This window comes from Candidatus Midichloria mitochondrii IricVA (assembly GCF_000219355.1).
GTDB lineage: Bacteria > Pseudomonadota > Alphaproteobacteria > Rickettsiales > Midichloriaceae > Midichloria > Midichloria mitochondrii.
In genome coordinates this window covers 57,672-173,014 of sequence record NC_015722.1, presented here as the reverse complement: position 1 = coordinate 173,014, position 115,343 = coordinate 57,672, and the positions used below count along the sequence as shown (strand labels likewise).

Below are 115,343 nucleotides of genomic sequence, written 5' to 3'. Positions count from 1 at the left end.
TTTGGATTGATGACAAATGGAAACACTGAAGCGGTCTTAATGTCGTTGCCTCCTTATGCTAAATGGTGATTTTATGAAATTAGAGACTGCATTTCAGTCATTGGGGGGTAAGGTACTGGTAGCTTCACCATATATAAGTGATCAGAATTTTGAACAATCCCTGGTTTATATTTGTATGCATGATGAAAACGGAGCAGTTGGAGTTATCATTAATCAAAGAATAGGAAGAATTGCTGAAGCAGATCTCAACAACTATATTAAGGATTTTCAAAGTTTAGTAGTTAAAAAAAATAGACTTACTAGCCAACAGATGGAGAGATTATATTCTCCTTCTAGAAGGAGAAATTATCCAGTTCTGTTCGGCGGGCCGGTGTATTCAGATAAAATAGTAGTTTTGAGCTTGACTAAAGAACAAGAAAAAAGCTTTGCTGAAAACCAGCACCTAACTCTGTATACAGACATAGTTGCTTTTTTAAAGGAATATATTTCTGGAAAAAGTCACAGTAAATTGCTATTCGCAAAAGGTATAGCTGCTTGGAATCCTTCACAATTGGAAGAAGAAGTAAGTGAAAACAATTGGTTTGTGGTGCCCGCCTCTATCGATCTACTATTTTCTCAGCGTTCTAAATCAAAGTGGGAAGATCTAATCAAAAAATTTGGAATCGAAAAGTACCACAACCTAGTTGGATACTCTGGTACGGCCTAGCCTCGTTAAACCAATTGACCTAAACTCTTCTTTAACTTATGTACACGTGTTCTTCTCAGATTTGTTAGCTATACAACAAGCTCGTTTTTCTAGCGATTAAGGGCAATGCCTGGTAATTATAGACGGCAATAAGAGGGTGTGATATCTTCGTAGTAAAACGGGGAGTAGAAATGATAGTCAAGTGTAAATATTGCGGCTCCAGCGAGCAGGTGAAGAATGGTGTGGTATAGGGACAGCAAGAGGTAATAGGGTGCAAGAATTGCAAAAAGAATTACCGAGAAGGTAATAAGCGACAGAAATACACGATGAATGATAGACTTAAAACCTAATCTTGAGGACTGCGGGATTAGGACGATAGAGAGACTGACTGGAATCCATAACAGCCAAATATCTTCATGGATCGAAAGACGGGGGGGGACGCTATGTGCAAGAAAAGTTAGATAAGAGCTGCAACAGCACAAAGTCACTTAAGGATATCGAGGTCCTAGAGATTGACGAGCTGTACACATATATTAAAAAAAAGACCAAAGAATGGAAGTGGGAGTACACCTTTATATTGATTGCTGTTGATAGAGGAGCGGGTGAAATTATTGATTTTGAGTAGGTGACGGGAGTAAGGCAACCTACCTGAACCTGTCATTTAGGCTTGGAAGAACGTTATAAATTGAGCATGTACAGATGATTACAGCGTTTATGAATACTATAAAAATCTCCACGCACCATCACAAAACAAAGGCTGAGACCTCATTTGTAGAATCAAAGAATTCTTTAAAGGCATTATCCAGCTAGTTTTAATCGAAGAACGAAGCGCTACAGCAAATTCCTGAGGATGCTTTTGCGCTACTCTTACTCTCTTCTTCCATAGGCATTTGTTGGATTTGAAACTCCTATCTATAAACATTAGGCAATGCCCCATGTGGCTTCCTCTAATCTTGACTTTTATATTTAAATTAAAATTCTTTGGCTAAAATTAAAAAAGCCCATAAACAAATTTCATTATTATACCAATTTCCAACAAAGCAAGATCAATAAAAACTTCAATATTATATATGATCGTTCTTATGATCTACACTTGTTTCAATTTTAACAATAATATTCACCATTTATGGACTTCAGACAACAAAGCACACCGGACAAGCATAGCAAGAATCAATTAAGTTCTACACTTTTCCAACTGCCTACCACGCACATGCATTTTAAATGCTTATGCATCAAAAATTATTTGCAATGATTGCTATTAAAACAAATGAAGCTAGATCATTTATTAGCTTTTTTTGCATTTTGTACTTTTTTTCTCTGGCAATACAGATTTATATCCAGCATTGTTTTCATGAAATAAAAATCTAGCGACCCTTGTGATGGTCGCGATGCTAACTCCTGTTTCATCATGAATCTGCCTATAAGACAGCTTACCATCATGCAAGAGCTGAGCCACTAACCATCTTTCTTTCATCGCTTTGAGCTCTGCAGGAGTGCACAAATCTTTAAAGAAAGCTTCACATGCCTCGGTTGATTTTTAATTTTAAAAATACTTCATATAAACTTATTTGTCCTGATGTTTCCATAATACGCCACACACATTATATAAAAATTAAACAAAATACTTTAGATGTGTTTCTAAAGCTTGCGAATCAGCAAAACGAGAAACTCTAAAGAGAATCTCGCCTTGCAAAATAATTATTTGCGAATAATTATTTATTCTTTTCTGCTTCAGTCTTATCAACAACTGGAGCAGCTTTATCATCTACTCTCTGCTCGACAGGAGTAGCATTCCTGGCTTCTTCTCTTTTAGAATTACCAGCCATAACTGAAGTAGCAACTGAAAGAGCCGCAACACCTGCGATCAAAGAAAATACAATCTTTTTCATTTTTCAAAAACCTTAAAATTAATTCACAATTGCATACAACAAGTACTTGTTGTATGCAAAACACTCTAAAGCCATCATAAATAATTTATAACGTTTTATTGTAAAAATGCAACTCTAATTAATCTTTTATACAGCTTATTATTTAGTCATTTTAATCAATAAATTAACCAAATAAAAAAATCTTTATAGTTCAGACCACTAGAATAAACAAATAAGCAATAGCTTGCCTCAGAGCACTTCAAGTTAGAGCTTTATCTGATTTTTATGATAATGTAAATAATATTTACATATAATGTGGAAAATATTACCATTTTATTACATGTGAGTTTCATTATTCTTACTCTAAAGGGTCAGATTTGAGACTGGAATCACAAATTAATTCGTGCCAGTTTCCTATTTTTCCTTTATTGTAACCAATCACATAAACTTCATCTCTAGCTCTTGTCACAGCGACGTATAATAACCTCAAATTTTCATTTTTTTGAATAAATTTTGCTTTTTCTTTAATTATTTTTACAAATTTATCGTCATACTGTGCTCCACTACTAAAAATCAAGCGGTTTCCGAGCCAAAAAATATTATCACGTGACAAATTCTCAGATTCAAATGCATCAGCAAGTATAATAATAGGGGCTTCTAAACCTTTTGCGGAATGTGCGGTGGTTATTCTAATTGCATTTTTATCAGCGCATGAATCTAGAACCTGTATTTTTTCTGCCTCAAACCAATGTAGAAATTCGAGTTCTCCAGCAAATTGGTGTTGTTGTTCAAAATTTGCTACAGCATTCAAAAAAGTTTTGATGGCAGTGTCAAAGCTATTCTTTTTATAATATTCAAAAGCCACTTGATAAAAAAATTGATAAAGAGAGCTATCCGCAAATAACTCTAGGAACTTCAAGAGCTTTTCTCTAGTAGGCTGATAACGATTGCCTTCACTTATACTTTGCCAGATAGTCCTTTTACCTCGATTAAAAGCAATTTTAAATATATCTTCCTCTTTAAAATTAAACAACGCAGATTTTAGTAAGTTAGCTAAGTTAAAATCATCTGCTTGATTTAAAATAAACTTCAAAAGCGAAAGCAAATCTAAAATTGTAACTTTATCCTTAAGAAAGAGCGAGCCACATGACACAAAAGGAATTTGATTTCTACTTAAAGCGTTACAGATATCATTATAAATCCTTCCTCTCTTCCTCAGGATAATCATTAAGTCATCTAACTCAAAATTTTTATTGCTGCCAAAAATAACACGCTGGTCTTTTAACCAATCCGATACTCTGGTGGCTATAAAACTGCCAATACTTTCTCTTTGTATTGAGGCCGATTCAGCCGGAATCATCCACTGAGAATCTAATAAAGTATTTTTTGTCTCATCATTTAGTTGCCAAGCTTGAAAATATGCTGGCGTATTTCTATAAGAGATATGGTTTTTATAGGAGGTATTAAACTGAGCTGTTATATCAGTTTTTATAAAGATATTATCCACCAACTCCAAAATTTCTTTTCCCGATCTAAATGAAATATTAAAATCAATTTCTACCCATTCTTTTAGAGCGTGCCGCGCTTTTTCTTTATAATATCTTGCAATATCGACAAAAATCTCTGGAGCTGCTCCTTGAAAGCCAAAAATAGATTGTTTCTGATCACCAACTATAAATATAGTTCTATTTTCCTCTTTAGCTCCAATTCCCGCAAAAAATTCTTCGCTAAGTAATTTAATGATTTGCCATTGGTAAGCATTTAAGTCTTGTGCTTCATCAACTAGTATATGATCTATTTCGCAATCTAGTTTCCAAAGTAACCAATGTCTATTTTCAGAAGTTTCTAGTAATTTTATTGTATTAATTAATAACTGGTCATAGTCTAACAATCCTTTTTCCCTTTTAAACTCTTCATAGTTTTTAAAAACTTCTTGCGCAAACCTAATAAAAGCAAAATTGTGTAGCGCAGCATTATAAGATTTTTTCGTTTGGATAATCTCATACACTTCTTCTTGATGCGCATAAAGTTGAGCTTGCATTCTCTCATTTAAGGATTTAGCTCCGCTAATTCGGCTTCTCTTTTTGTGATCTTGAGTCAGAAAAATATTTGCATACTCAAATAAATTTTCTTTTTTCTCTGCTAAAGAAGATATAAGCCAAGCTTTCATCAGCCGCCCTTCCTTTTCAGCTAAAGATTCCGCAATTAAGTACAAAGCCGGCATATCAAGCTGGACTATCCTTTTCTCCAGAAATATTTCCCAATCAAAATCTTGTTCAAAACCGAATAGCTGAAATATTTGTCCTAAAAGCCGTTCTTCAGTATCGATATCTTTTAAGTAATCATGAAATTTTGCATATTGGTTAATTAAATCAACCGTATATTCAAATAAAATTTGATTATTAAAAAGAAGCGCAAGCAGCCTGACTACTTTTTGTAAGAACTCAGATCGCATTGCTTCATAATAAGCTCTTTTTAATAGGCTATACTTTTCTGCATTACTAATAATTCTGTTGCCGTTCGTATCGTTCGTATATGCACTATCAATCTCTATATTTAAAATTCTCGCACAAAATGCATGCATCGTCTGAATTTTGATCTTCTGTGCTTCTAACAATAAGGTGCCGTACAAAGAACTAGCCAGGCTAAGCATAGACTCTGATATAGGCTCATCTATTAAATCTTCGAGCTCCCTTGCTAAATCTCCTTTTGATTCAGCACACCATTTTTTAGCTCTTCCCTTAAGCCTCTCTATCATCTCTTCAGCCGCTGCGTTTGTGAAGGTAACACATAGAATATTACTCAAGTTATTACCCTTCAATAGCAACCTTAACATTCTATCTATCAATACCTTAGTCTTGCCAGAACCAGCAGAGGCATTAACATATACTGAATAGTTAGGGTTAGAAGCTTGTTTTTGAATATGTAAATGGTTATTGCTCATACCTCCCCCCCTTCCTCAAAAAGAAATCATACCGCATTTGGTTTCTAAACCAAGTAGTTTGCCTTTTGGCGTAATTTCTTGTAAACTGCTGCGCTTTTTCTATAGCTTCTTCTTTAGTGGTCTTTCCTTCTAACCAATTAATTAATTCATAGAGCCCAAGAATTTTGGGATATTTTATACCAGGCTTCTGGTTCAGCAATGTCTCAACTTCATCGACTGCTCCCATCTTCAACATGGCTACGAATCGAGTGTTACAATTACGGTACAAAGACTCTCTTTCTATATCGACATTGATAATAAAAAATTCATCTCGGGGCAAGTACGGTTTAGTATCGCTTTGCCATTTTGACAAAGCTATCCGAGTCTCCAGGTAAACCGCTAGCCCTCTAGTAATTCTTTTTAGGTCAGAAGGGGCAAGTCTTCGAGCCAGGTCAGGATCGTAGGCAAATAAGCGTTTATGAAGAGATACAGAATCAGACGAACTTATCATCTCAGCCATCTTTCTTCTAGTGGATTCAGAAATACCTGGAATAAAGGCAAGCCCATCAACTAGTGATTTTATATAAAGACCGCTGCCTCCAACTATCACCGGGGCTCGCCTCTTTTCTTTACAGCTTGTAATTTCTCTTTTTACCCAGTCAAGCCATATAGCAACCGAATAGTGAGTATCCATTTCAATAATACTATACAGCCTATGAGGAGAATGGAGCTGATCTGAAAGATCAGGTTGAGCTGTTAAAATTGGTAATTCTTTATAAACCTGCATAGCATCAGAGTTTATGATAACTCCATCGACCTCTCTAGCTATATCTATCGCTAAAGCTGACTTACCGCTTGCCGTAGGGCCGCTTATAATGATAATTTTATCTTTAAGTTGAGAAAAATTAAGCACCGCTACAATTTTCTTAGAGCCATTATATAATTAACATCAACATTACGATCCAGGTACCATTCAGTAGTTAATGGATTAAATTTCATCCCCTTCATCTCAATAAAACTGCAGTTACTGCGGGATAAAATATCAACAATTGCGCTTGGCTCAACAAACTTATTCCAATCATGCCCACCTCGGGGTACCATCTTAAGAAGGTATTCAGCAATTAATATAGCCTGCATATATGACTTAAAGGTCTTATTGATTGTTGAAATAAAAATTATCCCCCCTGGCTTAGCAACTTGAGCCACAGATTCAAGAAATAAATTAAGATCTGCCACATGTTCTACTATCTCGAGTGTGCATACTACATTATATGAAACCCTTTCCTTAGCAAAATCCTCAATAGTTGATGTTACGTAATTTATATGATGATCGTTATGTTTTGCATAATCTTTAGCTATCTGGACATTTTCTGCGCAGGCGTCCAAACCAGTAACGTTAGCTCCAAGCCTGGATAGAGGGACAGATAAAATACCTCCCCCGCATCCAACATCAAGTATATCTAACTGATCAAGCCGATCGCCACTAATTAACTTTTCTTGTTGCAGTATAGTCCTAATGTAAGGGATTCTTGCCCTATTCATTAAGTGCAGTTGCTTAAGAGGCCCATCACAGTTCCACCAATTTGCAGCTAAATCTGCAAATTTTTTTACTTCTGTGGAATCAAATGTGCTTTTAGGCATTTCGCTCAATATTATCCATGATATATTGATTTAACAATCTCACTCCAAAGCCAGTTGCCCCTTTTGGGCAAATATCGTTACCGTGTTTGGTCCAGGTTACTCCAGCGATATCAAGGTGAGCCCAAGCACAGTCCTTAACAAACCTCTTTAAAAATTGTGCAGCTGTTGTGCTTCCCGCACCCCGTCCACTTTGCCCTGTATTTTTAATGTCAGCAGTATCAGAATTAATTTGCTTGTCATAAAAATCGTGAAGCGGCAATCTCCAAATTTGTTCTCCAACTTTGTCCGCTGCAGCGCACAAATTCCTAGCAAGCTCATCGCTATTTGAAAAAAGACCAGCATAATAATCCCCGAGCGCTATCACGATAGCTCCAGTTAATGTCGCTAAATCTATTAAATTTTTAGGCTTATATTGCTCTTGCACATACCACATAACATCTGCAAGTACCAAGCGTCCTTCGGCATCGGTATTGTCAACTTCAATGGTTTGTCCAGACATCGACACAACAACATCACTAGGTCTTTGAGCAGTACCAGATGGCATATTTTCGACTAATCCTATAGCTCCAATGACATTAGCTTTTGCCTTTCTGCTCGCTAATGCCATCACAGCACCCGTTACAACTCCGGCACCGCCCATATCGCATTTCATGTCAGCAACACCTTGGCTTGGCTTTAAGTTGATACCGCCGCTATCAAATGTGACTCCTTTACCAACAAGAGCGGTAACTTCATCTGGCCTAGAATTATTGCCATGCCATTCCATAATCACCACTCTTGGCTCATTAGCGCTACCTTGAGCTACTCCAAGTAAAGCACCCATTCTTAACGCTTGCAAGTCTTCTTTATTTAAAACAGTTACTTTAACCCCAAATGCCTTTAACTTTTCACATTCTTCTGCAAATGATATAGGAAATAAATTATTAGGCGGTTCTGAAACCAAATTTCTAGTCACTATTACCCCATTTAAAATTGCTTCTTGTTGAGCAAATGCGGTTTCATTTTTAGAAGTCGATAATATATTTACTTTTGCAAGAGTAAGTTCATGTTCTTCTTTTTTAGCAACATAATGCTTGTTAAATGCATAATTCTTAAGCTTAATTCCTATAGCCAAGTTTATTGCCAAGTCTACTTTAAACTCTTCCGCAGTATCGATCACTAAATCAGCTTCACTGATTTTCATTTGGTTTAATTTACTAGCAAGTGCGCCACCCGCACTTTGTACGGTTAAATTAGTTGCTTCAATAGTTTTACCAATACACAAGATAATTACTTGCTTTTGCTGGAATCCATGAGGCGCTAGAACAGTAACCATTTGGCCAGTTTTACCGCCAAACGCTCTATCAGCCTTAATAGCATTTGCTATATGATTGTGCCGGTCCAAATCAACCAAAGTTTTTGGCAAGCTTGCTGGCTCAGATATTAAAAAAATTGCTGTTTCTGAACTTAACTCTGAAAGCGGCTTAAAGGTAAAATTCATAATAAACCTCTATTTATTTTTTCTATAATAGAGATAATACAAACAAATAAATGCAGGTAAAGAGAGTAATGCTGAAAAATAAAAGAAATTTATCCAACCTAAGATAGAAACAACAAATCCTGCACTTGAACTAATTACTGTCCTACCAACAACTGCTAAAGAGCTAAGTATTGCGTAGTGAGTAGCGGCAAATTCTTTTTTAACAACAGTGCTTATATAAGCAACTAGGCTAGCATTGCTTAAGCCACTACAGAAATTCTCAACAGAGATTACTGCAATCAGTACAGAAGGATCATTTCCATAGCTAGCCTGCACCACAAACACTAAATTTGATACACACTGGAGTATAAGCCCAAGCACCAATATAAATCCCATGTTTTGATATTTAGCAATCAAGTAGCCCCCAATAAACATACCAACTATTGTAGTAAGAAAACCATAAAGCTTTATAATGCTCGCTATTTCAACTCTAGAAAATCCTATATCCATTAAGAAGGGAGTGGTAAGCATACCAATATATGCATCACTTAGTTTATACAAAAGTACTAAGCATATAATAACAAACCAATTTCTCTGTTTAATGAACTCTATGAAAGGATCGGCGAAGCTATGGCGTAACCACGCAATAAAATTACTATAAACTTTTCGCGATCTCCTAAGTAACGATGGCTCTCCATAGGCTAAAGCCGCTAGAGCTCCAGGTATTAGAAAAAGAGCTACAGAGGAATAAGCAATGGCCCAATTTAAATATTCTGCAATAAAAAGGCTGCCAGCGCTTGAGATCAACATCCCAATCCGATAGCCAAATGTAACCGCAGCTGCGCCCGATCCTTGCTCTTCATCTGTTAATATTTCAATCCTATATGCGTCGATTATAATATCCTGGGTTGCCGAGAGGAATGCTATGCAAAAAACTCCCGCACCTAAAATAAATAAATTAGGAGCTTGGGCCGCATAAAAGCCCACAAAAGTTATGGTAAAAAATAACAATATTTGAGTTAGTAGCAGCCACGCTGTCCTACGTCCTAAAACTTTGCTCAATATCGGCAAACTTAAGTTGTCAACCAATGGCGACCACAGGTACTTAAACGCATACGGAGTCGAAGCCAAACCAAATATTGCAATTTTTGCTATACCTATCCCGGTATCCATTAACATCGCGGACAAGGTTGAAGCAGATAATGAAAGAGGTAATCCGCTTGCGACGCCCAACATCACGATTACTAGCACCTTAGGCTTAAAATACAAAAACACAGCTAACACCCCCATAAAGTGGCGCATTTGGCGGGATTCGAACCCACGGCCTTCGCCTCCGGAGGGCGACGCTCTATCCACTGAGCTACAAATGCTGTAAATTATTCATAAGTTATAGTTATAACGTCATAATACTTAATTCCCTTTGGCGTCGCAACCTCTATTTGGTCGCCGACACTTTTGCCTAATAAAGCCTTTGCCAAAGGGGAGGAAATAGAAATCAAACCACTATTTAGGTCTGCTTCGTATTCACCAACTATTTGGTATTCGACTTCACTATCATTTTCCTCATTAAGCAAGGTTACTGTAGCACCAAATTTTATTTGACTTCCTGTCAATTCTTTTACATCTATTACTTCTGCTCTAGCAATTCTGCTTTCTAAGTCCGCAATTTTTGCCTCGATAAAACCTTGTTTCTCTCTTGCAGCAGTATACTCAGCGTTTTCTGACAAATCCCCATGTGCTCTTGCTTCAGCTATTGCAACTATTACCGCTGGCCGCTCTATACTTTTTAAGTGTGTCAACTCCTCTAACAACCTCTGATAACCCTTAGGCGTAATTGGAATTCTTTCGCTAGACATATCAATGAACCGATTAAAATTTTTATATATTTACTTAAATATAATGCAGAGGATCCGACAAGCCGGCCTTAGTAAATCCCTCAATTCTTAGCAAACACGCATCGCACTGACCGCATGGCCGCCCACTTTCATAGGGATTATAGCAAGATGTTGTCAATGAATAATCCACACCCAAACTTCTCCCCAGGATAATAATCTCAGATTTGCTAAGATGCAATAGTGGAGCGTAAATTTTAATTTCTCTCTGAATTCTGGCTTTAGCCAAGTTAATCATCCTTTCGTATGCAGATATATACTCAGGTCTGCAATCTGGGTAATTACTGTAATCAATTGCATTACAGCCGATAAATAGATTAGGAATATTTAATGCTTCAGCATACGCAAAAGCATACGAGAGAAAAATTGTGTTTCTACCATGAACATACGTAGGAGGAATCTGCCCACTTTTCAAATGATTTAGATCAGTATGTTTAGGTACTTCAAGAGCGCTAGTCAGCGAAGAGCCACCAAATACTGTTAGATCTATATCGATAATTTTATGTACCGCCGCATCATAAATCTTCGCTAAATTTTTTGCGGACTCGATCTCAAACAAATGCTTTTGGCCATATCTAAAGCTTAAGCAACAACACTCATATCCTTCCGACTTAGCGACCGCAAGAACAGTCGAAGAATCAAGCCCCCCACTTAATAATACTATAGCTTTCCTAGGCATACATTAAAGAAGATCCCTTTACCGCAAACAAAGTCCATGATAATGAAGGGCACAGTAACAAATAATAGCTTTATAAGCAATAAGATTCTATTCACAATAAAGTAGCATCAAAAATTTATGAAACCAATGCATAAGGTAATAGCCTTCCAGATCGATCCGCTGGAGAGCCTCAACATAGAAACTGACAGTAGTTTATTGCTAGCTATAGAAATGCAAAACAGAGGATATGAGATATTCTTTTATCAAGTAAAAGACCTCTATATTGAAAATAATGAAGTGTTTGCAAAAGGTTTTTTCGCCCATTTAGAGAAAGATTCTAAGTCATATTATTCAATAACCAACCATGCGGTCCTAAATTTAGCTGAAGTCTTACTAATTATGATCCGCCAGGATCCTCCTTTTGATATGAATTATATCACTTCAACCTATATACTAGATAAGTTAGGCGCCCATACTCCAGTTTTCAACAACCCAAGTAGTATAAGAAATCTCCCGGAAAAGTTCAGCCCACTAATATTCAAAAATTTTTTACCAGAATTCATTATCTCATCTGATCTTCATCTTATTGAGCATTTTATCCAACGGCATAACTTTGCTGTCTTAAAACCTCTTTATCAGCATGGCGGTAAAAATATCGTACTAACTAACGTAGACGAAGAAAATTTCCAGGCCACTATAAAGAATCACATAGAAAAATTCGGGCATATTGTTGTTCAGCAATTTATTCCTTCAGTTAGAAATAATGGTGATAAAAGAGTTATATTTTCAGCAGGCAAGCTGATAGGATTTTTTCAACGGTTGCCAAAATCAGGAGATTTTAGAAGTAACGCTGCTCTTGGAGGCAGTTTTGCTAAATGTGAGCTTACTATAAAAGAGCAGTTATTATGTAAAAAAATAGGCAAGTTCTTAGAAAAGAACAGTATAATTTTTGCAGGCATCGATATTCTTGGTGAAAAGTTAATTGAAATAAATATAACCTCACCAACAGGCTTAGCTATTTTAAATAAGCTGTACGGAGGGCTTCACGAAAAACTAGTAGTCAATACAATTGAAACAAAGGTTAATTATTGGTATAAGGCCAAAAAATAAAACAAGTACTAGTAATGCACGGATCATCAGATAATATAAAACGCAGAGGATTAATGTTGGTTATTTCAGCCCCCTCTGGTGCAGGAAAAACAACTTTGTCAAAATTACTAATTGAAAACGATCAGCATTTAAGAGCTTCGATTTCTGTTACCACTAGAAAGAAACGTCCTGGTGAAGTTGATGGCAAAGATTATCATTTTGTAGATACAGCTAAATTTAAACAGATGGTCAAGGATAACGCATTCATGGAATACGCTGAAATTTTTGGTAATTTTTATGGTACTCCCAAGGATGCAGTAGAAAAATTTTTAGAGGTGGGAGAAGATGTAGTCTTTGATATAGATTGGCAAGGACATAGGCGCCTTGTTGCAACTACAAGGGAAGATGTTACTAGTGTGTTTATACTCCCTCCTTCTAAACAAGAACTTTACAAACGACTTAAGTTACGCCATCATGATGAAGAAGGAGTGGCAGCCTTCAGGCAAGAAAGGGCCAACGATGAAATAAGTCACTGGCATGAATATGATTATGTTATAATTAATAAGGGTCTAAATGAAAGTTTTAATAAATTGCTTTCGATATTAAGAGCAGAACGCTTGAAAAAAAATAGAAGAACCGGCTTACCTGCTTTTATAAGAGACTTGCTAAAACAAGAAGTGTAATTTTTAATTTCATTATATGTACAAAAAATATTTGACTGCGATTATTAAATATTATATCTAGATCGTGCTCTTAGGTATAGGCTTGGTTCTTCCTCTAAGTTTAGGGGTTAGCTGCTGTTTCAATACCAGGATCCACAGTTATGTAAGTGTTAAACTTATTTTCCCTAAACAAATTAATTCCTTTATAAATTTTTCAATGAGCAACGATAATATGAGTTTAGAGCAACCAAAGAAACTAGGTATAAACAAAACAATCGCTCAAAGTAGTCATGGCACACCGGAACAAGGCACCGATTTTGAGCTTTCACCACCCCAAAATGAGCCTACAAAAAGTAGGAATTTCTCTAGAAAAAATTTTAGAAGAAAAAAAGAGAATGCCGAAGTTAGCCAAGAGTTAATCAAATCTGATAAAGAGAATGTGCAAGAAACTGATTCAGAATCCTTGTCTGACTTAGATTCGGACAAAAAAGATGAACCAGAGCAACACTCAAACATACCCGCTATGGCTTTTCATCTTAAGGACCTAAAGCGTAAGAACATAGAAGAATTGATGGAACTTGCCGAATCACTTGCAATTGATAATCCTAGCAACTTTCAAAAACATGACTTAGTTTTTGCTATACTTAAATGCCTAGCGGACAAAGGCGGAATTATAGTTGGAGAAGGTGTGCTAGAAATCCTACAGGACGGTTATGGGTTTCTGCGTTCAAGTGAAGCTAATTATGTCCCTGGACCTGACGACATATATGTTGCTCCCAATCAAATAAGAAGGTTTCTACTTAGAACTGGCGATACAATTATTGGTCCGATCAGGTCTCCTAAGAAAGGAGAACGTTACTTCGCCTTAACTGACGTAAATCAGATTAATGGTGCCGAAGCCATCAAAAGTAGGCATCGTATGCACTTTGACGATCTCGTTCCACTTTATCCTAATAAAAGAATCGTTTTAGAAACTAGTAGTGAAACCGGTTTAAAGGAATTGAGTGCGCGAATTATAGATATAGTTGCTCCTATTGGAAGAGGCCAAAGAGCATTAGTTGTGGCACCACCTAGAACTGGAAAAACCATACTAATGCAAAATATTGCGCACTCAATCACCACAAACTACCCAGATATTTATTTGCTCGTATTGCTAATTGACGAAAGACCGGAAGAAGTAACTGATATGTCTCGCTCAGTGTGTGGTGAAGTTGTAAGCTCAACATTTGATGAGCCTTCTAATAGGCACGTACAGCTTGCAGAAATGGTTATAGAAAAAGCTAAAAGGTTAGTTGAATCAAAAAAAGACGTAGTAATCTTGCTTGACTCCATAACCAGATTAGCTCGTGCTTATAATAACATTGCCCCTTCTTCAGGTAAGGTTTTAAGTGGTGGTGTTGATTCTAATGCACTACAAAGACCAAAAAGATTTTTTGGAGCTGCACGTAATATAGAAGAAGGGGGTTCATTAACAATTATTGCGACCGCATTAATTGAAACTGGATCTAGAATGGATGAAGTTATATTTGAGGAATTCAAGGGTACTGGTAACTCTGAAATTGTCTTGGATAGAAGAATCGCTGATAAAAGGGTATTTCCTGCTATTGATATCTCTAAATCTGGAACCAGGAAAGAAGATCTACTTGTAGATAAGGTCACATTAACTAAGATGTGGGTCTTGCGTCGTATTTTAAATCCAATGGGTACAACAGAAGCAGTAGAATTTTTAATAGATAAATTAAAATACTCTAAATCAAATGATGACTTCTTCGAGCAAATGAATACTTATAATCCTCCGAAAGTTAAAAATAATAATTTTTAATGCAAATACTGCAAAGGTCAGCTCATGCAAAGATTAATTTGTTTTTGCATATAGTTGGCCAAAGAGGGGATAGCTATCATTTGTTAGAAAGCCTTTTTGCTAGGCTTAAAGTGCATGATACGGTTACTGTGCAACAGTATAACGAGTTAATTTGTAATACTATTGGTCACGCAATAAATGGAACCAATATTGCAATAAGAGCGGCAGAGAAGTTAAAAGACTTTGTTAATTTAGACTTATCACAGAAGTTAGCCTTCCCGAGCAACACTATACTTGGCGCTAATATTACTATAAACAAACGTATTCCAATAGGTGCAGGTCTAGGAGGCGGTTCCGCAGATGCAGCTGCTGTTCTTAAATTACTAGTCAAGATTTGGAATATCAAGATTAATAAAAAGGATTTAAGCGAAATAGCGCTTAGTATTGGGGCAGACGCTCCTTTTTGTTTACAAGATAAAGCTGCGTTTGTTACTGGTATTGGAGAGAAAATAAGTGAGCCTCTGGAGTTGGGTCGTAAGCTTGATTTAGTTCTAATAAATCCCGGATATGAAATTCTAGCAAAAGACATTTATTGTCTAGTGAAAAAATACTCTCCTCTTCTTGATAGGGAGAATCTCTATGAACTGATTTTCAAGGGCAGAAATGATCTAGAAGAGATAGCTCTGGAGATGTGTAAAGACTTAATCGAGGTAAAAACTGCATTAAGAGAGCAAAAAAATGTGAGAGTAGTAAGAATGTCTGGAAGTGGGCCAACTTATTTTGCTATTTTTGACAATGCAAATTTAGCAGAACTTGCCAAAAACAATCTTATTAAAGAGCATCCAAATTGGTTGATTTGGCAAGATCGGGTTTGGATTTAGTATCTTTAAAGTCATCAATGCAGCTCTATTCACTGGCATTGTCTAATATTTATAGGTAGAAGTTTCAAATCCGTCAAATGCCTATGGAAGAAGAGGGTAAGAGTAGCGCAAAGCATCCTCAGGAATTTGCTGTAGCGCTTCGTTCTTCGATTAAAACTAGCTAGATAATGCCTCTTAAAGAATTCTTTGATTCTACCAATGGGGTCTCAGCCTTTGTTTTGTGACGGTGCGTGGAGATTTTATAGTATTCGTAAACGCTGTAATCATCTGTACATGCTCAATTTATAACGTTCCTCAAAGCCTAAATGACAGGTTCAGGTGGGTTGCCTTGCTCCCGTCAACCTACCTTCAAAATCAATAATTTCACCCGCTCCTCTATCAACAGCAATCAATATAAAGGTGTACTCCCACTTCCATTCTTTGGTCTTTTTTTATATATGTGCACAGCTCGTCAATCTCTAGGACCTCGATATCCTTAAGTGACTTTGTGCTGTTGCAAGCTCTTATCTAACTTTTCTTGCACATAGCGCCCCCCGTCCTTCGATCCATGAAGATATTTGGCTGTTATGGATTCCAGTCAGTCTCTCTATCGTCCTAATCCCGCAGTCCTCAAGGTTAGGTTTTAAGTCTATCATTCATAGTGTATTCTGCCGCTTATCACCTTCTCGGTAATTCTTTTTGCAATTCTTGCACCTATTTACCTCTTGCTGTCCACAATGTACCACACCATTCTTCACCTGCTCGCTAGAGCCGCAATATTTACACTTGATTGTCATTTCCTACTCCACCCATTCTACTACGAAGATATCATACCCTCTTATTGCCGTTATAATTACCAGGCATTGCCCATTCAATAATGGACTTTTGTTTGTCAAAATTGTTGTTTATTGTTATAATGATTGGCGAAACTAATTTTTCAGTGAAAATTATATGCGGCTGTGGTGGAATGGTAGACACGCAACGTTGAGGTCGTTGTTCCGAGAGGATTGAAAGTTCAAGTCTTTTCAGCCGCACCACCTTACAATAAGTACCTATATGCTAGATCAGAACTTTACTATAACTCAAAATGCAGAGCATAAAATAAAAGAACTCCTAGTCACTGAAGCTCCTGAGTCTCGGTTTCGGATTAGAGTTCTAGGAGGAGGTTGTTCTGGTTTTAAATATGATTATAAGTTTGATAGCAACCTTGCAAAAACCGATAAGTTTTTTGCTAATGGTCTAATAGTGATTGATGAATTATCCTTAACTCTTCTTGTGAATAGCGTACTGGATTATCATGAAGATTTAGGTGGTGCTGGATTCGTAGTAAAAAACCCTAATACCTCAGCTAAATGCGGTTGTGGTAATTCCTTTTCTATATAGAGTAACTTGTCTGATAATAAAAAAGTATCAATATACGTACACTGGCCATTTTGTGAATCAAAGTGTCCCTATTGTGACTTTAATAGTCATGTCAGAGAATTAATAGACGAAGAGATGGTACTACAATGTTATTTACAAGAAATATCTCTATATAAGGATATTGTCTCGGCTAAAAAAATTAAAAGTATCTTTTTTGGCGGCGGCACTCCATCCTTAGCTTCTCCTAAAATGTTTGCTAGTATTTTAGAATTTACAAATTCCATTGGGATAATTGATAATCACACTGAAATTACAATCGAGGCTAATCCTGGTTCTTCAGAAACTATGAAATTCATTGAATTTGCACGTGCTGGAATTAACAGAGTATCCATCGGCGTACAAAGTTTTGATGATAAGGCCTTAAGATTTTTAGGTAGAAAACATAATGCATCAGCGGCAAAAAAGTCTATTGAGCATGCAGATAAAGCTTTCAAAAACTATTCATTTGATATGATCTACGCCCTGCCCTGGCATACTGAAGAAAATTGGGCCGAAGAACTCAATTCAGCTTTAGAATATGCCAAATATCACATCTCTCTTTATCAATTAACTATTGAAAAGGGAACAAAATTTTTTAAAGATTACACCTTAAAAAAATTTCATCTCCCCCAAGAAGAGTTAGCGGCTGATTTATATAGCATTACCAATAATATACTAGCCAAAAATAATTTTAAGCAATATGAAATTTCTAATTATGCACGGAATCCCTTCTATTGTCAGCATAATCTAGTTTACTGGCAGTACAACAATTACTTAGGAATTGGTCCAGGAGCCCATGGGAGAATATCCATAAATGGTGAGAAATTTGCCACGGTAAATGTGCATATGCCTGAAAAATGGATAGAGTTAGCTTCAAAAAAACAATTTCCATACCAAAGTAAAGAATTATTAACCGCCGATGATCAAACGAAAGAAAAATTGATTATGGGACTTAGACTAGTTGACGGAATACTTTTTGACGAATTTAAAAATGATGAAACACTTCAGAGTAGAATTAATAAAATGACAGTAGAAAATCTCTTAAAGATAAAAAATGGCCGAGTATCGGCCACCAAAAGAGGACTATTGGTCTTAAACAGCATCATCAATTTATTGTTTTAGAATTGAGTTAATTCTATCTAATGGAAAAATAAATTGCCAAAAAATGTTTTTTAGCTTAGAAAATCGTATAAATATAATTATTGACATATATGTTATCGAGCCTTTTATCCATATTTTCTTCCAACATGGCCATAGACCTTGGAACTGCGAACACTTTAGTATACGTGCCGGGCAAAGGCATCATCCTCAAAGAGCCATCTGTCGTTGCTATGCTAAACCATAAAGGCAGCATGATTCCTTACGCCTTTGGGTATGAAGCAAAAATGATGTTGGGCCGAACTCCTTCTGAAATACAAGCGATTAGACCTTTAAAAGATGGAGTGATTGCTGATTTCAAAGGAGCGGAAGAAATGATAAAGCACTTTATTAGTTGCGTTCATAATAAAAAGAGCTTTCTGGCGAGGCCTCTAGTCATTGTTTGTGTTCCATATGGCGCAACAGCTGTGGAGAAAAGAGCTATATACGACGCAGTAGAAGGAGCAGGAGCTAGAGAAGTGTATTTAATAGAAGAGCCAATGGCCGCTGCAATAGGCGCTAATCTACCAGTTACCGAACCGACCGGCTCAATGGTTGTAGATATAGGTGGCGGTACAACTGAAGTAGGCATAGTTTCACTAGGTGGAGTAGTAACTGCGAGGTCAGTTAGAGTCGGGGGGGACGCTATGGATGAAGCTATTATAAATTATATTAGAAGATATCATAATTTGCTTATCGGAGAATCAACTGCAGAACGCATCAAAAAAGAAATTGGCTCTGCGCATTATCCTGAAGGCGAGCCTCGTAGCATGAAGATAAAGGGCCGCGATCTTTTAAATGGCGTACCTAAAGAAATAGTTCTAACGGAAGATAAAATTGCTGAAAGTTTAGCTGAACCAATTAATCAAATCATTACAGCCGTAAAGGTACTCCTTGAATCTGCTCCTCCTGAATTGGCCTCTGATATAGTAACCAGAGGTATTATGTTGACAGGTGGTGGCGCTCTTCTTACCGGCTTAGATAGGGTAATACAGAATGCAACTGGCCTTGCAACATTTGTTTCTGACGACCCACTTAGTTGTGTTGCAACTGGAGCAGGTAGAGTTTTAGAAAACTTTAATGCCCTAAAACACGTATTATTAAAACAAGATTGATCATCAAATAAATGAATTTAAATTTTAAGGAATTAAAAAAGGAACTGCTTTTTCTTCCTCTAGGTGGCTCTGGAGAAGTAGGAATGAACCTCAACGTATACCATTATAAAGGCAAATGGCTCATAGTTGATATGGGTATAGGATTTGCAGACAACCATTTTCCTGGAGTCGAAATTATAGTACCAAATATTAATTTTCTAATAGAGAAACGCAAGGACATAGTTGGTATACTTCTAACTCATGCACATGAAGATCATATAGGCGCGGTACCATACCTGTGGTCTGAAATTCAGATTCCAATTTATACCAGTAATTTCACCGCCACTGTTTTAAAAGCCAAACTAAATGAGCATGGACTAAGTGGTAAAGCCCCAATTCATATACTCAAAAATAATAGCAAGATTGATATAGGCCCCTTCAATATAGAGCTTATTAATATTACCCATTCCATATTAGAAAATAATGGGATTATGATTCGAACAAAAGCCGGTAACATTTTCCATACCGGAGATTGGAAAATCGATGACAATCCTACTTTGGGCGAATTAACTGATGAAAAACGCTTAAAAGAACTGGGCAAAGAAGGAGTTTTAGCTGTGATTGGTGATTCCACCAATATTTTCAATGAAGGCAGATCTGGCTCAGAAGGTGACTTAGAAAAAAGCCTCGCCACCTTAATCAGCGATTGTAAAGAGGGTATGGTAGTAGTCACAACTTTTGCCTCTAATGCAGCCAGGCTTTATTCTATCGCAAAGGCTGCTAAAAAAGCCAAAAGAAGAGTTACTCTAACAGGCCGTTCTTTATGGCGTATGTATAGAGCCGCAAGGGATTGTGGCTATTTAGATGATATAGATGAATTCTTGGATGAAAAAGGAATTCAAGGCTTAAGTAGAGAAGAAATACTCATTATTTCAACTGGTTGCCAAGGAGAACCTTTAGCTGCTGTTAGTAAGCTCGCCAATAATTCTCATCAATTTCTAAAGCTAATACCTGGCGACACTATTATCTTTTCTTCCAAAATAATTCCTGGCAATGATAGAAAAATTTTTGACTTATTTAATAAATTTTGCAAAATGGGAGTGGAAGTTTTAACCGAAAGAGATCGTTTTGTGCATGTTTCCGGCCACCCTGGTCAGGAAGAAGTCGCTATGATGTACAAGTATTTAAAGCCCAAAATAGCAATTCCAGTGCACGGAGAAGCAGTTCACATACATGCTCACGCTAAGTTCGCCAAACAGAATGGATGCAGATATTCAATAGAGGTTACTAATGGAGAGGTATTAAAACTAAGCGAAGAGGGACCTGAAAAGATTGGGCGAGTTGAAGCGGGCTATATGCTAATAGATGGAGAAAGTATTCTAGATGGAGCTAGTCCAGTAATTAAATCTCGCCTCAAAATACGAGATAATGGAGCTGTATTCGTCACTCTCAACCTTTTAGCAAAAGGAAAAAGATCTGAGATATTAGAAGCCCACGTTTCAGCCACTGGACTACTAGATAAAACCGATGATAGGGAATTAATAAAAACTATAGAGGAAGAAATAGCTAGTCTTTCTATTAATAATGAGATCAACTCTGACATAGAAAAACGAGTTGTTAGTTTTGTTAAAAAAATTATAAAAAAGGAATTAAATAAATTCCCAGAAATCGCGGTACACATAATAAAATAGTAGTAACTAAATTTAACTTATTAAACCATCGTTCTTTATTACTATAAAATATCGTGACATATTTTGTAATTGCAGTATAATTCGCACGATTTTTTTAACTGTGTGAGAGAATTATGAATCAAAATAAAAAAGAAGAAGGTATATTGCTGCGGCTCTGGCAAATGCTTTGTCCTATTAAAATGTCAGAGGCGAAAAAATTTATCCCGATGACATTAATGATGTTTTTTATATTGTTTAATTTTAGTACATTAAGGCCCCTAAAAGACAGTTTAGTTATACCAAACTTAGGAGCCGAAGTTATAAGTTTCGTTAAGTTGTGGTGTGTTCTTCCATCAGCGATACTTTTTACTATAATTTATATGAAGTTAAGCAATGTAATGGACTATGAAAAATTGTTCTACGCTGTAACTTCCTTCTTTATAGTATTTTTTGCTATCTTTGCTATTGTACTTTATCCTTATCGTGATGTTGTTCATCCAGATCCTGAAACGATTAAAAATTTAGCACATCAATTACCAAACCTGAAGTGGTTAATTCTGCTAGCAGGTAGATGGTCCTTTGCTTTATTTTATATCTTTGCTGAGCTCTGGGGGGCTGCAATGATTAACTTGATGTTTTGGCAGTTTGCCAACCGTATTACCAAAACCGAAGAAGCAAAACGGTTTTATTCTATGTTTGGCTTGATAGGAAATGTTGGTCTAATTTTTGCGGGTAACGCCGTGATACAATTTTCCAAAATGTCTACAGAGGCTGGCAATGATAATGATCTTATCGTATTTTCAATGGCCGCTCTAATTATTTCTGGTCTTTTAGTAATGGCCATATATAGATGGATGAATGTACATGTTTTAACTGACCCGAGATACTATACTCCTAAAGCTGGCGAAGGAAAGAGGAAACTAAAATTATCCGTTTCAGAGAGTATTAAGTTGATATTCCATTCTAGATACCTTGGTTTCATAGTACTATTAGTACTTTGCTATGGAACAACTATTAACTTGGTAGAAGGACCTTGGAAAGCAAAAATTCGTGAGCTTTATCCAACCCAAAATGAATATGCTCACTTCATGGGAGAATTTATTCAGTGGACAGGAATTGTCACTATACTATTTATGATCCTTGGTAGTAATATCTTAAAAAATGTACGCTGGTTTACCGCTGCAATTATTACTCCTCTAATGATCTTAATAACTGGTGGAGGTTTCTTTGCATTCGTTATTTTTGAAAAAGAGTTAGCGCCATGGATGGAAGATTTCATGAAAATGAGCCCAATAGTCATCGCAGTATTTTTAGGTGCTCTACAAAATGTATTAAGTAAGGCAACAAAATACACTATGTTTGATGCAACAAAAGAAATGGCGTTTATTCCATTAGATGACGAATTAAAAAGCAAAGGTAAGGCAGCGGTAGATGTTGTTGGAGGAAGGCTAGCCAAATCTGGCGGAGCTATAATCCAATCCTCTATATTTATGCTTTTCCCTATGGCAACATTCTCAACCATTACTCCAACACTTACCGGAATATTTTTATTCTTAATGATCTGTTGGATACTTGCGGTTAGAGGCTTAAATAAGGACTATACTTTGCTTGTTAATAAAAGAGACTAATACTAATAAATAGTTTTACCCAAACTTATAGCCTATCTTTGCTTTAAAGCATCGGTAGGCTATTTTTACTTTTCTAAAGTACCCTACTCAACATGCAAAAATCTAATTATAGAGTTGGTATAGAAGCTGAAGAGCTTGTTGAGAGATATCTAATAGATTTGGGATATAAAATTATTAAAAAAAGATGGAAAGGTAAGTTTGGCGAGATAGATATTATTGCAATTCAGGCGCATTCCCTTTTATTTGTTGAAGTGAAATGCAGAAAAAATTACTTAACTAACGAAGTAATCTTTACTAAACAACAGAAAAGAAATTCTCTAGCCGCCTTAGATTTCTTAAGTCTTAAGTCAATTCGAATGCAAAAATCTTGATATTCGGTATGGCTGTGCCGTTGCCTCTGATATCATGTGTTAAATCATGCAGCGCTATGGAGGGCCTTGTAGGCATTAAGCACTATATGAAAGCATTGGGAGCCCCCAACTGGTAGTGAAATTTAGTCGGTTCTTCTGGCTTAAGTTACGTAGGCTGGATCTGGCAGAGGTAGCATCTTTGTAGATGTATGTCAAAGCAATATATATAACGATCAGAAAGTTAGCTTTATCAGACACTTCAACAGTGAGCGTGATAAAATAGTTCTCTTTTGTAATGACCGAGAGATTGATTCTAGTGATGTGGAGTTCTGCTATTCTCCTAACATAAAGCTCGTTTTCTGATTGTAAAAGGTGTAGACGACAGAGCTCCCCATGTTCAATGCCTAAAAGAGGGGCCCATAGCAGCGCTAGAATATGGCATGGTGGGATCCCCCCCGGCACAGCGCGGGGTTTTTTATTGGCAGCCATCGCTATCCTCGGCAATAGTTTACTTAATGCAAGGGCGTGGAGAGGGAAAAAGTTAGACCTTAAGCCCAACGCTTTACTTTAACTTCGTATTATCTTTTCTCTTAACTCCTTCATCAAATCTTGGTAATAATGAATATTGTGCCAAGTCATTAGAATGGATCCGAGTATTTCCTTAGCCCTGACTAGGTGACGCAAGTAAGCTCGATGAAAATTACTACAAGTATAGCAACTGCATTCGGAGTCTAAGGGCCTGATATCTTCCACATATTGTGCATTTCGTATATTAATAGTGCCATTTCGCACAAATGCTTGTCCGTTCCTTCCTGATCTTGTTGGAATGACACAATCAAACATATCAACTCCTCTTTCAACTGCTCCTACAACATCAGATGGTTTTCCAACCCCCATTAGGTAACGAGGCTTAAATTTAGGTAGTAGAGGAATAGTATAATCTAAGACATCAAACATTACTGCTTGCGGCTCTCCTACGGCAAGCCCGCCTATTGCATATCCATCAAAATCTATAGCAGATAAAAAATTTGCTGAAGATTCTCTCAACTCTTGATAAGCGCTTCCTTGTACTATAGCAAAAATCCCATAACCATCCTTATTTTGATAACTGTTTTTTGATCTTAATGCCCAGCGCATGGATAACTCCATAGCCCTCTTGGCTTCTTGAAAAGTTGCAGGGTAGGGTATGCACTCGTCAAAGGCCATCGTGATAGTGCTACCTAGTTTGTGCTGGATTTGAATGGAGTATTCGGGAGTTAGATTATACTTATGGCCATCTATATGTGATCGAAACATAACCCCTTCTTCGGTAACTTTACGTAAAGATGCCAAAGACATCACTTGGAAGCCGCCAGAATCCGTTAAAATAGGCTTTTGCCAATTCATAAATTTATGTAAACCACCTAATCTCTCAATTCTATCTTCGCCTGGACGGAGCATTAAATGATAAGTATTAGAAAGAACTATTTCAGTCCCTGTACTGGAAATGGCATCTGGTGTCATAGCCTTGACTGCTGCTAAAGTTCCAACTGGCATAAAGGCTGGAGTGTTGATGACACCGTGAGCGGTTTCTATAAAGCCGACTCGTGTCTTGCCAACCTCTTTTATAAGAGTAAATTTTACTGCCATGGCACAAATCTAGAAGTTTGGCAGTGATATATCATATACTTCTACTTTATGAACCTTTTGTAGGTGTAAAAAATAATCATTCAAAATTACATCCTGGAGATTATTAAGTTTTGCTGCTTCCTGCTTTGCAGCCTTTTTAATCTCAGTATCAGATAACTTTTGCGCTGATAAAATTTTTACAAAGAATTGCTCATCAGGTGCAGCTTCAAAAATTCTTGTAACTTGGTTTACCGGTGTATTGAATATTTCGAGCAAATCCTCAGTATTAAATTCTTTATTACTATTAATCGATAAGAATTTTTTAGTAATTTTGATTCCAGGTTCTACAAATTTTTCGCCTCTTGCAACTCGCTCTCTGACGCTGTTCATTACAGAAACAGCCATCTTTTTTTGAACTCCCTCTTTCCATATGGCTGCCAGTTTATCTTTTATTTGGTCAAAGACTATAATGTATGAAGGCTCTATTTTATTTACTTTAACCACAAAGCTTTCACTATCTGGAAGAGAAGAGATAACTCCGGACGTCACGCCTTCCTGAATAGAAAACGCTGTATTTAAGAATACCCTGTTTTGCAAAATATTTTTTTCGTCATATTTTTGTATGTCAAAGGTGATGGTAGCATTCTGCAGCTTTAAGCCATATGATGCAGCGATTGCTTCTATAGGTATATTTTGAGTGATATCACGTTCAATACCTTGAATCTTCTTCAAGTACCTGTCATAACAGCGCTGCTCTGTGATTTGCCGTCCTATCTCTTTCCTAACAACTTCCATGGGCTGTATAAATTCAGGAACGATATCAACGACCTTAAAAATGCACCATCCAAAAGGGGTAATGATCGGCTTACTAATTTCGTTTTGCCTTAATGAAAAAATAATATTAGCAACATCTTCACTAAATCCATCTCTACTCATAGCCTGACTATTTAAGCCTATTTCTTGTTTCAAGGATTTTGCTAAGCTTACAAAATCTCCTCCAGCGGTCAATTTATCATAATTCAATTTAGCTTGCTTTTCATCAGCAAAAACCATTTTTAAAAATTTGCGCTTTTCTGGTAATACAAATAGATAAGAACGCTCCTTGTAAAAATTCTCTAACTCTTCTTGCGAAATTTTTTCTTGGACTTTATCTGCATCTTCTAAATTAAATTTAAAAAATGTAACCGCTCTTTTTTCTGGAACAGTAAAAAGCTCTTTGTTAGTTTCAAGAACCTTCTGCAACTCATCATCAGTTGGCCCACTCTTCACGTCAAAATGATAGATATTAGGCTGATATATCTCGATTTCCCTTTTTGAATATAATGCCTGAGTTATTTGCTCTAACAGGGTATTATTTAGTAGATTGCCTGACGAAATTACTTCAACTAAGACCTTCTGGGCCAACTCTTCTCTAATTTTTTCAATAAAAAAGGTTTCTGAGATGTTCATCTTTTTCAAAAAATCAGTTAGTAGATCCTTATCAAACCTCCCATCTCTCATGAAACCTGGCATGTTGTTAATTATTTCGTATTTTACAGCATCATCTCCTACAGAGATACCTAATCGCCTAACTTCTTCTTTAAGCAAAGCAGAGTTTATTAATTGCTTTAAGAATAAATCCTGTAATTCTCTACTATTAATTCCGTACACTTGTTTATATTCATCCCCTAATCTATCAAATTGGGCACGATAAAACTTTCCCCATTCAGATTTTGTATACTCGACATTTCCGACTTTGAAGGCCATATATGTTTTGGAACCCCTTAGTATATATCCGACCTCCCACAGTATAAAGGTCAAAACAAGTAATCCTAAAAATATTTTGGTTATTATATGATTTAAACTTTTTCTTAAAGCTGCCAGCATTTTAAAAATCTCCCAGTTTTAAAGTAAGAAAGGAGTAAACCCCACCCCTCTTACTTGTTAATATTATCAATTATTTTTAATTACCATTACTTTTTAATACCTTTATCATTTTTTGATGGAATTGCGTCAAATTTCACAGCAACCGCTGGCAAGGATTTATTTAATTCCTCTATAATAGAATCAGTAATTTCTAACTCTTTGTTATTATAGATCATATGAATCTTAGCCATAACCATATCTAACTTTTTCTCCATAGCTTTTGCTTGAATAATATCGGTGATCTTTTTTTCGAGCACTTTCATTGCCTCTGAATAGGCTTTGTCCAAACTCATCCTATCCATATAAGCGCTTTCTTGAGCTTTCTCAGCTTCTAATTCAAACTCCTTAGTCTTTTTTCCATAAGCTTCACTCGATAAAACTAATTTCTGTGATTCTATTTCCTTATACTTTTTCTGAAGGTTTTCTTGCATTTTTGCAGCGCTATTTTTAAATAGAGTGGCCTTTTTTTCGACCTGGCCAGTAATATCTTTGTAAGCTAAAGAAGATTCGATGATCTTTTGTCCATCTACTACTGCTATTTTTATTCCTGCTCTTGCGGAGATAGCAAGATTGCTCAATAAAAGCACAGATATAATTAACGTCAATTTTTTCATTTTTTACCTAAATATAATTATTAATAAAACTAAAACATCCCACCTATACTAAGAGTGACTCTTTGAGGATTGTCAAATTTTTCTTTAGCTATTGGAATGCCATAATTCAATTTTATTTTTCCAAGAGGTGAACGCCACACTATACCCACTCCATAAGCTGATCTAATATCGGAGCTTTGATCAACTTTAGCATCAGTAATTGCAGGATTAAGGTCATAGTCAAACATAGAAGCAGCATCAATAAAGGCAACACCATTTAACCCTATTTCTTCTGGTAATCCTAATGGAAAAGAGATTTCCGCGGTGCCAGAACAATAGTTTTTAGCACCAATGGAGTTACCAGTTTTTCTATCTCTTGGAGAGATGCCATTAGGCCCAAAACCTCGTAGGTAATCCTGTTCTAAGTATAAATTATCCATTAATCTAACTCTTTTATTACCCAGTCCTCTAATGGCTGCAGCTCTGGCAGACAAATTAAGCACTATGCTTTTTTATAAAGGGGAAAAACATATCAGCTATAACTTGGTGTTTAATGTAATGAGTATCGCCGCCAAGTCCTGCTAAGTCTTGCATTAATGTAAATCTTACGCCTTTAGTAGGTCTTATTCTGCTATCAAGCGTGCCCCAAGAAAAAGTTTGTCCAAGAGAAGAGTTATATGCAATTCCACTGAAATCCTGGACTGTTAAGGATTTTGAGCCGCCAGATTGCGATATATCAAAGCGTTTTAAATTGTACCGTAAGCCATGGTACAAGCCATGTAAAAGCTCATATTGCATACGCAAGCCTCCACTTGTTTCTTGATGAGAATATTTTGAGTACTTATCAATCACCTTGCCTGTATATAGATCAAATCCAGAATCTATTGGTTGATTGAAAAAGCCTGATTCTGTAAAACTAAAAATTGCCTGTTCTGCTTGTGAAGCCTTACTTAAAACCAATTCAACAGCTTGGCCTTTTCCTAGAAAGTTATTCTCGGCTACGGATACAGATCCCATAAATCCTGTTTGGTCATTATAACCTATTAAAAAATTCATTGACCCTGTACTCGTTTCTTTAACATTAATATCAATATCGACTTTATCAGGGAAGGCGGTACGTTTGTTTTTAAAATCAACTGAACTGAAATAGCCTAAGTTAATAATTTCCATCTTTGATTTTTCTATTAACGTATTGCTGTAGTAATCCCCTTCTTCTATTTTCATTTTTCTTCTGATTACCTTATCCATCGTTCGGTTATTATCGTTTATATTAATTTTATTTATATAAAATTTCATTCCTTCCCTTATCATAAAACGTACTATAGCATAACCAGTTTCTGAATTTTTAATCACATCATGGGTCACCTCAGAAAAGGCATAGCCATTAGCGCCTAAATATTTGGTCATCGCTTCTTCAGATGCTTCTATATCTTGCAAATTAAGTGTAGCATTTTTCGTTAAGCTAATTTTTTCTAAGAGCTTATCCTTAGGCAACCCTTTAACATTTGTAAGGACAGAAAAATCCTGTACCTTATATTTTTTTCCTTCTTCAATTAGGAAGGTTATTATAAAACCATCTCGAGAAGGTGCAAGCTCTGCGGTCGTATTTTTGATTTCGAAATCGAAATAACCATTGCATTGGTAAAAGCGCTTGAGTAACTCTTGATCCATATGCAATTTATCGGGGTCATGCATATCTGCAGAGGAAAAAAATCTATAAAAAGCGTATTCCTTGGACAAGATATGCTCTTTTAGTTCTTCAGTAGTAAAATTTTCGTTTCCAACAAAATTTATTCTTTTAATTTTAGCCTTCTGACCTTGCTTAATTTCATATACCAAATCAACCTTATTTTCTGGTAGCTTAATAATTTTGGGCTCAACGAAAACCTCATAATAGCCTTGTTTGTTGTAAGCAGTTTCTATTGCTTTACTGTCTAAATGGATCTGAGACGGAAGATAAATAGCTTTAGGTTGAAGTTTGGTTACTTTCTTTAGAGAATCATCGCTAATCGCTTTATTTCCTTCGAAGGCAATTTTGCGTATTAAGGGATTTTCTTCAACTGTTACTATTATGTTAGCCCCCTTTTTTTCTATTCTGACATCAGAAAAAAACGATGTCGTATACAAACTTTTTATAGCAGCCTCTATTTGATTGGAGGTTGCATCAGCAGTATTAGTGATACCTGAATAAGTTATTACAGTCTCTTTAGGTATCCGAGTGTTACCTTTTACTATAATTTCCCCACCATAACTATTAGCAGAAACAGTATTAAATATAATCAAAATAATTAACTTTAAACAAAGCGCTTTTAAAAAATTCATCTTCCCTTTTTACACAATAAACTTATAACAGACTTATAACATCATTAGAAATCGCTACCAACATTAGCGTTGTTAAAATAATGAATCCTATCCTGAAAGTAACAATTTTAGTATTTTTATTCAGGGGTTTTCCATTAATTGCTTCTATAAAATAAAAAAGCAATCTGCCGCCATCTAGCATAGGTATAGGTAACAGATTAACGAGACCCAGGTTTAACGAAATCAATGCAATAAACCAAATGAAGGAAACAAAACTTTGAGAAGCAGCTTTAGAAGAATATTCGGCAATTTTAATGGGACCACCAATATTTTCTAGTCCACTCTCTCCTCTTACCATATCAAAAATTCCCACAAGCATCGCTTTTGACATGAAATATATATGCTTAGCACTATTAGCTAGCGCTTTTACAATAGTCGCATTTTCAATTTTGGTTTCAAAAATGACTCCTAAAATCCGAGTACGGTTTTTTTCAAATGGTAATTTAAATTGTGTGGAAAATTCTTGGTTATCCCTTAAAAATTTTAAGCAGACTTCTTCTTCTCCAGAATTCAAAACCCGCTTAAATTCTTCGCCATTGGTGATTTTTTGATTGTTTATCTCTATTATTCTATCATTCTGTTTTAAGCCCATGGCAGAGGCTACTGAATGCTCTTGTACTGAATTGATCTTTAAATCTAATGTTGGTACGCCAATCATCATAAAGACTACAGCAAAGCATAGGAAAGATAAGACATAATTAGCTAAGGGCCCTGCAAAGACCACTAAAGCCTGTTGCTTTAAAGATTTGCAATAGAAAGATTTGTTTTTTTCTTCTTTACTCATATTACGTATCTTTTCTGGGTCAACAAAGCTTGGGTCGACATCATCGCCATAAAGCCTTACGTATCCTCCTAGAGGAATTGCTGATAAAATCCATTCAGTGTCTTTCTTATCTCTATATTTAAACAAGGCTGGCCCGAAACCCAACGAAAACTTCTGAACTTCAATGCCATAGTGTCTAGCGAAATAAAAATGCCCAAATTCATGCACAAAAACTACTATAGAAATAACTACAATAAACCACAATAACTGTTCCAAATTTCAAATAAAAAAATCGCTCTAACTGAAAGAGATGATAGCACAAATTGATTTTTTTTACAATAGAAATAAGTTATGCAGCTGAAGAAATAGAAGCGCTTTTAGTTTCAAAAATTTTGTGTAGTAAAAGATTATTTAGTTGATGTCCTGACTTAACCGCTTTTATCTTACCTTTAATTCTAGCCCCTGCTAGATATAGATCGCCAATACAGTCTAGTATCTTATGGCGAACAAACTCATTTTTGTAACGCAATCCTTCTTTGTTTAATATACCATCTTCGCCTATGGCGATCGCATTATCGAGGGAAGCGCCTTTGGCCAAGCCAATACTTTTTAAGTATTCCACATCCTTAATAAATCCAAAAGTTCTAGCTTTACCAATTTCTGACTCGAAGTCATCATTAGCATTAAAATTATAGGATTGAGCTTGGATGTATTGATTATCGAAATCTATTATGAAGTTTACAGAAAATGAATCGTCAGGTTCAGCAACAATTGATTTATCATTCATTTCTATTTTGACGCTTTTTGAAATTTCGATGAACTTTCGTTGTTCAGACTGGCTCACAATACCTGATTGTTTTATAAGATTAATAAAACAATCGGAGCTACCATCCATTACCGGGACTTCTGCACCATCTACATATATTATTGCATTATCAATTCCAGAACCCCACAGGGCTGACATCAAATGTTCTATAGTGCTAACACTTGCTCCATATTCGTTGGCAATTTTAGTACACATAGAAGTGTCAATCACTCTGTCAAATAAGGCTGGTATCTTATTATTTTCTCTTAGGTCAGATCTGACAAATACAATACCGTGATTTGCTTCTGCCGGGCAGATTAGCATATTAACTAGAATCCCTGAGTGCACTCCTATACCGCTACACTTAACTTTATTAGCTAAAGTTTTTTGAAGGTTCATATCAATATTTAAAAACATCTTATAGGTGCAACATAGCATATACGTTGCACTTAAACAAAACACATATTATTGCAAATTGTTACAAATAATTATGCATTCATGGGTAGTCTTATACTCCAATAAATGGTATAGTCATACACCGTGTTAACCAAAATTTTATTTACTTAGTGTATATAAAAAGCAAGAGTCCAATTATTTCTTCATCAGACGTTAATGTAATGATTAGGCAGATGAGCTATGATTGTTTTGCGTTTGCTAAGAAAGGGGACATCGAAAATGTCTCAAGAATTTTAGATTTGTTGGGATTAAATGTTGCTTGTGATGAAGAAGGAAATACTTTGTTACATATAGCTGCTTATAATTCTAATATCGAGCTAGCTAGTTTTCTAGTGCGAGTAGGGTTTGCTTTGCAGGTTAAAAACAAAAAAAAACTAACTCCTAGAGAAATATGTATATTAAATTCAAATTCTCAAATGCAACTTTTCTTTACTAGGGAAGAGAGCAGCCAGCTTCTTTTTAGTTCAATTATTGCTGGGGATAGGGAGAATTTCATTAAGGCTATTTTGAATGGAGCTGATATCAAAAGGTTTGTGCATACTAAACCGTTTTTAGGCGCTTATCTATTACATTATATGGCATTTTATGATCGAGTAGAAATGATAGAATATGTATGTTCAAATTTTAAAATGAATATTAATTGCCAAGATTATTCTTTGCAGGAAACTCCTTTACATACCGCTTCGCAAAATAATCATCCAGAGACCGTAAAAGCTTTAGTGCGCAATAACGCAGATACTAATAAAAAAGATTCAATGGGTTGGACACCTTTACATAGGGCGGCAATTAATGGAAGCAAAAAGTCTTTAATCGCTCTTTTAGAATCAAATGTACTAGTAAATACTCAAGATATAATGGGAGATTCGCCTTTACATAGCGCATTGAAAAACCATAACCATACAATCTTGCCCTTACTTATAAAAGCGGAGGCAAATTTAAATTTACCGAACAACCTAGGCGATACTCCTCGTCATCTTGCAAGACAAATGAATGTTAATTTAAATAATCTATAAAGAACTTTGTATGTATACCAGTAGATTAATCTTAAGTCGATTTCTGCATGTGTGTGCAAAGCGGCATTGCCTAATATTTATAGATAGGAGTTTCAAATCCAGCAAATGCCTATGGAAGAAGAGGGTAAGAGCAGTGCAAAGCATCCTCAGGAATTTGCTGTAGCACTTCGTTCTTCGATTAAAACTAGCTAGATAATGCCTTAATTAAAGAATTCTTTGATTCTACCAATGGGGTCTCAGCCTTTGTTTTGTGACGGTGCGTGGAGATTTTATAGTATTCGTAAACGCTGTAATCATCTGTACATGCTCATTTATAACGTTCCTCAAAGCCTAAATGACAGGTTCAGGTGGGTTGCCTTGCTCCCGTCACCTACTTCAAAATCAATAATTTCACCCGCTCCTCTATCAACAGTAATCAATATAAAGGTGTACCCCACTTCCATTCTTTGGTCTTTTTTTATATATGTGCACAGCTCGTCAATCTCTAGGACCTCGATATCCTTAAGTGACTTTGTGCTGTTGCAGCTCTTATCTAACTTTTCTTGCACATAGCGCCCCCCGTCCTTCGATCCATGAAGATATTTGGCTGTTATGGATTCCAGTCAGTCTCTCTATCGTCCTAATCCCACAGTCCTCAAGGTTAAGTTTTAAGTCTATCATTCATCGTGTATTTCTGCGGCTTATCACCTTCTCTCGGTAATTCTTTTTGCAATTCTTGCAATCTACCTCTGCTGTCCCTACCACGCCATTCTTCACCTGCTCGAGAGCCACAATATTTACACTTGATTGTCCATTTCTACTCCACCTATTCTACTATGAAGATATCATATCATCTTGTTGCCGTCTATAATTACCAGGCATTGCCCCACAACTTGCGGCCTGAACTTTGCCTACTTTGCATGATGGCTGAATCAATAAACTTTTCTATTATATTATTCTTTTCTTCATCAGACCTTAATTTTTCCGCTAAAAACTGCTCTTCGGTCAAGCCTCTCTTAACCTGATGCGGATCTTGCCATCCGACAGCTAGCAACAATAGTATATCATCCAAGTAAGTCATTTCTCCTTTTGTCCTTGATTGCCAAGAGCTTGGAGACTTATTACCTAATTCAATGTTATATAATAACTTAATATCCGCTGGATAAGGGCTGTATTCAATAAACTTTGTCAATAAATTGATCGCTTACTATATCTTTCTTATCAGGGATTACTTATTAAATATGGAATACCATCGGTGCTTATCTTACTATAGAGAGCATTTATTGAACTTTTGTCTCTTGAAATAATTTGTTTAATGGGCATCTCTCCTTTTTGATTTTTTTCCTCTAAAATAGTGCGCCGCTACTTTTTGCCGGTCATGATATCTAATACGTGGATAAATCGATCATTGTCAAACAACAAAAGGCGGTGCATTAAATTGTTACCACTTTAAATCAGTTCTCTTACATACACCCCGTAACGCTTTTTGCATATCAGGTTGAGCTTTAGCATAACCAATAAAGTGGCTTATATAATCTTTATTGTATATTTTTGCAGTCATTAAACGCTCGAAAAACGTTTGACCTTCGTTATCGCGCTGCGTCAAAAGTCTAATCTACCTAGATAATATGATGGATTGAATGAGGTATCTCGCAAATACTGCTCTGCGTTTAAATAATGAAAGGGAGTTTTACCATAAATATCTGCTACGTTCAGATCTGTCTCCTTTTTTTAATTATTTAATTGATAGCTCAATGATATCAAAATTACCGCCGTGCAGTGCATAATGCAGTATACTCCTTTTTGTATTCATCCTGTTTAATTAACCTCAGTTTGACGTAAGGAGTATGCCCGTGAGCCTATTTTTTCCACGAGATATATTGGGTTTGAAGACATAAGCCAAGAGCCCTGAGAAAGAGGTCTGCCAAGAAATTGTTTGGCGAGCGATGCCGTGGTGTGCTGGATTTGGCAAATCTCTTTCAATTCTCCGATGGCTGTTTCAATCAATCTACGCCCTGCAAGAAGCAGTTGTTTAAAAGCCGCAAGCTGGTTTTGTTTTTCATGTTTTTCTTAAGCCGTGTGATGAGCTCAATACCTTGATTGCTCAGTGTTTTTGTTAACCCCAGTTTGAGATAAGTTTTAAAGAAGCTGTATAACCATTAGGTTTTTCTCAATTTCACGATAAATAAGGAAAGTGGTTTCCCTAGTAGAAATATTTTGTTTGATTGATGATTTTTGCAAGCGACAACTCACGTACCAAAGATCCTTAAGAAACTCGCAGAGACAAAGGGAACGAGAGTCTGGGATGATGCTTTCCGAAGTTGTAACGATCCTCGTTTTGTTTCATTTGAGGGCATTACCGGATTCAAAGATTTTTACCTAAACTGTGTTCAAATCTCTTTCAGAGAGGAGTTGCCGAAGCTTATCAGCTACAATCGCTTTGTTGAGCTGATGCGAGACGCGGTCACCCCGTTGGTCATTCTGCTGAATTGCTGCAAAGGGAAACAAACAGGTACGTTGACTCAACAAAAAGCTGGAAAAGGTTTGTCATAACTCACGTACTAGCCGTAATAAGGTCCTTAAAGGCGTCGCTCAGCGTGGGAAAACGTCGACCCGGATGGTTCTTTGGCCTCAATGATCAAGGAGAGATTATGTCATTCACACTGACTTCGGGTAATACAGATGATCGAGCCGCTGTCGAGAAACTGACTCAATATTTGACAGGCCTTCTATTCGGAGATCGGTGGTATATAAGCAAAAACACTGAGCAATCAAGGTATTGAGCTCATCACACGGCTTAAGAAAAACATGAAAAACAAAACCACAGTAGTGCAATTATGAAATGTTTAGAATTTGGGGTTTTCTTACGCTACATCAAACTGATACCCCCGTTAATTCATTTATTAAGAAAAATAATTTTTATTCATGTACTAATATTTTGTGTACAAACCCGCTTTGTCTTTGTAATTCTGTGCCAAAAAGCTATAATAATTTTTGTTAAGGAAATAGCAGTGAACATAGAGCAAGTAATTCCTACAGTAAGGCTGACTGCAAAACTCTTTATAGAACCCGAGCCCATAATGTAAAGAATGATTGCAGCTATTATGGTAGTGATATTCGCATCCAATATAGTGGAGAACGCGATTTTATACCCACTTTCAATAGCGGCTAGATTTGACTTGCCATTACGCAACTCTTCTCTAATACGTTCACAAATTAAAACATTTGCATCAACAGCCATACCTAATGTTAAAACAATACCTGCGATTCCTGGAAGTGTTAAAGTTGCTCCGATTACTGCCATACACGCTATAATCATAAAGGTATTAATAATCAAAGCGAAGTTAGCCACAAGACCAAAAAAGCCATAAAAAACTATCATAAATAAAGCAACTAAAGAAATGCCTATGATCATAGCGTTAGTTCCAGCTCTTATCGAGTCAATACCAAGACTAGGTCCTATCGCTCTTTCTTCCACAACTTTTAGCGGCGCTGGCAGGGCGCCCGCCCGAAGTAGTAATGCTAATTCATTAGCTGAAGCTACGGAAAAATTACCAGAAATAATCCCGCTACCACCTAAAATAGGCTCTCTAATCACTGGAATACTGAGAACTTTATCATCCAAAACAATAGCAATTGCTTTACCTATATTTTTTGACGACACATCCCCAAAAATTTTGGCTCCAACATTATTAAGTTTGAAAGAAACAACAGGTATATCTTGGTTAAATGAAACCTGTGCATCAACAAGCATATCACCTGTTATAATTGGCCTATAATATAAAACGACCTTATGTTTTTGATTATTATCTCCAATTTCTAAAACTTTTAAATTAGAGCGTATAGGGCTTTTAGCGAGATTATCAATCGTCACCCCATCTGCTACTATGTGCAAAGATAGTTTTGCAGTTTTACCAAGAAGCCTCTTGATTTCGCCAGGATTATCGGAACCAGGCACTTGCAGCAATATGTAATTATCGCTTTGACGCTGCAGGTCTATTTCTTTTGTTCCAGACTCGTCAATCCTGCGTCTAATAATTTCAATACTTTGTTGCATAAGAGATTTTTTTATCTCTTCTATTACTGAACTATCAAAACGGATTCTAAGAGTATTATCGTCTTCTATATACTCAAAGCGGTTACCAATTAATTTTCTTATTACACTAAGCATTTTTTGGTTAGCAAGCGAAGTTGCCTCTATATCAAATCCTTCTATATTTGTTTTTGCTTTAATATAGGGAATACCGTTTGCTCTAAATCCCGATAACACTTGATCTAAATTTTGTTGTGAGTAATTTCTCAAGTACTCCTCTACCTCGACTTCCAGTAAAATTGATGCCCCACCTTTCAAATCTAATCCCAGATTGACTGGAGCCGCCCTTAAATAACTAGGTACGAATAACAAGGCATTATTAAAAAAACTTGGTAGTGACAGATAAATACTTGTACCACAAATCAACAAGATGGTTACGGCTTTGAACTTAGAAAAACGCATGTGATACTATTAAAATGATTTTTGTTGACTACTTATAAAGTTTTGATCTTATCTTTTCAATAGCCTTATTTTTTATGATCCACTTCAGAAGCTTTAATCAATTAATAGTTTAATTTGCTTTAAGTATTTGATATTATATTAACCGCTAAGAAATAATGTCCCAAAGAATAGCATGACAGATAAAAGCTTATTAATGAAAAAGTACCCTAATAGGAGATTATATAATACTGCAACAAGTAGTTATGTAACATTGGACGACATTAGACAGCTTATAAAACGAGGCTATGACATTGCAGTAGTTGATGTTAAGACTGGTGAAGATTTAACAAAATTTACTTTGACTCAAATCGCACTAGAGCAACAGCAAGATGGGTACGAACTGCTACCGCTTGAGTTTTTAAAGCAGTTGATAAAGTTGCAAGATCGTAATATGGGTAAAATTTTTAATGATTATATTAAGTTATCCATGGAATATTTTATAAAGCACTCTTCTTATATGGAACATTTAATGAAAAGCCCTACTGACCAGACTTATGTTTTTGATTATTGGAATCAAAATATTAATATGCTGAATCAGCAAAATATAAATTTTATGCAAATGGCTCTATCTGCTATTAATATGTTTAATACAAATAAAAATAAATAATGGGTTTATACAATAAATACCAAATCAATAGGATATTGCGCCTCTGCCTTGTTATTGCATTTTTTTTAACCATAGTACTATGGGTTACTCAGTCATTTAGAATTTTCGATTTAATCATAAATAATGGAGTAGCTATTAAGGACTTCCTAAAATTGTCGATATATATACTGCCGCTACTAATTTATAATATTTTGCCTTTTACTATATTACTGGCCTCAGTTTTAGAGGTGCGCAAAATGATAAAAGAGAAGGAGCTACTGATTTTACAAAGCAACCGCTACAGCGATTTTCAAATTGCTAAACCCTTTATGATATCGTCAGTTCTTATGACTGTAATCGCACTATTATTTTCATCGTACCTAATGCCAAAGGGATATAAGGAGTTTAAGAGGTTACAATTTTCGCTGCAGCAGAATTACGCCTCTTTTCTACTAGAAAAAGGTATATTTTCATCGAAAATAAATGGGCTTACGTTTTATATAGCAGATCGCACTGAAGACGATATTATGCATGGAATTTTAATGAACGATTCAAGAATACCAAATAAGGAAATCACTATCACCGCAAAATTTGGTAGATTATCTATTAATGATAACAATATAGCCTTGATATTACAGAACGGCAGCCGGCAGGAATATTACCGCCTTACCAAAAATTAACTTTGATCACTTTTAATAAATACCTTTTTAACCTAGAATTATCAAGTCTCTTAAAGCAAACATATACTGATGGCCCCAATGAGAAATATATAGACCAGGTAATTGAGATTGCTTTAAAAGAAAAAGACAAATGCTATATAGTTAATCTTCACAACAGAATTTTGTGGCCTTTATTTTGTATAATACTTGGTGGCCTTCCAATAGCATCATCAGTAAGAAATTTCTACCACCGCTACATTAATAGATACAGTAATATCAAGTTATTTATCTATAGCGTCAGCTTAGTCTCTGTCTTTACTCTAGGCGAAAACTTAGCAGCAAAAAATATTAATTGGAGCTTTTTAATGTACCTTAGTGCTATTTTGCCTATTATGCTTATCTTGTGGCTCTTAACATTTCGAAAAGAATAGATATAATTTCTATGATAATTCTCTATTATTATATGTTTCTCTATCTAAAAGGCCTTCAGAGTGGTCAATACAGAGCGTAACAGCGGCGTCCCCTGTTATGCTAATCGTGGTTCTCATCATATCAATAATACGATCTATGCCCGCAATCAATGCAATACCTTCTATCGGTAAGCCTACCGAGCCAAGAATCATAGGAAGCATTACGATGGCGCCGCCTGGAACTCCAGCACCTCCAATAGAGCCAAGAGTTCCGGTAAATATAATTAAGCTATAATCATTGATACTTAGAACTTTACCTGTTACCTGAGCAAAGAATAGAGTACAAAGACTGATGTAAATAGCTATACCATCCATATTTATAGAAGCTCCAAGTGGTAAAACGAAGGAAGAGCTCATTTGCGAAATCCCAAGCTTTCTTTGGCAAACTTTTATAGTAGTAGGTAATGCAGCTTTGCTGCTACTTGTAGAAAAAGCAATTGCCTGATATTCAAAGCTTTTCTTAAAGAACGGTACAGGCGATAATCCAGTCCAAACACGAATAATCAAACCAAAAATAAAGTACTGGATTATAAGTGCAAGGTACGCACACCCTATTAGTTTCATTAAGTTTCTTAATACCTCTACTCCTTGTGTGCCAATAACCCATGCAGTAAGACAACAAGCAGCAATAGGGGATAGCTCCATAATCAAGCTTATCATCTTGAAGACCATGTGGGATAAAAGTTGGAATATATCTCCCAAACGCTTACTAGATACTCGTTCCATAGCATTAATAGTAACTCCAGTAAACAAAGCGAAAAATACAACTTGTAGGATGGTTCCCTGGACCATTGCTCCAATTGCGTTATCCGGCACAATATGTAATAGTATATCAATAATTTTTGTTAGAGCGGCTTGATCCTCTGCTGAGGCCAGCTCCTTATTCTCAAAATTTAAATTAATACCTTTACCTGGCTCGAAGATTCGGCCTACACTTAAGCCAATAATAATTGCCATTAATGTAGTTAAAAAGTAAGTAAAACAAGCTTTAACCCCAACCCTCCCAAGCGCTTTTGAATCTTGAACACTGGTGATACCATTAACAATCGCAAAGAATATAAGCGGAGTAATTATCATCTTCACCATTCGTATAAAGAGATCGCCAAATGGCTTGAGATACACAACCTTTTCTTTTAGGAGTAAGCCTAAAAAAATACCTAGCACTAATCCTATTAAAACTTTTTTCCAAAGATTCATATAAATAACTTCCCAATTTTTGAAGTCGCTATGATACTATACTTTGGATGGTTAAGCTATGCTTTGTTATTAATGCGCCACAACCCTTATCCAGTCGAGCTTTGCAGGCAATGCCTGGTAATTGTCGCTTGCAAAAATCATCAATCAAACAAAATATTTCTACTAGGGAAACCACTTTTCTTATTTATCGTGAAATTGAGAGAAACTTAATGGTTACACAGCTTCTTTGAAGCCATATCAGATAATTTCTTTAAAACTTACCTCAAACTGGGGTTAACAAAAACACTGAGCAATCAAGGTATTGAGCTCGTCACCCACGGCTTAAGAAAAACATGAAAAACAAAACCCGCTTGCGGCTTTTAAACAACTGCTTCTTGCAGGGCGTGGATTGATTGAAACAGCCATCGGAGAATTGAAAGAGATTTGCCAAATCCAGCACAACACGGCATCGCTTGCCAAACAATTTCTTGGCAGACCTCCTCTCAGGGCTCTTGGCTTATGTCTTCAAACCCAATATATCTAATGGAAAATAGGCTCACGGGCCCTACTCCTTACGTCAAACTTGAGGTTACCCGTATTTTATTTCCTTGTTAATAAGAGTTTATGCAAACCTTGTAACGATATAGGATGAGGGCGGATAAAAATATTGTCAATATGGTCGACTAGTAATTAATTAAAAATTCTTGGGGTCCGCACTGGGAACTTATAACCATGTCTTTCGATTATATTCGCAAATTTTTCTATATATCCTCAACGGAAGAACATTCATAAGGCGAGCCTGGACATGGATTCAAAGGTGATTCTTTTCCTGGCAGTTAAATTCGCTACATTGGTAACAAGCTTCCAGTAATTCTCTAATAGGATATTTTTTGTTATTAATAGCTACATTTCATTTCTTAATTCATCAGTAGTTGCATGTAAACTATGGGTTTCTTAGACAGAAGGCCGGAAGATATCCATAAAATATACAAAGCAAAAGAAAAATTTGCTGGAGTCATTAACTTATGAATCATTTTAAAGTATTAAAGGAAGCAATTGGGAGCGCCTTAAAGCCTGCTTGCGAAAAATATGGATTTGTAACTTACAGAATAGTGAGTCATTGGGAACAGATAGTGGGTAAGCATTTAGCTTACTTCAGCTTTCCAATAGAGATAATTTTTCCAAGAAATAGAAGCGATGAAGGGCTTCTGGTAATAGGGGTTTCTAATCCTGGTTTTGCGCTTGAGATTCAAGCTTCGGAATCAATAAGAGAAATCGTAAGATTAACCCCTAAATCAGCTGCACATTTATAAATATTCGGAATAATGCCGGAGTTGATAAAGTAATTTTGTGTTCTGATATGTTAAGGCCATGTGGATCTATCATAATTTTGATTGCTTGCGAAACATTATCATAGTTTAACAGCTGCTCTCCCATTCCCATCGTTACAATATTGCTGATACTGCGGCCCTCTCTTTATCAGCTGGCCAATCATATAAGGAATCTTTAGCATGCATGAGCTGCATAATGATTTCACCAGCCGTTAGATTTCTTACCAACTTTTACGTTCCGGTATGACAAAATTTGCAGGTTAAAGTGCAAACCAACTTGAGAGGAAACGCAGAGGGCTCCCCTACTCTCTTCAGGAATGAAAACAGTTTCTATCTCATTATTATCGACAAATTTTAATAACCATTTTTGAGTTTCATCTAAAGATATCAGTGCTCTACTTATATGCGCACGCTCTAAAAATTCGCAGTGAGTAGCTCTCGTAAGGAAGTACCTAGATTTGTCATCTCAAAAAAGCTTTTTGCTCCCTTAGTATAGATCCAATCCCAAAATTTGTCCCGTGCGAAATTTTTGCTGTCCATTTTCAAGTAGAAAGGACTCTAATGCAATTTTGGATAAGTCGAAAAAACTTTTTATCATAGAAAAGATAGGCAGAGAATAGAACCTGCAATTATAACAGATAAAAATGAAATATTTCATTAGTAATCTTGCATCTAATTGGACTTATCTACAAAAAATAAAATTTCTTTCAGCGCTGCAATTTCTTCTGCAAGTTCTGGATCTTTAATTCCCTTAATTAATTTAGTGAGATTTTTATCCTCTTCTTCCGTGATTCCTTCCAAAGTATAAGCCTTGGAAGCAGCGTTAATTGAGGATAGAGCAGGTTTCTCAACAAATGAGCTATACTTTTTTTGCGCTATTTTTATTCTAACCCTACTAATAGCTCTGTAACCAAAGTAGGAAGAAAGCTTAGAGATAATTATTGATTCCGAAGCTTGAATCTCAAGCGCAAAACCAGGATTAGAAACCCCTATTACCAGAAGCCCTTCATCGCTTCTATTTCTTGGAAAAATTATCTCTATTGGAAAGCTGAAGTAAGCTAAATGCTTACCCACTATCTGTTCCCAATGACTCACTATTCTGTAAGTTACAAATCCATATTTTTCGCAAGCAGGCTTTAAGGCGCTCCCAATTGCTTCCTTTAATACTTTAAAATGATTCATAAGTTAATGACTCCAGCAAATTTTTCTTTTGCTTTGTATATTTTATGGATATCTTCCAGCCTTCTGTCTAAGAAACCCATAGTTTTGGTAAAATCTTCTGATTCATCGTTGATCCAGTATAAAATAGTGCTACTATAAACACCTGCGAGTAGTGCCCTTTTAGTATAATAATTAAAGTCTGTAGATTGATCGCGCCCCGCCTCGTACCATATTAAATCCACTGTTTTCCACAAAACCCTTAAGGAAAGCGCATAGTTTATAGGCATTGCAAGAAAAGCTAGCCCCCTTGTCACAACACTCTTATTGCGAGCTAGAACTTCTATCCTTGATATAACACATTGTCTAATTCGTTGATGCACCTTCATGTTTGAACTAGTAGAATTCCTATATACAGAGAGCATCTCCCTATCTATTTCTTCTATATAATATTCAAAAAAGTCATTAATAGCACCAGGGAAAAGCACACTAGCGGTGCCCTCAGGTAGGTTAACCGCTCGTTCCGCTTTAATCAAAAGGTCGGGGCACCACCCCTCAAAAGGAATAATTTTTAAAGCACTTTCAAACAATTTTTTTCTAATCGGCTCTTGCATTTTTGAGAGGTTAAGCTTAGAAACTATGTAGTGTTATAATACTGTTAATCAAAATGAAAAGTCAAGACAAGATCACTATACACTCCTCTCAGGATCTTATCTCCATGAGGAAAACAGGCATACTCGCTGCTCATATTTTAGATTATATTGGAGATTTTGTTAAGCCTGGCGTTGAGACCGATGAACTTAACTCTTTGTGTCATGAACTCATAATAAAAAATGGAGCAATTCCTGCTCCTCTTAACTATAAAGGATTTCCTAAATCAATATGTACTTCGGTTAATCATGTGATATGCCATGGTATTCCGAGCAACAAAAAATTAGCCAATGGTGACATAGTAAATATTGATGTTACAGTAATTTTAGATGGCTGGTATGGAGATACTAGTAGGATGTTTTTCGTTGGTAAGCCTTCCATAAAGGCCAAGAGATTGGTTGAAGTGACTTATGAAGCCATGATGCTCGGGATAGAAAGGGTAAAACCTGGCATTAAACTAAATGAAATAGGCAGAACAATACAGCACTATGCAGAAAGAAGCGGATTCTCAGTAGTTAGAGAGTATTGCGGCCATGGAATAGGCAAAACATTTCACGCTCTCCCTAATGTTTTACACTACTATGATCCAAGTGATAACACTGTTTTAGAACCTGGAATGTTTTTTACCATCGAGCCTATGATTAATGCTGGTGGCCCAGAAGCAAAACTGTTAGCAGATGGTTGGACAGTAGTTACTAAAGACAAGTCTTTGTCTGCTCAATTTGAACACACAATTGGAGTTACTGAATGCGGCGCTGAAATATTTACTACTTCACCAAAAGGGCTGCATTACCCAAGGTAATACTCATGAAAATAGCCATTGCACAAATAAATTGCCTTGTTGGTAATATTGAGAAGAACTATCTTTCGATAATTCAATATTATTTAGAAGCTACCAAAAGAAATTGTGACCTAGTAATTTTTCCTGAGTTAAGCTTATCGGGCTATCTATTACAAGATGCAGTTTTACATTCTGAATTTTTAAGAGAGATAGACGAAGCCCTGTTAAGAATAGCTAATAGTACTAAAGGTTATAAAAACTATATAATAGTAGGAGCTCCAGTTCTAAGAGCAGGCAAAATTCATAATGCTGCAATTTTGATGGGAGAAGGAAAGGTCTGCAAGGAATTTTACAAAAAGCATTTGCCAAATTATGGAGTTTTTGATGAAAAAAGATTTTTTCATTCAAGAATCTCTACTGAACTACTTAGGATAGGGGAATTGGATGCTGGAATTTTAATTTGCGAGGATCTGTGGCACGATGATGTAGCTTTAGACTTAAAAAATCAAGGGGCAAAAATTTTGATAGGTATAAATTCTTCTCCCTTCGATTTAGGAAAGCAGGATATGCGCCTGAATGTCATACAAAATATTACAAATAAAACACTGTTACCAGTTATATATGTAAATAGGATAGGCGCTGACGACTACCTAGTCTTTGATGGAGGCTCCTGTGTAGTAGAGAAAAATTCTTTTATTGTCCAACCCAGGTACTGGGAAGAAAATCTGATTGAAATCGAGTACAAAAACGGATCGCTATCAGCCTTTATTGAGCCTTACGAAAATAAAATTAGTGAAAATGAACATATATATAACGCTTTAATGCGTGGACTCGGAGACTTTTTTTCAAAAAATGGTTTTGATAGAGCAGTACTTGGATTGTCTGGCGGCATTGATTCATCTTTCGTGGCTGTGCTAGCAGCCGATGTTTTAGGGCCAGAGAATGTGCATTGTTTAGCAATGCCCTCTATGTTCTCTTCAAAAGCTAGTTTTGCTGATGCCGAAGACTTAGTTACAAAAATCGGCTGCAATTTTAATACCATAGAAATTAATGGAGTTTATCAGCAAATATTAGCTAACTTGCAAAATCTATGGGGAGATTTACCATTTGATGTTACAGAAGAAAATTTGCAAGCTAGGATTAGAGGACTTCTTCTGATGGCAACTGCCAATAAAACTAAAGCCTTACCACTTGCCACAAGCAATAAGTCCGAGTTTGCTGTTGGTTATGCGACCTTATACGGTGATATGTGTGGAGCCCTTGCCCCGATTAGTGACATATACAAAACCAAGCTTTATGAGCTTACTAAGTGGCGTAATATTCTCATTCCAAAAGACTCCAAGAATCCTAAGTTAAATCTTATCAACAATAATATAATAGAAAAAGCCCCCTCAGCAGAATTAAAAGAAAATCAAAAAGACACAGACTCACTGCCCCCTTATGATATTTTAGATACCATATTGTATGGACTCATAGAATCTAATTTATCAACCATTGAAGCTGCTAATGAATACAATCTGCCATTAGATTTAGTAAAAAAAATTGAAAGTATGGTAATAAACAGTGAATTCAAAAGAAAACAAGCACCACCTGGGATCAAAATTAGCACCAAAGCACCAGGCATAGAAAGAAGGTTTCCGATTGCTTTCAAGGGCCTTAGGCACCGCCAATAAAGCTAACTTTAAGACAGAGCTTTCCCCCAATTCGAACGCAAAACGCAGCAGAGCGAATTCCACATACACGTCTCAGTAATCATGACCTAGCCATAAGACTTTATTAACAATGCCCAAATAGCCTATATAAATATAGGCTTTTCAAAATTATAACTATACGTGGTCATGGTGAATATGATCAGTAGCTTCACTAGCACTAAGCTCTGAAGCAGATTCCATATGTATAGCATGGCTTTCAGAACCAATATGCGGCCCTTGAGACTGAGTCTCACCTTGAGATAGCATGTCATGCGCTAAAATTTTATTCGCAATTTCTTGGTTAGCAGCAGAATGCTCCATAGACTTGATATCTTGGATTAAAATTTCGGCAAATTTATCTTTCACCAGTCCTTTTCTTTCAAGGTATCGCATAAAATTTTCCTCTCCCTCAAAGATAACTTCTTCTGCAAATTTCATGATAGCGTTATGATCTCTGCATAATTCTTCTGTAAGCAAAAATTTCTCGCCGCCATACACAATACAAACCGCACCCTCTACCACATCGATAGCAACATCTTTATCCATAATAAACTCCATTTAAAAATTAACGTCCTTAAGGACAAATGTTATAATAACAAAAAAATTACTGACTGAAAATTAATTTTTATTGAAGAGACAAAGTTAATTCACTGATAAATAATTAGGTATTGAATTCAAACCCTCAAATTAGCACTAGAGCACCTCTCGCGGTGATAAGAGCTCACTCCGTGTATGATCCCCTCTTCCCCCCCCAATAGTATGGTCTTGTCATAAGTTGGAAGAGGCTCCTTATAGAGGGCACTACTTGTAAAACCAGATAAAATGGGAATAGATAACACTTAAAATTCAACCATTTATTATCCAAACAAACTTTTTTCGCTTTTCTTATTGAGGTCACGAAAAATAAAAAGAAATTAAAAGCTGAAAACACGTTAATAAACAAGTTATCAATATAAAAAATCAAAATAGGTGAAAAAAGCACCCCAACAGCTGAAATAGAGCCAAAAATAAAAAATACATGAAAAGCGGTTAATCCCATGAGCCCAAACTTTTTGTATAAAAGAAGTAGATTTTTGATATGTATAAAATACGTCTGTACAAAGTCTTTATGCCACCTGGATCTTTATTTAATCCAACTTTTTATGGTAATAGGATTTTAACTTTATAACCATTTTTTTTAAGTCTGACTCCCATATCAGCGTCCTCTGTTAAGTTAAACTGATCCCATTTTTAGCTGCTTTAAAACACTAGCCCTGAAGTGTTTACTGGTGCCTACTAAAGGCGTATTCAATTGCGAATAAACTAGTTAAAAGATTTTCGTGAGCATTATAATAACTTAATCTTGTTTGCACGCATGCTAAGTTAGACTCGCTATTTCTAAAAACTTTAACCACATCAATTAATTGATTCTTGCAAGGCTTATCATCAGCATCATAAATCACCACATATTCACCCTTCACAAATTGAGGAGCATAATCACATGCCTTGAGCTTGGCTCTAGGAAAAAAAGATGGGACCTTAACTTTTCGGCAGTTAAGATAGTTCCCTTACCGTCAGCTTCCAAAACTATTAAGATCTGCAGTTTATCTTCGGGATAATTTAATTCAAATAAATTGTAAAGCAAATTTGGTAACACCTCAGGGCATTGCCTGGTAATTATAGACAGCAATAAGAGGGTGTTTGATATCTTCGTAGTGAAATGGGTGGGGGTAGAAATGACAATCAAGTGTAAAAGGTGATAAGCGGCAGAAATACACGATGAATGATAGACTTAAAAACTTAACCTTGAGGACTGTGGGATTAGGACGACAGAGAGACTGACTGGAATATATCTTCATGGATCGAAGGAGACGGGGGGCGCTATGTACAGATGGTTACAGCGTTTATGAATACTATAAAATCTCCACGCACCATAACAAAACAAAAGCTGAGACCTCATTGGTAGAATCAAAGAATTCTTTAATAAGGCATTATCTAGCTAGTTTTAATCGAAGAACAAAGCGCTATAGCAAATCCCTGAGGATGCTTTGCGCTACTCTTACCCTCTTCTTCCATAGGGCATTTGCTGAATTTGAAACTTCTATCTATAAATATTAGGCCATGCCATTACAACCTGATTAATGATGATCTTCATATAGCCTCAGTTTATAACCTATGGTCAATTGTAAACTATTTATCAGGCGCAATTAAAAATCCCCATGCAAAGCCTTAAGATTACTGGGCTAATAGCAGTTCTAGCACTGAACTTGCAGAGCGTATTAGGCAAGCCATCTCTCTTGATGTCAATAAAACTTTAAATTTATTAGAAGGAAAAGAGCAGCACCTCCAACCCAATTTAGGCTCTTCTCTTTTTTGAACAACAAAACAATGAACAAAAATTGGCCTATTTACTTTTTTATGGAGATATCTAAAAGCTAGGCATATATGCATGCCATTTCTTTTCATCATAACCTTTATACCAACTGTTCCTTCTTTAATAAGACTATGCTTTAAGAATTATTTCAAGTCAGACGAATCGATTATTACTACAGCATTAGTGGGTATTATACCAACTCTCACTATAGAGGCATTTAGACATTTCAATTGAGAATATTGTAATAATTATAACCGTTTCAAAGAAATAAAACCCATAAATGAAAAAACAAAATTAGGAGATATAACAGCTGCTGACATATTAAAATACACCTTAGAACATTCAAATTCTTATGTAAATCTAGGTGACAACTGCTTGGAGCGTAGAACATTATAAAATATCTTCTATATCGCGACTCCCTTCTTGGATTACACTCATCCAACACAAGAGCCAGAATTGTTTACAATTTCTCTTTGAAAAGTGGAAATAGATATGAATCTTGACAGAATTGAATTATAAGTGAACTGAAAAAATAACTTACAGTTACTTCATGAAATCTCCTGCGTTCACTGTTGATTCTGAAAAGGTAGAAGGATTTTTAACAAATCATAAGGGAAATATTGTTTGCAGTTTGGTATATGGATCTGATGAAGGCGCTATCAGAATAGTAAAAGAAAAACTTATTTCTAGATTTTTGCCAAGTAAAGAAGATAAAATCCATGGATTACAAAGTATTACATATAACCAGCTGATTTCTAGCCTGGCAACTCTAAACGACTTTTTTTGTTCAAGCTCATTATTTGCAGAAAAAAAATTATTGCTAATAGAGGATTGCAGCGAAAATCTTAACGCAGATATCGCAAAAATTTTACAAAAAAATACAGCAGCGATTAATTCAGCAGTGCTTTTTATCGCAGGAGAAGCAAGAAAAAATTCGCGAATAGTTAAATCTCTAGAAGCAATCTACGGAGCACTAATTGTACCTTGCTACAAGCCTGATTACCAAGCTATTGTTAATATAATAAGAAATTGGCTTGTGGCAAAGAAAATACCGTATGAGGATAACCTACCAACTGAGCTAGCGTCCATTATGCCTTCTAATAGGTTATTGATTGAGCGCGAATTAGAAAAATTAGCGCTTTATTGTAGTTACCAGAAGTTAACAGTAAGTGCTATTGCAGAGTTGTTTGCTAATTATTCCGCTGAATCATCTTTAGAAGATTTAGCCAATGCGTTTTTCACTAGTGATATCAAAAAATTTTTAAAAGAAATTACTATTATTACTGATCAGGGGTACAACAACATTTTTATTATTAGAGCCTTACAAAATTATGCAACGAGATTAAAACAGGTAAAGGAGCTTTTAAATGCAGGTAAATCTCTAAATGGAGCTTTATTAATGTTAACACCCCCGCTTTTTTTCAAAAATCGAAATAGATTTTTAGATATCCTAAAATCAATTAGCTTAAAACAGATTAACAATTATCTTTATAACTTACTACTACTAGAATCTTCAATTAAAAAAGATGGCATGAGTGATAAAGATATTTATACGATACATAGCTTATGCCAAATCTTGCGCCAGCGTACTTCAAGCTAGGCAGGGTTGGCAAATCTCTTTCAATTGTCCGATGGCTGTTTCAATCAATCCACGCCCTGCAAGAAGCAGTTGTTTAAAAGCCGCAAACGGGTTTTGTTTTTCATGTTTTTCTTAAGCCGTGTGATGAGCTCAATACCTTGATTGCTCAGTGTTTGCTTATATACCACCGATCTCCGAATAGAAGGCCTGTCAAATATTGAGTCAGTTTCTCGACAACGGCTCGATCATCTGTATTACCCGAAGTCAGTGTGAATGACATAATCTCTCCTTGATCATTTGAGGCCAAAGAACCATCCGGGTCGACGTTTCCCACGCTAAGCGGTGCCTTTAAAGACCTTATTACGGCTAATACATAAGTTATGACAAACCTTCCAGCTTTTTGTTGAGTCAACGTACCTGTTTGTTTCCCTTTGCAGCAATTCAGCAGAATGACCAACGGGATGACCGCGTCTCGCATATCCAGCTCAACAAAGCGATTGTAGCTGATAAGCTTCGGCAATTCCTCTCTGAGAGAGATTTGAACACAGTTTAGGTAAAAATCTTTGAATCCGGTAATGCCCTCAAATGAAACAAAACGAGGATCGTTATAACTTCGGAAAGCATCATCCCAGACTCTCGTTCCCTTTGTCTCTGCGAGTTTCTTAAGGATCTTTGGTACGTGAGTTGTCGCTTGCAAAAATCATCAATCAAACAAAATATTTCTACTAGGGAAACCACTTTTCTTATTTATCATGAAATTGAGAAAAACTTTTAATGGTTAAAGGCAAAAAATAATCTTAATGGCACCTATGCCTTTTACCATTGAGCAAGGCGACAATATGAAAATCACCGCAGGGCTGCAGCAAGACTTTTTAGATGCGTTCTGAAATTTATCAAAACGCAGCTAACTCCAGAGGCGAACCTCATATACCAAGCAACTTTGAGGTTTTATAGCTTTACTTGGGATATACTCCGTTACCTCGAAAAACTAGAGTCGTTATGCTGAAGTACGTTTTTCTCTTTCCCTAAATCTTTGTCCCTTTCCGAACTTTTTCTTTACAGGGGTTTTCATAGACATCGTAGCCATATTAATTTCTTCGCTTCTGTTCTTAGAATTTAACTTTTTATTTTTTCTATAAAGAACAAAAATGTATAACAAGAAAGGCAAAAAATCATACCAACAAAAAGGCTTAATTTTGCCGCAAGGAAACTAATTAAAAGTACTAAAACTGCAATTAAGCTTGATACCCCTTTAACCGCAACCAAGCTACATTTTTCAAACATTATTTCACACTTAAGAGCTTTCTCTTCAAGAGAATGACGATGTTTTTGTTCTTTTTCAACTAAGTCCACTAATTTATCTACTATACCCGGCGCTATTTCTTCATAACTTTCTAACATTGCTGGAGATGGAAGAATTGAAGAAATTTTACTCTGTTTCATAAAACCATCACGAGTATTTTTATTTACCTCATTTTTTGACACAGGATTGCCTCCATTGTACTAAAACATTATTAAGATCATCTCCTACGGCGTGCCAGTCTCTATTCAAAGAAGATTTAATATCTGATAAAATAAAAGGATGTTCCTTGCTTTGCACCCGATGTCTTTTTCTTAAAAAAAACAAAAAAAGCTTTTTCAAAACATCAAACATAAAAAACCAAACAAGGTAAGTTATCAAATACCTTTATAATATTTTATTAAATAAAAGTAAATTTTTTTACTTATTAAATTGACTCTCTGCTCATAATAAATAGAATACCCGCTTATATACTGTACCGCTAGTTCCCGTAGCTCAGCAGGACAGAGCGTTGGATTCCTAATCTAAAGGTCGCAGGTTCGAATCCTGTCGGGAACGCCAGAAATTCAATTAGGTACTGGAGCGCGACTAAATCTAAGTGTCGCTCAAAGATTGTAAGCATCGAACTCTCTGCACTTTCATAAATTTAACTCATAATGCTTAGCTGTAGTGCACAATAGCATCTGCAAACAACTTAGGATCTAAAGAATTGAGGTCTTCTATGTCTTCTCCTATGCCAATTGCATATATCGGAATTTTATATTTTTGGGTCAAGGTCAGCACTATGCCTCCTTTTGCACTGCTATCTAACTTAGTGATTATAAGGCCAGTAATCTGCACTACTTTCATAAAGGCCTCAAGTTGCTGTAAAGCATTCTGTCCCGTGCTACCATCTAATACCATAATTATCTCTTGAGGTGCGATTGAATTAATTTTTTGTATCACTCTAACGGTCTTTTCAAGTTCAGACATTAAATTTTGATTGTTGTGTAATCTACCAGCAGTATCCACTATTAGTACATCAATATTTTGTTCTTGGACTAGAAGTTGCGCGTTATAAGCAATACTCGAGGGGTCTTGTTTATCTTGACCAGTTACTATGGCACAATCCACTCTTTCACTCCAAGCAACCAATTGCTCAACGGCCGAAGCTCTAAAAGTATCACAGGCCGCTAACATAACACTCTTACCTACATCCTTAAAACGCTTGGCTAACTTACCAGCAGTAGTAGTTTTACCATTACCGTTTACTCCACATAATACAATTGTAGTAGGCTTAGCAATAATTTTTAAATCAACGGCATAAGGCTTAAGCATCTCCGTTATTTCATGATTCAAAAAGCCCTTGACTCCGCGTTCTAAGTCATCTTCATTTTTGATCTTTAGGTTAGAGATTTTCTTAGTTAATTCATCCGCAATAGCAAAACCTACGTCAGCTGATACTAGTAAATCTTGGATTTCTTCTAAAGTCTCTTGATCAAGCTTTTTACGGTCTAAAATTACTTTGAGTCCAGAGCTCAGAGTATTAGCAGTTTTAAATAGACCTTTCTTTAAACGAGCAAACCAATTCACTGATAACTTTTATAAAAATTTTTCTTCAAAATATATCCATGATCACGAGAAATCAAATTATATTTGAAACAAAAAGGAGGTAGGTTGCCTTGCCCCCGTCACCCTACCCTTCAAAGTCAATAATTTCACCCGCTTCTCTATTAACAGCAATCCATATAAAGGCGTACTCCCACTTCCATTCTTTGGTCTTTTTTTATATATGTGCACAGCTCCTCAATCTCTAGGACCTCGATATCCTTAAGTGACTATATTTGGCTGTTATGGATTCCAGTCAGTCTCTCTATCGCCCTAATCCCGCAGTCCTCAAGGTTAGGTTTTAGGTCTATCATTCATAGTGTATTTCTGCCGCTTATCACCTTCTCGGTAATTCTTTTTGCAATTCTTGCACCTATTATTTTACCTCTTGCTGGTCCATACACCACACCATTCTTCACCTGCTCAGCTGTGGAGCCGCAATATTTACACTTGATTGTCATTTCTACTCCCGTTTTACTATGAAGATACCACATCCTCTTATTGCCGCCTATAATTAACCAGGCATTGCCTTTTCAATCTGCTCAATAATATTCCCGGTTACTTTCTCCATGACATGATTTTGAGATAATCTTGTGCTTAAACACTTAAAATCAACTCTATCAAGCTCTTGGTCTTGCTCAGCGCAGCCATACACATAGTATTCTTCACCAGTCTTTGGGTCTACATTTATTTGCAAACACTGCGCACATATCTCTTTCATCATGCACTGCATAGGAGAATTGATGGAGCCAATTGCAATATGCCCAGCTTTAAACAAATGTCTTAAGTTATTATGCCTTGCATAAGCAACTGCAGCCATCATTTTATCGGAGCCTATAACTATCATCCTATCAATACTAGTTAACTTAATCTCAGCTTCTTGTAACTCTCCATACCTCCTAATTGCCTCAACTATATTACAATTAAAAGATAAATCTTGTTCCCTATTTTTTGGCAAAGCCCTGGTATCACAGCACCAAACCACAATATCAGCGGCATTTTCTATCTCGCTTTCTTTATAGCGATCATTTAATGTTCTATAGCCAGCAAAATACAACACCTTACATCCATTATTTCTCATAGCCTGCCCTATTGAAAACAATACTGCATTTCCGAGTCCTCCACCTACTAGCATTACTGTTTCGTTTTTAGGTATAGTTGTAGGGATACCAGTAGGCCCCATTAATGAAACTAACTCCCCTTCTTGCAAATACTGGCAAAAATTTGAAGATCCAAGCATCTCTAGAGCTATTAAAGATACGCTCCCCTCTTCTTTATTGACTTGTGCCCCAGTTAAAGCTAAAGGTTCCATAGTCGTAGTATAACCATATTTGCCCTTTAAAGCGTTTACCGCGTAATTTTGTAATCGATAGAACTGACCTGGTTCAAAATTCATGGCTGCACTCTTAGCCTTAATAATCACTTCAACAATATTCTCGGTTAACCTATTAACTTTAAGTATTCGAGCTAATAATAAATCATCTAAATCCTTAAAAAACTCTCGTTGATTGATGCGGTTTAGAGGTGCTTGGTTTTTCATTTTATCAATAATTGGTAAATAGCTATCTTTAGCGCTAGCCATAGCTTTTACTACATTTCCAGCATATTTCGGATGCAAATCGCCAAGTATACTTACATCGTCTAATTTCTCATCAGCAAAATAATTTTCTTTTATCGAAAAATGCTTAGGGTCTTCTTTAGCAAGAACAGTGTTAGGCTTAGTGCCAATTGCAACTAAAATTGTTCTAGCTGGTGTTAATCCTTTAGAGTGCACAATTCCAGTACAATGATTATCATGATCAACCTCAATTGAAAGAGGCAGAGCATTGTCGATTATCATAACCCCCTCTTCCAATGCTTTTTCGAGTTCTTCATGATTTAGCTTATAGCTAGGTGATTCGGTTAAACTTTTCCGATATATAATTGTTACTCCTCCCAGGCTTTGCAGTATTTTTGCCTTCTGGTCAGGTTTAGCTCTTAATTCTCTTGCATGCGCTAAAAATTTCTCAATAGTATCCCTTTCTTTTTCATCCAATCTAGCAAAAATTTCGTCGCCGAATAGTTCATATCTAACTAACAATTTCTCCACTTGTTCGGCATAATAATTTAGGCTTTCCGTGGCTGCATCAACTGCGGTAAGGCCTCCCCCTACCACTACTATTGGTAACTCAATTTGTAAATTAGCTAAATTTTGTTGGCGATTAGGTCCAGAAAGCTGTAATGCCATCAAAAAATCTGAGGCTGTCCTCACACCCCCTGCTAATGCATTGGGTATACTCAATAAATTTGGACTGCCTGCCCCTAGCGCCAAGGCCACATGATCAAACCCTAGCTCTTTTGCCTGTACATAAGTTATATTGCTACCAAATCTAATACCGCCGTACATTCTAAAATTACTTCTACGTTCTAATAACAATCTAATAACTTTTAAATAGTTCTTATTCCAACGCACAGTAATACCGTACTCTGTAACTCCACCGAACCCTGCCCCTACTCTATCGTTTAAGTTTTCGTATATATCACTAATATTTTTGATGGGAAAAAATTCATTCCTCGTTCCATTAGCAGATATGCCTGATAATTCTTGATTTAAAGGTTCAATTTTTAATCCATCAATTGCAACAACACTAACTCCTTGATTTAATAAATAATGAGCTAAAGTAAAGCCAGCCGGACCAAGACCCACCACCAAAACCTTATGATCATTATATGGCAAAGGAAGCCACTGCTTAAAATTCAACGGATTCCATTTAGTAAGCAAACTGTATATCTCAAAGCCATATGGCAGTTCTAGCACAGTTTGTAAAGTTTCTGTTTCAACTAACGGAATATCAACTGGTTTTTGTTTTTGGTATATACAAGACTTCATACAGTCATTGCATATTCTATGCCCTGTTGCAGCTAGCATTGGGTTATCAATAATGGCAACCGCTAATGGAGCCAAGATTAAACCATTCGCTCTTAATAGATTCATCTCCGATATTTTCTCCTTCAAGGGACAGCCGTGCAAAACAATCCCTAAACCATTTTTTGCAATTACCTCATCCTTTTTCAGACCTTTTGAACATGAATCCTTTTGCTGTTTATGGCAATGGATACAATACTTTGCCTCTCCAACCGCCTTACTTTTGCTTAAGCCGCTATCATTTAAATTAAATTTGTCTCTATTCCTCAATTCTTCATCCGCCTTCTTAATGATGCCTTCCCTAACATCAAATTCGATCAAATGCTCAAAATCAACTTTTTCTGGTAAGGAAAAAAGAAGAGAATCCTTATTATTATGTAAAGACCACGCAGCATAAATTATTGCGATCTCTATTAATTCCTCATTATTTTCCTGTTGCCATTGCGTAATGGACTTCGCCATTGAAATCGCTGAATGAAAATCAAACCCACCTTGAGCAAGCTTCTCTTTTGCATCCGAAATACTATTCTCGAGCTCCTCAATAGTAAAGCTAACTTGCTTAGCTACCCTTCTTTGAACAAAATTTCTCTTACATTCAAATAAGATATCCAGGTCTTGCTGTACTTCCTTTAGCTTATTAATTTCAAGATTGACATCGAACAAATTACTTATGAACTTCTCAACGAAAGGTGCCAACCTGATGAGTAAATCAGAGTCGGCGAAATTTGTACTACGGCCTTTGATAAAGTCATCATACAAGCCTTCATCAAATTCTTTAAGCTCCCGGCAAAAAATTTGGTCAATTTTTATTAAGCCCCCTCTTTGATACAAATCATTAAAGGTAACATATTTAAGGTTAAGCATACATAGGAAAAAAAGACAAATAACAGTAGTAACTGTCTTCTACTATAGCAGGGCTTTTATTTCAATGAAAACCTACATGCTGGTTTCATCAATTTCCCACCACTCATGTGTTTCATTCTGAAAAGGAACCGGCTGTTCGTCGTCATGCTTACTAAAATCAGTAGCTTCAGATCAACTTCCAACAGTGCGTGCGTTGCACTTGTATAAGGATTTCCTGGTTCTTCATACATATACTCACTAAAATTTTGTATAGAATATAACGCTGAATTCCATGGCTGACCGTTTTCCACTGTTACGTTGATAACATTGACTTGACCATAACCTTCTTGAGGCAACACTAACGGCGGCTGGTCACATACATCTTGGCGAGATAGTGCTACATTTATCCGTGCCCTACTGGCCACTTCAGCTACTTCGGTTGCCGCTATTGACCTCAACGTATCATGTGTGTAATGGTGCTGTCATAACTACAGCTTCAACTACGCTTGAATCCGCAGTAGGGTGCTCATTAGCATTTACAATGCTTTCTTGCATTAACTGATTGATATATTTAGATGTATCTGTCATTCCTGCTGTTCCTTGGTCTACATAGGGTTCAACCTTTTGGCCGCTCTGGTAAGTTTAGCTGCTATGGTTCTTTAGGCTTTCCATATAGAAAACTAATTATAGGGTGCCAGGATTAAAGATTTGCATTATACTAACCACAAAAAGTTTATTGGGAGTTTTTAAATAAGTGCGTTTTATCGATGAGGCAAAGATATATTTAAAATCTGGGGATGGCGGTGCTGGTGTTTCAAGCTTTAGAAGGGAAAAGTTTATTGAATATGGAGGACCAGATGGTGGCAACGGAGGAAAGGGGGGCAGTATAATTTTTAAGGCTGTACCAAATCTTAATACATTGATAGATTTTCGTTATAAGCAGCATTTTAAAGCCCAAAATGGCAGAAGGGGAAGTGGGGCTAACAAAACAGGGGCACACGGTGAGGATATTGTAATAGAGGTCCCGCTTTGGACTCAGATTTATGACGAAGATGGTGATACCTTGCTTTATGATATGAATGAGCCCGGTAAAGAGGTAATTGTTGCAGAAGGGGGAGATGGTGGCTTGGGTAATGCAAGCTTTAAAACTTCGACTAATAGAGCGCCAAGAAGGAGTACTGAAGGTTGGCCTGGTACAGAAATGTGGGTTTGGTTGAAACTTAAATTGTTATCGGATGTGGGGTTGCTTGGATTTCCAAACGCAGGAAAGTCAACTTTTTTATCGGTAATTAGTGCTGCAAAACCTAAAATTGCTGATTATCCTTTTACCACCCTAAAACCTCAGTTAGGAGTTGCTTATATCGATCACGAAGAAATTGTTATAGCTGATATTCCAGGCCTTATAGAAGGAGCGATCGAAGGTGCAGGTCTTGGACATAAATTTTTAAAACATCTAGAAAGGTGTAAAGTTCTACTGCATTTGATTGATATTACTGAGGAAGATATCAAGTCAAAATACCAAATTATTAGATCCGAATTGAAGCAATATAGCCCTGAGCTCGCAGTTAAACCCGAATTGATCGTCTTCAGCAAAAATGATTTAATGGGAGAAGAGCAGCAAGAGAAAATTAATACTTTTTTTAAGAAGACTGGGCTCAAGCCTATGGTATTCTCTGCAGTAACTGGGGTAGGAATAAAAGAAGTTTTAAGGGCTTTAAATAGCATGCTAAAAGAAGATATAGTTGGCTGAGCTTGACATGGAGTTTGCGCCCAAGAATTAGGGGGATTATTTTTGGCTTTTTTAGATAAAACAATATATTATGACGGTTCGTTGGGTCTGTTTTTCTCTATATTATACCTCTCTTCAAAAAACAGCCCAAAAGAAATTTTAGAGCTAAACTCGGCGCTTGCTGGTGTTCAGCTTCGTACCTTGAAGTTCACTATCAACCTTAATTAAGGAGCTTATTTATGGCAAATGGTGTATTCGAATTATCATCGCTCTTAACCTCAACCGCTTTTGGGGTAGCGATTAATGGGATTAATGTTAATAATGGAGCTGGACACTCGGTGTCGGCGGCCGGTGGTGTGGAACGGTGATGGGAGTGGATGATGCAGTAATTGGCAAGCGACCTAGGCCGCTCCAAGTGGCAGGACTTTGGCAGTGCAAGCATATGTATGTAGTATTTGGTAAATCATCTTTTACTTTTTCTTTAGAGTTATCAAGTCTTAACGGCAGTAATGGATTTATTATTAACGGTATCGCAAACGGTAATAATGCTGGAAGGTCAGTTGCTTTTGCAGGAGATGCAAATAAGATGGGGCTTTGCTGATTTTAATTATTGGTTGCAGTGGAGGCCGATCCAGGGGGCAGAAATCGTGCTGGACGATCATATATTATGTATATGGCGCTTCTTCTTTTACTCCATATCTAAAGCTTGCATCATTAAATGGTAAATGGTTTTATGATTAACGGTATAGCAGCTAGTAACGAAGCTGGAATATTTGTATCAAAAGCAGGAGATATAAATAAAGATGGGTTCACGGATATAATAATTGGAGCTCATAGAGCTGACCCGAATGGTAAGAGTGCAGCAGGACAAGCATATATAGTTTTATGCGGGACTTTTAGCTGAGAATTTTTCTCCAAGCACTACGACCACACCTACCACCACCACCGCTCAACCTGCTACAACTACGACAACTACAGGTTACTACTTACTTTGGCTACAACTTTCAATAGCTACAACTACTTCACAAGCTGAAGAAACTCCAGATGGGAGCAAGAGCAGTGGTTCAGCTCTTCCAATTATTATTGGAACTGTGGAAATTGGAGTTTTAGGAGTAACTGCAGCGGCTGTGATTGGCTATAGGCTCTATACTAGCAATTCTCGTAAACATAAAAACTGAGGTGCCTATGAAGCAAACATGGTCTAATCCCTTGTTTTTTAAATGGTAATTTCCCAGATAATCAATTTCCAAGTGCTGATACCGCAATGGTAAGTCAGACCGCAATCAGATCAACTTTATGGGGTAGAGATTAAGGGAGAGGGGGTTGAGCTAGAGGTCTCTAAAAGCCTCCAGGGCCTGTAGCCGCCCCTTGGAACCCAAGGCTTTGTGGCGACACTCAGGATGCAGGTTCAGTACAAATATGGAGGAACTTCCTGAACCGAAGCAACCCAGATGCGCCTTGGAATTCGCATCTATATGAAGTTAATGAGACCATCGGCAACGGGCACTTCACTCGATTCTGCTCTTTATGGAGAACAGAGACATGGGGGTATGAATTTGAAGACCTAGATAACACTACGGAAGGTTCATCTGGAGCGTAGCTCTATTGAATGATTGGGGTTTGCTTCATAATCCTTCTTTGTCGGCAAAGGCGGGTTTTACGAGCGGCATCACTTCAATGCTGAAAAAGTCATAAGTATTTGTTTTCCTTCAAGCTTCGGCAGAGAATCAGGCTTTGCAAATTCACTAGTATCTTCAACAAGCTTATTTGCTAATGCAAATCCTATTTCATTATGAGTAATTTCTCTACCTTTAAAGACTATGAGAACTCTTACTTTGTTGCCATTATCAATAAACTTCTTTAAACTGCGCAGTTTGACAGCATAATCGCCTTCAGCAATAGTTGGGCGTAATTTTAACTCTTTTGTTTCTACAGTTTTTTGTTTTAGGCGGGCAGCATGTTGCTTTTTCTGCTGCTCATATTTATATTTGCCAAAATCCATTATTTTACATATAGGAGGAGCTGCATTTGGTGAAATTTCAACTAGATCAAACCCTCTTTGTTGCGCTAGCGAAAAAGCCTCTTTGGCCTGCAGGATACCAACCATATTGCCATTTTCATCTATCAATCTTATTTCGCCGTTAATCTGGTGATTGACGCGTATAGAAATTTTAGTGTTTATAAACTACCTCTTAAATATATTAGCTGGACTGCGAGATTCCGCTACTACTTGTGTTATAAATTCGTTTAAATTCATATTTTGTTGGTCTGATGACCCAATACGTCTTATTGAAGCCGTACGATCTTTTGCCTCATTTCTTCCAACTATCAATATTATAGGGACTTTTACTGATGAGTACTGTTTTATTTTATAATTTAATGTTTCACCCTTAGTATCAACAATATGTTCTATGCCATTATCAGCTAAAATTGTGGCTATTTCATTAGCATAATCAGCAACATCCGATGTTATAGTAATAACTGCTACTTTGATTGGGGCAAGCCAAAGCGGGAGTTTTCCTGCATAGTGTTCAATTAGAATGCCTATAAAGCGCTCTAAAGAGCCGAATAAAGCACGGTGTAACATCACAGGGTGGTATCTGTTACCATCTTGACCTGTATAGTATGCTCCAAGCCTTCCAGGCAAGTTCAGGTCAACCTGAAGGGTACCAAGCTGCCAATCACGGCCTATGGCATCTCTTAAGACAAATTCAAGCTTAGGTCCATAAAATGCTCCTTCACCGAGGTTTAAAGCAAATTCGGTTCCAAGTGCTTGTAATGAGCTGAGTAGAGCTGCTTCTGACTTATCCCAAATCTCGTCAGAGCCAAGGCGCTTTTCTGGCCTTGTGGAGAACTTCACCTTTATAGCGTCGAAACCAAAATCCCTATATATCTCAAAAACTAACTGACATACTTTGAGACTCTCTTCCTGTAGTTGATCTTCAGTACAAAAAATATGCGCATCATCCTGAGTAAATGCACGTACTCGCATCAAGCCGTGTAAAGAGCCAGATGGCTCATACCGATGTACTTTACCAAATTCTGACAAACGCAGCGGTAAACCTCTATAACTAACAATACCCCGTTTGAAAACCTGGATTCCGCCCGGACAGTTCATCGGCCGCACCGCATATACTTTTTCGTCTGCAGCATGAGCAGTAAACATGTTATCCCCAAATTTTTCCCAATGCCCCGATTCTTCCCACAAACATTTATCCATGATCTCAGGAGTAGAAATCTCTAAATAGCCAGCTTTATCTTGCTTAAGTCTCATGTAATTGACCAAAGTCTGAAACAACTTCCAGCCTTTTGGATGCCAGAATACAGCGCCCGGAGCTTCTTCTTGGAAGTGGAACAAATCCATTTCTTTACCAAGTTTACGGTGCTCTCTCTTTTCAGCTTCTTCAAGCATATGAAGATAATTACCTAAATCAGCTGTAGTCGCCCATGCCGTACCATATATTCTTTGTAAAGCAGCATTTTTACTATCGCCGCGCCAGTAAGAACCTGAAATTTTCATTAATTTAAAGGCTTTGATAAAACCGGTCGAAGGAGCATGTGGACCTCTACATAAATCTGCGAAATCACCTTGCCAATAAATGCTCACTTCTTCATTATCAGGTATGGCTTCGATTAATTCAATTTTATAGAATTCTCCAATAGATTTAAAATATTCAATGGCCTCTTTTTTTGAAACTACTTTCCTAATGATTTTTTGGTTAGCATTAATAATTTCAAGCATCTTTTTTTCAATGACTTGAAGGTCTTCTGCATGAAATGGGGTACTTTTCGCAAAATCATAATAAAAGCCGTTTTCTATTACGGGCCCTATTGTAACTTGCGCCTCAGGAAAAAGTTCTTTTACAGCTTGTGCTAATACATGCGCAGCATCATGTCTAATTACTTCTAAACCTTCACTAGAGCCCGGCGTTACTATTTCTATTTTTGCATCTTCTTCAATAATAGTATCTAGATCTTTCAAAGCCCCGTTAACTTTAATAGCGATGGCTTTTTTGGCTAAACTCTTGCTTATGCTTTCAGCTACATCTAAACCACTTAGAGGCGCTTCGAAAGATCGCGTACTTCCATCTAGTAAGTGAATATTAATCATTACTTGATATGTTGATAAATAAATTTGTTAAAATATTAGTTAGAGGAATCTATATCAAAGTTGCAATAAAATCTAGTCATTTTCAGGAAACTTTATCTGATTTCTTAATTTAAATAGCCCTAGGAGGTTAAGAATAAGTAGGGATCCACCAGAAACACTCATGATCAGCATAACCATTGATTGATCATGAAATGAGAAAAATATAAATGCCAGTATTGCATATAAAATATAAATTATACGGCCATACCTTCTATTAATAAATTTAGCACACTTTTGGCCTACTACTAAGTAGCCTATAATGGTTGTGAATCCGGCTATAAAAAATACAATAGCCATGAATATTTCCGCATACGGTATAACTGTAGAAAGTCCTAAAATAATATATTCAGAAAGTTTAATATTTGGAATATTCCAGACTTCAGTCAAAAGTACAATCAAGACGCTAATAGTGCATAACATAGTATCAGCGAAAAGCGCAAAAATTGCCATACGTGCTTGTTTTTCTGGGTACTCGGTTTGAGATTCGCTAAGCACTGTTGCATCATACCCAATACCTATGTCTCCTGAGTAAACAGCGCGGGAAACCCCATAATGGGCGGCTAATAATGCAGTACTGCCTACAAAGCCTCCTATCGATGCATGACTTGTGAATGCAGAAGTTACTATACTAAGAAACAGGCTGGGTAACTTCTCCAGATTTAATATAAATATATATATAGCAATCAATATATAAATAGCTAAAAAAGGGGGTAATAGTACTGAACAAATATTAGCTAATCTTTTTACTCCGCCTAATGCGCTTAAAAGTACCAGCCCCAGAAGAGTAGAAATAACTACAATTCTATTCATATTAAAAGTAGTAGCAAAAGTGTCGGTAATAATTAAAAATTGACTGACTTCTGCTCCATATACGCAAAATAATAAGCAAAATATTATCGGAATAACCTTATTGCCAAAAGCCTTCTCTAAATAATACATGGGGCCACCATCATAGCCGTTTTTAGTATTAGCTTTTCTATGTTTTATTCCAAGATATATCTCAGAGTATTTTACTATCATGCCTATAAAAGAGGCGATCCAGAGCCATATCAAACTTCCAGGGCCACCTATTGTGACTGTTGACATGACAGCTACTAAGTTGCCTATACCAACCATTCCACCTAACGACGCAAAATATAACTTTATAGGATGTACTCCTGCTTTGTTTTTATCAGCGTCTGCAATTAATGATTTAAAGTGGGTCTTGATATTTAATATCACCTTAACTTGATATAAGCGCGATTTTATTGTGAAATATAAGCCAGCAAATAGTATAATTGCTAATGCTAGATAATCCCACAGCAGATTGTCTAATAACTCTAAAAAACTAAAGAAGTAGTGCATAGTCAATTTGAAAGTTGCAGTAAAAAGAATGTGGTTTATTAGCTGATTGAAAATTTTTTTATCACAAGAGCAGTATGAATAAGCATGATTAAGTTAAAGAAACCCAATTTTAAAATGAGAAACATAATCCCTTTTATGCATGTAATTCAAGAGCCAGTTGTGTAACAGACGAGCAAACGAGTGTCAACTTAAAAATATCTTAACTTTTGGCATTGCCTAATATTTTATAGATAGAAGTTTCAAATCCAGCAAATGCCTATGGAAGAAGAGGGTAAGAGTAGCGCAAAGCATCCTCAGGGGTTTGCTATAGCGCTTCGTTCTTCGATTAAAACTAGCTAGATAATGCCTCTTAAAGAATTCTTTGATTCTACCACAATGATGTCCCAGCCTTTGTTTTGTGATGGTGCGTGGAGTAGTATTCATAAACGCTGTAATCATCTGTACATGCTCAATTTTATAACGTTCCTCAAAGCCTAAATGACAGGTTCAGGTGGGTTGCCTTACTCCCGTCACCTACCTTCAAAATCAATAATTTCACCTGATCCTCTATCAACAGCAATCAATATAAAGGTGTACTCCCACTTCCATTCTTTGGTCTTTTTTTATATATGTGCACAGCTCCTCAATCTCTAGGACCTCGATATCCTTAAGTGACTTTGTGCTGTTGCAGCTCTTATCTAACTTTTCTTGCACATAGCGTCCCCCGTCCTTCGATCCATGAAGATATTTGGCCGTTATGGATTCCAGTCAGTCTCTCTATCATCCTAATCCCGCAGTCCTCAAGATTAGGTTTTAAGTCTATCATTCATAGTGTATTCTGCCGCTTATCACCTTCTCGGTAATTCTTTTTGCAATTCTTGCACCTATTTACCTCTTGATGTCCCTATACCACGCCATTCTTCACCTGCTCGCTGGAGCCGCAATATTTACACTTGATTGTCATTTCCTACTTCACCCATTCTACTATGAAGATATCATACCATCTTGTTGCCGTCTATAATTACCAGGCATTGCCGTTGTAGTCCTATAACTACTCCTGATATTTCACAAACTGAGCATTATAGGTAGTTTTTTCTGAGTCCATATCTAATGAACTAATTAATTAGTTGCAATATTAAGCAGTGTATATAATCACCTGTCATTCAAGTCAACAGATTATTCCGATTTGAAGTTTAGAACGGCGACAGAATATCAATTAATTGAGATCCATACCTGCCCTGTTGGTAATCAGTTAGCTGCCCTCTGCCACCATAGGATATTCTTGCTTCAGCAATTTGATCAATAGTGACTGAATTATCACTGTTTACATCTTCTGGTCTTACTATTCCCTCGACCGTTACTTCTCTCAACTCGTTGTTCACCCTAATTTCTTGGCTACCTTTAATTAACAAATTATTGCTTGGCAATATCCTCATAACAGTCGCAGCAACAATCGTATTAATAGTTTCTTGACGATCTATTTTGCCGCTACCATTATCGGTATTGCCCCCTTTAATAGAGATAAGCTTAGCTGGATCTATATCAGTATTTTTCTCTAAAACTGTTTCTAATCCAAAAAGTTTTGGCATGCCAACATTATTAGAGCTATCACGTTTCTTTTCTGTTTTATTATCTAGCTTAGCCTGATCTTGAATCACCACTTTTACTTTTAATATGTCTCCAACGCTTCTAGCTCTTTGATCCCTAAAAAAGGTTCTGGACCCTGGCCTCCATAATGAATTTTTAATTTGCGCTTTGGCGGCAGTGTTAGATATATCCCTACTATCGGTTAAATGTGCTTTGGCCATGGCCTGCAACTGATTAATCTGAATCTGATTAGTCATGTCAACTTGGTTGAGTTCCGGCTTACGGCCCAAATTCTTAAATCTTTCATTAAAATAGCTACAGCTAGTCAACGTAACACAAGCTGTCATGCATAATATATATTTTATCATTATCATCTACCATGTACCTCAACAACACCAGGAGCAACGACTTTACCATGCAGCATTTTATTGCTTGCAACATTTTTAACCCTTATAATTTTACCAGCAACTCCGACTTCGGTACTAATACCAGTTGTTTCTATCAATAAATTATTATTTGTATACCTTACTACAACAGCTTCCCCTTTTTTTATCAGAGGAGTCACTTCAATATCATTTTCTCTAATCATTTTGCCAGGCATAATTCTCCTTTTGGCAACTTTGCCAACAAGATCTTCTTTCTTTAAAATACAATTATTTTTTACCTGGTTAGCTGGAAATATTGCCATGTTTATAGCATCTTCCGTAATAACAGTTCCATTTTTTGTGGGCTGTTGTAATACAGGCACCCGCACAGCTTCGTAATATGTACCACTAAGCACGCTTTCTCCGTCCTCAGTATTTACAATAGCGCTGAAGTTATTGTTGCCATTTACTAACACCGACACCTCTTCAACCTGATCTGTACTATCTATTTTTTTAATCTTATTATCAAATCTAACTAGTACAGCCTCAAGGCCTCTTTGCTTTTCTATCTCATGAGAAATCACGCTACTAACTCGGTCTGGTTCAACAGCGCCAGAGAAATGCATCATTAGCAGCAAAATTAAAAAAGATATAAAGCTCAAACGACCTATGTGGTAAATCATACTCTTGCATCCATTAATCTATCTTCAATTTTTGCTCCAACTTCAAAAGCTTTGAGGCTATAGTTATTCCAATGGCTACTTTCTGTGAGACTTAAAATTGATAAAATCGGATCAACGTTAGATTTTTCAATATAATATTGTTTAACTGTGCCCATGTTATTTTCATCTGGATGCGCAAACATTGGCGCCCCAGAGCCTTCACTTTCCTCAAATAAGTGCTGACCAAGTCTTTTTAATCCGTTAGGATTGATAAAGTTTGCCATCTCAACCCTACCTATTTCTTGAACTGCGTTATCGATCATAACACTAACGGTACCGTTCTCTTTAATAGTAAAATCAGTAGCACCCATATCCGGAATAACAATCGCTTGCTGGCCAACTTGGTAGCCAGTACCAACCATTACTATTTTTCCCTCTGAATCCTTCATAAATTCACCATTTCTCGTATATGCAATACTGCCGTCTGGCTTAGTAATCACAAAAAATCCAACCCCAGATATCGCAACATTAAAACCGTTACTTTCAGTTTGAATAATCTCTCCAGGTGAAAAATCTGAGCTAATGCCGCTTATAGCAACCCCATTACCCATCTGCACCAACCCTATTTCTTTGTCATCTTCTCCGAGCCTGCGTTCAGTTCTATATGCAAGATCATAAAAAGATGATTTAAATCTTTTATAACCATTAGTATTAAGGTTAGCCAAGTTATTCGCATCGTCCTTAATTGCCTGAGAGCTGGCTTGCAAACCAGTTGCTGCTGTTCTTAGTGCTGTTGCCATAATTTTCCTCCTAATTAATCATTGGATTTACTAAAAATTTTATAAGTAGATCTAATATTTTCTCTGTTAGTATTTATAACCAAGTTATTACTTTCTACTTGCTTATTAGTTTCAGTTAATTCTAGCAGTCCAAGTATTGTATCTACATTTGAGCCTTCAATCATGCCCTGTATTAACGAGGTCCTTGTTATATCTACAGGCGCAGGTTCTCCATTAATGATAAAGTCACCGTATCTACCTTTTAGGACTACTTCGTCCTGAGCAAATTCGAAAATTCCTATAGTACCAGCCTCTGCACCATTTACAAAAATTCTACCATCTTTTAAAACATCAAAACTCTCATACTCTTGACCGACATTAATTTCTCCTCCATCAACGTCGCTAACACTTCTTCCGTTCATATCCTTTAATATCCCTTCAGAATTTAAAGTAAATTTACCATTCCGTGTAAACTTACGATTACCATTTGCTTCAATGACTGCAAAAAATCCAGTACCAATTATTGCAAAATCAAACTTATTATTAGTCTGCTGTAAGTTGCCCTGTACATAATTAGTAACAGTTTTAGCATCAACAGGCATACTATTGTCCTTATTAAAATCATAGTGTAGCCATTTTTGAAATAGGACATCATCTCCCTTAAAACCAGAAGTTGAGGCGTTAGCAGCATTGTTACTAATAACTTTTAATTTATTGTTTGATGCAACTTTGCCAGCTAAGGCTGTATATTCCGCATTATTCATCTAAATAAAAAAATTACTTGTTTATTCATTAAGTTATATGACTTAACTAAAAACGCAAACTAATTTTAATATTTTTCTCTTTAAAGCTGCAATACGAATCGTAATTTAAAACAATTGCCTTAATTTCAATGCAATAGTCAAGGTTCCATCATCCATATGATCCAACTCCGCTCCCATAGGTATTCCATGCGCTAATCTAGTTGCCTTAATACCAGCTTTTTCGACCAAGCTCGCAATATAATGTCCAGTGCTCTCTCCTTCCAAAGTTGCATTTGTCGCTATAATAACTTCACCGATATTACTGACTAACCTTCTTTTTAATTTATCTATAGTTAGCGATTCTGGGGTTGTACCATTTATTGCAGATAATGTACCGCCCAAAACATGGTATAAACCATTATAGAGCCTGCTGCGTTCCAGAGCCCACAAGTCAGCTACTCCTTCAACAACACATATCAAGCTCTTATCTCTAGTACTAGAACTACAAATTGCGCATGGAGAAACAGAATCTAAATTATTACATATTTCACAGAACTTCATCTCTTTAGCAGTACTAATTATGGACTCTGATAATTTATGCATTAATTCTTTATGCTGCAGTAAATGGAGCGCAATACGGCGAGCCGATCTACGCCCTAATCCAGGGAGTTTAGCTATTATTGATATTAAATTTCGTAAAGAATTTTGCTGCATTACAATATTACTTTTTGTTTATTATTTATACGTTATTGATGTAAATAGCTAGTGTTTTTTTATTTCTATAAAAAACAAATAGCTGGGCCATAAAATATAACAAATAAATAGGATATTTAATAAATAATTCACTTGCCTCGTTTTTTTATAGCCTAAAATATCACCGTATTTTTAACAATAAAGGTAAACTAATAATGCACATTACTGAACTCCCTGAAGGCTACATACCCTCTGAAACCGAAGAATATATGAATCCCATGCAACTCGCTTATTTCAAAAATAAACTGCTTGATTGGAAAACAAATTTACAAGAAGAACTCTCAGAAGCAGTTAGATTGTTACAAGAAAAAAACTGGAACGAGCCTGATATGACTGATAGAGCAAGCGATGAGGTTGATGTCAGTATAGAATTAAAAACTCGAGATAGATATAGGAAATTAATTAGCAAAATCGATGATGCAATTTCCCGTATAGAGGTTGGAAATTATGGATATTGCCAAGAAACTAATGAACCAATAGGATTAAAAAGGCTAGAAGCACGCCCAGTAGCTACCCTTTCAATTGCCGCACAGGAAAAACATGAACGTTTTGAGAAAAGCCATAACGAAGATGATTATTAAGAATTAAAATGGCGATTTTATAATTAGCACAGTTGCAGTGCCGCTAATTCTTATACTAAAATTGAACATACCAATATAAATCTGATCCGGTAATAAAGATGATTAAATTAGGGCTTTTTCTTAGAAATGGTATCAAAAAGGGCAAGGAGCACAACAAAAAAAACAGTTTCACCAAGACTTTCAATATATATCGCTACAACCCTGATTTAAAGGAAGAGGGCCAACAAATCGATACTTATCATATTAATACCAAGAACTGTGGCCCAATGGTTCTTGACGCCTTAATTAACATTAAGGATAAGATAGATAGCACCTTAACTTTTAGGAGATCATGCCGTGAAGGTATATGTGGCAGCTGCGCAATGAATATAGATGGCACAAATACTTTAGCTTGTATCAAGCCCATTGACGAAGTAAGAGGAGACGTTAATATTTACCCTTTGCCCCATATGGAAGTAGTTAAAGACTTAGTGCCCGATTTAACTAATTTTTATTCCCAGTTGGCCTCTATAAAGCCTTGGATACATTCATCCAAGGCCCCCGGCGGTTCTGAAAGGCTACAGTCAGAAGAAGATAGAAAGAAATTAGATGGACTTTATGAGTGTATACTTTGCGCGTGCTGCTCAACCAGCTGCCCTAGTTATTGGTGGAATGGCGATAAATATTTAGGTCCTGCAATATTACTCCAAGCATATAGATGGATTATCGATAGCAGAGATGAATCTAAAGAAGAACGACTAAATCTTCTTGATGATAACTTTAAGCTATATCGCTGTCACACAATCATGAACTGTGCTAAAACTTGCCCTAAGCACCTTAATCCTGCTGAGGCAATTTCTGCTATCAAAAGGGAAATAGCTGCAAGAAGTATTTAAAAACTAAAACCCTACACATCTCAATAGCTTAGCTTTTAACTAGTTGAATAGATATTTGTGCTCCTAGCAGCACCCTTAAATTTACCTCTTATCCGTCATAAAAAGCTCAGTTTGAAGTAGGGAGTAGGCCCGCAAGCCTATTTTCCATGAGATATACCGGGTTTGAAGACATAAGCCAAGAGCCCTGAGAAAGAGAGGTCTGCCAAGAAATTGTTTGGCAAGCGATGCCTTTAAAGACCTTATTACGGCTAATACATAAGTTATGACAAACCTTCCAGCTTTTTGTTGAGTCAACGTACCTCTGTTTGTTTCCCTTTGCAGCAATTCAGCAGAATGACCAACGGAATGACCGCGTCTCGCATCCAGCTCAACAAAGCGATTGTAGCTGACAAGCTTCGGCAATCCCTCTCTGAGAGAGATTTGAACACAGTTTAGGTAAAAATCTTTGAATCCGGTAATGCCCTCAAATGAAACAAAACGAGGATCGTTATAACTTCGGAAAGCATCATCCCAGACTCTCGTTCCCTTTGTCTCTGCGAGTTTCTTAAGGATCTTTGGTACGTGAGTTGTCGCTTGCAGAAATCATCAATCAAACAAAATATTTCTACTAGGGGAACCACTTTTCTTATTTATCGTGAAATTGAGAAAAACTTAATGGTTACACAGCCTCTTTGAAGCCATATCAGATAATTTCTTTAAAACTTACCTCAAACTGGAGTTAACACATGAAAAGGTAGTTCACATGTCGAAGGTACAGAGCCAGAACTGGCTTAAGGCGGTGATAGCCCTCACGGCATTGATATACACTAAAGTTAAGAAGATAGTGAACACAAATAGCGCACTATCTTCTTTTTAGGATTAAATTGACGATCCAACCGAAGATAAAAGTTATACTAATAGAAAGAATGACATACAAATTCGGCCAGTTTCTAGTCCACTGCTCAAATCTGTCATAAAACTCTTCTCTAATTACGTTAATTTCAGCAGATTTTGTATAGATCTTTTTATCGCCTTTAGCAATCAAGTATACCTGCACTTTATAATCACCAGTCATGATGTTTTGAGCCATTGGGATTTGGACTACGTTATTTCCCTCTAAATTTTCTTGGTTTAGTAAAGTCAAGTAATACATAGAATTTTTTTGAATTTGAAAGAGCGCAGAAACAGCCCCGCTCATTTCTAAAGGCGAGTATTGTTCTTGGTTTATAAATGAAATTCTTCGCCCGAAAATATCTATTAGTAAAATCCTTGAAAACCTATCTAACTCAGCGCTATTCATATCAGTTGCCATAAATTGATACGATGACACCTTATGAGTTATAAAATTTTTGGATTTTGTCCAAATTCCAAATTTCTTCTCTTTTTGCCAAATCCTATACTGTGATTTAGGGCCTGAAACCTCAACGATAAATTGGGTTGGAAAATCAGCTTTGATTTCAAGAGCAATGTTGGCACCCTTAAAACCCTTACTTTTTACAATCTGGTTGCTAGATAAACTTATTTCAAAATTCTGTATGGCAAAAGCCTTGCACGGCAGAAAAATCAATAGTAAAACAATAACTCTCATCTCAGATCCATTATTTTAGTATTTCTATTTGATAAATATTTGTGGGCTCTGCAAATAACTCAAATCCTATCTTTGCGCACAGTAATAATGTTACAGTAGCTATCATAATTTTAAAAGTCTCTTGGCTTAATTGGGAACCTATTTTAGCACCAATTTGCGATCCAAAAACTGTACCAATTAGTAATGGAATTGCTAGTACAAGATCTATGCTTTGCGACTCTATAGCGTGGATATAATAAGAAATAAATGTAGTAAAAACCATTTGAAAGCTGATAGTTCCGGCCACATACGAAGAAGAAATACCGAAGATATATAGCAATATAGGTGTCATAATGAGGCTGCCTCCTAGCCCCATAAAAGAAAGCATAACTCCGCTTAGTGCCCCTAACGATAAAGGAAATATGGCACTCAGCTTGTTTTTAGAACTAGGAAATTTTGTTTTACAAAATGAAATCTTCTGCACCCAGTTTGGCAAGGGTTTTGGCGGAGTGGAAATTTTTTTATACCGATAGTACAGCAAAATCGCCACTTCCTTCGCATTAAAAGTGCCTATTGATAACAAAGTAAATAAAAAGCTAAGAGAGACAAAGATATCGAGCTTTCCTATATTAGAGTACCAGTGATAAAGAATAATGCCTAATATAATTCCTACAAGTCCGCCACTTATCAAGAACGCAGCTAATTTATAATCTATCAAATTCTTTCTAGCATAAATAAGAGAGGCCGAAAAAGAAGTTGCTAAAACCTGGTTTAAAGCAGTGGTAACAGCGATATGAATCGGAACACCCAGAAAAATAAGTATTGGTAGAAGTATAATACTTCCTCCAATACCGCACATACCCGCCATTATACCAACAATTACCCCTATACCGATTAAAGCTATCCCATTAATGTTTAACTCTGCAACAGGAAGGTATAGGTAATAAAAATTTTCAGAGTCAAATATCAACCAATTTACCTAAAAACAAGTTTAATTATATCTTATCTCATTTCTCTTTAAAATATCAATTAATTCCCCGCTTTGATAAAGCTCCTTCACTATATCGCATCCTCCAATAAACTCTCCTTTAATATAGAGCTGCGGAATCGTTGGCCAATCCGAGAAATCCTTAATTCTTTGCCTAAGGTCTTGGTCTTCAAGAATGTTGATATCAATAAATTCAACTCTTAGCTTATTAAGAACTTGCACAACCAACCCTGAAAAACCGCACATGGGAGCCCCTGCAGTACCTTTCATAAATAATACCACATCATTATTTTCTATTATTTCTCTTACCTGTGCAAAAATATCCTTATTCATAACTTTAACCTGCTGATGATTTTATAGAAATTGCATGTAATTCATTACCAACGTATCTACCAAGTGCACTGTATACCATTTTATGCTGCCGCAACCTAGACATCCCTTCAAAACTTTTATGCTTTATTTTTAGTTCATAGTGATCATTATCACCTGCATAATCTACCAGCTCTATCTCAGCACCATCAAAAGCTTTCCGTAGCAACTCCAAAATAACTCCTTTATCCAAAGCCATTAACTAAGCCCTTTCTAAATATTCTAATGTTACTGTACTTACTAAAATTTTGTCTCCTTGATTGATAAAAGGTGGAACCATAATACGAACTCCATTTTTAAGTACAGCTGGTTTATAAGAAGAAGCTGCTGTTTGTCCTTTAATGACGGGCTCGCACTCAGCAATTATTCCCTCAACCTTTTCAGGCAAAGAAACTGATACTGGTTTACTTTCATAGAGTTGTACTACAAGATTCATACCCTCTTTAAGAAATGGCACCAGATCTCCTACTAATTCTAAATCCACCTCAGTCTGCTCGTAGGTTCGCATATCCATCAGCGCCATTTTATCACCTTCAGTGTAAAGGTATTGCAAGTCATTAGTGTCAAGATGAGCTTTCTCAACAGTTTCGCTGCTTCTAAAGCGCACATTGGTTTTAGTTCCAGCCTGCATTTCTTTCATTTCAACTTGCATATAAGCTCCCCCTTTACCAGGCTGAGTGTGCATGGTCTTCAAAACCACCCAAAGCTTTCCGTGATATTCCAAAACATTTCCCACCCTTATGCTATTAGCATCTATTTTCATAATATTCTTGGTAAAAAATTACTTAACCCAAGCTTCTACCACAAACAAAGAATTGTGACAAACTAATTTAATATATATATCACCCCCCCCCTAAAGAATATTACACTACACCTACTGTGCCATCTATAAGGGACTATACCGGGTCTAGCTGCCAATAAGAGAGCATCTCCCTTAAAACTATCTTCTTATCCAGGAAATATTTCCGTCCTTTCTATAATAAACAACATTGGTAGCACCTGTTTGGCCATTTATAAACATATAAGCCGGCAAGTCCATAATGTCCATATGCATTACTGCATCTGACACACTCATTCTTTCAATTTGGAATGGCTTTTCAGCTATGATTATAGGCGTTTCATCAGCTGCTTCATCTACATCATCCTTTCGTGTTTCAATAACATACTTTACACTATCCAGGTAAGTACCCGGCTCAATCTTTCTTCTATGATGATTTCTTATTTTTGATTTATATCTTCGTAACTGCTTAGCCAATTTTGCCATAGCTTCGTCAAAGCTTTTATAAGGATCAAAGCCTTGAGCATTACTTTTTACTATAGTCCCCGTTCCAGTCCCTTCATTAACAATAATATCAGTTTTGAATAAGTGATTTTGTTTTGAAATAGTAACGTGGGACTTGATTGCATATTCAAAGAACTTTATCACATTATGCTCAACAGAAAACGTGATATGTTGGCGTAAGGACTCACCCACATCCAGATGCTTGCCAGAAATCAATATTTGCATTCCTATTCCTCCCCATTGCATTACTCCGGCAAGTTACGAACCATTAGAGAAATTCTCTTACAAATAAGACCACGATCCAACAGACCAGAGCTTACTTCTCATTTGAATACCATGGCGCACTAAAGTAAAGAAATATTTAGTATTTTTTTATTAATAAGGCTCTTGAAAAATATCGAATCATAACTACACATGTCACAGACACTACCTCACCTCGAAAAACCAATAATGCACTTACTTAATTTCTTAAATTTCATCTGGGTTATTCTCAATACAGAATTCTCTATAACACCTTTGAGCAACGGGTACAGCTACTATTAGTATATGTCAATAACTATTTCAAATAATTGCTCCCGTTTTTCTTCCGAACGCAACTTTGAACCTATAGCCTTTCGAGCCCTAACCTTTCAAACAGTTGATTATCCTGATAAGGCACAGGGTTTGGAGCAGTAAGCAATTGTTCACCATAGAATAAAGAATTCGCTCCGCTAAAAAAACACAAAGCTTGTAGCTCTTCGCTCATTTCACTTCTTCCAGCCGAAAGCCTAATATAAGACCTCGGCATCATAACCCTTGCCAATGCAATGGTGCGCACAAACTCAATAGGACTAATATCCTCACCATCCTCCAAAGGCGTTCCAGGAATTCTAATTAGCTTATTTATTGGTACTGATTCGGGTGGACTGTCCATATTGGCAAGCACTAATAGCATCCTGATTCTATCCTCACTTGATTCACCCATTCCTAAAATACCACCACAGCAGACCTTAATTCCAGCCTTTTGAACATGCTCTATGGTGTTTAATCTATCCTCAAAGCATCTGGTAGTGATAATCTCTTCATAATAATCAGGAGACGTGTCAATATTGTGATTATAAAAATCTAATCCAGCATCTTTTAACATTTGAGCTTGATGCCCTTTTAACAGCCCTAAAGTCACACAAGTTTCAAGACCAAGCTTTTTTACTTCTTTGACCATTTCACAGACTTTTTCTAAATCTTGATCACGCGGGCCCCGCCAAGCTGCTCCCATACAAAACCTTTGACTCCCAGCTTCTTTAGCTTTCTTAGCTGCATCCAGAACTCTATCTAATCCCATCAGTCCTTCTTTTTTCAGTCCAGTATCGAAATGCGCTGATTGTGGGCAGTAAGAACAATTTTCTGGACAACTGCCTGTTTTAATGCTTAAAAGCGTACTAACTTGAATTTTTTTAGGATTAAAATTCTCTCGATGAACCGTCTGAGCTTGGTAAATCAATTCGTGGAATGGAGAATTGAATAACTCAAATGCTTCCTCAAATAACCATTTTTTTGATGTCATATATTTATTAACCTTATGCAATTAGAATCATATAAAAAATTAGAATCATATAAAAGCTACTGTTTGGAACTAAGGGAAAACAATATTTTCAGAGAAATCAAACACACTAAGCAAAACAATCCTTTTATTGATTTTAGTAGCAATGACTACCTAAATTTTTCTAATAGTCAAGAAATACTAGCAGCCGCTTACAATGCAGGCAAAACTTTTGGCGTTGGAAGCACTGGATCAAGGCTGCTTTCAGGCAATAAAATTATTTTTCATGAATTAGAAGAAAAAATTGCAAAGGATAAAAATACAGAAGCAGCACTGATATTTAATTCTGGATATCAAGCAAATATCTCTGTTATTTCTACGCTTTTACTAGCTGATGTTTTAAAAGCCCAGCCCTTAGTTTTTTTTGATAAGCTTAACCATTCAAGTTTATATCAGGGGGTGAAGCTAGCTGGAGCTCAATTAATTAGGTATAATCACAGCAACTACAATCATTTAGCTGACTTACTGGATTCTTATAGCACAGATACCAGGCCTAAATTCCTTATTGCAGAAACCTTATATGGAATGGATGGCGATATTTTAGATATCAATAAAATTGCTGGAATTTGTAAAAGATATGAGGTCTTCTTATTTTTGGATGAAGCGCATGCAACAGGAATATTAGGAGAAAAAGGGTACGGCCTTTCGACTTATTTAGATCATAATGAAATCAATTACGTAGCTATGGGTACTTTTAGCAAAGCAATGGGGGGATGCGGTGCTTACGTTGCCTGCTCAGAAGATATTAAGGATTATTTAATTAATAAATGCTCAGGTTTTATATATTCTACCGCTCTCTCCCCTATGGTCGTTGGTGCAGCTGCTAAAGCTTGGGATAAGATTTCTACCCTTAATAAAGAACGCTTAGAGCTGTTTAATAATGCAAACTTTCTAAGAGAAGAATTAAGAAAAATGGGCTTTGATACTGGCTTATCCACAACACATATTGTTCCTATTGCATTAAAAGATAACAAATTAGTAGTCGAAATAGCTAATAAATTAAGGGATAAAAACATTGTGGTTTCAGCTGTAAGACAACCAACAGTACCATATGCAAGGATTAGAATAGCTCTTTCTACAGCCCATTCTAAAGATGACATCAGCCAACTGCTTCATACATTAAGCACTTTATGAAGTTAGGTTTTATTTTTTCACATGGTTGGGCTTTTAATAAATCTTATTGGGATAATCTTTTACCACACTTCAAAGAGCATCCATGCATTGTGTTGGATCACGGCTACTATGGATTGGAGTATTTGCCACAGGTCGATAAAAAAATTCATTGGATCAGTGTCGGGCATTCTCTTGGTTTAGTCAAATTGCTACAATCAAAAAACACCTTCAAAGCTTTAATTGGGCTTCAAGCATTTAATAATTTTTTATCATCTGATAAAAGTCTCAACCGAAGGAGAACACTGGAGCTTACAATAATGCAAAAAATTTTAACGATAGTCCCAAGAATACTATAGAAAGCTTTAATGGAATTGTAGCAAATGACATCGATTTCTATAGAATGACAAATGACCTTAATTTGTTATCATATACCCACGTCTCGCTATTTGAGAAATTTAGTGAGCTACCAATTCTTATTTTATATACCGCAGATGATGAAGTGGTGCCGGTAGACATCGTAGAAGAAAATTTCAAAAATTATCCAAACGTACAATTAAAAAAGATGCCAAATTCTAAACATTTATTAGGATTTCTCAATAGCGAGCAAGTTGCCATATCAATTAAGGAGTTTCTAAAATGTTTTTAAAACAAGTGCAACATTCTTTCAATAAAAGTGCTACAAGCTATGAGTCAGTAGGACATATACAAAGATTAATTGCTCACATGTTAGTCAAAGAAATTCTTGATAATATGGTTAATAAGGAGCCTAAACAGATTATTGACATTGGAACAGGCACCGGCTTTGTAATAGAAGAACTCTTAAAACACCTACCCCATGCTACTTATACCGCAAACGATTTGGCTTGCAATATGATTGAAATTGCAAAAGCAAAATTTATTAATTTTCAGAATATCAATTATCTTGTAGGAGATGCTAGTACTCTAGATTTCGAATATTCAGATCTCGTAACTTCAAGTATGTCTCTACAATGGTTTCCTGATATAAAAGGCGTACTAAAAAAACTTTACAACAAAACTGCCGTGCTATCATTTTCAACATTACTAAAAGAGAATTTCAAAGAGTGGTATGAAATACTGTATCAATTTAACATCTCTCCTCCTAATTTTCATACTAAAAAAGAATTGGAAGAAATTTGCCTATGCCTCAACCCTCGTAGGTATAGGTTTCTTAATAGGTCATATATGATAAAATTTAATAACGCTCTTGAAATGATTAAGTATCTTAAAAAATTGGGCGCGAATGTAAATAATAATGGTAACAAATACCTAGTAAAAAATCTTTTGGATAACTATAAAGAACCAATTGAGACCCGCTACGAAGTATTTTTCGCTATACTGGAGAAATGAAAATTTTTGTTACAGGAACTGATACAGATATCGGCAAAACCATCATATCATCGTGGTTATGCTTGCATTTTAATTGCCACTATTGGAAGCCAATTCAATCCGGTTCTACACCTCTTACGGATAAGGAATTTGCTCAGCAATTAGGAATTAACACGATTCAAGAATATGAACGTTTAACGCACCCCTCGTCTCCTCATCTTGCCGCTCGTCTCGATAACAAAACCCTTGATATCAATAAGATTCAGGTGCCACTACTTGAACCCCTTATAGTAGAAGGAGCAGGAGGTATTTTAGTACCTATTAATGAACGGCACACAATCTTGGACTTAATTCAACACTTAAATTTACCAGTGATTGTGGTCGCTAAATCAACTCTTGGCACTATTAACCACACATGCCTCACGTTAGGAGCTTTGACAAACAGAAATATTAAAATCCTTGGAGTTATCATGAATGGCGATAAAAACGAAGAGAATAAAAAAGCCATAGAATATTATGGTAAAGTCAGAGTGCTTCAGGAGTTTCCTAAGATAGAAAAAATCAATAAAAGCTCTCTGTCAGCAATTAAACCTTCAACAGCTTTATTAGAGCTCTTTACCTCAAAACTTAACTAAAATCGATGGTGGTATCCATAGTGCTATCACATATTAAGTTCAGTTGGTCATCAACTGTGTTCACTTCTACAGCGTTATGAGAACTGATTGCCTCACAAAATCGATCGTCGAGCAACTCTAAATTCTCCATACTTGCTGTGAGTTCATTACAAGCTTCTTCAAGGGTTACTTCTGCCCCAATAGTATGAAAATAGTATTCATCAACATAATATTTTTATCGCCTATAACATCTGTATTTGCAAACATTGCAAATGCGCTGAAATCTTCTCGTGTTAAATCGCCTGCGAACCCCCTATATGAGGCATAAGAAGCACGAGAATCATTCTTGATTTTTTCCACGACTTTTTTTGCTTTCTCAGGTAAGCCTTTATTCTTAGCAATTACACTATTTCCCGCTTATATTTAGTACATCCAGCATCGACCGCGAATTCGATAGTCTTGCTCCCCTCTAACCCTCGAAAAATAGTTTGCTCCTTTTCAGATTTTGGTTTAGAGAATTTTACTACAGGATTCGCAATTTGACTATTTTTTAAAGTCTCAACAATCATCTCAATTCCAGAATTTTCTATTTGCTCCAACTCAATGGTAATTCTACTTTTATTGTTCTTTATGTAATTAATAATTTTTATACTATCACCCTTCCTATTTTTACTTATTAACCTTTACAGATTATTTGATATTATATCTTTACTCTGTTATGCTTTCTTTAAGCTTTTTGATGTCCCTAAATTGATATGCAAGACCTAGAATCATTTAAAGACTTTTTGTTATCTTCGGATCGCAAACACGCCATGATTAATTATCATATAGAGCACAATGAACTTTTTGTGATTTTAGGTTTAAATTTTTTGAGAGACTTTTTGGTCTTTTTAAAAACTAACGAAAAATTCTCTTTTCAAGTTTTGACTGACTTATGCGGTGTTGATTACCCGGATAGAGAAGATCGGTTCCAAGTTGTATATAACCTGTTAAGTCTCACCTCTAATCTTAGACTAACTATTAAAATAAATGCTAAGGAAGACCAGTTAGTACCGAGTGTCTGTGACATTTATAGCGCAGCAAACTGGTATGAAAGAGAAGCTTGGGATATGTATGGTATCTATTTTTCTGGCCATCCCGATTTAAGAAGAATCTTAACTGATTATGGGTTTATAGGGCATCCTATGCGCAAGGATTTTCCGCTTACTGGATTCTCCGAAGTACGATATGACATAGAGAAGAAAAAAGTTATATATGAAAAAGTTAAATTAACACAGGATTTCAGAAGCTTTGACTTCGCAAGTCCTTGGGAAGGAACCGATTATATATTGCCAGGCGATGAAAAAGCAACCAAATGATAATTTCTCAAGATTAAACAAACTAATTTGGCTCTTTATAGCTTATGTTTTGCAAATTTTGAGTAGCGTTAGAAGCCATATCACCAAAGGTTATTCTGCCCTCATCAACATCAATGATCCAATAGTGCGCTTAATGCGTCTTGATAAGCCTGCCCCGCTACTGCTATTAGTGCTTCCAATATGGTGGATTATCGGCTTGGCAGCTAGCAATCCTATATCCATTTTGTTTTTCTGTTTATTTTTCTTTATGGGGGCCGTATTTATGAGAGGTGCGGGTTGTATAATTAATGATATTTTTGATAGAGATCTTGATAGTAAAGTTGAACGCACCAAAAACAGACCCCTTGCTAATAAAGAACTCCCAGTAAAACAAGCCTTACAAATTATGCTTGCTTTACTTTTATTTGCCGCAATATTACTTTTTATGTTGCCAAAGAGTGCGATATATATAGGAGTTTTTGCTCTAGTTCCAATTGCAATTTATCCTCTTATGAAGAGGGTCACTTATTTTCCTCAATTGTTTTTAGGCTTAACCTTTAATATAGGAGTTCTAATTGCTTGGGCAACATTAAGGGGCACGGTAAGTTGGCCCCCGATCTTAATTTATGTAGCTGCTGCAATCTGGACCTTAGGGTACGATACAATTTATTCTTATCAGGATATTAAAGATGATATAAAGTTAAACTTAAAATCCACAGCAATAAAGTTTAAAGAAAGAGGTCCCACGCTTATTTGGTCTTTTTATCAGATTACGGTGGCGCTAATATGCATAGCAGGCCTTCATATGCACTTAAATTTCTTTTTTTATATAGGAATGGCAATTGCTGCTTATCATTTATATTGGCAAATTGAAAACTTAGATATACTAAATGAAAATGATTGCGGGAAAAAATTTAAATCAAATGTTGGATTTGCTTTTTTAGTATTTGCTGCAATACTGATAGGAAGGATATAACTACGAGTAATTTATTGATAATAATGAGATTAGTGTACCAGTTGTTTGGGTTGCTTTTAGTGCTTGCTCACGTTAAAAGCGCTATTTCGTTTGATATAAAATTCGATAAAGCTCAAAGAGAAGCAGTTAACAGTTTGGCTAATGGCGACATTGAGTCGGCATGTGCGTATGCCAATAAATCTGTGAATGCTGCAATGACAAATGATATTATTAGATTTATTGTAATGGATAGATCTATAGCACCTAGCATAGGAGACGCCGAATATTTGGCAAAAAAATACAGTTGGTTAGCTGCAATTCTACCTAATAGATTTGACAAAGTACTTAATAATTCTCTATCATTTAAGGAGGTTAAAAGGTTCCTTGCTATTTTGCCTAAAAAAACTGCACTCAGCCAAATTTTCTTATGTGATGCTGCTATAAGAGAAAAAATGCACCCGGAAGAGGACTTGGAAAGACTTGAAAGAATATGGGTAAAATCTACTTTTCAGTCTGAAACCGAAAACTATCTAATTAATACTTACATAAAGTCATTTCATATTTCTTCTCTGGAAACAAAAATTCGCACTTTTTTAATGTGCAAAAAAATTGAGGAAGCTAAAAATTTAATTAGGTTTTTGCCAGCTGCTAAAAAAAGTATTTATGAAGAGCTTATAAAAGCAAACTCTAATATGGAGACAGCTAAAAAACTCTTTAAAAACAAACGAATTAGTCCTCAATTAAAAGCTGTAGCGCTTTATTTTTATATAAGACATCTTAATGCAGCAAAAAAATATCGAGCAGGATATGACCTACTCTTGCAAGCCAATTGTAAGGAATTTCCAGTAAGGTGGTGGCAGCTAAAAAATATTGCAATTAGAAATGCTTTAAGAGAAAAAAAATATCAAACCGCTTTAAAACTAGCAAAAAGTAATCAAATAAAACAAGGGCCGGATTTTTTTGAGTCAGAATGGCTTGCAGGATTTATTACCTTTAGGATGCTTGGCAATCCAAGAAGTGCTCTAGAGCATTTCCACAACATGTTTAATACCGCTAAAACTTCGCACTCTAAGGCACAAGGAGCATATTGGCTTGGAAGAGCTTATAAAGCAATTAGAGATAAACAAAAAATGAGCCACTGGCTTAACTTTGCAGCTAGAACTTACCCGCACTTCTTTTACGGACAGCTGGCCAGTTTAGAAGTAGGTTCCAAGCTGGATTACCGTACCCCAATCAATGAAAAAAAGCGTACCCCACCAAAAGCAATCAATAAAAAGAGAATCGAAGAAGTTATAATTTGGACTAAAGCGCTTTATAAGTGTGGCCTTAAGGCAGAAGCAAATAAATTAGCAAGTTATATAATAGATTTTGATTTATCCGATTCCGATCTTGCTAAGGTTTTAGAGCAGTTAGAGGAGGTACCTATAATTGTTGCGGTAGCCAAGCAGCTCGCAAACTCAGGACGTCCAATAATAGAAGCAAGTTATCCATCGCATTCCGATATCCATAAAATTGCTAAGAAATATGATCATACCCTTTATCTTGCAATCATTAGACAAGAGAGTGGTTTTGATCATGAAGCGCTGAGCCCTGCAGGAGCAAGAGGGTTAATGCAACTCATGCCTAGAACTGCCGAGAATTATGCTAAAAAATTAAAACTAGAAAAAAATGATTATGACTGTAATGCTTCAACTAATATCAACATTGGAGCATGTTATGTTGATAGGCTAATGGAGCTTTGGGATAATAATTATATAATGGCTATTGCTTCTTATAATGCCGGCGAAAATGCTGTTGCCAGATGGACCTCAGAATATGGAGATCCTAGGAATTTAAAAAAACTACATGAAGTCCTTGACTGGTTAGAACTTATGCCATACGGAGAAACAAGACTTTATGTAAAAAAAGTCTTAGAAAATATAGTTAATTACAATGCAGCTATAGCTAAAAAAAATTATACCAAAGTAGAAGTTTTACAATTGTTTAGCGCAACTGCCATAAATTAGCCAGATAGTAGAGGCCTTTAAGACGAAAAGCACTATTGCAACATCACTTTATTCATGCTAGCTTCGCAATTAGTCTTAGAAAATGTTCTTGGCTCTGGTAATTTTTGTTTTAAGATTGTGGTAAGCACGATATAGGAGTATCTATGATAGAATTAACTTTTTACTTTTTTAGCGCACTTTTACTGTTATCTGGGATATTAGTGGTATCCTTGAGGAAGCCTGTTCACGCAGTTTTACTTCTGATTTTTGCCTTCTTTAATGCCGCAGCTCTTTTTATTTTGATAGGAGCAGAATATATAGCCATGACCATAGTTATTGTGTATGTAGGCGCGGTAGCCGTCCTCTTCCTGTTTTCTGTGATGATGATAGACAACAATAACACAAATGCAAAAAGAAAATTTATTTCCGTTCTGCCTTTAGCGATTATACTTTGTGGTATTATATTTTTTGAAATGGATTGGGCGATGCGTAGATCGCCTGAGTATTTGCTCCCTGCTGAAAAGGATGCAACCGCGTCTACTTTACCTAATACGGAATCAATAGGCTCTGTGCTTTATACTGATTACTTCTTGCAATTCCAACTGGCCGGGCTCATACTTTTAGTTGCAATGGTTGGTGCCATCTTGTTAACTTTAAGACATGTAAAATTTGTTAAACGTCAGAATATTTACAAGCAAATTAGCCGTAATAGACAGGAGGCTGTTGCTATAGTAAACCCAGAATTTGGTCGAGGGGTAGAAGTAAAATGAATTACAGTATAGTAGGCGATATTAGTATAATAAACTACATCACAGTAAGCGGGGCGCTGTTTATGATAGGTGCTTGTGGAATCCTAACTAATAGACAAAATATGATCTCGATTTTAATGTCAATTGAACTCATGTTACTTGCGGTTAGCATAAATTTTGTTGCGTTCTCTTCATATATTGGTGATTTAAGCGGACAGATCTTTACTATTTTTATACTCACAATTGCAGCAGCAGAGGCCGCAATTGGACTCGCTATCATTATGCAATTTTTTAGAGATAAGGGCACCGTAGAAATAGGCAACGCTAATGAAATGAAAGGATGAATATGTATTTACACAATTTATCATTATCCGTAGTTTTCCTACCGTTGCTCGCCTCCATCCCAGTTGGCTTAAATACCAATAAGGTCAAGCCGGTAATCGCGCAGATAATCACGATTTCTTTTGTAAGTATTGCAGCAATTTTCTCATGGATAATTTTTTACTATACTTGCTTTGATGGTCAAATAATTCACCTTAAGCTGATAAACTGGCTCAATTTGGGCGAACTTAAAGCGGATTGGTCTATTTACATAGATCCTCTTACCGCCATTATGTTTTTAGTAGTAAACACTGTATCAACCCTAGTCCACATTTATTCCGTAAGCTATATGTCGCATGATCCCAATCAGCCGCGTTTTTTTAGCTACTTATCTCTCTTTACCTTTTTCATGTTAGTTTTAGTGAGTGCCGATAATTTTGCCCAATTATTTGTCGGTTGGGAAGGAGTTGGATTAAGCTCTTATCTTTTGATTGGGTTCTGGTTTCACAAAAAATCTGCGTACTCTGCTGCAATGAAAGCTTTCTTGGTAAACAGAGTAGGCGACATAGGCTTAGCTATTGGAATTTTCTTAATCGCAATGAAGTTTGGTAGTGTTGAGTATGCTACCGTCTTTTCTAAAACAAAATATTTATCTGAAGAAACCATCAATTTCTTAAGTGTCGATACTAGGTTATTGACGGTTATCTGTATAGCGCTCTTTATCGGATGTATGGGCAAGTCGGCACAATTAGGCTTGCATACCTGGCTACCAGATGCCATGGAAGGACCAACTCCCGTGTCAGCTCTAATACATGCAGCAACCATGGTAACTGCTGGAGTGTTTTTATTAGCAAGATGCTCTTATTTATTTGAATATTCAGAAATTGCCTTAGATTTGGTGACTATAGTTGGCGCAGCCACCTGCCTATTTGCAGCCACCATCGCCACTGCTCAAAATGATATCAAAAAAATTATTGCCTATTCAACCTGCAGCCAGCTGGGGTATATGTTTTTTGCTTGTGGGGTCTCTGCCTATTCCGCTGGCATCTTTCACTTACTTACCCACGCCTTTTTTAAGGCACTATTATTCCTAGGAGCAGGCAGCATAATTCACGCTCTTGCTGATGAGCAAAATATCAAGAAAATGGGAGGAATATGGAAAAAACTTCCTTATACCCACGCTCTGATGTGGATAGGATCAATAGCTTTGGCGGGAATTCCACCTCTTTCAGGGTTTTTCTCCAAAGACTTAATATTAGAAGCCGCCTATGCCTCGGACTCAAGGTTTGGTCATCTAGCTTATTGGCTTGGAGTTGCAGCTGCAACGTTAACTGCGTTTTACTCCTGCCGCTTATTATTCTTAGTTTTCTATGCTCCAACTAATGCAGATAAAAAAATCTTCACAGAAATTCATGAAGCACCTCAGTCTATGATGATACCTCTAATGGTGCTGGGTATAGGATCGTTAATATGTGGATATATTGGATACCATATTATTGATATCAGCAACCTGTCTTTTTGGTCTGGTGCCATCTTCGTCTTACAAGAGCATGATTCTATAGATAAAATTGATACGATCGGACACTGGGTAGCACAAATACCTTTGCTTGCTGCACTATTTGCAATGTTACTTGCATATTATTCTTATATATTAAAACCAATTGTTTCAAGCTGGTCATATAAAAATTTTCGTAATATCAATTCATTCTTAGAAAAAAAGTGGTATTTTGATGAAGTATATGAGTTTATCTTAATTAAGCCAGTTAAATTACTAGGCACGAGTTTATGGCGATTTGTTGATGTCGGTTTTATTGACGGTATTCCGAACTACTCCGCAAGAGCTGTTGCTAGATTTGCAAAAGTCGCTTGTTTACTGCAAACTGGTTATATTTATCATTATGCAATGGCAATGTTAATAGGGGTTATGATTTTAGTTTATTGGTATTTGCCATGGTAATTTTAAATATATTTTTATTAAAATATTGAGACTGGAGATAACTTTGTGGAAACAGCAATTCTTTCAAATCATATTTTTTCACCAATTTTAGGAGCAGTAGTAATAATCTTGCTTGGCATGGTCAACTACTTTAAATCTGATATTGTATCAAAATATCTCGCTCTTATTGTTGCTTCAGCTAATTTCTTAATTTCAATTTTCATACTGTCAAGATTTGATAAAGAAACTGATCAATTACAATTCGTTGAGAAGAAAGCTTGGTTTGCGGAATATAATATTAGTTACCACCTTGGAATTGATATTATCTCCTTGTATTTTATACTTCTTACAACGTTTCTATCCTTGATATGTATTGTTGCAAGCTGGAATTCTATTAAAGATAAAGTCAGAGAATTTTTTGCATTACTACTTCTTTTAGAAGGCCTCATAATAGGAGTTTTTGCTGCTGCTGATATAGTATTGTTTTATCTATTTTTTGAAACCGTCCTAATCCCAATGTTTTTTATAATTGGCATTTGGGGCGGAGAAAACAGAATTTATGCCTCATTTAAATTCTTCCTATATACTTTATTTGGCTCTGTTTTGTTCCTGCTTGCTATACTCTACATGATCTTTTATTCAGAAACCGCGGATATACAGCTACTCGTTGAAAAAGTTCCACATTACAATATAGAAACACAAAAGTGGCTATGGGCTGCGTTATTCATGGCTTTCGCAATTAAAGTTCCGATGTGGCCTTTGCATACATGGTTGCCAGATGCTCACGTACAAGCACCTACTGCAGGCTCTGTAATGCTAGCAGGAGTGCTTCTAAAGCTAGGAGGGTACGGCTTCTTACGCTTTTCGATACCTATGCTGCCCGAAGGCTCTATATATTTCGCTGACTTTGTCATAATCCTGAGCATCGTAGCCGTAATCTACACATCCTTAGTAGCTCTAATGCAAACAGATATGAAAAAGATGATAGCTTATTCATCAGTAGCGCATATGGGTTATGTTACCGCAGGTATGTTTACATTCACGTCCCAAGGTATAGAGGGATCGATTTTTACTATGTTAAGCCACGGATTAATTTCTAGCGCTTTATTCCTTTGTATAGGCGTTTTGTACGATAGAATGCATACTAAAGAAATAAGTTTTTACGGCGGCCTAACAAAAAAAATGCCCACATTTGCGTTATTTTTCATGATATTTATGCTAGGCTCTGTTGGACTTCCTGCGACCTCTGGATTCGTTGGAGAGTTTTTCGTTCTATTTGCTGCATTTAAAACAAAAAATTTATACGGGGTATTGCTTGCACTTGGAATGGTTTTAGGAGCAGCATATATGCTTTGGTTGTACGCACGATTGATGTTTGGTCAGCTAAAAGGTCAGCTTGTTGAAATAACAGATTTATCAGTAAGAGAAAAAACTTATTTAGCTTCTATTGCGGTTTTTATTGTATTGTTAGGTATTATGCCAAACATTATAAATCATAATCTTTTTATGTTCACAGAAAATTTAGTTAACAAAATTAAGTGAACTAAAGAGATTATGCCAGATGAAATAAACTATAATATAAGTGATGAATGATGTCGGAAACTGTTTTTGAAGATTTAGCTGTTTTAATCCCAGAGCTTATTATTGCATCGGCAGCAATAATATCATTAATTCTTGGTTCTTACTTTAAAAAAGCCAGCCAATACATTTTCATCCCTATAGCAATCAGTTCGGTTGCAGCCATATACTTTGCCATCACTGGCTATGGACAAGATTTAGGCGCCCTTGATGATTCAATTTTATATAACAGCTATACAATATTAATGAAGGTCATAATTCTTATAGCTTTTTTAGGCGCATTGCTATCGCTTCCCATTACAAAACTTAAAGAAGCTGTCATCCCTTTTGAAATACCTGTTTTATTGGCATTATCAGTCGTTGGAATGCTAATAATGGTTTGCGCTAACGATTTGCTCATTATATACCTAGCCCTTGAATTAATGAGCTTACCCCTTTATGTACTTACAACATTTAGTCAAAAACACAGTAGATCGCATGAAGCTGGTTTGAAATTTTTTATGCTAGGAGCGCTCTCTTCTTGCCTTTACTTATTTGGCTCTTCAATAATGTATGGATTTGTTGCCAGTACTAACTTCAATATGATAGGCGAGTACTATGTGAGCGTCATGAATTCTAACGAAATAGAAATAGCAGTTCCAATAGTATTCTTAATAGCGTTGGTGCTTATACTTTCAGCATTTTTCTTTAAAGTTTCCTCAGCCCCCTTTCATATGTGGACCCCAGACGTCTATCAAGGAGCCCCTACTTTTATTACTATGTTTTTATCCGCAGCCTCTAAGGTTGCATCTATTTCAGTACTTTTAAATATTCTCTACATGCCTTTTATTGATTTAATTGATCAGTGGCAGCAGATTATAGTTTTTTGTGCTATTGCCTCTTTATTCATAGGAAGCTTAGGCGGTATTATGCAAAAAAACCTCAAGAGAATGCTTGCTTACGGTACCATAGGTCATATTGGTTTTATTTTAATGGCGCTTTCGGTCGGCGAACTTTCTGGAATCATCGGCACTATTTTTTATGCTACAATATATGTAGTCATGAGTTTCTTAGCCTTTCTGCCAATATTAGCCCTTGAAACAGATGATAAATATCACGGCGAGATTAAAGAAATAAGTGGTCTCGCCAAATCTCATCCACTGTTAGCTGTGATTGTATTGATTGCCATGCTCTCTATGGCTGGAATTCCTCCATTTGCAGGCTTTTTTGCAAAATTTTGTGTGCTTTTTAGTGTTATCGAACAAGGGCTTTATTCTTTAGCCATAATCGGCGTACTTGCCACAGTTGTGAGTTGCTACTATTATCTTCGAGTCATAAAAATAATGTACTTTGATAACACGAATCACACCTTTACAATTAATATACCTTTCAGTGTAAAATTTGTCATCCTTGTGGTAGCCTTATTTAATATTGGATATGTTATAATGCCAGAACCTATTCTAGCATTAGCTAGACAGGCAGCAGAATCGTTAATTTCTATTTAAAATTTTAACCATGAAAATAGAAACAAAAAATATATCAATTAATCTAGGACCACAGCATCCGGCAGCCCATGGAGTACTGAGGTTAATTCTTGAAATGGATGGAGAAGTGATAGAACGAGCAGATCCTCATATTGGCTTGCTTCATCGCGGTACAGAGAAATTAATAGAATACAAGACATATTTGCAAGCCTTGCCTTATTTTGACCGTCTTGACTACGTGTCTCCTATGTCACAAGAACACTGTTTCGCACTTGCTGTCGAAAAACTTCTTGGCTGCGAAGTACCAGAGCGAGCTAAATACATACGTGTCCTCTTTTGCGAAATCACAAGAATTCTTAACCATTCATTAAACATTACCACTCAAGCTCTTGATGTCGGCGCGATGACCCCTCTTTTATGGCTGTTTGAGGAGCGTGAAAAATTAATGGAATTCTACGAAAGAGCAAGCGGTGCTAGACTACACGCAGCCTATATAAGGCCAGGAGGCGTTACTCAAGACTTACCCACAGATCTATTAGAAGACATTCATAAATTCATCCAATCCTTCCCTAAAATGATTGATGATACCGAAGGGTTGCTAACAGACAATAGGATATTTAAACAGCGCCTGGTAGATATTGGAGTTGTAACTAAAGAGCAGGCGCTAGATTATGGGTTTTCGGGGCCAATGCTTAGGGGCTCTGGAATCGCATGGGATCTAAGAAAAGCTCAACCATATGAAATCTATGATCAACTAGATTTCAGAGTACCAATTGGCAAAAATGGTGATTGCTATGATCGATATTTAGTGCGAATCGAAGAAATGAGGGAATCACTCAAAATAATAGAGCAATGTATAGAAAAAATGCCGGCAGGCCCGATTAAAACTTTGGACAGAAAAATTGCTCCTCCACCAAGAGCAGAAACGAAAACTTCTATGGAAGCCCTTATCCATCACTTTAAATTATACACCGAAGGATACGATATACCAAAAGGAGAAACCTATACTGCAGTGGAAGCTCCTAAAGGAGAGTTCGGAGTATATTTAGTTTCCGATGGTAGTAATAAACCTTACAGGTGCCATATTAGAGCCCCAGGATTTGCCCACCTTCAGGGCTTGGAATTTATGTCTAAAGGACATATGCTAGCGGATGTTGTAGCGAATATCGGAACCTTAGATATTGTATTTGGTGAAATTGATAGGTAAATTTATGTCTTCTATGTATAAACTAATAGATTTCACTCAACCTACAAGTTTTGAATTTACAAAACAAAATATTAAGGAAGTTGAGGAGATCTTAAAAAAGTACCCGAATCAAAACAAAAGAAGTGCTGTTATGCCATTGTTGCACCTTGCTCAAGAGCAAAATAATAACTGGGTACCAAAGGCGGCTATGGATTATATAGCTAAACTTTTAGACTTAACGCCAATGCAAGTTTATGAGGTAGCAAATTTTTATACAATGTATAACAAGCAACCAGTTGGAGATAATTTAATTCAGGTTTGCAGGACTACTCCTTGCTGGCTAAGCGGCTCTAATAAAATCACTGAGATTTGTAAAAAAAAGTTAGGTATAGACATTGGTGAAACAACCAACGACAAGCAGTTCACCTTAGTTGAAGTTGAATGCCTTGGCGCATGTGTTAATGCGCCAGTAGTTCAAATTAATAATGATTATTATGAGGATTTAAGCCCTGAGAAAATGGATGCTGTATTAGAAAGTATCACTAATAATAGAAAAATTGCTCACGGTTCCCAATCAGGAAGACTAAATTCAGCGCCTGAAGGCTGGATAGCGAAACATAAAAATTAGTACGAGATGAAATTTATCATATACACTCTATTTAACATCTTTCGCCGCAGTATGTCACTACTATTTTAGAAGTAGATTAATTGTGATAAGAGCTTTACTTTTCACTTTAATATTACTTTTTATCACTAGATTCGCACTTCATTCTATCCCGGGATTCGCTAATGCTTTAGCAGTGCCAAAAACTTACACTTACTTATCTCCCATATCTTATCCTTTTGTGATGTACTTAAATTTTGATAAAACTATGGCTGTCCTATTGCTTTACGCTACTGGCCGTTTTTACACTTACGAACAAAATATTAATTTTAAAATCATTACAACAATTATTAATTGCTCCTATAGCATGCATTATTTCCTTGCTACTGAAAGCTTACCTGCCGAAGTATGTACAATTCGCCCCCAAATTACCAAAGATTTTGTTTATCTGGGGGAATAAATGATTTATTATTTGTCTGCATGTCAGAAAAAGTAATTTTTCGAGGCTTCTTGCAAAAAAAAGCTCAAGTCATTGGCCAGCAATAAATTTGGATTACATATAGTAACCTCAGTTTGACGTTAAGGAGTATGCCCGTGAGCCTATTTTTCCATGGGATATATTGGGTTGAAGACATAAGCCAAGAGCCCTGCCAAGAAATTGTTTGGCGAGTGATGCCGTGGCGCTGGATTTGGCAAATCTCTTTCAATTCTCCGATGGCTGTTTCAATCAATCCACGCCCTGCAAGAAGCAGTTGTTTAAAAGCCGCAAGCCGGGTTTTGTTTTTCATGTTTTTCTTAAGCCGTGTGATGAGCTCAATACCTTGATTGCTCAGTGTTTTGCTTATATACCACTGATCTCCGAATAGAAGGCCTGTCAAATATTGAGTCAGTTTCTCGACAACGGCTCGATCATCTGTATTACCCGAAGTCAGTGTGAATGACATAATCTCTCCTTGATCATTGAGGCCAAAGAACCATCCGGGTCGACGTTTTCCCACGCTGAGCGACGCCTTTAAGGACCTTATTACGGCTAGTACGTAAGTTATGACAAACCTTCCAGCTTTTTGTTGAGTCAACGTACCTGTTTGTTTCCCTTTGCAGCAATTCAGCAGAATGACCAACGGGATGACCGCGTCTCGCATCCAGCTCAACAAAGCGATTGTAGCTGATAAGCTTCGGCAATTCCTCTCTGAGAGAGGTTTGAACACAGTTTAGGTAAAAATCTTTGAATCCGGTAATGCCCTCAAATGAAACAAAACGAGGATCGTTATAACTTCGGAAAGCATCATCCCAGACTCTCGTTCCCTTTGTCTCTGCGAGTTTCTTAAGGATCTTTGGTACGTGAGTTGTCGCTTGCAAAAATCATCAATCAAACAAAATATTTCTACTAGGGAAACCACTTTCCTTATTTATCGTGAAATTGAGAAGAACTTAATGGTTATACAGCCTCTTTGAAGCCATATCAGATAATTTCTTTAAAATTTACCTCAAACTGGGGTCGATTATATTAGATTAGAGACTGCTTTAAGTGATATAGGAATTGTTTCACAGATCCCAATAAATTGGATCTCAATTATGCCATCCGGAAGAAGCAATATAATTTCGTGTGGTAAATCTTTTGGCACTATAGAGTTTTTATATTATATACCGAGCAGAAGCCTAATAGCATTTTAAAAAGGCCACAGCTTGAGTATGACGCAAATCATAGGCTTGGGGAGCTTGTGGTCGCGCTTCAATGCATTAATATGATATCTCCCAAAATCCTTATGCAGTTGATATAGGGATTTCGGGCCTTATTATACAAGCTCAAGCCGAGAAGAAATTTATGCAGACAAGTTGATCGCATTTGCACTCAGGCCAAATCAGATTAAATATCGCGATCTCTGGGATACATCACGGGGGGGGCCACACGGTCAGGCGATCAAGCCAAGATTAGAGCTGATTACTCATAAACTTAAAGATCGAAATTATCCTATAGATCATTTTCTAAAAACATTTAATGAGCGTAAAAATTTTCTTGAAACAAGGCTAGAAATGGCTAAGGAATTTAGACAAGGAATCAAATCCTGGAGCAAGAGAATTTCTTGAGTTTTATAGTTTACCTTCTAGAAGATTTAATTAACCAATTTCTCAGTGCTAAACACAATTAAGATCGCTTTACTTATTCATGAAAAAGCATATATGTAGAAAAACTAGCGAAGATCTCTTTTAAAAAATTTATTTTGGTAATAGCTTAGCTATTTCAAGTGCACCATAGGTTATAACACACGAGGCCCCTGCCCTTTTACAGGAAAGTAAAAACTCAATTTGAACATCTTCATAAGAATAAATCCCTTGTATAGCTGCAATTTTAAGCGCAGTATACTCCCCGCTTACTTGGTAAGTGATTACCGGAGTTGGATACGAGTTCTTTATCTCTCTAACAACATCTAAATAAAAAAGTGAAGGTTTCACTATAATAGCATCCGCTCCTTCTGCTATATCCAGTTTAACTTTTCGCATCGCTTCATTAATATTAGCAGGATTTAGCTGATAGTGTTTTTTATCAGTTGATCCTAAGGATATACTTGAATCAACTGCTTCACGAAATGGTCCATAAAGTTTTGAAGCATATTTAGCGGCATAAGAAAATATTTGCGTATTTAAAAATTTATTCTCTTCAAGGGCAGACCGAATAGAGCGTATTCTGCCATCCATCATATCGGAAGGAGCTAGAATATCGCATCCAGAATCTGCTAGGATTAAAGCTTGCTTTGTTAGTATTTCAACAGTTTTATCGTTATCAACTAACCCTTCTATATCTAAAACTCCATCATGTCCATGTATTGTATAAGGGTCGAGTGCAATGTCAGCTATTATACCGATATCTGGCACAACTTTCTTTATAGCAGAAATGGTTTTGCAAAGTAGATTATTAGGTTTTATAGCATAGCCACCAAACTCGTCTTTTAGAGATTTGTTAATTCTAGGGAATAAAGCAACCGCTGAAATCCCCTCATTATAAGCTCTTTTTACTGTATCTATACAGAGGCCCATACTAAGTACATTTACATCCGGCATAGACGGGATTGCAATTTGCTCCCCTTCTTTCACAAATATAGGCAAGATCAGTTGAGATCTATGAATATGGTTTTCAGCAAACATCTCTCTAGTCCAGCCATGACGCTTATTTCTCCTGATTCTTGTATACGGATGAACAAAAGGCATAATTTATACTGTTTAAGATGGGGCGAGCAACGGAACTCGAATCCGCGACCTCAAGTGCCACAAACTTGCGCTCTAACCATCTGAGCTATACCCGCCATAAAGTCAATTAAAGCCTTTGAAGCTTTATAAGGACGAGAAATTTATAGCTAAATTATATATAAAAAGCAAACTTTTTGTTTGGTATTATATTAGCCAAAATAAAATTCAATTACACTAATTCTGCCCATAAAACCTCGTATTACAACAACTCCCTAATCTTTATCGTTAATAAATATTTTCTTGCATTTTTGTTGACTAAGTATTTCAAAGGAGGATTCATGAGTATCAGACTAGCGGGCTTTTTCCCACAACTTTTTAATACCAGCAGCGAAACACAAGATAATATTTTGTTAGCTTCTAAAACTGCATTAAAACTAAATTTAGCAGAGCTACAGGCATTGCCTAATATTTATAGATAGGAGTTTCAAATCCAGCAAATGCCTATGGAAGAAGAGAGTAAGAGTAGCGCAAAGCATCCTCAGGAATTTGCTGTAGCGCTTCGTTCTTCGATTAAAACTAGCTAGATAATGCCTTAATTAAAGAATTCTTTGATTCTACCACAATGAGGTTTCAGCCTTTGTTTCGTGATGGTGCGTGGAGATTTTATAGTATTCATAAACGCTGTAATCATCTGTACATGCTCAATTTATAACGTTCTTCAAAGCCTAAATGACAGGTTCAGGTAGGTTGCCCTACTCCTGTCACCGAATCTGCTCTTCTGAAGGCTTTCTATCACGCATAATTTCTTCCCTTGATAATACACAAATGATATGGCGACGTAGCGTAGAGTAGAAATAATTCACGTTAGTGTCAAGCTTTTTAAAGCCTAATAAATAAAATTTTTATAGCGAAAGCAAACTTTTTGATTATAATGCCATTGACTAAAATTTTTGGCTGTTTTTCTATGGATAGAATAGAGAGTTTACTACAAGTACGCGCATGGCCCCTTATTGAAGCGGAAAAAATACTAAAGAAACTCAACAACAAGATACCATCCAAAGGATATGTACTTTTTGAAACAGGTTATGGTCCTTCTGGCTTACCTCACATAGGCACTTTTGGAGAAGTGGTGAGAACTACCATGGTAAGAAAAGCCTTTGAAATGATGTCCGACATTCCAACAAGGTTATTTTGTTTTTCTGATGATATGGATGGCATGAGAAAAATTCCCGATACTATACCAAACAAAGAAGAATACAAAAAATACATGGACTTACCGTTAACCAGTATTCCGGATCCTTTTGGTACCCATGAAAGCTTTGGGCATAATATGAATGCGAGACTTAGAAGATTTTTGGATAGTTTTGGTTTCGAGTATGAATTTCAAAGTGCTACAGAATACTATAAAAAAGGATTGTTTAATGATGCGCTCGTGCATGCATTGCGGCACTACGACGAAATAATGGCTATAATGTTACCAACTCTTGGACCCGAAAGACAAGCCACCTACAGTCCGTTTCTGCCTATCTGCCAAAAGACTGGTAAAGTCTTGCAGGTACCTGTGATCTCAAGAGATGAAGAAAATGGCACTATAACCTATAAAGATTTGGAAGGCGAAATTTGCACTACTTCTGTTAAGGATGGATATTGCAAAATGCAGTGGAAACCGGACTTCGGAATGAGATGGTATGCTTTAGATGTGGATTTTGAAATGTACGGTAAAGACCATTTAGTAAACGGTCCTATATATACTAAGATATGTAAGGTTTTAGGCGGACCAGGTCCTCATCAAATGTTCTATGAATTGTTTTTAGATGAAAAGGGGGAGAAAATCTCTAAATCAAAAGGCAACGGGTTGACCATTGATGAGTGGCTTAAATATGCTCCGCAAGAAAGTCTAGCGTTATTTATGTATGTAAGCCTCCAAAAAGCAAAGAAGCTCTACTTTGATGTTATACCTAAAAATGTGGATGAATATATTATGCATTTAAATGCTTACCATAAAGAGGAAAATGAATTAAAGAGGTTAGCAAGCCCTATACACCATATACATCACGGCAAAATCCCATCTGCTGCTGTTAATATAAGTTATTCCTTACTGTTAAATCTAGTGAACGCTTGCAATACAGATAACGAAGAAGTTGTTTGGCGTTATGTAAGCAAATTTTGCCATAACGCTAAGAAGGGAGAAAATAGTTTGCTGGACAGCATGATCCGCGGTGCTATAAATTATTATAAAGATTTTGTAAAACCACATTTAAATTTTAAGACTCCTAATGATAAAGAAAGAGCAGCAATTTTAGAACTGTCTAGTGCTATTAAAGATATGCACGGCGAACCTGCTGAAAAATTGCAAAATAAGGTTTATGATATAGGAATGAAAAATAACTTTGACCTAAAAGAGTGGTTTAAAGCTCTTTATGGAGTTTTGCTCGGCTCTTCCCAGGGCCCACGTTTTGGTTCTTTTATAGAGCTTTACGGTATAGATGAAACTATAAGAATGATTGATGGCAGATTGAAAGTATAGAGGGGACATTGCGCGCCGAGCCACCTTTGGCCTAAAGTACTGTTGCAAAATTTGTCATGGCAAGCCCTGGGGCAACTGAGGGCGACGAAGAGGCGAGCCTGCCCCCTTTCCAGGACGCGACCTCTCCATAGCGCCTTGCAGTCGCCTTAAACTTCTTCCTAAGCCGGATAAAATTCTTCCTCAAGATAATGCCCAAATGACTGCATATATTTTCTTGTGGTTGAGCTTTCATTCTCTGGTTCTGAAGGCCGGCTAATACTCTCAGCAGCACTTGAATCGTTATTGTAAACAAAACTGGCTGTAGCCCTCAAAGTCGGCTCCTCAAGTACAGGCTTAGATGCCTGAAGTTTATCATAGCTCGGTATTAATTGTTCCACGTTAATATCTTCCTTCTTTAAATCTACAAAAATTTGATCCTTAGAACTTGGATCTTCTGATTTAAACCAATTTACTAAAAAGGAACCGAGAGACAGCAAAGTAAGCCCAGCTAAAGTTGTGGCAGATACTGTATAAATTAGAACCTTCCACCCTTCCGAAATAGATGCAGCTTCGGATAAGAACTCCTCAGGTTTTCTCGCTATATATATAAAAGCCGCAAATGATGCGAGCGTCAAAACTAAGGGCGTAGGGAGCCCAACATCTTTCACAGTTTCACAGAAACCGTTTTCAGTAGCAGGTACTACCTCTTCTGCTGAATAATTTTTTTCATGCTTTATCATATTACTACCCCTTAAAAGTTGACCATATTGGTATCTAGCAGAATAATATTTGAAATTCAACTAAGAAATGTACATAATGAGTCGAAAAATAATGACTCTTGTTTAGAATATCAAAGCAGCCTCGAACAAGTAAGTATCTTAAACTTATTCTGTATCTGGAATTGGATGCTCATTAGCAATAGGTCGTTCTTCGGTGTGAGCTTCTTCATTAGAGGCTACTCCGCCATCATGGTAAACAAAGCTGTTGTTTGTATTTAATGGCTTAACCTGTGCTTCAATAGCATGCTCACACTTTCTGTGCTCATTATAATTATCTTCAGCTGAGTTTTCTTTGCTGCTCTGTGCGTCTTTAAGTCCTACAGTGAGGTGAGTATTAAGGCCTATAGGTGTAGACGAACTCTTCAGAAAATCTACCGAAAAATCACGAATTGCTCTACTGCATGCTATTACAGCAAATATTTTTAAGGGTTGTTCTATAAGTTTCCAAGGCTGCTCTGTAATTATATCCCCAATTCTAGCAGCGCCGATTGTAGTACCAACAAAGTGCGCTATGGCGCTAGGAAAGCAAACTGCAGCAACAAGTGCAGCTGTTGTTAGCCCTAAAATATCAGCTAACACAGGAACTCCTGGCGCATCATTGCAGTATATCGTTATTTCTCTTTGATCTATATATTTATCTAGATAAAAAGCTTTTCTATCTGTGGTTTTTCTCTCAGATCTCATGTAAGCAACCTATTTTTTCTACTCTACTTGTATTGTACCCTGGTTGGAAATTTATGCAACCATGAACAGCAAAAATTATCATAATAATTACTTGTATAGTGCGATAGGCAATCGAATGTCACGATTCTTAAATTTTGCTGAACCGATATCGGCTACTACTGCAGTATCTATAATTGTTTTTTGTCTATAATCTCCATAAATAGCTTCGTTTAATCGGCTAATCTCTTCACCTTCCAAGAGTTTTGTTTCACTTAAGGCACTTAAGGAGCGGTTAAATAATTGACAGTAATATCTACCCCTTCCGGCCGCAACTGTGATATAAAATTTATCTTCTAAGATAGTTTTTATGAGTTGATGAACAAGCACCTCCGTGGTGGTCACTCCAATGCATGGTATGTTTAAAACCGAAGAGATCGCATAAATAGATGCAAGCCCAGCTCTTATGCCAGTGAAGCTACCAGGCCCATTGGTCACCGCTACCAATTCAAGATCTATATAAGAGATTCCGGCTTTAGATAAGGCTTCTTCTATAGTTGATACTAAAAGTTCAGCTTGCTTGTTTTCTTGAGTTTCAACGATATGTACTAATAAATGCTTATCTCTTTTTATTGCAATAGAAAAAGGCCCACAACAAGTATCGACTGCTAAAATTAGCATAATGACTCTGAGACGCGCAGTAGCTCATTATATTTGCAAACACGATCAGTCCTGCAAATAGATCCAGCTTTGATATATTTGCTACCAATTCCAACCGCCAAATGAGCAATTGTGGTATCTTCCGTCTCTCCTGAACGGTGCGACACAATAGTTTCATAGCCGTTTTGGTAGGCCAAATCAACAGCTTGTAATGTTTCTGTTAATGTTCCAACTTGATTCATCTTTACTAAAAGCGCATTAGCTAAGCCCTTTTTGATCCCCTGTTCTAAAATAGATTTATTAGTAACGAAGATATCATCGCCAACTAGCTGAACTTTATTGCCAATTAAATCTGTAACGATTTTCCATCCTTCTAAATCATTCTCAGCCATTGGATCTTCTATCGAACAAATTTGGTAAGTATCGATTAATTTTTTGTGATATAGTGCAAATTCTGCTGAGTTTAACTTGGTTTTTTCTCCTTTTAAATGATAAAAGCTACCTTTAAATAATTCAGTTGCTGCAATATCTAGAGCTATTTCAACATTTTCTCCTAGTGTCAAACCAGATTTTAATATTGATTCAGACAGTATATCAAGCACTAGCTCAGTAGAACGAAGATTAGGAGCAAAGCCCCCTTCGTCTCCTACGTTAGTACTATGACCCATTTTTTTTAGAGTGGATTTTAAATTGTGAAAAACAGCTGCAGCTATTTCAAGAGAGCTAGAAATATTATCTGCTTTCGGCACAATCATAAATTCTTGGATATCTATTGGATTATCAGCGTGTGCTCCACCGTTAATGAGGTTAAGCATTGGGGTTGGCATTCTAACTGGATATCTTTTTTGGCTAATGAGTTGAAACAAATTAATATTCATTTGACTAGCTGCAGCCTTTGCAAATGCTATCGAAACTGCAAGTATAGCGTTTGCTCCTAACAATTCCTTAGTTTCGGTACCATCAAGATCAATTAACGCAGCATCAAATACCTTCTGCTCAGCAAAATTTTTATTGAGGATACGAGCAGCGATAACAGTATTAACATTTTTAACCGCGCCAAGCACTCCTTTTCCCGCATAAATATTTTTATTGTCATCTCGCAGCTCAATGGCCTCCCTAGAACCAACCGAAGCGCCGCTTGGAACAGCAGCGCGACCGAAAGCGCCAGAGGAAAGGGCTAAATCAACTTCAACAGTTGGGTTGCCACGACTATCTAAAATTTGTCTTGCTTTTACTCTTTGGACAGTAAACATAATCAGCGGACTAGTCACCAAAAAAGAATTTTATTTCATTGGTAGCATTTTCTAATGAATCCGAGCCATGCACTGCATTTGCTTCGATACTTTGGCCAAAGTCTTTTCTAATAGTTCCAGGAGCAGCTGCTTTTGGGTCTGTAGCTCCCATAATTTCTCTATTTCGCATTACTGCATTTTCACCTTCTAGGACTTGAACTATCACCTCACCAGAAGTCATGTATGCAACGAGAGCATTGAAGAAAGGTCGCTCTTTATGTACAGCATAAAAGTTTTCCGCCTCCTCCTTGGTTAAGTGCAATTTTTTTTGTTTTACTATTCTTAATTCAGACTTTTCAAATCTTTCATTAATTTGAGATTCGAAACCTTGTTTAACTGCATCTGGTTTTATAATAGAGAGCGTCTGTTCCACGTTCTTCCTTTGAAAAATTAAATACTGCAGCATTTATATACTCACAATGTCTGATTTTCAAGATCTGATTACCCGCGGAATTAGTGCGACCTATAGTTGTGGATTGAGTTATTGTATTTTGTTGTGTTTACGGGGATTTTTTAAATTGTTGGTCGGCACGCAACTCCCGGTTGTAACTCGGTAGTAGAAAGGTATCATATAGATTTACTAATGCTTACGTCTTTTGCTATAATAGGCTATAAAGTATATTGAGTTATATCAAGTGAAATACCCAGTTATTCTAATTACCTTTAAGGATATTTATTCTGAAAATAAATAAGGAAAGTGGTTTCCCTAGTAGAAATATTTTGTTTGATTGATGATTTTTGCAAGCGACAACTCACGTACCAAAGATCCTTAAGAAACTCGCAGAGACAAAGGGAACGAGAGTCTGGGATGATGCTTTCCGAAGTTATAACGATCCTCGTTTTGTTTCATTTGAGGGCATTACCGGATTCAAAGATTTTTACCTAAACTGTTTTCAAATCTCTCTCAGAGAGGAATTGCCGAAGCTTATCAGCTACAAATCGCCTTGTTGAGCTGGATGCGAGAGACGCGGTCATCCCGTTGGTCATTCTGCTGAATTGCTGCAAAGGGAAACAAACAGGTACGTTGACTCAACAAAAAGCTGGAAAAGGTTTGTCATAACTTACGTATTAGCCGTAATAAGGTCCTTAAAGGCGTCGCTCAGCGTGGGAAAACGTCGACCCGGATGGTTCTTTGGCCTCAATGATCAAGGAGAGATTATGTCATTCACACTGACTTCGGGTAATACAGATGATCGAGCCGTTGTCGAAAAAACTGACTCAATATTTGACAGGCCTTCTATTCGGAGATCGGTGGTATATAAGCAAAAACACTGAGCAATCAAGGTATTGAGCTCATCACACGGCTTAAGAAAAACATGAAAAACAAAACCCGCTTGCGGCTTTTAAACAACTGCTTCTTGCAGGGCGTGGATTGATTGAAACAGCCATCGGAGAATTGAAAGAGATTTGCCAAATCCAGCGCCACGGCATCACTCGCCAAACAATTTCTTGGCAGGCCTCTTCTCAGGGCTCTTGGCTTATGTCTTCAACCCAATATATCTCATGGAAAAATAGGCTCACGGGCCTACTCCTTAACGTCAAACTGAGGTAAATTAGTAATACTCTAGTTTATCAGCCTTCCCTGAAAACACCTTGTAAGAAAATACGGTGTAGCCGATAATTAAGGGCAGAACAATAAGGGCACCTATTAATATGATAAGTAATGATTCAGAAGCGCTGGCAGCTTCAAATATGGTCATCTTTTCCGGTACAATATAAGGATAGAAGCTATACGCTAACCCTATAAACCCCAAGAAAAATAATACTGCACCACTAGCAAAAGGTATCCAAGAAAATCTCTCTCCTCTTACTGACAATTTATTTAAGATTATGATAATGCAGATAATGATTACTCCGGTAAACATTGGTATTGGCATCAAGAGAAGAAAATTTGGTAAAGAAAACCATTTATTAAAGATGCGTTCGCTAAGTAAAGGGGTAGCGATTGAAACCATACTCATACCCGCAACAGTAAACCATACGCTAAAGCGAGCCCAGGATACTGCTTTTTTCTGTAATTTATCTGAGGTTTTCATTATTAACCAGCTTGATCCAATAAATAAATAACCAGCTGCAAGACACACGGCTACTAGCAAATTAAACAGTAAATAGCGTATATCGTTTTGAAATCCGGTAATGTAAGAACCTAACATGTACCCTTGTGCCAGCGAAGTTAAAGTTGAACCTATAATAAAACAGTTGTCCCATCTATTTTTATGATTAGCTTGAGCCTTGGCTCTGAAGTCAAATGATACGCCGCGCAAAGCTATACCTATTGACATTATAATTGCTGGCAAATATAACGCGGTTAGTATTGCTCCATGAGCCATTGGAAAGGCAACGAGAAGTATACCTACACCAAATACTAACCACGTTTCATTAGCATCCCAAAATGGCCCAATAGATGCCATCATAATATCGCGTTCCTGAGGAGTTGCATATTTCATTGCTATCCCAACTCCAAGGTCATAGCCATCCAGGATAACATAAACAAAAATTGCTAATCCCATCAAGAAGGTGAAAATTATTGGTAGTATTTCACTATTAGAAAAAAATTCCATCTCACACCTCCTCTTTTTTAGGCAGTCCTACACCAGCATATATTGACTTTCTCGCCAAATAAAAAATTAAAAGAATAAAGAATATTACTAAAGAGCTATAAGTAACGATATAAAGGGCAAGCGACGAAGCTATCATGCCTCCAGATACAGTTCTTGCGGCTGCGTCTTTGGTAAGAAGTATGTTATAAACAACCCAAGGCTGACGCCCAATTTCTGCAGTATACCAACCAGCAAGTATTGCAATCCATCCACTAAAAGTCATATAGGTAAGCGCCTTTAACTTGAGGGTTGATAAATAATTATTTTTAAGCAAGCAGAAGCTAATAGTCCAGGCTACCAACAACATTAGCACCCCGATGCCTATCATAATTCTAAACGTAAAAAACACAGAAGCAACAGGAGGGTGGTAAGGAAAACTTTTCAGGCCTCTAACCTCGCCATCGAGTTTATGAGTCAAGAGTATGCTAGAAAGATGCGGGATAGTGATTTCAAAATCATTTCTTTTCTTCTCTTCATTAGGTATAGCGAACACCCTGAAATCAGCTCCTTTTTCATCTTCCCATATAGCTTCTATAGCAGCTATTTTAGCGGGCTGATGCTCGAAAGAACTTAAGCCGTGCATGTCTCCGATCACAATTTGTAATGGGATTAAAACAGCTGCGGTATATATTGAAGCCTTTAGAGTATAGAAATGAAAGGTGTTAGTTGATCCATCTCTTAGGCTACAATATGCAGAAATTCCAGCTATTAAAAAGGCTACTGTTAAAAAAGAGGCAAGTATCATGTGAAGAAACTTATAAGGCATTGAGGGATTAAATATAATTTCAAGCCAATTTGCTGGGTGTATTTTATTCCCTATTATTACGAATCCACTAGGAGTTTGCATCCATGAGTTCAGTGCTATAATCCAAAAAGCTGAAAGCGTTGTTCCTAGCGCAACCAGAAATATAGATAGGGTATGTATTCTATTAGAGACTTTTTTGAAACCATAGAGCATAATTCCAAGAAATGTTGCTTCTAAGAAGAAAGCAGTTAAAACTTCATAAGCTAAGAGAGGTCCAGCTACATTGCCAACTTTCTCCATAAAACCTGGCCAGTTTGTGCCAAATTGTAAGGACATTGTAATACCGCTTACTACCCCTAACGCAAAACACAGGGCAAATATTTTGACCCAAAGCTTGTATGCGTTGAACCACGCTTCATCTCCAGTTTTTGTGTACTTTATCTTAAAAAATAACAAAAACCAGCCCAACCCTATGCTAAGGGAGGGAAAAAGAATATGAAAAGAAATATTTGCTGCAAATTGTACGCGAGCAAGGGTTAGCGCATCCATATTGGTAATTTTATTTTATGTCAAATCTATTATAGATAAATTATATTACCCCAGCAAGGCTATTTTGAAAGCCTGCAGTGATTGAGACATTCACCACCTGTCCTTCTTTTTCTTTCGGTGCAACTATAAAAACAGACTGCATATAAGGAGATTTACCAATGAGTTGGCCTTCTTTTTTTCCATCCTTCTGTAGTAAAACAGGCAGGACCTTGCCAACCATCGATTGATTAAACGCTAGTTGTTGCTGGGCGAGCAGTTCTTGTAAAATATATAAGCGCTCAGATTTAATATCCTCTGGCACTTGATTTTCTAAAACTGAAGCAGGAGTGCCAGGCCTTGGACTATATTTGAATGTATAGCATTGAGCATAGCCAATTCTTTTTACTAGATCTAAAGTATCTTGAAAATCTTGATCTGTTTCTCCTGGATATCCAACTATAAAATCTGAAGAAAATGCCATGTCAGGCTTATATTCTCTAAATTTATCTATAATTTTAAAATAAAAATCTCCAGTATGCTGTCTATTCATGGCCTTTAATATCTTATCAGAACCAGACTGTACCGGTAAGTGTAAGAAGGGCATAAGCTTAGGTTCATCCTTATGCACTGCAAATAAATCAGAATCAAGCATGTCTTTGGGATGAGATGTTGTATAGCGGATGCGTTGTAGATCTTTAATTTTAGCCAAATGCTTAATTAATTTCCCCAAGTTCCACTGTTCTCCTTCAATATCTGCATGATAAGCGCTGACGTTTTGCCCAAGTAAATTAATTTCTTTTGCTCCTAGGCTCACTAATTTTGAAGCTTCTCTATGTATTACTGGTACCGCTCTTGAGTATTCACTGCCCCGTGTATAAGGAACAACGCAGAAGTGACAAAATTTATCACAGCCTTCTTGGACAGACAAAAAAGCAGAAGGACCTTTTAGTTCATCATGCTCTGGCAGCAAATCAAACTTATCATTTTCTTTAAATTCAAGGTCAATCGCCCACTTTTTTTCTCTTCGAACCTGTTCTAATAAAACGGGTAAATTTTGATATGATTGAGGTCCTACTACGATATCAACATAAGGGGCACGTCTAAAAACCTCCTCTCCTTCAGCTTGAGCTGTACAGCCAGCTACAACAATTATCATTTCTTGGCCGTTTTTGTTTCTTATTGTCTTCTTTTTTTTCACTTTATCCAATTCAGAATAAACTTTTTCGGCCGCTTTTTCTCTAATATGACAAGTATTAAAAATGATCATATCTAGATCTTCTGAATAAGTATCTGCAACTACTTCAAATCCATGAGGTTTTAATAGGTCCCCCATGCGAATGGAATCGTAGACATTCATTTGGCAGCCATAAGTTTTAATGGAAAGCTTTTTCTTCATAATTATAAAAAATGTGGTGGGACCTGCAGGACTTGAACCTGCGACAACACCGTTATGAGCGGTGCGTTCTAACCAGCTGAACTAAGGTCCCATGGGGTGTTTGAGTGTATGGCTCCTTATAGCAATAAAAGCTTATGCTGTCCAGTAATAAAAAGCGCTACTTATTAACACTTTTGGTTTGAAGCTATTATAAAAAGTTATATAAAGCGGCTCTGATAATGCTTTTTAGCAGGTAATGTGGAGTGGTCGATTTTATATTGGTAATTATGTACTAGGAGATTCTAGATTTCCCTGTGGCGAACACTGTATAAAAATACCCCCTGAAATAATGTAAAGGACAGGACTGAAATAAGGGCTTTTTAAAATACGGCTGATGATATATTAAGGCTATTACTAGTTGTTGACGCAGTGCGTCGTATTGATAACTCTACAGAAATCATCTTAAGGCGGTCTCTAACCCCTCTGCTATAATCGTTACATTACTAAATGAATTGCTGACTTGTTTATTAATTGCTTCAGTTCTTTGTTTTTTACTAATTTCTACAAAAGAACCACTTATCTTACCAAATGAAGGTTTACTAACCTCGATATCTGTTTTAGAGGCTGTTCCTTTATCCAAGTAAATAGATTGTCCCCCAGTAACATTCCTATCTTTATCTCTCGCAAAAGCAATTAAAGCAGGATAATATTGCTTACTATTGCTATCCCACATCTGATTGGCTCTAATATCCTTACCTAATTTTTCCAACACAGATTCAAGCCTGCGATACTTGTTTAAATACTGTTTCTCTATATCACCATCATTCATCACTAATCTTGATTTTTCATATAACCCTGTAGCTCTCTTAATTTTAGATTCTTCAGTTTCTTGCTGGTCATCTTTTTTCAATTGTTGAGTGAAATGTACCACTTCTTTCTCTTTTCTACTTAAAAACGTTTCTTGCAAATATTTTTCAGCCTCAGAAAAATTGCAACTTTTTTCTCTTTGCACCGTCCATCTTCTCTCCAGCGCAAGCTATAATTATTTGATAAACTCTCCTTCTCATTTGGTCTGCCCCAAAAGAGCTGTGACTATTTCTGTGGCTTTATATGATAATTTCTCCTTTAATTCCCCAAGATCTTCCTCACTATAAATCTTATTCCGATTATTCATAGCTTCCTCTTTTAACTTTATCGTTGTATTATCTACATTGCCAGCTTCTCGGGGAGAGCTCAAGAGCCCTCCTTGAGTTTTGTGGTTTGCAGTCAATTTTGTCTTCTACTACACCTTTAAACCAGACTCCTACTTTATCCATGATACCAGATTTTTGTTGTGAATCTTATCAATTGCATTTAATTCTTCTAATGTCTGAAAACCAATACTTGATAGCCTATTATCTATCCTGCTAAGCTGACATATTAAACTTGCCATGTTTCGGGTACCTTCTTCTATTATAATAGAGTTTTACCTCTTCTATATCTCTTGTCATTGCTACATATGAATTCCTGCTATTACCAACCATATTGTGTAATACATATACATCTTTAATTGAACGCACCTTGGGCTTTGTAGACTGTAGATGCATATCCATGCTTAAAACTTACTTCTTGAGGATTAAATCCTATTTCTTTTCCACTATCTGTTTTAACTGTCAATTTATCATCACTTACTGAAGTTATTGTCGCAAATTCACCATTCTCAACCTGTAAATCCTTACTAGTAGATCTAAACACAATACGATCTCCTGACATATAATCTTCATGTGTTGATACATAACGCCTATATTCTTTGCCGGTTAAAACTCCTCTTGCCTTTAGTATCTCCCTTATTCCTTGATTTAAAATATCTACTTCCTCTTACGTAAGCTAATAATTAAACGCTCATCTATGGGATATTTACTACTACTCCAGTCGTTAATTAACCTATTTATCGACTCTTCTAATTTAATGATCCGCCTTTAAACCATTGTGTTGCTCAAGTAACGCCAAACTACCTACAATATTTTTGTTGGCAAAACATAATGACATCTCTCTTGCCCATTATCTGCCTTGCCTTCTAATATTATTCAATTCATATGAACCAAACCAATTTGCAAATACCCCAAACATTCCTCCTCGCTCAATCGAGGTAAGTTGCCTCTCATCTCCTGAAAGTATCAGATTACAGCTATATTTTCCTGCTACCTTCAATAATTCCAAATAATCACTATCACCCACCACTCTTGCTTCATCTACTACTAGCAGACTACCTTTTGATAATTTTACTTTACCATTGTACAGTTTAAATAGAAATCCCTCTACTGCACTTATATCCTTTACTTTTAAGCTCTGATGCTGCTTTATGGGTAGGAGCAAGACCTATGACATTTTGTCTATAATTGTTGAGAATTTTATAGGCAGCAGCCATTACCAGTTCCTGCTCTTCCCCGTAAGATCCTATCCCTTGGCTATTAACTAAAATATGTTGTAGCGCTTCCCTTTGAGTTCTACTAATATCTGATAATCTATCTATATCATCTTTGATCTTAATGATATTATTAAGTAGATCATTAAAACATATTTGGCTATTTGTCTTATCAGATATCCTAACTAACCTCAATTCTTCATCCCTAATATCTACAGTGGTATAGTATTTAGTACTCTTACCATCTTCATTATATAATTTAATTAATCTATCTGAATTTAGTACCTCCTGGAGTAAATTTTCCTTTGTCTCATTATCTCGAATCTCTTTTAATGCTCGCCCTATATCAGACTTGGTTAAAAATAGCTTGATGATGAATAATTCGGTTTAATACCCCATTTACCCCTTTGATAACCTGAAGATGAGCAAGCTTTAATATTTTATTTTGCTCTGTGATCTCGTTGATGCTATTTTTGCAAAATATCTGTTAATTACTTCCTTAGCTCTTTCATGAATTGTCTGATCTTCCGGCATAATAAGTGCTCTGCCTTTAACTTTTGCATATCACTGACTGACATACAACCACGAAATTGTTTAATGTTCTTGCCGTATATTTGGGCTGTAACCAGCCAAAAAAATGGCATACATAGGAAAGGAATCATATAAAATATGCCAAATTTGTACACCTTTTCTGCTACCCCTAGAATAGATCCAGCTCCTATAAAAGTGGCAAGTATAGTTGAAATAAGAATTATATTAGGAACATAGCCCCTTCCCAATGTACAATCTTGTAATGTTTTTGTTGATTTAAACTTATATAATACAACACATATACATGTAACGAGGTATAAAATGATAATATTATATCAATGTTGTGTACACTATCTATATATTAGTCTCACGCTTTTTATTCTCTGATTCATATACCGTATTTAAGCTTTTCTATGATTCTCCATTTAGGTCATTCACGCACATTATAAACAATTCACGAGTGATGGTTGGTATATCAATGTAGCCTACTTTTTGATAAATCATTTACTAAAGATTCTATTTTTTTATTTCTGTCACTACTTTCTTGATACCATTCTTCAATTTGTTCAGCGCTGTTGGCATATCCAATTTTAGATTGTTCTTTTTCCTCTATAGCAGCTTGTGCTTTATGTTTGGCGGCTGGGTCCATACCTTGACCTTTCTGCCAGTGATGCATACCAAATAAACCTACGGCACTACCTATCATGCCACATATTAGGCTGATCGTTGCAAAATCACCTACTATATAGCCACTAACACAAGTAAAGGTTATAGCTAGTACAACTGAAGCTACAAAGGATTTAGAATTTGTCCTAAACTTTAAGAAGCCAGCAGACAGAGGTATTACTATTATAGGCATCCAAAAATTACCTCCTATCCATTCTAGCTCCAATATTCCTATTTCATATATAGACAAAATTATTGCCAGAACAGCCATGGTAAAAGTAGAGCATCTAGCAACAGCCAATGATTGCCTATCATTTAAAGAAATCAATTTTCTAATTATATCATGGGTTATAAGTACACTAGTGGTATTTAACCAAGAATCAGCTGTAGACATTATAACTGCAAGCAAGCCTGCAATCACTAATCCCTTAATTCCAATAATTAAATAATTTGCAATAAAATAAACAAATGCTGTGTTAGGATCGATATCCGGGGCTTTGGCTTTAACTAAAAAACCAATCAAACAAACTGAAATTATAAAAAATATGTTTAATGGAATAACAGCTTTTATGCATTGCATTAGTTGTTTTGAGTTTCTAGTTAAAAGAAATCTTTGTATAAAAGTTCCTTCAGTCTGTGGAATGCAACTAAACAATATTAGGCTTAGAAACAGAGCAATATTGTTTCTATCAATATTGAACTCGAGCATATCCTGAGGTAACTGATCCCACACTCTATGCCAATGCATTATTCCTCCTCCGCTCTCCATGCCATATACAATGAAGCAAGCTGAAGGTATCGCTAACATCAAAACACAAAACTGGAAGACATCAGTATATGCAACGGCACGTATTCCACCAAATGCTGAATAAAGTGCCAATATTAACGTGCTGAGTATTACACTTGACGAAACAGGTATCGAAAAAAAGTAGTGACACAGATATCCTAGAGCTGTGGATTGCATGGTGACTACCATAATAGACATTGGCACTGCAGCAATGTTAGTAACCCATCTCCCCACTTTACCATACAATTTATTCATAATATCACTCACTGAAATACATCCGGTGAATTGATCTATATTTTTGCCATATACCAGAGCTGTTATTGACCAAATAGCAATTGGCATTACTAGTATGGGTACTAAAAAAAATACCCCTAAAGTGTATATTTTCTCTGCTAATCCCATAGTAGAAGCAGAACCTATCTCAGTTGAAAACAAAGTAGTTACAATAACAAGATTAGGAAAATTCCTACCACCCAGTGTATACTCTTTAAGTGTTGTGACTGATTTGTATTTATACAGCCCAACGGCAATACAAACCACAAAGTAAAGAATGATGATAGCTATATCAATAATATGAATGTTATGCATTAGTTTACACACGTTTTTGTTACTCAACCATATAAATTAGTTACAATTAACAAGTTAAAAAAGCAAACTATTTTCAATTTATAAAGATAATAATATCTGAGGACTTAATATCTAATGCCTTACCTCCTAGAGATTCACCATCACTTGCAAATCTTCTAGTAGTAATAAGCAAACGGGCGTGCCAGTTCCTTCCTCCTTTATGCGGTTTATGAATATCTATTTGCACTCCCACACCATTTCCTCTATTATTTCATGAGTAATAGCTATTCTATCTTCCAAATCTAGCTCTTGATCATCAGGCAGCTCTATCACTACATATTTTGACCAATATATTATCTTTATAAATTGAAAATTAGTTTGCTTTTTTAACTTGTTAATTGTAACTAATTTATATGGTTGAGTAACAAAAACGTGTGTAAACTAATGCATAACATTCATATTATTGATATAGCTATCATCATTCTTTACTTTGTGGTTTGTATTGCCGTTGGGCTGTATAAATACAAATCAGTCACAACACTTAAAGAGTATACACTGGGTGGTAGGAATTTTCCTAATCTTGTTATTGTTAACTACTTTGTTTTTCTAACTGAGATAGGTTCTGCTTCTACTATGGGATTAGCAGAGAAACGTGGGAAAACGTCAACCGGATGGTTCTTTGGCTCAATGATCAAGGAGAGATTATGTCATTCACACTGACTTCGGGTAATACAATGATCGAGCCGTTGTCGAAAATGACTCAATATTGACAGGCCTCTATTCGGAGTCGTGGTATATAAGCAAAAAACACTGAGCAATCAAGGTATTGAGCTCATCACACGGCTTAAGAAAAACAAAACCCGCTTGCGGCTTTTAAACAACTGCTTCTTGCAGGGCGTGGATTGATTGAAACAGCCATCGGACAATTGAAAGAGATTTGCCAAATCCAGCGCCACGGCATCGCTCGCCAAACAATTTCTTGGCAGACCTCTTTCTCAGGGCTCTTGGCTTATGTCTTCAAACCCAATATATCTCATGGAAAAATAGGCTCACGGGCCCTACTCCTTACGTCAAACTGAGGCTAAATATTTGTACCTCAGTGGGATTAATCTTAGTATATTTATCAGCACATTGCTCTCCAAGAACTACATAAGATCCACGGTGCTCTAACACATATTTCTCAAATCTCTTGAATAATTCATGGACCTCGCTATCTCGGTCAATACTGTGGTATTTATCATAATTCTCGCATAGACCAAATTTATCGTTACCAATGTTTTAGGGTAGCCTCTTTGGCTAAAGTAAGAACTATATCTGTTAAAAGGCAAGTATTGCTAATAACTTCTGGTCACTCACCTCTTTTGGAGTAAATTTTTATTAAGTAATTTAATGCCTCCCGTTATAATAGAGGCCATGCCAAGACCATATAAAAGATAAAACCCTACAAATGGATAACATATTATGTTCTCCTTTAAATCTGGTATATGAATGGATAGATTCTTATCTTCTATTCATTATCTTACTAAACATGTAAACAAAAATCCGCTACTTTAAGTTTATTGTTTGCCTGCTTTGCGCCCATGAATTTCGGGTTACAATATTTGAGTAGCACTTGTAATATATCTTCATTGCCTATGATCGCACTAAGCCGTAATAAACTAAAGTTTGCAAGCTTGGGCTGTCGCATGAGGCATCTTTACGCTCCTTAAAGAGCTGTTCTAATCCACTTTATCTTCTTTTAAAATCAGCTTTACTGCCTATTGATAATTCTTAAATTCTAAATTGTCCCGTGCTTTCAATAAAGTTCGCCCGAGTTTTGAACTCAATATAGTGCCATCCTTTTCCATTACTTGGATCTCATCTCTAATAACCAATGCAAAATCTCTTTTCACTTCAAAATTAGGAATTTTAAAGTAATATCTAACTCCTTCAGTTCTTGCAGTTAAATAACCGGCATTAAACAACAAATAAGAAAAAATGGCTTCTTCAATATTAATATCTCGCCTTAAATTTTCTTCAAATTTTAATAAATAAGCAAGTGGCTCATACCCAAATTCCAATTCTTGTCCTGCCGTTAATTTTTCAAATTTATTAAGTATATTATTGCTTGCAGTTTTACGCAGCAGGCGCTGCAGTATTATGCTGGTAGTGGTTTTTTAGACCAATAACCTTTGGGGCTGTAAATTATCTAAACTAACCTCTTTTAAATAACTCATTACCGACCAAGGTGTATAAACTTGAACAGCAGCATTATCTGATACGGGGGCAGTATAGCCGTTATACCAGTCTTTTATGTTTTGCTTGATAATCGCGCTTTTATTACTCAACTGCAATTTATTAATTAAAGTATCAACTTCGTCATTACTAAAACCAAAGCTTTTACTAAATTTAGTATCACTTATGCCATACGTATTGACGTTATTAAAACTAGATTGCCCTTCTTTTTTTACACTATCGAACATTCCAGTTAGTATATTTTTCTTTAAATAATTGTTGTCTTTACCACAAGCAGACTAATATTTGACATCAGTTCAGTAGTCTTTTTTATAAGTTCATGATCGGGATTGTCTGCTTCTAATAAGTGATTAACAGTTTTATCACATTCATCTATTAAAATGTATACCGGTCGTCCATGGATTTTACTTAAAAGCTCGCTTAAAAATCTTAAACTATCCTCCAGTTCTGCTTTATTTGTGTCGGCAGCTTTATCTTCACGTAGAGCATTGTATCTTTTTAAAAACTCAGTAGCTTCATATTTGTCTGAGTAGCTGGATTTCGGATTGGACACAGCACCCCGCAAGTAGCATGATACATATCTACAACCCATATAAAGATTACTAATTGTTAATCTTAACTTGCTTTCTACCTCTTGCCATGTACTTCCCGTAACATCTTTAAAATTAACGAAGATAACCGGATATAAACCCTGATTATTCAGGTACTCACCTTTATTTGCTCGGGAAACTTTGAAAGGGATTCTAGCTTTTTATGTTATTAGAGCCTATGTCAATTATACCTCCAGTAAACAGGACATTGTTAGAGTTTTAAAGGCACCTATACCCACAAGCATATCACTCGCCATATCGCAAAACCTAAAAAGCTAAACACCTCCAACAGACGCAATAGAATGCTAGCAGAGTTTCGAGATTTATATGCAAGTCTTTAAGAGAAGATTACATAGCCATATTAGCTAACGAAGCAATTGACTGCAGTTTAATTTCTGGTACTCTACCCCTCATACGATAGTTCCATCTTGGCCTTGAAGATTATGGATGAAATAGAGAAAAAGATTTCCGGTTTAAGACAAAGACTGTTTGTGCGCCGAAAAACTAAGAAGAGTTTTTCTGGTTATAATTTGATTTTGGAATTAGCTGCTGGAATGGCAGTTGGAGCGTTTATCGGCTATCATGCTGATAAATATGCAAATACTACGCCGATTTTTTTATTTCTCGGTTCTATTTTTGGTATTGCAGCAGGCAGTTATAATGCTTATAATGCCTTCAAAGGCCGATAATAAAAACACATGTATGATCATCGATCCATTAAAACAGTTTGCTATTAAGAATCTTTTTGAATTCAACCTCTTAGGTTTCAATCTACACTTCACAAATTCAGCGCTGGCTATGATTATAGTTATCTCCTTAACTGCTTTCTTTTTATCTCCGATCTTATTCAGCAAAAATGGCCCCATCACAAAAACTCAAGCTTTTATAGAAATCATATACGATACTATAACTCAAATGATTGAAGGTACAGTAGGCACTGAGGCTAGAAAATTTGTCCCACTAATATTTTCTTTATTTATTTTTATACTTTCTTGTAACCTATTTGGTATGATTCCGTACAGCTTTACGGTTACTAGCCATATCTCCATAACTTTTGCTATGGCTGCGGCGATATTTATCTTTATAACGATCCTGGGGTTTATTAGACATGGTGCTCACTTTTTATCGTTATTTTTACCAAAAGGAGTACCTATTTTCATGGCTCCACTGCTTATTGTAATTGAACTGTTTGCATACTTAGCCCGGCCTATAAGCCTCTCTATTAGGCTTGCTGCAAACATGATCGCAGGACACATTGTATTAAAAGTACTCGCAGCTTTTACAGTAATGGCAGGATTTTTAGGTATTTTTCCGTTCGCTCTGTTGACAATTTTAACTGGATTTGAAATATTCATTGCTGTATTACAAGCTTATATTTTTTCCATACTAACTTGTGTATACTTAGGCGACGCGCTTAATTTACATTAATTGATTTTAAATAAACGAGGAACTAAATGGAATTGGAATCTTTAAAATTTATTGGGATAGGCTTAATGGCAATTGCAATGCTTGGAGCTGCGGTTGGAGTTGGCTCCATATTTGCTGCATTATTAAATGGCATTGCTCGTAACCCTTCTGCTGAACCTCAACTGATGAAGAATGCCTTTATAGGAGCAGGCCTTGCAGAAGCAATGGGCCTTTTTGCCTTCCTAATCGCATTACTATTACTTTTTGTTATCTAACAAGATGAAGAAAAATGCCTCAGCTTGACTTTTCTACTTACTTAGCTCAGTTTCTGTGGCTCCTTATCAGCTTCTTTATTCTTTATTCATTGGTACGGTTTTTGTTTTTTCCAAAAATTGAGGAAATCATAAATTCAAGAATAGATTTAATAAAAAATAATTTGAATGCCGCAGAAGAGAACATCAAAAAAGCTAAAGAAATAAGAACTGTAATGGAAGCAAAACTCAGAGCAACAAATGAAAACGCACAAATTATGAACCTTGAGGCAGACCGGGAAGTTAAATTAATACTTGAAACAAAAGCTGTTGAAAGTGACAATCTAATTTCTATGATCTTAAAAGAAAAAGCAGCTGAATTAACCCACTTAAGAAACTTAGAAATAGCTCAAGGCGTCCCTGCTATTGTTGAAGAATTGAAACAAATTCTTTTGTCCTCCTTAACTCTAGATCAAAATTCAGGAAGAAAAAATGATTACAGCTGATCTTTGGATTGTAATTTCTTTTATTACATTTATTGTCTTAGCTTTTATACCAACAAAAAGGCTCTTCGCCAAAATGATTAATGAGAAGATCAATAAAATACAAAAAGATATAACCGAATCTTTAAAAATTCGGGAAGAAGCTGAAAAGGCTTTAGCAGAACTTGTTGAAGAAAATAAATTAACCGATAAAAAATGCGCTGAAATTTTAGACTTAACTAAAAAGCGTATTGAGAGTTTAAAATCTGCAGCGAGTAGAAAGCTTGCTGAACTTGAACAGAAAAGAGCAGAGATAATCGAGCAATCTCTTATTTACCAAAACCAAATTGAAACTGCTCAATTACGGGAGTATGTAATAACTACAGTGTTTGCAGCGGTGGAAAAAGAATTGTTAAAAACTAATAAACCAATTTCGGTTACCAATGAAAAATTTAACTTCAAAGAAACATTAGGTAGATTAGTCTCTTAAGGTATGGTGGCGGATTTAATCGAACTAAATCGTAAGAAGAAGCTTGTACAGGCATATCACATACTTGCTTATCTTGGGTTAGATGATCATACGTATACTCATTTATCAGTAAGAGCTAATAACGATAGTTTTTATATATATCAATTTGGGCTTCGTTTTGAAGAAGTAGGCACTGAAAACTTGCTCAGGGTATCTCTT

At 36.3% G+C, this 115,343-nt stretch carries 130 protein-coding genes, 5 tRNA genes and 4 pseudogenes (2 of these 139 cut by a window edge); 62 read left to right on the top strand and 77 right to left on the bottom strand.

All coding sequences use genetic code 11. From position 1 onward, the window contains the following. The 4 genes from hemF to MIDI_RS01015 all read left to right on the top strand — a co-directional run. On the top strand, window positions 1-69 hold the 3' portion of the coding sequence (gene hemF / locus MIDI_RS01025; RefSeq protein ID WP_013950739.1) for an oxygen-dependent coproporphyrinogen oxidase. It extends 762 nt beyond the left edge of the window; 69 of the gene's 831 nt are visible here — the last part of the coding sequence; its start codon lies beyond the left edge, outside the window; it ends in the stop codon at window positions 67-69. 4 nt (window positions 70-73) lie between these two features. Continuing rightward, window positions 74-706 carry a YqgE/AlgH family protein gene (locus MIDI_RS01020; RefSeq protein WP_160162177.1) on the top strand — a complete coding sequence of 211 codons (633 nt, stop codon included), beginning with the start codon at window positions 74-76 and terminating at the stop codon, window positions 704-706. Window positions 707-1,015: 309 nt separating this feature from the next. Next, window positions 1,016-1,150 (top strand): hypothetical protein, encoded by a 135-nt coding sequence (locus MIDI_RS09630; protein ID WP_272940973.1) that lies wholly within the window; start codon window positions 1,016-1,018, stop codon window positions 1,148-1,150. Beyond that, on the top strand, window positions 1,131-1,310 hold the full coding sequence (locus tag MIDI_RS01015) for a hypothetical protein (RefSeq protein ID WP_041185336.1): 180 nt from the start codon (window positions 1,131-1,133) through the stop codon (window positions 1,308-1,310). Before MIDI_RS09630 ends, MIDI_RS01015 begins: the two co-directional genes overlap by 20 nt. A gap of 660 nt (window positions 1,311-1,970) precedes the next feature. Here MIDI_RS01015 and MIDI_RS01005 read toward each other — a convergent pair. The 10 genes and pseudogenes from MIDI_RS01005 to queC form a co-directional block, all read right to left on the bottom strand. Further along, window positions 1,971-2,207 (bottom strand): annotated as a pseudogene (locus MIDI_RS01005) (YerC/YecD family TrpR-related protein); the annotation flags it as partial. 190 nt (window positions 2,208-2,397) lie between these two features. Further along, window positions 2,398-2,574 (bottom strand): hypothetical protein, encoded by a 177-nt coding sequence (locus MIDI_RS08360; protein ID WP_160162176.1) that lies wholly within the window; start codon window positions 2,572-2,574, stop codon window positions 2,398-2,400. Window positions 2,575-2,911: 337 nt separating this feature from the next. Then, complete coding sequence (locus MIDI_RS01000; protein ID WP_013950735.1) at window positions 2,912-5,497, bottom strand: UvrD-helicase domain-containing protein; 2,586 nt, start codon at window positions 5,495-5,497, stop codon at window positions 2,912-2,914. Beyond that, window positions 5,487-6,389, bottom strand: a complete 903-nt coding sequence (gene miaA / locus MIDI_RS00995) for a tRNA (adenosine(37)-N6)-dimethylallyltransferase MiaA (protein WP_052567654.1) — start codon at window positions 6,387-6,389, stop codon at window positions 5,487-5,489. Before miaA ends, MIDI_RS01000 begins: the two co-directional genes overlap by 11 nt. Window positions 6,390-6,391: 2 nt before the next feature. Further along, window positions 6,392-7,117, bottom strand: a complete 726-nt coding sequence (gene ubiG, locus MIDI_RS00990) for a bifunctional 2-polyprenyl-6-hydroxyphenol methylase/3-demethylubiquinol 3-O-methyltransferase UbiG (RefSeq protein ID WP_013950733.1) — start codon at window positions 7,115-7,117, stop codon at window positions 6,392-6,394. Beyond that, window positions 7,110-8,597, bottom strand: coding sequence for a leucyl aminopeptidase (locus tag MIDI_RS00985; RefSeq protein ID WP_013950732.1), 1,488 nt, complete (start codon window positions 8,595-8,597; stop codon window positions 7,110-7,112). The genes ubiG and MIDI_RS00985 overlap by 8 nt, the downstream gene beginning before the upstream one ends. Before the next feature lie 9 nt (window positions 8,598-8,606). Then, entirely contained in the window at window positions 8,607-9,851 is a 1,245-nt protein-coding gene (locus tag MIDI_RS00980) for an AmpG family muropeptide MFS transporter (RefSeq protein ID WP_160162175.1), read from the bottom strand. 19 nt (window positions 9,852-9,870) lie between these two features. Continuing rightward, window positions 9,871-9,946: transfer RNA gene (locus MIDI_RS00975), tRNA-Arg, on the bottom strand. A 6-nt stretch (window positions 9,947-9,952) separates the two neighbouring features. Beyond that, entirely contained in the window at window positions 9,953-10,432 is a 480-nt protein-coding gene (greA, locus tag MIDI_RS00970; RefSeq protein ID WP_013950730.1) for a transcription elongation factor GreA, read from the bottom strand. 34 nt (window positions 10,433-10,466) lie between these two features. After that, window positions 10,467-11,147 carry a 7-cyano-7-deazaguanine synthase QueC gene (queC, locus tag MIDI_RS00965; protein WP_013950729.1) on the bottom strand — a complete coding sequence of 227 codons (681 nt, stop codon included), beginning with the start codon at window positions 11,145-11,147 and terminating at the stop codon, window positions 10,467-10,469. 126 nt (window positions 11,148-11,273) lie between these two features. On the opposite strand from queC, the gene gshB reads away from it, so the two are divergent. The 4 genes from gshB (at window position 11,274) to MIDI_RS00945 (ending at window position 15,559) form a co-directional block, all read left to right on the top strand. Beyond that, window positions 11,274-12,236 carry a glutathione synthase gene (gene gshB, locus MIDI_RS00960; protein ID WP_160162174.1) on the top strand — a complete coding sequence of 321 codons (963 nt, stop codon included), beginning with the start codon at window positions 11,274-11,276 and terminating at the stop codon, window positions 12,234-12,236. 14 nt (window positions 12,237-12,250) lie between these two features. Beyond that, window positions 12,251-12,898: a guanylate kinase gene (gene gmk, locus MIDI_RS00955; protein WP_013950727.1), complete on the top strand. Its 648-nt coding sequence runs from the start codon at window positions 12,251-12,253 to the stop codon at window positions 12,896-12,898. Window positions 12,899-13,400: 502 nt separating this feature from the next. After that, entirely contained in the window at window positions 13,401-14,699 is a 1,299-nt protein-coding gene (rho, locus tag MIDI_RS00950; RefSeq protein ID WP_237697449.1) for a transcription termination factor Rho, read from the top strand. Next, window positions 14,699-15,559, top strand: coding sequence for a 4-(cytidine 5'-diphospho)-2-C-methyl-D-erythritol kinase (locus tag MIDI_RS00945; RefSeq protein WP_013950725.1), 861 nt, complete (start codon window positions 14,699-14,701; stop codon window positions 15,557-15,559). Before rho ends, MIDI_RS00945 begins: the two co-directional genes overlap by 1 nt. 503 nt (window positions 15,560-16,062) lie before the next feature. Here the strand turns inward: MIDI_RS00945 and MIDI_RS09625 are convergent. Continuing rightward, window positions 16,063-16,194, bottom strand: a complete 132-nt coding sequence (locus tag MIDI_RS09625; protein ID WP_272940951.1) for a hypothetical protein — start codon at window positions 16,192-16,194, stop codon at window positions 16,063-16,065. Window positions 16,195-16,491: 297 nt separating this feature from the next. Here MIDI_RS09625 and MIDI_RS00940 point away from each other — a divergent pair. The 7 genes from MIDI_RS00940 to MIDI_RS00910 all read left to right on the top strand — a co-directional run bounded on the left by MIDI_RS00940 (window position 16,492) and on the right by MIDI_RS00910 (window position 22,839). Continuing rightward, window positions 16,492-16,575 (top strand) — tRNA-Leu (locus MIDI_RS00940). Window positions 16,576-16,594: 19 nt separating this feature from the next. Further along, complete coding sequence (locus tag MIDI_RS00935; protein WP_013950723.1) at window positions 16,595-16,921, top strand: HesB/IscA family protein; 327 nt, start codon at window positions 16,595-16,597, stop codon at window positions 16,919-16,921. Between the two features lie 6 nt (window positions 16,922-16,927). Next, window positions 16,928-18,061, top strand: a complete 1,134-nt coding sequence (gene hemW / locus MIDI_RS00930; RefSeq protein WP_041185334.1) for a radical SAM family heme chaperone HemW — start codon at window positions 16,928-16,930, stop codon at window positions 18,059-18,061. An 89-nt stretch (window positions 18,062-18,150) separates the two neighbouring features. Continuing rightward, entirely contained in the window at window positions 18,151-19,191 is a 1,041-nt protein-coding gene (locus MIDI_RS00925; protein WP_041185333.1) for a rod shape-determining protein, read from the top strand. Window positions 19,192-19,202: 11 nt separating this feature from the next. After that, a complete protein-coding gene (locus tag MIDI_RS00920) occupies window positions 19,203-20,861 on the top strand; it encodes a ribonuclease J (protein WP_013950720.1) in 1,659 nt (552 codons plus the stop codon). Window positions 20,862-20,974: 113 nt separating this feature from the next. After that, window positions 20,975-22,468: an Npt1/Npt2 family nucleotide transporter gene (locus tag MIDI_RS00915; protein WP_013950719.1), complete on the top strand. Its 1,494-nt coding sequence runs from the start codon at window positions 20,975-20,977 to the stop codon at window positions 22,466-22,468. A gap of 92 nt (window positions 22,469-22,560) precedes the next feature. Next, on the top strand, window positions 22,561-22,839 hold the full coding sequence (locus MIDI_RS00910; protein ID WP_013950718.1) for a YraN family protein: 279 nt from the start codon (window positions 22,561-22,563) through the stop codon (window positions 22,837-22,839). A gap of 546 nt (window positions 22,840-23,385) precedes the next feature. Here the strand turns inward: MIDI_RS00910 and tgt are convergent. The 6 genes and pseudogenes from tgt to lpxC form a co-directional block, all read right to left on the bottom strand. Continuing rightward, on the bottom strand, window positions 23,386-24,447 hold the full coding sequence (tgt, locus tag MIDI_RS00905; RefSeq protein WP_013950716.1) for a tRNA guanosine(34) transglycosylase Tgt: 1,062 nt from the start codon (window positions 24,445-24,447) through the stop codon (window positions 23,386-23,388). 9 nt (window positions 24,448-24,456) lie between these two features. Beyond that, the gene (locus tag MIDI_RS00900) at window positions 24,457-26,292 is read right to left on the bottom strand and encodes a SurA N-terminal domain-containing protein (RefSeq protein ID WP_041185332.1); all 1,836 of its coding nucleotides are present in this window, start codon (window positions 26,290-26,292) and stop codon (window positions 24,457-24,459) included. Between the two features lie 86 nt (window positions 26,293-26,378). Then, on the bottom strand, window positions 26,379-26,945 hold the full coding sequence (locus tag MIDI_RS00895) for an OmpH/Skp family outer membrane protein (protein WP_013950714.1): 567 nt from the start codon (window positions 26,943-26,945) through the stop codon (window positions 26,379-26,381). 29 nt (window positions 26,946-26,974) lie between these two features. Continuing rightward, window positions 26,975-29,246, bottom strand: a pseudogene (gene bamA, locus MIDI_RS00885) (outer membrane protein assembly factor BamA). Between the two features lie 22 nt (window positions 29,247-29,268). Continuing rightward, window positions 29,269-30,324: an RIP metalloprotease RseP gene (gene rseP / locus MIDI_RS00880; protein WP_083809583.1), complete on the bottom strand. Its 1,056-nt coding sequence runs from the start codon at window positions 30,322-30,324 to the stop codon at window positions 29,269-29,271. A gap of 73 nt (window positions 30,325-30,397) precedes the next feature. Further along, window positions 30,398-31,252 carry a UDP-3-O-acyl-N-acetylglucosamine deacetylase gene (gene lpxC / locus MIDI_RS00875; protein ID WP_041185609.1) on the bottom strand — a complete coding sequence of 285 codons (855 nt, stop codon included), beginning with the start codon at window positions 31,250-31,252 and terminating at the stop codon, window positions 30,398-30,400. Between the two features lie 230 nt (window positions 31,253-31,482). Between lpxC and MIDI_RS00870 the strand changes: the two genes are divergently transcribed. After that, the gene (locus MIDI_RS00870; RefSeq protein ID WP_160162173.1) at window positions 31,483-32,322 is read left to right on the top strand and encodes an ankyrin repeat domain-containing protein; all 840 of its coding nucleotides are present in this window, start codon (window positions 31,483-31,485) and stop codon (window positions 32,320-32,322) included. Between the two features lie 323 nt (window positions 32,323-32,645). On the opposite strand, the gene MIDI_RS09205 is transcribed toward MIDI_RS00870, so the two are convergent. The 4 genes from MIDI_RS09205 to MIDI_RS09200 form a co-directional block, all read right to left on the bottom strand. Further along, on the bottom strand, window positions 32,646-32,870 hold the full coding sequence (locus MIDI_RS09205) for a hypothetical protein (RefSeq protein WP_041185329.1): 225 nt from the start codon (window positions 32,868-32,870) through the stop codon (window positions 32,646-32,648). Next, the gene (locus MIDI_RS09620) at window positions 32,851-32,982 is read right to left on the bottom strand and encodes a hypothetical protein (protein WP_272940972.1); all 132 of its coding nucleotides are present in this window, start codon (window positions 32,980-32,982) and stop codon (window positions 32,851-32,853) included. Before MIDI_RS09620 ends, MIDI_RS09205 begins: the two co-directional genes overlap by 20 nt. 190 nt (window positions 32,983-33,172) lie before the next feature. Further along, window positions 33,173-33,493: a hypothetical protein gene (locus MIDI_RS08355; protein ID WP_041185328.1), complete on the bottom strand. Its 321-nt coding sequence runs from the start codon at window positions 33,491-33,493 to the stop codon at window positions 33,173-33,175. Window positions 33,494-34,119: 626 nt separating this feature from the next. Next, a complete protein-coding gene (locus MIDI_RS09200; protein ID WP_237697394.1) occupies window positions 34,120-34,308 on the bottom strand; it encodes a transposase in 189 nt (62 codons plus the stop codon). 228 nt (window positions 34,309-34,536) lie between these two features. Between MIDI_RS09200 and MIDI_RS07715 the strand changes: the two genes are divergently transcribed. The 3 genes and pseudogenes from MIDI_RS07715 (at window position 34,537) to MIDI_RS06690 (ending at window position 35,084) form a co-directional block, all read left to right on the top strand. Then, window positions 34,537-34,854: a hypothetical protein gene (locus MIDI_RS07715; protein ID WP_052567652.1), complete on the top strand. Its 318-nt coding sequence runs from the start codon at window positions 34,537-34,539 to the stop codon at window positions 34,852-34,854. Continuing rightward, a pseudogene (locus MIDI_RS10080) lies at window positions 34,835-34,882 on the top strand (hypothetical protein); the annotation flags it as partial. The gene MIDI_RS07715 and the pseudogene MIDI_RS10080, both read left to right, overlap by 20 nt. Then, window positions 34,872-35,084, top strand: coding sequence for a transposase (locus MIDI_RS06690; protein WP_410517923.1), 213 nt, complete (start codon window positions 34,872-34,874; stop codon window positions 35,082-35,084). The pseudogene MIDI_RS10080 and the gene MIDI_RS06690, both read left to right, overlap by 11 nt. Before the next feature lie 140 nt (window positions 35,085-35,224). On the opposite strand, the gene secD is transcribed toward MIDI_RS06690, so the two are convergent. Further along, window positions 35,225-36,796 (bottom strand): protein translocase subunit SecD, encoded by a 1,572-nt coding sequence (gene secD, locus MIDI_RS00850; protein ID WP_013950705.1) that lies wholly within the window; start codon window positions 36,794-36,796, stop codon window positions 35,225-35,227. Window positions 36,797-36,989: 193 nt separating this feature from the next. Here secD and phaR point away from each other — a divergent pair, with 193 nt between their 5' ends. Beyond that, the gene (gene phaR / locus MIDI_RS00845; protein ID WP_160162172.1) at window positions 36,990-37,442 is read left to right on the top strand and encodes a polyhydroxyalkanoate synthesis repressor PhaR; all 453 of its coding nucleotides are present in this window, start codon (window positions 36,990-36,992) and stop codon (window positions 37,440-37,442) included. Then, window positions 37,442-38,101 carry an LptF/LptG family permease gene (locus MIDI_RS00840; protein ID WP_013950703.1) on the top strand — a complete coding sequence of 220 codons (660 nt, stop codon included), beginning with the start codon at window positions 37,442-37,444 and terminating at the stop codon, window positions 38,099-38,101. Before phaR ends, MIDI_RS00840 begins: the two co-directional genes overlap by 1 nt. A 419-nt stretch (window positions 38,102-38,520) precedes the next feature. On the opposite strand, the gene MIDI_RS00830 is transcribed toward MIDI_RS00840, so the two are convergent. Beyond that, window positions 38,521-39,747 (bottom strand): dicarboxylate/amino acid:cation symporter, encoded by a 1,227-nt coding sequence (locus tag MIDI_RS00830; protein ID WP_013950702.1) that lies wholly within the window; start codon window positions 39,745-39,747, stop codon window positions 38,521-38,523. Window positions 39,748-40,135: 388 nt separating this feature from the next. On the opposite strand from MIDI_RS00830, the gene MIDI_RS09615 reads away from it, so the two are divergent. Then, a complete protein-coding gene (locus tag MIDI_RS09615) occupies window positions 40,136-40,270 on the top strand; it encodes a hypothetical protein (protein WP_272940944.1) in 135 nt (44 codons plus the stop codon). Between the two features lie 481 nt (window positions 40,271-40,751). After that, window positions 40,752-41,039 carry a DciA family protein gene (locus tag MIDI_RS00825; RefSeq protein WP_013950700.1) on the top strand — a complete coding sequence of 96 codons (288 nt, stop codon included), beginning with the start codon at window positions 40,752-40,754 and terminating at the stop codon, window positions 41,037-41,039. Between the two features lie 432 nt (window positions 41,040-41,471). Here MIDI_RS00825 and MIDI_RS10075 read toward each other — a convergent pair whose 3' ends face one another. The 3 genes from MIDI_RS10075 to MIDI_RS00810 all read right to left on the bottom strand — a co-directional run bounded on the left by MIDI_RS10075 (window position 41,472) and on the right by MIDI_RS00810 (window position 42,829). Continuing rightward, window positions 41,472-41,597, bottom strand: a complete 126-nt coding sequence (locus MIDI_RS10075) for a hypothetical protein (protein ID WP_410517903.1) — start codon at window positions 41,595-41,597, stop codon at window positions 41,472-41,474. Window positions 41,598-41,729: 132 nt separating this feature from the next. Further along, complete coding sequence (locus tag MIDI_RS06160; protein WP_013950698.1) at window positions 41,730-42,239, bottom strand: DUF721 domain-containing protein; 510 nt, start codon at window positions 42,237-42,239, stop codon at window positions 41,730-41,732. Continuing rightward, window positions 42,236-42,829, bottom strand: a complete 594-nt coding sequence (locus MIDI_RS00810; protein ID WP_013950697.1) for a COQ9 family protein — start codon at window positions 42,827-42,829, stop codon at window positions 42,236-42,238. The genes MIDI_RS06160 and MIDI_RS00810 overlap by 4 nt, the downstream gene beginning before the upstream one ends. Window positions 42,830-42,882: 53 nt before the next feature. On the opposite strand from MIDI_RS00810, the gene map reads away from it, so the two are divergent. Next, window positions 42,883-43,668 (top strand): type I methionyl aminopeptidase, encoded by a 786-nt coding sequence (map, locus tag MIDI_RS00805; protein WP_041185326.1) that lies wholly within the window; start codon window positions 42,883-42,885, stop codon window positions 43,666-43,668. Window positions 43,669-43,673: 5 nt separating this feature from the next. Beyond that, window positions 43,674-45,320, top strand: coding sequence for an NAD+ synthase (locus tag MIDI_RS00800; protein WP_013950695.1), 1,647 nt, complete (start codon window positions 43,674-43,676; stop codon window positions 45,318-45,320). A gap of 153 nt (window positions 45,321-45,473) precedes the next feature. Here the strand turns inward: MIDI_RS00800 and MIDI_RS00795 are convergent, their stop codons facing one another. Beyond that, the gene (locus MIDI_RS00795; protein ID WP_041185325.1) at window positions 45,474-45,884 is read right to left on the bottom strand and encodes a hypothetical protein; all 411 of its coding nucleotides are present in this window, start codon (window positions 45,882-45,884) and stop codon (window positions 45,474-45,476) included. Between the two features lie 2,438 nt (window positions 45,885-48,322). On the opposite strand from MIDI_RS00795, the gene holA reads away from it, so the two are divergent. Then, on the top strand, window positions 48,323-49,291 hold the full coding sequence (gene holA / locus MIDI_RS00770; protein WP_237697392.1) for a DNA polymerase III subunit delta: 969 nt from the start codon (window positions 48,323-48,325) through the stop codon (window positions 49,289-49,291). A 145-nt stretch (window positions 49,292-49,436) separates the two neighbouring features. Here the strand turns inward: holA and MIDI_RS07710 are convergent, their stop codons facing one another. Then, on the bottom strand, window positions 49,437-49,967 hold the full coding sequence (locus MIDI_RS07710) for a transposase (RefSeq protein ID WP_052567651.1): 531 nt from the start codon (window positions 49,965-49,967) through the stop codon (window positions 49,437-49,439). Window positions 49,968-50,386: 419 nt separating this feature from the next. Next, the gene (locus tag MIDI_RS00760) at window positions 50,387-50,755 is read right to left on the bottom strand and encodes a DUF2335 domain-containing protein (RefSeq protein WP_041185321.1); all 369 of its coding nucleotides are present in this window, start codon (window positions 50,753-50,755) and stop codon (window positions 50,387-50,389) included. A 299-nt stretch (window positions 50,756-51,054) separates the two neighbouring features. Here MIDI_RS00760 and MIDI_RS00750 point away from each other — a divergent pair. Beyond that, window positions 51,055-51,131 (top strand) — tRNA-Arg (locus MIDI_RS00750). 99 nt (window positions 51,132-51,230) lie between these two features. Here MIDI_RS00750 and ftsY read toward each other — a convergent pair. The 4 genes from ftsY to MIDI_RS09610 form a co-directional block, all read right to left on the bottom strand. Next, entirely contained in the window at window positions 51,231-52,142 is a 912-nt protein-coding gene (gene ftsY, locus MIDI_RS00745) for a signal recognition particle-docking protein FtsY (protein ID WP_041185320.1), read from the bottom strand. 329 nt (window positions 52,143-52,471) lie between these two features. Then, a complete protein-coding gene (locus tag MIDI_RS08350) occupies window positions 52,472-52,618 on the bottom strand; it encodes a hypothetical protein (RefSeq protein WP_160162171.1) in 147 nt (48 codons plus the stop codon). 53 nt (window positions 52,619-52,671) lie between these two features. Next, window positions 52,672-55,926: an FAD-dependent oxidoreductase gene (locus MIDI_RS00735; protein ID WP_013950686.1), complete on the bottom strand. Its 3,255-nt coding sequence runs from the start codon at window positions 55,924-55,926 to the stop codon at window positions 52,672-52,674. A gap of 441 nt (window positions 55,927-56,367) precedes the next feature. Continuing rightward, window positions 56,368-56,493 carry a hypothetical protein gene (locus tag MIDI_RS09610; RefSeq protein WP_013950685.1) on the bottom strand — a complete coding sequence of 42 codons (126 nt, stop codon included), beginning with the start codon at window positions 56,491-56,493 and terminating at the stop codon, window positions 56,368-56,370. Between the two features lie 166 nt (window positions 56,494-56,659). Between MIDI_RS09610 and obgE the strand changes: the two genes are divergently transcribed. The 5 genes from obgE to MIDI_RS00715 all read left to right on the top strand — a co-directional run bounded on the left by obgE (window position 56,660) and on the right by MIDI_RS00715 (window position 58,538). Then, on the top strand, window positions 56,660-57,655 hold the full coding sequence (obgE, locus tag MIDI_RS00725) for a GTPase ObgE (RefSeq protein WP_041185318.1): 996 nt from the start codon (window positions 56,660-56,662) through the stop codon (window positions 57,653-57,655). Between the two features lie 42 nt (window positions 57,656-57,697). Next, window positions 57,698-57,862, top strand: coding sequence for a hypothetical protein (locus MIDI_RS08345; RefSeq protein ID WP_160162170.1), 165 nt, complete (start codon window positions 57,698-57,700; stop codon window positions 57,860-57,862). Window positions 57,863-57,873: 11 nt separating this feature from the next. Then, window positions 57,874-58,002 (top strand): hypothetical protein, encoded by a 129-nt coding sequence (locus MIDI_RS09605; RefSeq protein ID WP_272940971.1) that lies wholly within the window; start codon window positions 57,874-57,876, stop codon window positions 58,000-58,002. A 74-nt stretch (window positions 58,003-58,076) separates the two neighbouring features. Beyond that, window positions 58,077-58,235, top strand: coding sequence for a hypothetical protein (locus MIDI_RS00720; protein ID WP_237697391.1), 159 nt, complete (start codon window positions 58,077-58,079; stop codon window positions 58,233-58,235). A gap of 132 nt (window positions 58,236-58,367) precedes the next feature. Then, window positions 58,368-58,538, top strand: coding sequence for an integrin alpha (locus MIDI_RS00715; protein WP_160162169.1), 171 nt, complete (start codon window positions 58,368-58,370; stop codon window positions 58,536-58,538). A gap of 765 nt (window positions 58,539-59,303) precedes the next feature. On the opposite strand, the gene infC is transcribed toward MIDI_RS00715, so the two are convergent. The 10 genes from infC to recR all read right to left on the bottom strand — a co-directional run bounded on the left by infC (window position 59,304) and on the right by recR (window position 67,957). Then, window positions 59,304-59,798, bottom strand: coding sequence for a translation initiation factor IF-3 (gene infC / locus MIDI_RS00710; RefSeq protein WP_041185317.1), 495 nt, complete (start codon window positions 59,796-59,798; stop codon window positions 59,304-59,306). Between the two features lie 21 nt (window positions 59,799-59,819). Beyond that, complete coding sequence (gene thrS, locus MIDI_RS00705) at window positions 59,820-61,745, bottom strand: threonine--tRNA ligase (protein WP_013950680.1); 1,926 nt, start codon at window positions 61,743-61,745, stop codon at window positions 59,820-59,822. Window positions 61,746-61,817: 72 nt separating this feature from the next. Then, complete coding sequence (locus MIDI_RS00700; protein ID WP_013950679.1) at window positions 61,818-63,128, bottom strand: amino acid carrier protein; 1,311 nt, start codon at window positions 63,126-63,128, stop codon at window positions 61,818-61,820. A gap of 549 nt (window positions 63,129-63,677) precedes the next feature. Beyond that, window positions 63,678-63,821 (bottom strand): hypothetical protein, encoded by a 144-nt coding sequence (locus MIDI_RS08340; RefSeq protein ID WP_160162168.1) that lies wholly within the window; start codon window positions 63,819-63,821, stop codon window positions 63,678-63,680. Continuing rightward, entirely contained in the window at window positions 63,802-63,933 is a 132-nt protein-coding gene (locus MIDI_RS09600; protein WP_272940970.1) for a hypothetical protein, read from the bottom strand. The genes MIDI_RS08340 and MIDI_RS09600 overlap by 20 nt, the downstream gene beginning before the upstream one ends. Before the next feature lie 367 nt (window positions 63,934-64,300). Then, a complete protein-coding gene (flgH, locus tag MIDI_RS00695) occupies window positions 64,301-65,062 on the bottom strand; it encodes a flagellar basal body L-ring protein FlgH (RefSeq protein ID WP_041185604.1) in 762 nt (253 codons plus the stop codon). A 2-nt stretch (window positions 65,063-65,064) separates the two neighbouring features. Further along, window positions 65,065-65,721, bottom strand: a complete 657-nt coding sequence (gene flgA, locus MIDI_RS06155) for a flagellar basal body P-ring formation chaperone FlgA (RefSeq protein WP_160162167.1) — start codon at window positions 65,719-65,721, stop codon at window positions 65,065-65,067. A gap of 17 nt (window positions 65,722-65,738) precedes the next feature. Next, complete coding sequence (locus MIDI_RS00685; protein WP_013950674.1) at window positions 65,739-66,521, bottom strand: flagellar hook-basal body protein; 783 nt, start codon at window positions 66,519-66,521, stop codon at window positions 65,739-65,741. Between the two features lie 14 nt (window positions 66,522-66,535). Then, window positions 66,536-67,264, bottom strand: a complete 729-nt coding sequence (locus MIDI_RS00680; protein WP_013950673.1) for a flagellar hook-basal body protein — start codon at window positions 67,262-67,264, stop codon at window positions 66,536-66,538. A gap of 105 nt (window positions 67,265-67,369) precedes the next feature. After that, window positions 67,370-67,957, bottom strand: a complete 588-nt coding sequence (gene recR / locus MIDI_RS00675) for a recombination mediator RecR (protein ID WP_013950672.1) — start codon at window positions 67,955-67,957, stop codon at window positions 67,370-67,372. A 191-nt stretch (window positions 67,958-68,148) separates the two neighbouring features. Between recR and dksA the strand changes: the two genes are divergently transcribed. Then, complete coding sequence (gene dksA, locus MIDI_RS00670; protein WP_202795480.1) at window positions 68,149-68,577, top strand: RNA polymerase-binding protein DksA; 429 nt, start codon at window positions 68,149-68,151, stop codon at window positions 68,575-68,577. A gap of 98 nt (window positions 68,578-68,675) precedes the next feature. Beyond that, complete coding sequence (locus MIDI_RS00665; protein WP_013950670.1) at window positions 68,676-69,452, top strand: succinate dehydrogenase iron-sulfur subunit; 777 nt, start codon at window positions 68,676-68,678, stop codon at window positions 69,450-69,452. Between the two features lie 81 nt (window positions 69,453-69,533). Here MIDI_RS00665 and MIDI_RS00660 read toward each other — a convergent pair whose 3' ends face one another. The 8 genes from MIDI_RS00660 to bioB all read right to left on the bottom strand — a co-directional run bounded on the left by MIDI_RS00660 (window position 69,534) and on the right by bioB (window position 75,180). Further along, the gene (locus MIDI_RS00660) at window positions 69,534-69,854 is read right to left on the bottom strand and encodes a hypothetical protein (RefSeq protein ID WP_041185316.1); all 321 of its coding nucleotides are present in this window, start codon (window positions 69,852-69,854) and stop codon (window positions 69,534-69,536) included. Between the two features lie 439 nt (window positions 69,855-70,293). Continuing rightward, window positions 70,294-71,019 carry a TIGR02186 family protein gene (locus MIDI_RS00655; RefSeq protein ID WP_013950669.1) on the bottom strand — a complete coding sequence of 242 codons (726 nt, stop codon included), beginning with the start codon at window positions 71,017-71,019 and terminating at the stop codon, window positions 70,294-70,296. A gap of 10 nt (window positions 71,020-71,029) precedes the next feature. After that, complete coding sequence (locus MIDI_RS00650) at window positions 71,030-71,968, bottom strand: sulfite exporter TauE/SafE family protein (protein ID WP_041185315.1); 939 nt, start codon at window positions 71,966-71,968, stop codon at window positions 71,030-71,032. Window positions 71,969-71,989: 21 nt separating this feature from the next. Beyond that, a complete protein-coding gene (grxD, locus tag MIDI_RS00645) occupies window positions 71,990-72,319 on the bottom strand; it encodes a Grx4 family monothiol glutaredoxin (RefSeq protein ID WP_013950667.1) in 330 nt (109 codons plus the stop codon). Between the two features lie 4 nt (window positions 72,320-72,323). Then, window positions 72,324-72,554, bottom strand: coding sequence for a BolA/IbaG family iron-sulfur metabolism protein (locus MIDI_RS00640; protein ID WP_013950666.1), 231 nt, complete (start codon window positions 72,552-72,554; stop codon window positions 72,324-72,326). Window positions 72,555-72,557: 3 nt separating this feature from the next. Then, window positions 72,558-73,118, bottom strand: a complete 561-nt coding sequence (gene efp, locus MIDI_RS00635) for an elongation factor P (protein WP_013950665.1) — start codon at window positions 73,116-73,118, stop codon at window positions 72,558-72,560. 177 nt (window positions 73,119-73,295) lie between these two features. Beyond that, window positions 73,296-73,862, bottom strand: coding sequence for a ribosome hibernation-promoting factor, HPF/YfiA family (gene hpf, locus MIDI_RS00630; protein WP_041185601.1), 567 nt, complete (start codon window positions 73,860-73,862; stop codon window positions 73,296-73,298). A 379-nt stretch (window positions 73,863-74,241) separates the two neighbouring features. Next, a complete protein-coding gene (bioB, locus tag MIDI_RS00625; protein ID WP_013950663.1) occupies window positions 74,242-75,180 on the bottom strand; it encodes a biotin synthase BioB in 939 nt (312 codons plus the stop codon). Between the two features lie 63 nt (window positions 75,181-75,243). Between bioB and MIDI_RS00620 the strand changes: the two genes are divergently transcribed. From MIDI_RS00620 to bioD, 5 genes are read left to right on the top strand one after another with little or no spacing between them, the layout of a single operon-like run. Then, window positions 75,244-76,350: an aminotransferase class I/II-fold pyridoxal phosphate-dependent enzyme gene (locus MIDI_RS00620; RefSeq protein ID WP_237697389.1), complete on the top strand. Its 1,107-nt coding sequence runs from the start codon at window positions 75,244-75,246 to the stop codon at window positions 76,348-76,350. After that, window positions 76,347-76,685, top strand: coding sequence for an alpha/beta fold hydrolase (locus MIDI_RS06150; protein ID WP_013950661.1), 339 nt, complete (start codon window positions 76,347-76,349; stop codon window positions 76,683-76,685). Before MIDI_RS00620 ends, MIDI_RS06150 begins: the two co-directional genes overlap by 4 nt. A 44-nt stretch (window positions 76,686-76,729) precedes the next feature. After that, entirely contained in the window at window positions 76,730-76,975 is a 246-nt protein-coding gene (locus MIDI_RS00610; protein WP_013950660.1) for an alpha/beta fold hydrolase, read from the top strand. A 5-nt stretch (window positions 76,976-76,980) separates the two neighbouring features. Then, window positions 76,981-77,697 carry a methyltransferase domain-containing protein gene (locus tag MIDI_RS00605; RefSeq protein ID WP_237697388.1) on the top strand — a complete coding sequence of 239 codons (717 nt, stop codon included), beginning with the start codon at window positions 76,981-76,983 and terminating at the stop codon, window positions 77,695-77,697. Then, window positions 77,694-78,311, top strand: a complete 618-nt coding sequence (bioD, locus tag MIDI_RS00600; protein WP_013950658.1) for a dethiobiotin synthase — start codon at window positions 77,694-77,696, stop codon at window positions 78,309-78,311. The genes MIDI_RS00605 and bioD overlap by 4 nt, the downstream gene beginning before the upstream one ends. Here the strand turns inward: bioD and MIDI_RS08335 are convergent. The 3 genes from MIDI_RS08335 to MIDI_RS00595 are packed head-to-tail and all read right to left on the bottom strand — an operon-like array spanning window position 78,304 to window position 78,889. After that, complete coding sequence (locus tag MIDI_RS08335; RefSeq protein ID WP_013950657.1) at window positions 78,304-78,441, bottom strand: hypothetical protein; 138 nt, start codon at window positions 78,439-78,441, stop codon at window positions 78,304-78,306. The two genes, bioD and MIDI_RS08335, sit on opposite strands and share 8 nt — an antisense overlap. A gap of 35 nt (window positions 78,442-78,476) precedes the next feature. Then, a complete protein-coding gene (locus MIDI_RS09195) occupies window positions 78,477-78,650 on the bottom strand; it encodes a hypothetical protein (RefSeq protein ID WP_237697387.1) in 174 nt (57 codons plus the stop codon). Between the two features lie 41 nt (window positions 78,651-78,691). Beyond that, the gene (locus tag MIDI_RS00595; RefSeq protein ID WP_041185314.1) at window positions 78,692-78,889 is read right to left on the bottom strand and encodes a hypothetical protein; all 198 of its coding nucleotides are present in this window, start codon (window positions 78,887-78,889) and stop codon (window positions 78,692-78,694) included. Window positions 78,890-79,045: 156 nt separating this feature from the next. On the opposite strand from MIDI_RS00595, the gene MIDI_RS00590 reads away from it, so the two are divergent. The 11 genes from MIDI_RS00590 to MIDI_RS00540 all read left to right on the top strand — a co-directional run bounded on the left by MIDI_RS00590 (window position 79,046) and on the right by MIDI_RS00540 (window position 90,864). Next, window positions 79,046-79,648 (top strand): NADH-quinone oxidoreductase subunit C, encoded by a 603-nt coding sequence (locus MIDI_RS00590; protein ID WP_013950655.1) that lies wholly within the window; start codon window positions 79,046-79,048, stop codon window positions 79,646-79,648. Next, complete coding sequence (gene ubiA / locus MIDI_RS00585) at window positions 79,629-80,603, top strand: 4-hydroxybenzoate octaprenyltransferase (RefSeq protein ID WP_013950654.1); 975 nt, start codon at window positions 79,629-79,631, stop codon at window positions 80,601-80,603. Before MIDI_RS00590 ends, ubiA begins: the two co-directional genes overlap by 20 nt. Window positions 80,604-80,644: 41 nt before the next feature. Beyond that, a complete protein-coding gene (locus tag MIDI_RS00580; RefSeq protein WP_160162166.1) occupies window positions 80,645-82,588 on the top strand; it encodes a lytic transglycosylase domain-containing protein in 1,944 nt (647 codons plus the stop codon). Window positions 82,589-82,731: 143 nt separating this feature from the next. After that, window positions 82,732-83,337, top strand: coding sequence for an NADH-quinone oxidoreductase subunit J (locus MIDI_RS00575; RefSeq protein ID WP_013950652.1), 606 nt, complete (start codon window positions 82,732-82,734; stop codon window positions 83,335-83,337). Further along, the gene (nuoK, locus tag MIDI_RS00570) at window positions 83,334-83,660 is read left to right on the top strand and encodes an NADH-quinone oxidoreductase subunit NuoK (RefSeq protein WP_013950651.1); all 327 of its coding nucleotides are present in this window, start codon (window positions 83,334-83,336) and stop codon (window positions 83,658-83,660) included. Before MIDI_RS00575 ends, nuoK begins: the two co-directional genes overlap by 4 nt. 2 nt (window positions 83,661-83,662) lie before the next feature. Beyond that, window positions 83,663-85,594, top strand: a complete 1,932-nt coding sequence (nuoL, locus tag MIDI_RS00565; RefSeq protein WP_041185598.1) for an NADH-quinone oxidoreductase subunit L — start codon at window positions 83,663-83,665, stop codon at window positions 85,592-85,594. A gap of 45 nt (window positions 85,595-85,639) precedes the next feature. Beyond that, the gene (locus MIDI_RS00560) at window positions 85,640-87,115 is read left to right on the top strand and encodes an NADH-quinone oxidoreductase subunit M (RefSeq protein WP_041185597.1); all 1,476 of its coding nucleotides are present in this window, start codon (window positions 85,640-85,642) and stop codon (window positions 87,113-87,115) included. Between the two features lie 47 nt (window positions 87,116-87,162). Further along, on the top strand, window positions 87,163-88,635 hold the full coding sequence (locus MIDI_RS00555) for an NADH-quinone oxidoreductase subunit N (RefSeq protein ID WP_013950648.1): 1,473 nt from the start codon (window positions 87,163-87,165) through the stop codon (window positions 88,633-88,635). 10 nt (window positions 88,636-88,645) lie between these two features. After that, window positions 88,646-89,821, top strand: a complete 1,176-nt coding sequence (locus MIDI_RS00550; protein WP_013950647.1) for an NADH-quinone oxidoreductase subunit D — start codon at window positions 88,646-88,648, stop codon at window positions 89,819-89,821. Window positions 89,822-89,825: 4 nt separating this feature from the next. Further along, window positions 89,826-90,428 (top strand): NADH-quinone oxidoreductase subunit NuoE, encoded by a 603-nt coding sequence (nuoE, locus tag MIDI_RS00545; RefSeq protein WP_013950646.1) that lies wholly within the window; start codon window positions 89,826-89,828, stop codon window positions 90,426-90,428. An 82-nt stretch (window positions 90,429-90,510) separates the two neighbouring features. Beyond that, window positions 90,511-90,864 carry a hypothetical protein gene (locus MIDI_RS00540; RefSeq protein WP_041185312.1) on the top strand — a complete coding sequence of 118 codons (354 nt, stop codon included), beginning with the start codon at window positions 90,511-90,513 and terminating at the stop codon, window positions 90,862-90,864. Between the two features lie 64 nt (window positions 90,865-90,928). On the opposite strand, the gene MIDI_RS06145 is transcribed toward MIDI_RS00540, so the two are convergent. The 4 genes from MIDI_RS06145 to MIDI_RS00520 form a co-directional block, all read right to left on the bottom strand. Then, complete coding sequence (locus MIDI_RS06145; protein WP_272941003.1) at window positions 90,929-91,402, bottom strand: transposase; 474 nt, start codon at window positions 91,400-91,402, stop codon at window positions 90,929-90,931. Further along, window positions 91,362-91,763, bottom strand: coding sequence for a transposase (locus MIDI_RS09190; protein WP_148234079.1), 402 nt, complete (start codon window positions 91,761-91,763; stop codon window positions 91,362-91,364). The genes MIDI_RS06145 and MIDI_RS09190 overlap by 41 nt, the downstream gene beginning before the upstream one ends. A gap of 858 nt (window positions 91,764-92,621) precedes the next feature. Further along, window positions 92,622-93,611, bottom strand: coding sequence for a porphobilinogen synthase (hemB, locus tag MIDI_RS00525; protein WP_041185310.1), 990 nt, complete (start codon window positions 93,609-93,611; stop codon window positions 92,622-92,624). 18 nt (window positions 93,612-93,629) lie between these two features. Beyond that, window positions 93,630-93,706 (bottom strand) — tRNA-His (locus tag MIDI_RS00520). 78 nt (window positions 93,707-93,784) lie between these two features. On the opposite strand from MIDI_RS00520, the gene MIDI_RS00515 reads away from it, so the two are divergent. Further along, window positions 93,785-94,069: a hypothetical protein gene (locus MIDI_RS00515; protein WP_041185309.1), complete on the top strand. Its 285-nt coding sequence runs from the start codon at window positions 93,785-93,787 to the stop codon at window positions 94,067-94,069. A 485-nt stretch (window positions 94,070-94,554) separates the two neighbouring features. Beyond that, a complete protein-coding gene (locus tag MIDI_RS00510; protein WP_041185596.1) occupies window positions 94,555-96,117 on the top strand; it encodes a lysine--tRNA ligase in 1,563 nt (520 codons plus the stop codon). A 158-nt stretch (window positions 96,118-96,275) separates the two neighbouring features. Here the strand turns inward: MIDI_RS00510 and MIDI_RS00505 are convergent, their stop codons facing one another. The 5 genes from MIDI_RS00505 to ndk all read right to left on the bottom strand — a co-directional run bounded on the left by MIDI_RS00505 (window position 96,276) and on the right by ndk (window position 99,893). Next, complete coding sequence (locus MIDI_RS00505; protein ID WP_013950640.1) at window positions 96,276-96,836, bottom strand: hypothetical protein; 561 nt, start codon at window positions 96,834-96,836, stop codon at window positions 96,276-96,278. Window positions 96,837-96,980: 144 nt separating this feature from the next. Beyond that, window positions 96,981-97,559, bottom strand: coding sequence for a hypothetical protein (locus tag MIDI_RS00500; RefSeq protein WP_013950639.1), 579 nt, complete (start codon window positions 97,557-97,559; stop codon window positions 96,981-96,983). Window positions 97,560-97,646: 87 nt separating this feature from the next. Further along, window positions 97,647-98,216 (bottom strand): tRNA (adenosine(37)-N6)-threonylcarbamoyltransferase complex dimerization subunit type 1 TsaB, encoded by a 570-nt coding sequence (gene tsaB / locus MIDI_RS00495; protein ID WP_013950638.1) that lies wholly within the window; start codon window positions 98,214-98,216, stop codon window positions 97,647-97,649. After that, window positions 98,210-99,454, bottom strand: coding sequence for a phosphopyruvate hydratase (gene eno, locus MIDI_RS00490; protein WP_320408584.1), 1,245 nt, complete (start codon window positions 99,452-99,454; stop codon window positions 98,210-98,212). Before eno ends, tsaB begins: the two co-directional genes overlap by 7 nt. 4 nt (window positions 99,455-99,458) lie before the next feature. Then, window positions 99,459-99,893, bottom strand: coding sequence for a nucleoside-diphosphate kinase (ndk, locus tag MIDI_RS00485; protein WP_013950636.1), 435 nt, complete (start codon window positions 99,891-99,893; stop codon window positions 99,459-99,461). A gap of 332 nt (window positions 99,894-100,225) precedes the next feature. Here ndk and MIDI_RS07700 point away from each other — a divergent pair, with 332 nt between their 5' ends. From MIDI_RS07700 to MIDI_RS08330, 3 genes are all read left to right on the top strand, one after another. Further along, window positions 100,226-100,438: a hypothetical protein gene (locus MIDI_RS07700; protein ID WP_148234078.1), complete on the top strand. Its 213-nt coding sequence runs from the start codon at window positions 100,226-100,228 to the stop codon at window positions 100,436-100,438. Between the two features lie 45 nt (window positions 100,439-100,483). Beyond that, window positions 100,484-100,762 carry a transposase gene (locus MIDI_RS10560; protein ID WP_237697386.1) on the top strand — a complete coding sequence of 93 codons (279 nt, stop codon included), beginning with the start codon at window positions 100,484-100,486 and terminating at the stop codon, window positions 100,760-100,762. A 97-nt stretch (window positions 100,763-100,859) separates the two neighbouring features. Further along, complete coding sequence (locus MIDI_RS08330) at window positions 100,860-101,039, top strand: hypothetical protein (protein ID WP_160162164.1); 180 nt, start codon at window positions 100,860-100,862, stop codon at window positions 101,037-101,039. A gap of 1 nt (window position 101,040) precedes the next feature. On the opposite strand, the gene cydB is transcribed toward MIDI_RS08330, so the two are convergent. The 11 genes and pseudogenes from cydB to MIDI_RS10060 all read right to left on the bottom strand — a co-directional run. Continuing rightward, window positions 101,041-102,048 carry a cytochrome d ubiquinol oxidase subunit II gene (gene cydB, locus MIDI_RS00480; protein ID WP_013950634.1) on the bottom strand — a complete coding sequence of 336 codons (1,008 nt, stop codon included), beginning with the start codon at window positions 102,046-102,048 and terminating at the stop codon, window positions 101,041-101,043. Window position 102,049: 1 nt separating this feature from the next. After that, window positions 102,050-103,381 carry a cytochrome ubiquinol oxidase subunit I gene (locus MIDI_RS00475; RefSeq protein WP_013950633.1) on the bottom strand — a complete coding sequence of 444 codons (1,332 nt, stop codon included), beginning with the start codon at window positions 103,379-103,381 and terminating at the stop codon, window positions 102,050-102,052. A gap of 40 nt (window positions 103,382-103,421) precedes the next feature. Continuing rightward, window positions 103,422-104,756 (bottom strand): tRNA (N6-isopentenyl adenosine(37)-C2)-methylthiotransferase MiaB, encoded by a 1,335-nt coding sequence (miaB, locus tag MIDI_RS00470; RefSeq protein ID WP_013950632.1) that lies wholly within the window; start codon window positions 104,754-104,756, stop codon window positions 103,422-103,424. Window positions 104,757-104,770: 14 nt separating this feature from the next. Further along, window positions 104,771-104,847, bottom strand: a tRNA-Met gene (locus tag MIDI_RS00465). A 345-nt stretch (window positions 104,848-105,192) separates the two neighbouring features. After that, complete coding sequence (locus MIDI_RS09185) at window positions 105,193-105,747, bottom strand: DUF7146 domain-containing protein (RefSeq protein WP_041185307.1); 555 nt, start codon at window positions 105,745-105,747, stop codon at window positions 105,193-105,195. A gap of 291 nt (window positions 105,748-106,038) precedes the next feature. After that, window positions 106,039-106,167 carry a hypothetical protein gene (locus tag MIDI_RS09595; RefSeq protein ID WP_272940969.1) on the bottom strand — a complete coding sequence of 43 codons (129 nt, stop codon included), beginning with the start codon at window positions 106,165-106,167 and terminating at the stop codon, window positions 106,039-106,041. Window positions 106,168-106,280: 113 nt separating this feature from the next. Further along, on the bottom strand, window positions 106,281-106,487 hold the full coding sequence (locus tag MIDI_RS09180; protein WP_052567647.1) for a hypothetical protein: 207 nt from the start codon (window positions 106,485-106,487) through the stop codon (window positions 106,281-106,283). 288 nt (window positions 106,488-106,775) lie between these two features. After that, entirely contained in the window at window positions 106,776-106,952 is a 177-nt protein-coding gene (locus MIDI_RS10015) for an AAA family ATPase (protein WP_338140305.1), read from the bottom strand. Window positions 106,953-107,016: 64 nt separating this feature from the next. Beyond that, complete coding sequence (locus MIDI_RS09170; protein ID WP_052567645.1) at window positions 107,017-107,334, bottom strand: hypothetical protein; 318 nt, start codon at window positions 107,332-107,334, stop codon at window positions 107,017-107,019. A gap of 811 nt (window positions 107,335-108,145) precedes the next feature. After that, the gene (locus MIDI_RS00445; protein ID WP_013950630.1) at window positions 108,146-109,711 is read right to left on the bottom strand and encodes a sodium:solute symporter family protein; all 1,566 of its coding nucleotides are present in this window, start codon (window positions 109,709-109,711) and stop codon (window positions 108,146-108,148) included. A 106-nt stretch (window positions 109,712-109,817) separates the two neighbouring features. Further along, window positions 109,818-110,089, bottom strand: a pseudogene (locus MIDI_RS10060) (MobA/MobL family protein); the annotation flags it as partial. Between the two features lie 503 nt (window positions 110,090-110,592). On the opposite strand from MIDI_RS10060, the gene MIDI_RS06625 reads away from it, so the two are divergent. After that, a complete protein-coding gene (locus MIDI_RS06625; protein WP_237697383.1) occupies window positions 110,593-110,769 on the top strand; it encodes a transposase in 177 nt (58 codons plus the stop codon). Between the two features lie 678 nt (window positions 110,770-111,447). On the opposite strand, the gene MIDI_RS00435 is transcribed toward MIDI_RS06625, so the two are convergent. From MIDI_RS00435 to MIDI_RS09585, 3 genes are all read right to left on the bottom strand, one after another. Further along, complete coding sequence (locus MIDI_RS00435; RefSeq protein ID WP_041185304.1) at window positions 111,448-111,750, bottom strand: hypothetical protein; 303 nt, start codon at window positions 111,748-111,750, stop codon at window positions 111,448-111,450. Window positions 111,751-111,846: 96 nt separating this feature from the next. Then, complete coding sequence (locus MIDI_RS09590) at window positions 111,847-112,152, bottom strand: P-loop NTPase family protein (protein ID WP_013950629.1); 306 nt, start codon at window positions 112,150-112,152, stop codon at window positions 111,847-111,849. Between the two features lie 20 nt (window positions 112,153-112,172). After that, window positions 112,173-112,628 (bottom strand): AAA family ATPase, encoded by a 456-nt coding sequence (locus tag MIDI_RS09585; protein WP_272941002.1) that lies wholly within the window; start codon window positions 112,626-112,628, stop codon window positions 112,173-112,175. A 330-nt stretch (window positions 112,629-112,958) separates the two neighbouring features. On the opposite strand from MIDI_RS09585, the gene MIDI_RS00420 reads away from it, so the two are divergent. The 6 genes in view from MIDI_RS00420 to MIDI_RS00395 are tightly spaced (at most 26 nt apart) and all read left to right on the top strand, a layout consistent with a single transcriptional unit that may run on beyond the window. After that, window positions 112,959-113,204, top strand: coding sequence for an AtpZ/AtpI family protein (locus tag MIDI_RS00420; protein WP_013950627.1), 246 nt, complete (start codon window positions 112,959-112,961; stop codon window positions 113,202-113,204). A gap of 13 nt (window positions 113,205-113,217) precedes the next feature. Beyond that, the gene (locus tag MIDI_RS00415) at window positions 113,218-113,943 is read left to right on the top strand and encodes a F0F1 ATP synthase subunit A (protein WP_013950626.1); all 726 of its coding nucleotides are present in this window, start codon (window positions 113,218-113,220) and stop codon (window positions 113,941-113,943) included. A 26-nt stretch (window positions 113,944-113,969) separates the two neighbouring features. Further along, window positions 113,970-114,197: a F0F1 ATP synthase subunit C gene (locus tag MIDI_RS00410; protein WP_013950625.1), complete on the top strand. Its 228-nt coding sequence runs from the start codon at window positions 113,970-113,972 to the stop codon at window positions 114,195-114,197. A 14-nt stretch (window positions 114,198-114,211) separates the two neighbouring features. Beyond that, window positions 114,212-114,679 (top strand): F0F1 ATP synthase subunit B family protein, encoded by a 468-nt coding sequence (locus MIDI_RS06120; RefSeq protein WP_013950624.1) that lies wholly within the window; start codon window positions 114,212-114,214, stop codon window positions 114,677-114,679. After that, window positions 114,666-115,145 carry a F0F1 ATP synthase subunit B family protein gene (locus MIDI_RS00400; RefSeq protein WP_013950623.1) on the top strand — a complete coding sequence of 160 codons (480 nt, stop codon included), beginning with the start codon at window positions 114,666-114,668 and terminating at the stop codon, window positions 115,143-115,145. Before MIDI_RS06120 ends, MIDI_RS00400 begins: the two co-directional genes overlap by 14 nt. A gap of 3 nt (window positions 115,146-115,148) precedes the next feature. Beyond that, window positions 115,149-115,343: the 5' portion of a class II aldolase/adducin family protein gene (locus MIDI_RS00395; RefSeq protein WP_013950622.1), read on the top strand. Its footprint extends 519 nt past the window's final position; only the first 195 of its 714 coding nucleotides appear in the window; the start codon lies at window positions 115,149-115,151; its stop codon lies off the right edge, out of view.

Excerpts from the sequence above, each read along its gene's own strand:
- MIDI_RS01020 (WP_160162177.1), top strand. The coding sequence starts at position 74 with ATGAAATTAGAGACTGCATTTCAGTCATTGGGGGGTAAGGTACTGGTA.
- MIDI_RS09630 (WP_272940973.1), top strand. The coding sequence starts at position 1,016 with ATGATAGACTTAAAACCTAATCTTGAGGACTGCGGGATTAGGACGATA.
- MIDI_RS08360 (WP_160162176.1), bottom strand. The coding sequence starts at position 2,574 with ATGAAAAAGATTGTATTTTCTTTGATCGCAGGTGTTGCGGCTCTTTCA.
- MIDI_RS01000 (WP_013950735.1), bottom strand. The coding sequence starts at position 5,497 with ATGAGCAATAACCATTTACATATTCAAAAACAAGCTTCTAACCCTAAC.
- ubiG (WP_013950733.1), bottom strand. The coding sequence starts at position 7,117 with ATGCCTAAAAGCACATTTGATTCCACAGAAGTAAAAAAATTTGCAGAT.
- MIDI_RS00985 (WP_013950732.1), bottom strand. The coding sequence starts at position 8,597 with ATGAATTTTACCTTTAAGCCGCTTTCAGAGTTAAGTTCAGAAACAGCA.
- greA (WP_013950730.1), bottom strand. The coding sequence starts at position 10,432 with ATGTCTAGCGAAAGAATTCCAATTACGCCTAAGGGTTATCAGAGGTTG.
- queC (WP_013950729.1), bottom strand. The coding sequence starts at position 11,147 with ATGCCTAGGAAAGCTATAGTATTATTAAGTGGGGGGCTTGATTCTTCG.
- gshB (WP_160162174.1), top strand. The coding sequence starts at position 11,274 with ATGCATAAGGTAATAGCCTTCCAGATCGATCCGCTGGAGAGCCTCAAC.
- gmk (WP_013950727.1), top strand. The coding sequence starts at position 12,251 with ATGCACGGATCATCAGATAATATAAAACGCAGAGGATTAATGTTGGTT.
- rho (WP_237697449.1), top strand. The coding sequence starts at position 13,401 with ATGGCTTTTCATCTTAAGGACCTAAAGCGTAAGAACATAGAAGAATTG.
- MIDI_RS00945 (WP_013950725.1), top strand. The coding sequence starts at position 14,699 with ATGCAAATACTGCAAAGGTCAGCTCATGCAAAGATTAATTTGTTTTTG.
- MIDI_RS09625 (WP_272940951.1), bottom strand. The coding sequence starts at position 16,194 with ATGATAGACTTAAAACCTAACCTTGAGGACTGCGGGATTAGGACGATA.
- MIDI_RS00935 (WP_013950723.1), top strand. The coding sequence starts at position 16,595 with ATGCTAGATCAGAACTTTACTATAACTCAAAATGCAGAGCATAAAATA.
- MIDI_RS00925 (WP_041185333.1), top strand. The coding sequence starts at position 18,151 with ATGTTATCGAGCCTTTTATCCATATTTTCTTCCAACATGGCCATAGAC.
- MIDI_RS00920 (WP_013950720.1), top strand. The coding sequence starts at position 19,203 with ATGAATTTAAATTTTAAGGAATTAAAAAAGGAACTGCTTTTTCTTCCT.
- MIDI_RS00915 (WP_013950719.1), top strand. The coding sequence starts at position 20,975 with ATGAATCAAAATAAAAAAGAAGAAGGTATATTGCTGCGGCTCTGGCAA.
- MIDI_RS00910 (WP_013950718.1), top strand. The coding sequence starts at position 22,561 with ATGCAAAAATCTAATTATAGAGTTGGTATAGAAGCTGAAGAGCTTGTT.
- tgt (WP_013950716.1), bottom strand. The coding sequence starts at position 24,447 with ATGGCAGTAAAATTTACTCTTATAAAAGAGGTTGGCAAGACACGAGTC.
- MIDI_RS00900 (WP_041185332.1), bottom strand. The coding sequence starts at position 26,292 with ATGCTGGCAGCTTTAAGAAAAAGTTTAAATCATATAATAACCAAAATA.
- MIDI_RS00895 (WP_013950714.1), bottom strand. The coding sequence starts at position 26,945 with ATGAAAAAATTGACGTTAATTATATCTGTGCTTTTATTGAGCAATCTT.
- lpxC (WP_041185609.1), bottom strand. The coding sequence starts at position 31,252 with ATGAACCTTCAAAAAACTTTAGCTAATAAAGTTAAGTGTAGCGGTATA.
- MIDI_RS00870 (WP_160162173.1), top strand. The coding sequence starts at position 31,483 with ATGAGCTATGATTGTTTTGCGTTTGCTAAGAAAGGGGACATCGAAAAT.
- MIDI_RS09620 (WP_272940972.1), bottom strand. The coding sequence starts at position 32,982 with ATGATAGACTTAAAACTTAACCTTGAGGACTGTGGGATTAGGACGATA.
- secD (WP_013950705.1), bottom strand. The coding sequence starts at position 36,796 with ATGCGTTTTTCTAAGTTCAAAGCCGTAACCATCTTGTTGATTTGTGGT.
- phaR (WP_160162172.1), top strand. The coding sequence starts at position 36,990 with ATGAAAAAGTACCCTAATAGGAGATTATATAATACTGCAACAAGTAGT.
- MIDI_RS00840 (WP_013950703.1), top strand. The coding sequence starts at position 37,442 with ATGGGTTTATACAATAAATACCAAATCAATAGGATATTGCGCCTCTGC.
- MIDI_RS00830 (WP_013950702.1), bottom strand. The coding sequence starts at position 39,747 with ATGAATCTTTGGAAAAAAGTTTTAATAGGATTAGTGCTAGGTATTTTT.
- MIDI_RS00825 (WP_013950700.1), top strand. The coding sequence starts at position 40,752 with ATGAATCATTTTAAAGTATTAAAGGAAGCAATTGGGAGCGCCTTAAAG.
- MIDI_RS10075 (WP_410517903.1), bottom strand. The coding sequence starts at position 41,597 with ATGGACAGCAAAAATTTCGCACGGGACAAATTTTGGGATTGGATCTAT.
- MIDI_RS06160 (WP_013950698.1), bottom strand. The coding sequence starts at position 42,239 with ATGAATCATTTTAAAGTATTAAAGGAAGCAATTGGGAGCGCCTTAAAG.
- MIDI_RS00810 (WP_013950697.1), bottom strand. The coding sequence starts at position 42,829 with ATGCAAGAGCCGATTAGAAAAAAATTGTTTGAAAGTGCTTTAAAAATT.
- map (WP_041185326.1), top strand. The coding sequence starts at position 42,883 with ATGAAAAGTCAAGACAAGATCACTATACACTCCTCTCAGGATCTTATC.
- MIDI_RS00800 (WP_013950695.1), top strand. The coding sequence starts at position 43,674 with ATGAAAATAGCCATTGCACAAATAAATTGCCTTGTTGGTAATATTGAG.
- MIDI_RS00795 (WP_041185325.1), bottom strand. The coding sequence starts at position 45,884 with ATGGATAAAGATGTTGCTATCGATGTGGTAGAGGGTGCGGTTTGTATT.
- MIDI_RS08350 (WP_160162171.1), bottom strand. The coding sequence starts at position 52,618 with ATGACAATCAAGTGTAAATATTGCGGCTCCACAGCTGAGCAGGTGAAG.
- MIDI_RS00735 (WP_013950686.1), bottom strand. The coding sequence starts at position 55,926 with ATGCTTAACCTTAAATATGTTACCTTTAATGATTTGTATCAAAGAGGG.
- MIDI_RS09610 (WP_013950685.1), bottom strand. The coding sequence starts at position 56,493 with ATGACAGATACATCTAAATATATCAATCAGTTAATGCAAGAAAGCATT.
- MIDI_RS09605 (WP_272940971.1), top strand. The coding sequence starts at position 57,874 with ATGGCAAATGGTGTATTCGAATTATCATCGCTCTTAACCTCAACCGCT.
- MIDI_RS00720 (WP_237697391.1), top strand. The coding sequence starts at position 58,077 with ATGTATGTAGTATTTGGTAAATCATCTTTTACTTTTTCTTTAGAGTTA.
- MIDI_RS00715 (WP_160162169.1), top strand. The coding sequence starts at position 58,368 with ATGATTAACGGTATAGCAGCTAGTAACGAAGCTGGAATATTTGTATCA.
- thrS (WP_013950680.1), bottom strand. The coding sequence starts at position 61,745 with ATGATTAATATTCACTTACTAGATGGAAGTACGCGATCTTTCGAAGCG.
- MIDI_RS00700 (WP_013950679.1), bottom strand. The coding sequence starts at position 63,128 with ATGCACTACTTCTTTAGTTTTTTAGAGTTATTAGACAATCTGCTGTGG.
- MIDI_RS09600 (WP_272940970.1), bottom strand. The coding sequence starts at position 63,933 with ATGATAGACTTAAAACCTAATCTTGAGGACTGCGGGATTAGGATGATA.
- flgH (WP_041185604.1), bottom strand. The coding sequence starts at position 65,062 with ATGATAAAATATATATTATGCATGACAGCTTGTGTTACGTTGACTAGC.
- MIDI_RS00685 (WP_013950674.1), bottom strand. The coding sequence starts at position 66,521 with ATGGCAACAGCACTAAGAACAGCAGCAACTGGTTTGCAAGCCAGCTCT.
- MIDI_RS00680 (WP_013950673.1), bottom strand. The coding sequence starts at position 67,264 with ATGAATAATGCGGAATATACAGCCTTAGCTGGCAAAGTTGCATCAAAC.
- recR (WP_013950672.1), bottom strand. The coding sequence starts at position 67,957 with ATGCAGCAAAATTCTTTACGAAATTTAATATCAATAATAGCTAAACTC.
- MIDI_RS00665 (WP_013950670.1), top strand. The coding sequence starts at position 68,676 with ATGATTAAATTAGGGCTTTTTCTTAGAAATGGTATCAAAAAGGGCAAG.
- MIDI_RS00655 (WP_013950669.1), bottom strand. The coding sequence starts at position 71,019 with ATGAGAGTTATTGTTTTACTATTGATTTTTCTGCCGTGCAAGGCTTTT.
- grxD (WP_013950667.1), bottom strand. The coding sequence starts at position 72,319 with ATGAATAAGGATATTTTTGCACAGGTAAGAGAAATAATAGAAAATAAT.
- MIDI_RS00640 (WP_013950666.1), bottom strand. The coding sequence starts at position 72,554 with ATGGCTTTGGATAAAGGAGTTATTTTGGAGTTGCTACGGAAAGCTTTT.
- efp (WP_013950665.1), bottom strand. The coding sequence starts at position 73,118 with ATGAAAATAGATGCTAATAGCATAAGGGTGGGAAATGTTTTGGAATAT.
- hpf (WP_041185601.1), bottom strand. The coding sequence starts at position 73,862 with ATGCAAATATTGATTTCTGGCAAGCATCTGGATGTGGGTGAGTCCTTA.
- bioB (WP_013950663.1), bottom strand. The coding sequence starts at position 75,180 with ATGACATCAAAAAAATGGTTATTTGAGGAAGCATTTGAGTTATTCAAT.
- MIDI_RS06150 (WP_013950661.1), top strand. The coding sequence starts at position 76,347 with ATGAAGTTAGGTTTTATTTTTTCACATGGTTGGGCTTTTAATAAATCT.
- MIDI_RS00610 (WP_013950660.1), top strand. The coding sequence starts at position 76,730 with ATGACAAATGACCTTAATTTGTTATCATATACCCACGTCTCGCTATTT.
- bioD (WP_013950658.1), top strand. The coding sequence starts at position 77,694 with ATGAAAATTTTTGTTACAGGAACTGATACAGATATCGGCAAAACCATC.
- MIDI_RS08335 (WP_013950657.1), bottom strand. The coding sequence starts at position 78,441 with ATGGAGAATTTAGAGTTGCTCGACGATCGATTTTGTGAGGCAATCAGT.
- MIDI_RS00590 (WP_013950655.1), top strand. The coding sequence starts at position 79,046 with ATGCAAGACCTAGAATCATTTAAAGACTTTTTGTTATCTTCGGATCGC.
- ubiA (WP_013950654.1), top strand. The coding sequence starts at position 79,629 with ATGAAAAAGCAACCAAATGATAATTTCTCAAGATTAAACAAACTAATT.
- MIDI_RS00575 (WP_013950652.1), top strand. The coding sequence starts at position 82,732 with ATGATAGAATTAACTTTTTACTTTTTTAGCGCACTTTTACTGTTATCT.
- nuoK (WP_013950651.1), top strand. The coding sequence starts at position 83,334 with ATGAATTACAGTATAGTAGGCGATATTAGTATAATAAACTACATCACA.
- nuoL (WP_041185598.1), top strand. The coding sequence starts at position 83,663 with ATGTATTTACACAATTTATCATTATCCGTAGTTTTCCTACCGTTGCTC.
- MIDI_RS00555 (WP_013950648.1), top strand. The coding sequence starts at position 87,163 with ATGATGTCGGAAACTGTTTTTGAAGATTTAGCTGTTTTAATCCCAGAG.
- MIDI_RS00550 (WP_013950647.1), top strand. The coding sequence starts at position 88,646 with ATGAAAATAGAAACAAAAAATATATCAATTAATCTAGGACCACAGCAT.
- nuoE (WP_013950646.1), top strand. The coding sequence starts at position 89,826 with ATGTCTTCTATGTATAAACTAATAGATTTCACTCAACCTACAAGTTTT.
- hemB (WP_041185310.1), bottom strand. The coding sequence starts at position 93,611 with ATGCCTTTTGTTCATCCGTATACAAGAATCAGGAGAAATAAGCGTCAT.
- MIDI_RS00510 (WP_041185596.1), top strand. The coding sequence starts at position 94,555 with ATGGATAGAATAGAGAGTTTACTACAAGTACGCGCATGGCCCCTTATT.
- MIDI_RS00505 (WP_013950640.1), bottom strand. The coding sequence starts at position 96,836 with ATGATAAAGCATGAAAAAAATTATTCAGCAGAAGAGGTAGTACCTGCT.
- MIDI_RS00500 (WP_013950639.1), bottom strand. The coding sequence starts at position 97,559 with ATGAGATCTGAGAGAAAAACCACAGATAGAAAAGCTTTTTATCTAGAT.
- tsaB (WP_013950638.1), bottom strand. The coding sequence starts at position 98,216 with ATGCTAATTTTAGCAGTCGATACTTGTTGTGGGCCTTTTTCTATTGCA.
- ndk (WP_013950636.1), bottom strand. The coding sequence starts at position 99,893 with ATGCTGCAGTATTTAATTTTTCAAAGGAAGAACGTGGAACAGACGCTC.
- cydB (WP_013950634.1), bottom strand. The coding sequence starts at position 102,048 with ATGGAATTTTTTTCTAATAGTGAAATACTACCAATAATTTTCACCTTC.
- MIDI_RS00475 (WP_013950633.1), bottom strand. The coding sequence starts at position 103,381 with ATGGATGCGCTAACCCTTGCTCGCGTACAATTTGCAGCAAATATTTCT.
- miaB (WP_013950632.1), bottom strand. The coding sequence starts at position 104,756 with ATGAAGAAAAAGCTTTCCATTAAAACTTATGGCTGCCAAATGAATGTC.
- MIDI_RS09595 (WP_272940969.1), bottom strand. The coding sequence starts at position 106,167 with ATGGCAAGTTTAATATGTCAGCTTAGCAGGATAGATAATAGGCTATCA.
- MIDI_RS09180 (WP_052567647.1), bottom strand. The coding sequence starts at position 106,487 with ATGTCAGGAGATCGTATTGTGTTTAGATCTACTAGTAAGGATTTACAG.
- MIDI_RS00445 (WP_013950630.1), bottom strand. The coding sequence starts at position 109,711 with ATGCATAACATTCATATTATTGATATAGCTATCATCATTCTTTACTTT.
- MIDI_RS09590 (WP_013950629.1), bottom strand. The coding sequence starts at position 112,152 with ATGTTCGATAGTGTAAAAAAAGAAGGGCAATCTAGTTTTAATAACGTC.
- MIDI_RS00420 (WP_013950627.1), top strand. The coding sequence starts at position 112,959 with ATGGATGAAATAGAGAAAAAGATTTCCGGTTTAAGACAAAGACTGTTT.
- MIDI_RS00415 (WP_013950626.1), top strand. The coding sequence starts at position 113,218 with ATGATCATCGATCCATTAAAACAGTTTGCTATTAAGAATCTTTTTGAA.
- MIDI_RS00410 (WP_013950625.1), top strand. The coding sequence starts at position 113,970 with ATGGAATTGGAATCTTTAAAATTTATTGGGATAGGCTTAATGGCAATT.
- MIDI_RS06120 (WP_013950624.1), top strand. The coding sequence starts at position 114,212 with ATGCCTCAGCTTGACTTTTCTACTTACTTAGCTCAGTTTCTGTGGCTC.
- MIDI_RS00400 (WP_013950623.1), top strand. The coding sequence starts at position 114,666 with ATGATTACAGCTGATCTTTGGATTGTAATTTCTTTTATTACATTTATT.